This is a genomic window from Arthrobacter sp. Y3225209, from assembly GCF_059090685.1.
Genome location: NZ_JBNHFW010000014.1, coordinates 1 through 89,986, shown reverse-complemented (window position 1 = coordinate 89,986; position 89,986 = coordinate 1). Strand labels below are relative to the sequence as shown.

At 66.0% G+C, this 89,986-nt stretch carries 77 protein-coding genes, 1 tRNA gene and 1 pseudogene; 61 read left to right on the top strand and 18 right to left on the bottom strand.

Annotated elements, in window-relative coordinates; genetic code table 11:
- The 10 genes from AC5RVB_RS09715 to AC5RVB_RS09670 all read left to right on the top strand — a co-directional run.
- Window positions 1–1,379 (top strand): hypothetical protein (locus AC5RVB_RS09715; protein ID WP_494142582.1); only part of this gene is annotated, 1,379 nt, incomplete at its 5' end.
- The gene (locus AC5RVB_RS09710) at window positions 1,372–2,370 is read left to right on the top strand and encodes an HAD-IIA family hydrolase (protein ID WP_227902345.1); all 999 of its coding nucleotides are present in this window, start codon (window positions 1,372–1,374) and stop codon (window positions 2,368–2,370) included. The genes AC5RVB_RS09715 and AC5RVB_RS09710, both read left to right, overlap by 8 nt.
- 127 nt (window positions 2,371–2,497) lie before the next feature.
- Complete coding sequence (locus AC5RVB_RS09705) at window positions 2,498–2,719, top strand: hypothetical protein (protein WP_227902344.1); 222 nt, start codon at window positions 2,498–2,500, stop codon at window positions 2,717–2,719.
- A gap of 2 nt (window positions 2,720–2,721) precedes the next feature.
- On the top strand, window positions 2,722–3,570 hold the full coding sequence (locus AC5RVB_RS09700) for a TlyA family RNA methyltransferase (RefSeq protein ID WP_227902343.1): 849 nt from the start codon (window positions 2,722–2,724) through the stop codon (window positions 3,568–3,570).
- Between the two features lie 49 nt (window positions 3,571–3,619).
- Complete coding sequence (locus AC5RVB_RS09695; protein ID WP_227902342.1) at window positions 3,620–4,675, top strand: NAD kinase; 1,056 nt, start codon at window positions 3,620–3,622, stop codon at window positions 4,673–4,675.
- On the top strand, window positions 4,672–6,393 hold the full coding sequence (recN, locus tag AC5RVB_RS09690; RefSeq protein WP_227928069.1) for a DNA repair protein RecN: 1,722 nt from the start codon (window positions 4,672–4,674) through the stop codon (window positions 6,391–6,393). The genes AC5RVB_RS09695 and recN overlap by 4 nt, the downstream gene beginning before the upstream one ends.
- 82 nt (window positions 6,394–6,475) lie before the next feature.
- On the top strand, window positions 6,476–8,170 hold the full coding sequence (gene pyrG / locus AC5RVB_RS09685) for a CTP synthase (RefSeq protein WP_279326973.1): 1,695 nt from the start codon (window positions 6,476–6,478) through the stop codon (window positions 8,168–8,170).
- Window positions 8,171–8,174: 4 nt separating this feature from the next.
- Window positions 8,175–8,843, top strand: a complete 669-nt coding sequence (locus AC5RVB_RS09680; RefSeq protein WP_227902339.1) for an NUDIX domain-containing protein — start codon at window positions 8,175–8,177, stop codon at window positions 8,841–8,843.
- Between the two features lie 367 nt (window positions 8,844–9,210).
- Window positions 9,211–10,104 carry a site-specific tyrosine recombinase XerD gene (xerD, locus tag AC5RVB_RS09675; protein ID WP_231709834.1) on the top strand — a complete coding sequence of 298 codons (894 nt, stop codon included), beginning with the start codon at window positions 9,211–9,213 and terminating at the stop codon, window positions 10,102–10,104.
- Window positions 10,104–10,604, top strand: coding sequence for an 8-oxo-dGTP diphosphatase (locus AC5RVB_RS09670; protein WP_494142581.1), 501 nt, complete (start codon window positions 10,104–10,106; stop codon window positions 10,602–10,604). Before xerD ends, AC5RVB_RS09670 begins: the two co-directional genes overlap by 1 nt.
- Window positions 10,605–10,800: 196 nt before the next feature.
- On the opposite strand, the gene AC5RVB_RS09665 is transcribed toward AC5RVB_RS09670, so the two are convergent.
- Genes AC5RVB_RS09665 through AC5RVB_RS09650 form a run of 4 tightly spaced genes read right to left on the bottom strand, consistent with a single transcriptional unit; the run spans window position 10,801 to window position 15,073 of the window.
- Entirely contained in the window at window positions 10,801–11,934 is a 1,134-nt protein-coding gene (locus AC5RVB_RS09665) for a bifunctional 2-methylcitrate synthase/citrate synthase (protein WP_227902337.1), read from the bottom strand.
- A 42-nt stretch (window positions 11,935–11,976) separates the two neighbouring features.
- Entirely contained in the window at window positions 11,977–12,882 is a 906-nt protein-coding gene (prpB, locus tag AC5RVB_RS09660; RefSeq protein ID WP_227902336.1) for a methylisocitrate lyase, read from the bottom strand.
- Window positions 12,883–14,400: an MmgE/PrpD family protein gene (locus AC5RVB_RS09655; RefSeq protein WP_227902335.1), complete on the bottom strand. Its 1,518-nt coding sequence runs from the start codon at window positions 14,398–14,400 to the stop codon at window positions 12,883–12,885.
- Window positions 14,387–15,073 carry a GntR family transcriptional regulator gene (locus tag AC5RVB_RS09650; RefSeq protein ID WP_227902351.1) on the bottom strand — a complete coding sequence of 229 codons (687 nt, stop codon included), beginning with the start codon at window positions 15,071–15,073 and terminating at the stop codon, window positions 14,387–14,389. The genes AC5RVB_RS09655 and AC5RVB_RS09650 overlap by 14 nt, the downstream gene beginning before the upstream one ends.
- 223 nt (window positions 15,074–15,296) lie before the next feature.
- On the opposite strand from AC5RVB_RS09650, the gene AC5RVB_RS09645 reads away from it, so the two are divergent.
- A complete protein-coding gene (locus tag AC5RVB_RS09645; RefSeq protein ID WP_494142580.1) occupies window positions 15,297–17,216 on the top strand; it encodes an AMP-binding protein in 1,920 nt (639 codons plus the stop codon).
- 9 nt (window positions 17,217–17,225) lie between these two features.
- On the opposite strand, the gene AC5RVB_RS09640 is transcribed toward AC5RVB_RS09645, so the two are convergent.
- Window positions 17,226–17,933, bottom strand: coding sequence for a response regulator (locus tag AC5RVB_RS09640; RefSeq protein ID WP_290245301.1), 708 nt, complete (start codon window positions 17,931–17,933; stop codon window positions 17,226–17,228).
- 2 nt (window positions 17,934–17,935) lie between these two features.
- Window positions 17,936–19,552: a sensor histidine kinase gene (locus tag AC5RVB_RS09635; RefSeq protein WP_494142579.1), complete on the bottom strand. Its 1,617-nt coding sequence runs from the start codon at window positions 19,550–19,552 to the stop codon at window positions 17,936–17,938.
- A 131-nt stretch (window positions 19,553–19,683) separates the two neighbouring features.
- Here AC5RVB_RS09635 and AC5RVB_RS09630 point away from each other — a divergent pair, with 131 nt between their 5' ends.
- The 10 genes from AC5RVB_RS09630 (at window position 19,684) to AC5RVB_RS09585 (ending at window position 29,449) form a co-directional block, all read left to right on the top strand.
- Complete coding sequence (locus tag AC5RVB_RS09630; protein WP_227902331.1) at window positions 19,684–21,096, top strand: cation:dicarboxylate symporter family transporter; 1,413 nt, start codon at window positions 19,684–19,686, stop codon at window positions 21,094–21,096.
- A 145-nt stretch (window positions 21,097–21,241) separates the two neighbouring features.
- Entirely contained in the window at window positions 21,242–21,829 is a 588-nt protein-coding gene (locus tag AC5RVB_RS09625) for a GNAT family N-acetyltransferase (protein ID WP_494142578.1), read from the top strand.
- 114 nt (window positions 21,830–21,943) lie between these two features.
- Window positions 21,944–22,837, top strand: a complete 894-nt coding sequence (locus tag AC5RVB_RS09620) for a ParA family protein (RefSeq protein ID WP_227902329.1) — start codon at window positions 21,944–21,946, stop codon at window positions 22,835–22,837.
- On the top strand, window positions 22,815–23,726 hold the full coding sequence (locus tag AC5RVB_RS09615; RefSeq protein WP_494142577.1) for a segregation and condensation protein A: 912 nt from the start codon (window positions 22,815–22,817) through the stop codon (window positions 23,724–23,726). Before AC5RVB_RS09620 ends, AC5RVB_RS09615 begins: the two co-directional genes overlap by 23 nt.
- Entirely contained in the window at window positions 23,723–24,364 is a 642-nt protein-coding gene (gene scpB, locus AC5RVB_RS09610) for an SMC-Scp complex subunit ScpB (RefSeq protein WP_227902328.1), read from the top strand. Before AC5RVB_RS09615 ends, scpB begins: the two co-directional genes overlap by 4 nt.
- 24 nt (window positions 24,365–24,388) lie before the next feature.
- Window positions 24,389–25,588 (top strand): pseudouridine synthase, encoded by a 1,200-nt coding sequence (locus AC5RVB_RS09605; RefSeq protein WP_227902327.1) that lies wholly within the window; start codon window positions 24,389–24,391, stop codon window positions 25,586–25,588.
- 4 nt (window positions 25,589–25,592) lie between these two features.
- A complete protein-coding gene (locus tag AC5RVB_RS09600; protein ID WP_227902326.1) occupies window positions 25,593–26,702 on the top strand; it encodes a prephenate dehydrogenase in 1,110 nt (369 codons plus the stop codon).
- Window positions 26,699–27,400 (top strand): (d)CMP kinase, encoded by a 702-nt coding sequence (gene cmk, locus AC5RVB_RS09595; protein ID WP_227902325.1) that lies wholly within the window; start codon window positions 26,699–26,701, stop codon window positions 27,398–27,400. The genes AC5RVB_RS09600 and cmk overlap by 4 nt, the downstream gene beginning before the upstream one ends.
- Window positions 27,401–27,571: 171 nt before the next feature.
- Window positions 27,572–29,134: a ribosome biogenesis GTPase Der gene (gene der / locus AC5RVB_RS09590; RefSeq protein WP_494142576.1), complete on the top strand. Its 1,563-nt coding sequence runs from the start codon at window positions 27,572–27,574 to the stop codon at window positions 29,132–29,134.
- 241 nt (window positions 29,135–29,375) lie between these two features.
- Window positions 29,376–29,449: transfer RNA gene (locus tag AC5RVB_RS09585), tRNA-Pro, on the top strand.
- A gap of 104 nt (window positions 29,450–29,553) precedes the next feature.
- Here the strand turns inward: AC5RVB_RS09585 and AC5RVB_RS09580 are convergent.
- Entirely contained in the window at window positions 29,554–30,117 is a 564-nt protein-coding gene (locus AC5RVB_RS09580) for an alpha/beta fold hydrolase (RefSeq protein WP_494142575.1), read from the bottom strand.
- A gap of 285 nt (window positions 30,118–30,402) precedes the next feature.
- Between AC5RVB_RS09580 and AC5RVB_RS09575 the strand changes: the two genes are divergently transcribed.
- From AC5RVB_RS09575 to AC5RVB_RS09550, 6 genes are all read left to right on the top strand, one after another.
- Window positions 30,403–31,521 (top strand): PQQ-dependent sugar dehydrogenase, encoded by a 1,119-nt coding sequence (locus AC5RVB_RS09575; RefSeq protein ID WP_494142574.1) that lies wholly within the window; start codon window positions 30,403–30,405, stop codon window positions 31,519–31,521.
- Window positions 31,522–31,697: 176 nt separating this feature from the next.
- Window positions 31,698–32,453 (top strand): VOC family protein, encoded by a 756-nt coding sequence (locus tag AC5RVB_RS09570; RefSeq protein ID WP_494142573.1) that lies wholly within the window; start codon window positions 31,698–31,700, stop codon window positions 32,451–32,453.
- Between the two features lie 199 nt (window positions 32,454–32,652).
- The gene (locus AC5RVB_RS09565; RefSeq protein WP_494142572.1) at window positions 32,653–33,129 is read left to right on the top strand and encodes an FHA domain-containing protein; all 477 of its coding nucleotides are present in this window, start codon (window positions 32,653–32,655) and stop codon (window positions 33,127–33,129) included.
- Between the two features lie 31 nt (window positions 33,130–33,160).
- Complete coding sequence (gene ftsR / locus AC5RVB_RS09560) at window positions 33,161–33,910, top strand: transcriptional regulator FtsR (protein ID WP_227902319.1); 750 nt, start codon at window positions 33,161–33,163, stop codon at window positions 33,908–33,910.
- Window positions 33,911–33,913: 3 nt separating this feature from the next.
- The gene (locus tag AC5RVB_RS09555; RefSeq protein WP_227902318.1) at window positions 33,914–34,414 is read left to right on the top strand and encodes a bifunctional nuclease family protein; all 501 of its coding nucleotides are present in this window, start codon (window positions 33,914–33,916) and stop codon (window positions 34,412–34,414) included.
- Window positions 34,415–34,600: 186 nt separating this feature from the next.
- Window positions 34,601–35,182, top strand: a complete 582-nt coding sequence (locus AC5RVB_RS09550; RefSeq protein ID WP_227902317.1) for a MerR family transcriptional regulator — start codon at window positions 34,601–34,603, stop codon at window positions 35,180–35,182.
- Between the two features lie 87 nt (window positions 35,183–35,269).
- Here the strand turns inward: AC5RVB_RS09550 and AC5RVB_RS09545 are convergent, their stop codons facing one another.
- The gene (locus AC5RVB_RS09545; RefSeq protein ID WP_494142571.1) at window positions 35,270–36,112 is read right to left on the bottom strand and encodes a ParA family protein; all 843 of its coding nucleotides are present in this window, start codon (window positions 36,110–36,112) and stop codon (window positions 35,270–35,272) included.
- Window positions 36,113–36,375: 263 nt separating this feature from the next.
- Here AC5RVB_RS09545 and AC5RVB_RS09540 point away from each other — a divergent pair, with 263 nt between their 5' ends.
- Both AC5RVB_RS09540 and AC5RVB_RS09535 read left to right on the top strand, forming a co-directional pair.
- A complete protein-coding gene (locus AC5RVB_RS09540; RefSeq protein ID WP_494142570.1) occupies window positions 36,376–39,774 on the top strand; it encodes a pyruvate carboxylase in 3,399 nt (1,132 codons plus the stop codon).
- A 27-nt stretch (window positions 39,775–39,801) separates the two neighbouring features.
- Window positions 39,802–41,229 (top strand): mycothione reductase, encoded by a 1,428-nt coding sequence (locus AC5RVB_RS09535; RefSeq protein ID WP_494142569.1) that lies wholly within the window; start codon window positions 39,802–39,804, stop codon window positions 41,227–41,229.
- Window positions 41,230–41,265: 36 nt separating this feature from the next.
- Here the strand turns inward: AC5RVB_RS09535 and AC5RVB_RS09530 are convergent, their stop codons facing one another.
- Window positions 41,266–43,074: an AMP-dependent synthetase/ligase gene (locus AC5RVB_RS09530; protein ID WP_227902313.1), complete on the bottom strand. Its 1,809-nt coding sequence runs from the start codon at window positions 43,072–43,074 to the stop codon at window positions 41,266–41,268.
- 236 nt (window positions 43,075–43,310) lie between these two features.
- Between AC5RVB_RS09530 and AC5RVB_RS09525 the strand changes: the two genes are divergently transcribed.
- Window positions 43,311–44,291 carry an ROK family glucokinase gene (locus tag AC5RVB_RS09525; RefSeq protein WP_227902349.1) on the top strand — a complete coding sequence of 327 codons (981 nt, stop codon included), beginning with the start codon at window positions 43,311–43,313 and terminating at the stop codon, window positions 44,289–44,291.
- Window positions 44,292–44,317: 26 nt separating this feature from the next.
- Here the strand turns inward: AC5RVB_RS09525 and AC5RVB_RS09520 are convergent, their stop codons facing one another.
- The gene (locus AC5RVB_RS09520; protein ID WP_494142568.1) at window positions 44,318–44,839 is read right to left on the bottom strand and encodes a hypothetical protein; all 522 of its coding nucleotides are present in this window, start codon (window positions 44,837–44,839) and stop codon (window positions 44,318–44,320) included.
- Window positions 44,836–45,600, bottom strand: coding sequence for an alpha/beta hydrolase (locus AC5RVB_RS09515; protein ID WP_494142567.1), 765 nt, complete (start codon window positions 45,598–45,600; stop codon window positions 44,836–44,838). The genes AC5RVB_RS09520 and AC5RVB_RS09515 overlap by 4 nt, the downstream gene beginning before the upstream one ends.
- Window positions 45,601–45,766: 166 nt before the next feature.
- On the opposite strand from AC5RVB_RS09515, the pseudogene AC5RVB_RS09510 reads away from it, so the two are divergent.
- Together AC5RVB_RS09510 and AC5RVB_RS09505 are read left to right on the top strand one after the other, a co-directional pair.
- Window positions 45,767–46,447 (top strand): annotated as a pseudogene (locus tag AC5RVB_RS09510) (lysophospholipid acyltransferase family protein); the annotation flags it as partial.
- A 467-nt stretch (window positions 46,448–46,914) separates the two neighbouring features.
- Window positions 46,915–48,315: a class II 3-deoxy-7-phosphoheptulonate synthase gene (locus AC5RVB_RS09505; protein ID WP_227928052.1), complete on the top strand. Its 1,401-nt coding sequence runs from the start codon at window positions 46,915–46,917 to the stop codon at window positions 48,313–48,315.
- Between the two features lie 124 nt (window positions 48,316–48,439).
- Here the strand turns inward: AC5RVB_RS09505 and AC5RVB_RS09500 are convergent, their stop codons facing one another.
- Both AC5RVB_RS09500 and AC5RVB_RS09495 read right to left on the bottom strand, forming a co-directional pair.
- A complete protein-coding gene (locus AC5RVB_RS09500; protein WP_494142566.1) occupies window positions 48,440–50,626 on the bottom strand; it encodes a Stk1 family PASTA domain-containing Ser/Thr kinase in 2,187 nt (728 codons plus the stop codon).
- 82 nt (window positions 50,627–50,708) lie between these two features.
- Complete coding sequence (locus AC5RVB_RS09495; RefSeq protein ID WP_341482018.1) at window positions 50,709–52,022, bottom strand: LysM peptidoglycan-binding domain-containing protein; 1,314 nt, start codon at window positions 52,020–52,022, stop codon at window positions 50,709–50,711.
- Between the two features lie 335 nt (window positions 52,023–52,357).
- Between AC5RVB_RS09495 and AC5RVB_RS09490 the strand changes: the two genes are divergently transcribed.
- On the top strand, window positions 52,358–52,711 hold the full coding sequence (locus tag AC5RVB_RS09490; protein WP_227902307.1) for an Rv2175c family DNA-binding protein: 354 nt from the start codon (window positions 52,358–52,360) through the stop codon (window positions 52,709–52,711).
- A gap of 203 nt (window positions 52,712–52,914) precedes the next feature.
- Here AC5RVB_RS09490 and AC5RVB_RS09485 read toward each other — a convergent pair whose 3' ends face one another.
- Together AC5RVB_RS09485 and AC5RVB_RS09480 are read right to left on the bottom strand one after the other, a co-directional pair.
- Window positions 52,915–54,042 carry a polyprenyl synthetase family protein gene (locus AC5RVB_RS09485; protein ID WP_227928050.1) on the bottom strand — a complete coding sequence of 376 codons (1,128 nt, stop codon included), beginning with the start codon at window positions 54,040–54,042 and terminating at the stop codon, window positions 52,915–52,917.
- 3 nt (window positions 54,043–54,045) lie between these two features.
- Window positions 54,046–54,558: a hypothetical protein gene (locus AC5RVB_RS09480; RefSeq protein WP_227902305.1), complete on the bottom strand. Its 513-nt coding sequence runs from the start codon at window positions 54,556–54,558 to the stop codon at window positions 54,046–54,048.
- A gap of 103 nt (window positions 54,559–54,661) precedes the next feature.
- Here AC5RVB_RS09480 and dinB point away from each other — a divergent pair, with 103 nt between their 5' ends.
- The 25 genes from dinB to nrdR all read left to right on the top strand — a co-directional run bounded on the left by dinB (window position 54,662) and on the right by nrdR (window position 84,081).
- Window positions 54,662–55,912 (top strand): DNA polymerase IV, encoded by a 1,251-nt coding sequence (dinB, locus tag AC5RVB_RS09475; RefSeq protein ID WP_227928049.1) that lies wholly within the window; start codon window positions 54,662–54,664, stop codon window positions 55,910–55,912.
- A gap of 188 nt (window positions 55,913–56,100) precedes the next feature.
- Window positions 56,101–56,475, top strand: coding sequence for an SCO2097 family morphological protein (locus AC5RVB_RS09470; protein ID WP_227928048.1), 375 nt, complete (start codon window positions 56,101–56,103; stop codon window positions 56,473–56,475).
- Window positions 56,476–56,759: 284 nt separating this feature from the next.
- The gene (gene mraZ, locus AC5RVB_RS09465) at window positions 56,760–57,191 is read left to right on the top strand and encodes a division/cell wall cluster transcriptional repressor MraZ (RefSeq protein WP_227902302.1); all 432 of its coding nucleotides are present in this window, start codon (window positions 56,760–56,762) and stop codon (window positions 57,189–57,191) included.
- Between the two features lie 203 nt (window positions 57,192–57,394).
- Window positions 57,395–58,396 carry a 16S rRNA (cytosine(1402)-N(4))-methyltransferase RsmH gene (rsmH, locus tag AC5RVB_RS09460; protein WP_227902301.1) on the top strand — a complete coding sequence of 334 codons (1,002 nt, stop codon included), beginning with the start codon at window positions 57,395–57,397 and terminating at the stop codon, window positions 58,394–58,396.
- Window positions 58,393–59,103: a cell division protein FtsL gene (gene ftsL / locus AC5RVB_RS09455; RefSeq protein WP_227902300.1), complete on the top strand. Its 711-nt coding sequence runs from the start codon at window positions 58,393–58,395 to the stop codon at window positions 59,101–59,103. The genes rsmH and ftsL overlap by 4 nt, the downstream gene beginning before the upstream one ends.
- 45 nt (window positions 59,104–59,148) lie before the next feature.
- Complete coding sequence (locus AC5RVB_RS09450; RefSeq protein WP_227902299.1) at window positions 59,149–60,936, top strand: peptidoglycan D,D-transpeptidase FtsI family protein; 1,788 nt, start codon at window positions 59,149–59,151, stop codon at window positions 60,934–60,936.
- Between the two features lie 16 nt (window positions 60,937–60,952).
- A complete protein-coding gene (locus AC5RVB_RS09445; protein ID WP_494142565.1) occupies window positions 60,953–62,584 on the top strand; it encodes a UDP-N-acetylmuramoyl-L-alanyl-D-glutamate--2,6-diaminopimelate ligase in 1,632 nt (543 codons plus the stop codon).
- Window positions 62,585–62,590: 6 nt separating this feature from the next.
- Window positions 62,591–64,093, top strand: a complete 1,503-nt coding sequence (locus AC5RVB_RS09440) for a UDP-N-acetylmuramoyl-tripeptide--D-alanyl-D-alanine ligase (RefSeq protein ID WP_227928045.1) — start codon at window positions 62,591–62,593, stop codon at window positions 64,091–64,093.
- Window positions 64,090–65,193, top strand: coding sequence for a phospho-N-acetylmuramoyl-pentapeptide-transferase (gene mraY, locus AC5RVB_RS09435; protein ID WP_227902296.1), 1,104 nt, complete (start codon window positions 64,090–64,092; stop codon window positions 65,191–65,193). Before AC5RVB_RS09440 ends, mraY begins: the two co-directional genes overlap by 4 nt.
- On the top strand, window positions 65,175–66,770 hold the full coding sequence (gene murD / locus AC5RVB_RS09430; protein WP_494142564.1) for a UDP-N-acetylmuramoyl-L-alanine--D-glutamate ligase: 1,596 nt from the start codon (window positions 65,175–65,177) through the stop codon (window positions 66,768–66,770). The genes mraY and murD overlap by 19 nt, the downstream gene beginning before the upstream one ends.
- 1 nt (window position 66,771) lies before the next feature.
- A complete protein-coding gene (ftsW, locus tag AC5RVB_RS09425) occupies window positions 66,772–68,103 on the top strand; it encodes a putative lipid II flippase FtsW (protein ID WP_227902294.1) in 1,332 nt (443 codons plus the stop codon).
- Window positions 68,100–69,209, top strand: a complete 1,110-nt coding sequence (gene murG / locus AC5RVB_RS09420) for an undecaprenyldiphospho-muramoylpentapeptide beta-N-acetylglucosaminyltransferase (protein ID WP_227928043.1) — start codon at window positions 68,100–68,102, stop codon at window positions 69,207–69,209. Before ftsW ends, murG begins: the two co-directional genes overlap by 4 nt.
- The gene (gene murC, locus AC5RVB_RS09415; RefSeq protein ID WP_227928042.1) at window positions 69,206–70,648 is read left to right on the top strand and encodes a UDP-N-acetylmuramate--L-alanine ligase; all 1,443 of its coding nucleotides are present in this window, start codon (window positions 69,206–69,208) and stop codon (window positions 70,646–70,648) included. The genes murG and murC overlap by 4 nt, the downstream gene beginning before the upstream one ends.
- Window positions 70,638–71,786 (top strand): cell division protein FtsQ/DivIB, encoded by a 1,149-nt coding sequence (locus tag AC5RVB_RS09410; RefSeq protein WP_227928041.1) that lies wholly within the window; start codon window positions 70,638–70,640, stop codon window positions 71,784–71,786. The genes murC and AC5RVB_RS09410 overlap by 11 nt, the downstream gene beginning before the upstream one ends.
- Before the next feature lie 315 nt (window positions 71,787–72,101).
- Window positions 72,102–73,298, top strand: a complete 1,197-nt coding sequence (gene ftsZ / locus AC5RVB_RS09405) for a cell division protein FtsZ (RefSeq protein ID WP_227902290.1) — start codon at window positions 72,102–72,104, stop codon at window positions 73,296–73,298.
- Window positions 73,299–73,330: 32 nt separating this feature from the next.
- A complete protein-coding gene (pgeF, locus tag AC5RVB_RS09400) occupies window positions 73,331–74,032 on the top strand; it encodes a peptidoglycan editing factor PgeF (protein ID WP_227928040.1) in 702 nt (233 codons plus the stop codon).
- A gap of 58 nt (window positions 74,033–74,090) precedes the next feature.
- Entirely contained in the window at window positions 74,091–74,849 is a 759-nt protein-coding gene (locus tag AC5RVB_RS09395) for a YggS family pyridoxal phosphate-dependent enzyme (RefSeq protein WP_227902288.1), read from the top strand.
- An 88-nt stretch (window positions 74,850–74,937) separates the two neighbouring features.
- Window positions 74,938–75,468, top strand: coding sequence for a cell division protein SepF (locus tag AC5RVB_RS09390; protein ID WP_227902287.1), 531 nt, complete (start codon window positions 74,938–74,940; stop codon window positions 75,466–75,468).
- Window positions 75,469–75,525: 57 nt separating this feature from the next.
- Window positions 75,526–75,816, top strand: a complete 291-nt coding sequence (locus AC5RVB_RS09385) for a YggT family protein (protein WP_227902286.1) — start codon at window positions 75,526–75,528, stop codon at window positions 75,814–75,816.
- Window positions 75,817–75,971: 155 nt separating this feature from the next.
- On the top strand, window positions 75,972–76,640 hold the full coding sequence (locus AC5RVB_RS09380) for a DivIVA domain-containing protein (RefSeq protein WP_227902285.1): 669 nt from the start codon (window positions 75,972–75,974) through the stop codon (window positions 76,638–76,640).
- A gap of 139 nt (window positions 76,641–76,779) precedes the next feature.
- Window positions 76,780–77,472 (top strand): signal peptidase II, encoded by a 693-nt coding sequence (gene lspA, locus AC5RVB_RS09375; RefSeq protein WP_494142563.1) that lies wholly within the window; start codon window positions 76,780–76,782, stop codon window positions 77,470–77,472.
- Window positions 77,473–77,477: 5 nt separating this feature from the next.
- Window positions 77,478–78,404 (top strand): RluA family pseudouridine synthase, encoded by a 927-nt coding sequence (locus AC5RVB_RS09370; protein ID WP_494142583.1) that lies wholly within the window; start codon window positions 77,478–77,480, stop codon window positions 78,402–78,404.
- 71 nt (window positions 78,405–78,475) lie between these two features.
- The gene (gene dnaE / locus AC5RVB_RS09365; RefSeq protein WP_227902265.1) at window positions 78,476–82,015 is read left to right on the top strand and encodes a DNA polymerase III subunit alpha; all 3,540 of its coding nucleotides are present in this window, start codon (window positions 78,476–78,478) and stop codon (window positions 82,013–82,015) included.
- An 86-nt stretch (window positions 82,016–82,101) separates the two neighbouring features.
- Entirely contained in the window at window positions 82,102–83,451 is a 1,350-nt protein-coding gene (gene hisD, locus AC5RVB_RS09360; RefSeq protein ID WP_423724594.1) for a histidinol dehydrogenase, read from the top strand.
- 129 nt (window positions 83,452–83,580) lie between these two features.
- Window positions 83,581–84,081, top strand: coding sequence for a transcriptional regulator NrdR (nrdR, locus tag AC5RVB_RS09355; protein WP_227902264.1), 501 nt, complete (start codon window positions 83,581–83,583; stop codon window positions 84,079–84,081).
- 132 nt (window positions 84,082–84,213) lie between these two features.
- Here the strand turns inward: nrdR and ppgK are convergent, their stop codons facing one another.
- Together ppgK and map are read right to left on the bottom strand one after the other, a co-directional pair.
- Window positions 84,214–85,017, bottom strand: coding sequence for a polyphosphate--glucose phosphotransferase (ppgK, locus tag AC5RVB_RS09350; RefSeq protein WP_227902263.1), 804 nt, complete (start codon window positions 85,015–85,017; stop codon window positions 84,214–84,216).
- A gap of 39 nt (window positions 85,018–85,056) precedes the next feature.
- On the bottom strand, window positions 85,057–85,935 hold the full coding sequence (gene map / locus AC5RVB_RS09345; RefSeq protein WP_227902262.1) for a type I methionyl aminopeptidase: 879 nt from the start codon (window positions 85,933–85,935) through the stop codon (window positions 85,057–85,059).
- Window positions 85,936–86,036: 101 nt separating this feature from the next.
- On the opposite strand from map, the gene AC5RVB_RS09340 reads away from it, so the two are divergent.
- Window positions 86,037–86,198, top strand: coding sequence for an SPOR domain-containing protein (locus AC5RVB_RS09340; protein WP_227902261.1), 162 nt, complete (start codon window positions 86,037–86,039; stop codon window positions 86,196–86,198).
- Here AC5RVB_RS09340 and panB read toward each other — a convergent pair whose 3' ends face one another.
- The gene (gene panB / locus AC5RVB_RS09335) at window positions 86,199–87,065 is read right to left on the bottom strand and encodes a 3-methyl-2-oxobutanoate hydroxymethyltransferase (protein WP_227902260.1); all 867 of its coding nucleotides are present in this window, start codon (window positions 87,063–87,065) and stop codon (window positions 86,199–86,201) included. It abuts the gene before it with no gap.
- Between the two features lie 165 nt (window positions 87,066–87,230).
- On the opposite strand from panB, the gene AC5RVB_RS09330 reads away from it, so the two are divergent.
- Entirely contained in the window at window positions 87,231–88,571 is a 1,341-nt protein-coding gene (locus AC5RVB_RS09330) for a glutamine synthetase family protein (RefSeq protein WP_227902259.1), read from the top strand.
- A 16-nt stretch (window positions 88,572–88,587) separates the two neighbouring features.
- A partial coding sequence (locus AC5RVB_RS09325) for a [protein-PII] uridylyltransferase family protein (protein ID WP_494142562.1) occupies window positions 88,588–89,986 on the top strand: 1,399 nt, incomplete at its 3' end.

The following is an 89,986-nucleotide window of genomic DNA, read 5'->3' as shown; positions in this document are numbered from 1 at the left end:
ATAGCCGTCCGCCGCGTGATGGTGAGCGTCGCTCCTTCGGCGACCGCGGTGCATCCGCTGGCGGCCGTAAGCCGTTCTCGCGTGATGACCGTCCTGCCCGTGATGGTGAGCGTAAGCCTTTCAGCCGTGATGATCGCCCGCAGCGGGATAGCCGTCCGCCGCGTGATGGTGAGCGTCGCTCCTTCGGCGACCGCGGTGCATCCGCTGGCGGCCGTAAGCCGTTCTCGCGTGATGACCGTCCTGCTCGTGATGGTGAGCGTAAGCCTTTCAACCGTGATGATCGCCCCCAGCGCGAAAGCCGTCCGCCGCGCGGTGACCGTCCCTCGCAGGGGGCGGGCCGTCCCGCATTTGGCCGGGACGAAGCCCCGGCTGCGCCCCGGCCCCGCAATGCGAAGGACCTGCGCAGCGCCAACCGGCCGGACCGTGAGCGTTCGCCCGAGATCGACGAGGACGTCACCGGACAGGAGCTGGACAAGGTAACCCGCGCCCAGCTTCGCAACCTCGAAGAGGTCAACGGCGAATGGGTTGCCAAGCACCTGGTGATGGCCGGACGCCTGATCGACGACGAACCGGAGCTGGCATTCCAGCACGCCCTCGCTGCCAGCCGGCGAGGCGGACGCATGGCCGTTGTCCGCGAGGCCGTGGGCCTGACCGCCTATGCCGCCGAGCACTTCGGTGAGGCCCTCCGCGAGTTCCGTACCTACCGTCGCATCAGCGGTTCCAATGACTACCTGCCCATGATGGCCGACTGCGAACGCGGCCTGGGTCATCCGGAGCGGGCACTGGATCTTGTCCGGTCCGAGGACGCCAAGGATCTGGATACCGCAGGTCAGGTGGACCTGGCCATTGTTGCCTCCGGTGCGCGCATGGACATGGGGCAGTTCGAGGCCGCCGTCAGCGCCCTGGAGATTCCGCAGCTGGACCGTAACCGGGCCTTCTCCTTCAGCCCGCGCCTGTTCCGTGCCTACGCTGATGCACTGGAGCTGGCCGGCCGGAATGAGGAAGCCGAGACCTGGCGTAAGCAGGCACTGCGTGCCGACAGCGCACTGGGTATGGGCGATTTCGCCGAACCGGAGATCTTTGACCTGGCACCCGAGGAAGAACGCAAGGAACGCCGTTCCGAACGCCGCGAGGACCGCTCCGGGGCCTACTTTGCAGCAGATGAGGAGTCCGCGCCCAAGGACAACTCGGTGGTCGAACCGGCAGAGGACGCCGATGCACTGCCAAGCGACGAGCAGGAAGGCCTGCTGACCGAGGACGGCGACGTGGATGAGGACGTCGAGGTTGTGGTGAGCGACTTCAACATGGACGACGACGAGGATGAGGACACCGCACGCGAAGACGCCGACGAGACGGAACAGTCGCGTATCGATGACTGATTCTTCGCTGGTCTCGGGTTATGACGCGGTCTTTTCGGACCTGGACGGGGTGGTCTATGCCGGCCCGCACGCCATCCCGGGTGCCGTAGAGGCACTGGGCAGGGTGGCGGACTCCCCGGTCCGGCTTGCCTACATCACCAACAACGCCTCACGCTCTTCGGAGACCGTGGCGGCCCACCTGCGCGAACTCGGAGCACCGGCTACGGCGGCCAACGTCTTCGGGTCCGCGCAGGCCGGGGCCGAACTGCTTGCTGCCAAGGTGCAGGCCGGTGCCAGCGTCCTGGTGACGGGCAGTGCCACGCTGCGGGCGGCCGTGGAAGCCCAGGGGCTGGTGTGCGTTGACTCAGCCGAGGATGAACCGGATGCCGTCATTCAGGGGTTCGACCCCGGGCTGGGATGGAAGGACCTTGCGGAGGCCGCCTTCGCCGTCGGCAGGGGCGCCGTCTGGGTAGCCACCAATACCGACATGTCCATTCCGCAGGCCCGAGGCATTGCTCCCGGCAACGGCACGCTCGTGGCCGCCGTCGGCGCTGCCACGGGACGCGTACCCTTCGTGGCCGGCAAACCGGAGGCACCGCTGTTTACGACGGCGGCACGTCACCTGGGCGTTGAACGCCCGCTTGTGGTGGGGGACCGGCTGGACACCGACATCCTGGGTGGGACCAACGCCGGCTTTGACACCGCGCTGGTGCTGACCGGCGTCGATACGCCCATGACCGCCCTCGCGGCGCGCACGCCGGAACGGCCGGTGTACATCATCGAGAATCTTGCTGCGCTTTTCCAGCCGTACCGGCAGCCGGTACGGGACGGCGAGAGTTACAGCTGCGGAGCCGCCAGCGCCCGGGTGGACGGGTCTGCAGTGGTGATCACCGGAGACTCTTCCAATCTGGACAGCTGGCGCGCTGCGTGCGCGGCGTGGTGGGCGGCCTACCCGGAAGTCGAAGCAGCGGTGGCACCGGAGATCCGCTGGAGTGTCACACCCCGCAGCTAGTCTTGTGCCAGCAGTTCTATCCGTTCTACCGCAGTCGCAGGAGGAAGCCCCATTGTCTGAATCAGCGTTGTCCGAATCTGGGTTGTCTGAATCAGCGTTGTCCGAATCAGCCTTGCCGGACTCGGTGATGCCTGCAGCATCAGAATCGCGGCCGCAGTCCCCGGTCCCCACCGGCGATACTGAGGTGGATTCGCTGCTGGACGAACTCCGGGCCCTGGACGATGCCCCGGTTTCCTCGCACGGCGCAACGTACTCCGCGCTCCATGAGGGGCTGCTGGCAGCATTAAACGCCGAAGGGAACACGCCGCCGCACGCGCCGGCGCCGGGACCAGCGAAGGATGCACGCTAAGCATGCCCAGACTGGATCAGGAACTGGTGACCCGCGGACTGGCGCGGTCGCGGACCCAGGCGGCAAAGCTCATTGCAGCGGGCCGGGTAATGCGTGCGGGCCAGCCGGCAGGCAAGGCATCAGCGCCGGTGGGGCCGGGAGACCGGCTTGATGTGCTCGATGATGGTCTGCCGGACTATGTCAGCCGTGCCGGACACAAGCTGGCGGGTGCCCTGGCGGCCTTTCCGGCCGTCCGTGCCCAGGGGGCGCGCTGCCTGGATGCGGGTGCCTCCACCGGAGGATTCACTGATGTGCTGCTGCGCTCCGGGGCCGCGCACATCGCGGCCGTGGACGTTGGCCACGGCCAGCTGGTGGAACAGATCCGGACGGATCCGCGGGTCAGCGTCTACGAGGGCATGAACGTGCGCTACCTTTCTCCGGCAGATATCGGGGGTTCCGTGGACCTCACCGTCGCTGATCTGTCCTTTATCTCCCTGACCATGGTGATGGGACCGCTGGCAGCTGCCACCCGCCCCGGCGGCAGCCTGCTGCTGATGGTCAAACCGCAGTTCGAGGTGGGCCGGGAGAACCTGAACCGCACCGGCGTGGTCACGGATCCCGCCAGGCACCGGCAGGCAGTGACCCGTGTGGCGGCCGCTGCCATGGCGGCAGGGCTTCGGATCGGCGGCATAGCGCCCAGTCCGCTGCCCGGCCAGGACGGGAATGTTGAGTTCTTTATGTGGCTGCAGGTTCCGGAACGTGCTGAAGCCGTCCCCGCCGGCCCGGCTGATACAGCCGCGGAGCGGGTGGTGGATGAGGCATTCGCTGGCTTCACCGGGTTTGCGGTGGGGGAGTCTGCCGTAGAAGACTGACGGATGGACGTGCCATAAGACACCGGCAACGAAGAGGATGAAGGCGCAGATGAGCAGACGGATACTGGTTTTGGCCCACACGGGACGGCGGGCCGCCATGACCGCTGCCCAGGAGGCCTGCACCCAGCTGCATTCGTCGGGCCTGATCCCCGTCATGCGCCGCCGGGACCTGGAGGATATCCAGGCCGAATACGGCGTCCTGACCGCCCCCACCGAAATACTCGACGAAGACGTGGCACTGACCGATGTTGACCTGGGCATGGTGCTTGGCGGAGACGGCACCATCCTCCGCGCCGCGGAACTGGTCCGGGGCACCAACGTACCGCTGCTGGGCGTGAACCTGGGCCATGTGGGCTTCCTTGCGGAAAGCGAACGTGCGGACCTGGCCCAGACCGTGCACTGGGTGGTGGAACGGGCCTACACGGTCGAAGAACGCATGACCATTGACGTGAAGGTCTGGCACAGCAACACCCTGATTGCGCATACCTGGGCGCTCAACGAAGCGGCCGTGGAAAAAGCCGACCGGCAGCGCATGCTGGAGGTGGTTATCGAAGTCGATGCCCGCCCGATCAGCTCCTTCGGATGCGACGGCGTGGTGCTGGCAACCCCCACCGGTTCCACGGCTTACGCTTTTTCCGCCGGCGGTCCCGTGGTGTGGCCCGAAGTCGAGGCACTGCTGCTGGCCCCGATCAGCGCGCACGCCCTGTTCGCCAAGCCGCTGGTCGTGGCACCCACCTCCGTGCTTGCCGTGGAAATCCTGACCCGCACGGACGCATCCGGTGTGCTCTGGTGCGACGGCAGGCGCAGCCTGGACCTTCCCCCGGGCTCCCGGGTGGAGGTCACACGTTCCCAAACCCCGGTGCGGCTGGCACGGACCCACCTGACCCCCTTCTCTGAACGCCTGGTCCGCAAATTCCAGCTTCCGACCCATGGCTGGCGCGGGCCCGCAGCCGCTCCGCCGGCGGGAACCGACCTGAGCCCCAGCCGCAGGGATGCAGGCCTCCGGGAAGCCGCCGGTGCGGCAGAGGGCAGCCGGGAGAGTGCAGATGCAGACACCGCCGCTACAGACCAGGCAGTTACCGACCGCGGAGGCTTCGTCGAATGATTGAGGAAATCCGGATCAGGGACCTCGGTGTCATCACCGATGCCACCTTGAACCTGGGGCCCGGTTTTACCGTGGTCACCGGCGAGACCGGTGCCGGTAAAACCATGGTCATCACCGCACTGGGCCTGTTGCTTGGCGCCCGTTCCGATGCAGGCGCGGTACGCATTGGTGCCAAGTCCGCCGTCGCTGAGGCGCTCGTCCACGTTGACCCGCAGAGTCCGGCAGCCCTCCGAGCTGCCGAGGCTGGTGCCGAACTGGAGGACTACGACGGCGCCGCCGAACTCACCCTGGTCCGCACCGTCAACGCCGACGGGCGCAGCCGTGCCCACGTAGGGGGACGATCCGCTCCGGTGGGGGTGCTGGCCCAGGTCGGGGAGCACCTTGTAGTGGTCCACGGGCAGACCGACCAGCTGAGACTGAAGAGTGCCGCCGCGCAGCGGGAGGCTCTGGACAAGTACGCCGGCGCTCCGCTGGCCGCCGAGCTCGGATCCTACCGGGAGGACTATGCCCGCTGGCGCGCCGCCGCCAAGGAACTGGCCGAACTCCGGGACCAGGCGAGGGACCGGCTGCGCGAGGCCGAATACCTGACCGCTTCGCTGGAGGAAATCGAGGCGGTGGACCCGCAGCCAGGGGAGGATGAAACCCTCAAATCCGAAGCCATGCGCCTGGGCAACCTGGAGGAACTGCGGACCGCGGCCGCCGGTGCCCATGCGGCCCTGATCGCGGACGACTTCGCTGACGGCGGTGATGCCACCTCGCTGGTGGACGCCGCCAAACGCCAGCTCGAATCCGCGGGCGAGCATGACCCGGCCCTTGCCTCGGCAGCCCAGCGGCTGGCGGAAGTCGGCTATATTCTGGCGGACATCGCAACGGAACTGGCCAGCTACGGCGCATCTCTGGATTCAGAGGGACCTGAACGGCTGGCAGAGGTGGAATCCCGGCGCGCAGAACTGGCCGGCCTGGTCCGCAAGTACGCGCCCTCCATCGACGGCGTACTGGAATGGGGCGCGGAAAGCGCCAAACGGCTCGCTGAGCTCAGCTCCGACGACACCCGGATAGAAGCCCTCGAGGCGGAAATCACGTCGCTCGGCGAACGGCTGGAAACCAGGGGTGCGGCGCTGACCAAGCTACGCACCGACGCCGCAGCGGAACTGTCCCGGCGGGTCAGCGACGAGCTGACGGCCCTGGCCATGAAGGACGCCAACCTGGTCATTGAGGTTGAACCTGCGGGGGAGCCCGGGCCGTACGGTGCGGACACCATTGCGTTCCTGCTGGCACCCCACCCCGGGGCGCCCGCCCGCCCGCTGGGGAAGGGAGCTTCCGGCGGCGAACTCTCGCGCGTCATGCTCGCCATCGAAGTGGTCCTCGCCGCCGTGGACCCGGTGCCCACCTTCATCTTCGATGAGGTTGACGCCGGCGTGGGCGGTAAGGCCGCCGTCGAAATCGGGCGGCGCCTGGCCATGCTGGCAAAGCACGTCCAGGTGATCGTGGTGACCCACCTTCCACAGGTGGCAGCCTTCGCCGATCATCACATCCGCGTGATTAAGACCTCAACCGCTGCCGACGACGGCTCCGGTGTCACCGCAAGCGACGTGCGGGTACTGGGCCAGGAGGAGCGGATCAAGGAACTTGCCCGCATGCTTGCGGGCCAGGAAGACTCGGCATCGGCACGTGCCCACGCCGAGGAGCTGCTGGGCTCAGCGGGACATCTCCAATGACCCGGCCAACTCATGCGGGAACCCCGCAGGGCGGAGCCGCCGGTCAGAATTCCAGTGCAGGTCAAACCCGAAACGGCAAAAGGTGATAGGCTCGAACTCCGTGGTGCAGCGATCAAATTCCAGGTTTCCCAAGTCGTCTTCTACGACCAAACACATCTTCGTCACCGGTGGCGTGGCGTCCTCACTCGGTAAGGGACTGACAGCGTCAAGTCTCGGCCATTTGTTGAGGTCGCGCGGCATAGCGGTGACCATGCAGAAGCTCGATCCCTACTTGAATGTGGATCCGGGCACAATGAACCCCTTCCAGCACGGCGAGGTCTTCGTGACCGATGACGGTGCCGAGACGGACCTCGACATTGGACACTACGAGCGGTTCCTTGATGAGAGCCTCGACGGTTCCGCCAACGTGACCACCGGCCAGGTGTACTCCACCGTTATTGCCAAGGAACGCCGCGGCGAATACCTCGGCGACACGGTGCAGGTCATCCCGCACATCACCGACGAGATCAAGCGCCGCATGCGCCTGCCCTCCGAGGCGAAGAAGACCCCCGACGTCATCATCACCGAAATCGGCGGCACTGTCGGCGACATCGAGTCCCAGCCGTTCCTCGAGGCAGCCCGCCAGGTGCGCCAGGACATCGGCCGCAACAACGTCTTTTTCCTGCACGTGTCCCTGGTGCCGTACATCGGCCCGTCCCAGGAACTGAAGACCAAGCCGACGCAGCACTCCGTGGCTGCCCTGCGCTCCATCGGCATCCAGCCGGACGCCATCGTCATCCGCTCGGACCGCCCGGTGCCGGATGCCATGCGCAACAAGATTGGCCGCATGTGCGACGTCGACGTTGACGCAGTGATCGGCTGCCCGGATGCCCCGAGCATCTACGACATCCCCAAGACCCTTCACTCCCAGGGCCTGGACGCGTACATCGTCCAGCACCTGGACCTGAAGTTCAAGGACGTCAACTGGACCAAGTGGGACCGCCTGCTTGAAGCCGTGCACAACCCCAAGCACCACGTGGATATTGCCCTGGTGGGCAAGTACGTGGACCTGCCGGACGCCTACCTTTCCGTGACCGAAGCGCTGCGCGCCGGCGGTTTCGCGAACAAGGCCAAGGTCAACATCCGCTGGGTTCCCTCCGATGACTGCGACACCCCCGAAGGTGCCGCGAAGGCGCTGGCCGGCGCCGACGCCATCTGCGTGCCCGGCGGCTTCGGCATCCGCGGCCTCGAAGGCAAGCTCGGCGCCCTGACCTATGCCCGGGAGAACAAACTCCCGACGCTGGGCCTGTGCCTTGGCCTGCAGTGCATGGTCATTGAATACGCCCGCAACGTGGTGGGCCTTGAGGGTGCCTCCTCGTCCGAGTTCGAACCGGATACGCAGTACCCGGTTATCGCCACGATGGCCGAGCAGAAGGACATTGTTGCCGGCGGCGGCGACATGGGCGGCACCATGCGCCTGGGCCTCTGGGATGCCAAGCTGGAACCGGAGTCCGTGGTTGCCAAGACCTACGGCAAGACGGAGGTGGCCGAACGTCACCGCCACCGCTACGAGGTCAACAACCAGTACCGTGACCAGATCGCCGACGCCGGCCTGGTGTTCTCCGGAACCACCACCGACGGCGGCCTGGTGGAGTTCGTCGAGCTTCCCGCCGATGTCCACCCGTACTACGTCTCCACGCAGGCTCACCCGGAGCTCAGCTCCCGCCCGACGCGTCCGCACCCGCTCTTCGCCGGACTCGTCAAGGCTGCCCTGGCCCACCAGAAAGCCAAGGCCTAGCACCATGACAGGGACGCAGGGGTTCGCTGACGAACAAAGCCCGCGGCGGCTGCTGGCATCGGAAACGGTGTACAGCGGTCAGGTGTGGGACGTGGTCAAGGAGAAGTTCACCCTGACCGACGACGGCGAGCCCCTCGTCCGTGACTACATCACCCACCCCGGCGCCGTGGCCATCCTGGCCATGAATGACGCCGGCCAGGTGCTGCTGATCAACCAGTACCGGCACCCGGTGAGGATGACCCTGTGGGAAATTCCGGCCGGCCTGCTGGACGTGGACGGCGAGGACTTCCAGGTCGGCGCCGCCCGCGAACTGGCGGAGGAAGCAGACCTAGTGGCTTCGGAATGGCAGGTCCTGACCGATCTGTTCCTCTCGCCGGGTTCCTCCCGCGAGGCATTGCGGATCTACCTGGCCCGCGGTATTTCCGAAGTCCCGGCTGCGGAGCGTCACACCAGGACCCACGAGGAAGCCGAGATCAAGGCCGAATGGGTGGACCTGGATGATGCAGTGCAGGCAGCCCTGCAGGGGAGAATGCACAGCCCCTCTGCCGTCGCCGCGGTCCTTGCAGCCGCCGTCGCACGCGGCAACGGTTTCCGGGATCTGCGTCCGGCCGACGCACCGTGGCCCGAGCACCACTCGCAGCACTCCACCTGGCCCAACGGCCCGGTTCGCTAGCTAGGAACCAAGCATGACCACCGCTGACGCCTCACCGGGGAACAGCAACGACACCGTAGCCATCAACCTGAGCGGGTCCCTGAACCCCACACTCAAACTGGATCTGGATTCCGAAGCTGCCCGGCGCCTGCGGGACGCTGATCTGGCCGAGCTGGACCGCACCGGTCCCTCCAACGCATCCCGCACGGCAGCGCCCGCAGACGATGCGGGACCGGCCGGGGAACCCAAGACCCGGACCGGCGCCGCCCAGGCGGGTAATACCCCGGCCAAGGCGCCTGCCAGGTCGCGTGCCGCTACGTCGCACTCGGCTGCCGAAGAGCTCCGCTCCACCCCGGCCGGCCGGGCCATCGGAGCCTACCTGCAGCACATGGCCGTGGAACGCGGCCTGGCGGTCAATACGCTGGACGCCTACCGCCGCGACCTGCTGCGTTACGCCCGCTTCCTGGCCGCGAGGGGAGTGGAGGACATTACCCGTATTTCGCGGCACGATGTCACGGCCTTCGCCCAGTCCATCTCCGAAGGATCCGACGGTGCGTCTGCACTGAGCGTGCGCTCGGCGGCCCGGACCATTGTTGCGGTGCGCGGACTGCACCGCTTCTGGGCGCTGGAAGGAATGACCGCCGCCGATCCTGCGTCCGATGTGCATCCGCCCATGCCGGGCAAACGCCTGCCCAAGGCCATCAGCGTCAGCGAAGTCACGCGCATCCTCGAAGCCGTCTCACTGGATACCCCGTCCGGCCTGCGCGACCGTGCCCTGCTCGAGTTCCTGTACTCGACGGGTGCCCGCATCAGTGAAGCCGTGGGCCTGGACGTGGATGACCTGTCCCTGGAACGGATTCCGGCGAAGGGTCCGGACGTGGTGCGGCTTTTCGGCAAGGGGTCCAAGGAACGCCTGGTCCCACTGGGTTCCTATGCTGCCCGGGCGCTGGATGACTATCTGGTGCGCGGCCGGCCCGCGGCCTCGGCCAAGGGCAAAGGCACTCCGGCACTCTTCCTCAACGCCAGGGGCGGCAGGCTGTCCCGGCAGAGTGCCTGGACCATTCTTAAAAACGCCGCTGAGAAGGCCAACATCGGCCGTGACGTCTCGCCGCACACCCTCCGCCACTCCTTCGCGACGCACCTGCTCGAAGGCGGTGCCGACGTCCGCGTGGTCCAGGAACTGCTGGGGCATGCCTCGGTCACGACCACGCAGGTCTACACCCTGGTCACCGCAGAGACCCTGCGCGAGGTCTACGCCGCAGCCCACCCCCGGGCACTGTGATGCCTGCGGGCGGGGTGCCGGCCTTCCGGGCGTCCCCGGTGGTCCTCTGTTTCCTGTTCCGGACCACACAGGACGGTCCGCAGGTCCTGATGGGCCTGAAGAAGACCGGCTTCGGCCTCGGCCGGGTTGTCACCCTTGGCGGACACATCGAGGCGGGGGAGACTCCCGAACAGGCAGCCGTCCGCGAGGTGGAGGAAGAGTCCGGCGTCGTCGTCGCCGAAGCGGACCTGCAACAGGCCGGCACCATCGAATGGATCTTCCCCGCCGCACCGGCCCTGGACATGTCCACCGTCCTGTTTCGGGCACAGCGCTGGGAGGGCGATCCTGTGGAGACGGAGGAGATCCGCCCGGCCTGGTATCCGGCGGGGGAGATGCCCTATGCCAGGATGTGGCCGGACTCCGCCCACTGGATGCCCCGCCTGCTGGCCGGCGAATACTTCGACGCCGTCGTCACCATCGCCGACGACAACGTCAACGTAGCAAGCATCCTTTTTTCCTGAAGCGGGGCGGCGCCCCTAGCTGGCATTCCCGATGCTGCGAGCGGCGGGAAGGAGGCCGGTGCCGGTTACACGGGCACGGGTAAGGCCCCGAGGAGTCAGGAGGAAGGCGGCTTTAGTATTTCCTGAGAGCTCTGCGAGCACGGAAATTTCGTTGCCGCCGTTCCGGGCCCCTCGGGGCCTCATCAACGGCACAAACCTACGGCAGGTGCCGCTCCTCGGCTCCGTTGTACTCGCTCAGCGGACGGATCAGGGAGTTGGCTTCAAGCTGCTCCATGATGTGCGCCGTCCACCCGGTAATCCGCGCCGCAACAAACAGCGGTGTGAACGTGGGCGTATCAAAGCCCATCAGGTGGTAGGCAGGGCCGGCCGGGTAGTCCAGGTTCGGCAGGATGTTCTTGCGCTCACCCATGGCCGATTCCAGCGCCGTGTACAGGTCCCCCAGGTCAGGGCGGTCATAGTGTTTGACCATGTTGTCCAGGGATGCCTTCATGGTCGGCACCCTGGAATCCCCGTTCTTGTAGACCCGGTGGCCGAAGCCCATGATCTTCTTCTTCTGTTCCAGCGCCTCGTCCAGCCACGCTGCAGCGTGGGCCGCGACGTCGCCGTCGCCCGCGCTCTGCGCGATTTCCTCGAACGTGTGCATCACGGCTTCGTTGGCGCCGCCGTGCAGCGGGCCCTTCAGCGCACCGATGGCTCCGGTGACTGCCGAGTGCAGGTCCGAGAGCGTGGAGGTGATGACACGCCCGGTGAAGGTGGACGCGTTGAAGGAGTGCTCTGCGTACAGGATCATCGAGACGTTGAAGGCCTCCACCACCTCGGGGGCGGCTTCCTCGCCGAACGTCATCCAGAGGAAGTTCGCCGAGTAGCCCAGGTCATCCCGGGGCTCCACGACGTCCTGGCCGCGGCGGCGGCGCTGGTCGTAGGCGACGACGGCGGGCATGGCCGCGAACAGGCCCACGGCCTTGTCCATGTTGGCCTGTACCGATGAATCCTCGGCCAGCTCATGCGAGGCGCCCAGGACGGAGGCTGCGGTGCGGCAGACGTCCATCGGGTGGCAGGTGACCGGCAGCGCGTCGATGACGGCCTTCAGCTCGGGGGTGAGGGCACGCTGGGCGCGTTCCCCGTCGGTGAACTCGGCCAGTTCCGCCTCGGTGGGCAGCTCGCCGTTCCAGAGCAGGTAGGCCACTTCTTCGAAGCTGCACCGGGCGGCGAGCTCCTGGACCGGATAGCCGCGGTAGAGCAGGGAGTTGGTCTCGGGGTTGACCTTGGAGATGCGGGTGGTGTCTACGAGTACCCCCGCCAGGCCCTTGTGGATCTGGGGATCTGTCATTGGTGCTGACTCCTTCGTCGTGCGGTTAATGCCTGGCCGGGTCTAGTGGGTGCCCGGAACCTGGAAGTTGAAAACGGACGTGTCGAAGTGGTTGTACGCCTCATAATCCACCAGATCGTACAAACGTGCACGTGTGAGCATGTTGGGCACATCGGACTCCTGCGTGCCGTGCGCCTTGATGGTTTCCAGTGTCCGCTCGGCCGCACCCATGGCGCTGCGCAGCAGCGTGACGGGGTAGATCACCATGTTCACGCCCACGGAGGAGAGCTCCTCGTAGGTGAACAGCTCGCTCTTGCCGAACTCCGTCATATTGGCCAGGATCGGCACGTCGACGGCGGCGCGGATGGCCGCGAATTCCTCGAGGGACTTCATCGCTTCGGGGAAGATGGCATCGGCGCCGGCCTCCACCAGCGCCCGGGCGCGGTCCTGGGCGGCTTCGAGTCCGTCCACGGCGCGGATGTCCGTGCGGGCCATGATCAGGAAGTTCGGGTCCCGGCGCGCGTCCGCGGCGGCACGGATGCGCTTGACCGCGGTTTCGGTGTCCACCACGTTCTTGCCGTCCAGGTGGCCGCAGCGCTTGGGGTTGAACTGGTCCTCGATGTGGCAGCCGGCCAGGCCGGCGTTCTCGAGTTCCTGGATGGTGCGTGCCACGTTCATCGGCTCGCCGAAGCCGGTGTCGGCGTCGACGATGGCCGGCAGGTCGGTCATCCGGGCAATCTGCCCGGCACGCGTGGCCACCTCGGTGAGGGTGGTCAGCCCGATGTCCGGCAGGCCCAGGTCATTGGCCAGGACGGCGCCGGAGATGTAGACGCCGTGGAAGCCCTTTTCCTCGATCAGGCGGGCCGAGAGCGGGTTGAAGGCGCCCGGGAACTGCTGCAGGGTGCCGGAGGCCAGTCCTTCACGGAAGGCAATCCGCTTGGCTTCGGGGGTTACGGAGGAGTACAGCATTTAGAAGAGTCCCTTCGGTGCGGCGGCCGGGGTGATGACGCCGTCGGCGGCGGTGATGTTCAGCTGGTCCAGCTCGCCGGCGGCCAGCTCGGGCAGGCGCTGCACGGTGGCCAGGAAGCGCTCGATCTCTTCCTCGGACACCAGGCCGCGGGCCAGGGTGCGGAACTTGTTGATGTACTGCTCACGGGCAAACGGCTTGGCGCCCAGCGGGTGGGCGTCCGCAACGGCAATTTCGTCGGTGATCACGGTGCCGTCGGTCAGCACGATGGTGACCTTGCCGCCGAAGGCCTTCTCGCTGATGTCCAGCGAGTGGTAGCGGCGGGTCCACTCCGGATCCTCCACGGTGGTGACCTTGTGCCACAGTTCCACGGTGTCCGGCCGGCCGGCGCGTTCGGGGGAGTAGGAATCCACGTGGTGCCAGGATCCGTCCTGCAGGGCCACGGTGAAGATGTACGGGATGGAGTGGTCCAGGGTTTCGCGCGAGGCGGTGGGATCGTACTTCTGCGGATCGTTCGCGCCGGAGCCAATGACGTAGTGGGTGTGGTGCGAGGTGGCGATCAGGACGCTCTCCACGTTGGCCGGATCGGCGGCTTCGGGGTGCTCGCCGTGGATCTTGCGGGCCAGGTCAATCCAGGCCTGGGCCTGGTACTCCGCAGAGTGTTCCTTGGTGTACGTGTCCAGGATGGCGCGCTTGGCTTCGCCTTCTTCGGGCAGCGGAACCTCGTAGGCGGCGTCGGGACCGTCCAGCATCCAGGCGATCACGCCGTCTTCACCTTCATAGATAGGCGTGGGGGAAGTCTGGCCGCGCATTGCACGGTCCACTGCCTCGACGGCCATCTTGCCGGCGAAGGCCGGAGCGTGGGCCTTCCAGGTGGAGATCTCGCCCTTGCGGGACTGGCGCGTGGCGGTGGTGGTGTGCAGGGCCTGGCCCACGGCCTGGAAGATGGTGTCGACGTCGAGCCCCAGCAGCGTGCCGATGCCGGCGGCCGCGGAGGGGCCGAGGTGGGCCACATGGTCGATCTTGTGCTTGTGCAGGCAAATGGCCTTGGCCAGGTTGACCTGGATTTCGTAGCCGGTGGCGATGCCGCGGACCAGGTCCTTGCCGGAGGCCCCGGTGTGCTGGGCGACGGCGAGCACCGGCGGGATGTTGTCGCCGGGGTGGGAGTACTCGGCGGCCAGGAAGGTGTCATGGTAGTCGAGTTCACGCACGGCCACGCCGTTGGCCCAGGCGGCCCACTCGGGGCTGGTCTTGGCGAGCACACCGAAGACGGAGGCGCCCTTGCCGTGCGCCGAGGGGGAGAAGGAGAGGGCCTGGGCGCGGGCGGCGACAATGGGACCGCGGTTCAGGGATGCCACGGCTACGGAAGCGTTATCGATGATGCGGTTGATGACCATATCCGTGACGTCGGCGGTGACATCCACGGGGTCGGCGGCAACCCGGGCAATTTTGTAGGCGAGCTGATCCTCACGGGCCAGCTTCTCGTCGCTGCGGTAGACGCGCACTTTATGCAGGTTCACGGTGTGTCCTTATCTCAGGGGTGGTGATCTCAGGGGAACCGGTCCGGGCGGACCGAAGATGGTTGAGGCTTTTATGCAGGTGGACGGCGACGGCGGCAGCCGCCAGCTCCGGGTTGCCGGAGGCCACGGCGTCGGCGATGGTGGCATGCTCGCCGGCGGTTTCGAACAGCCGCTCCGGGTTGTCCTTGGCCAGCCGGCGGACACGGGCCAGATGCAGCCGCACGTTGCCCAGCGCCTGGGTCAGATAGGCATTGGCGGCGGCCGCGTCGATGGCGGCATCCAGTTCGGCCACCAGCGAGTAGTAGCCGGTGCGGTCGCCGTCGGCCGAACCGATCACTTCCCCGGCGGAGCGGAAACGGGACGCCAGCGCGTGGAAGGCCGGCGCCGGTCCGCGGACCGCGGCGAGTGCCGCTGCCTTGCATTCCAGCGCCTGCCGCAGCTCGAACAGGTCCGCAACGGTATCCAGCGATATGCCGGTAACCACGACGCCGCGTCCGCTGTGCGGGGCCGCCAGACCGTCCGCGGTGAGACGGCTGAGTGCTTCGCGCAGGGGCGTGCGGGAGACGCCCAGCCGGGCGGACTGTTCCACTTCGCCCAGCACGGTGCCCGGCGGCAGCTCCCAATTGACAATGTCCTGGCGCAAGGCGGCATAAGCACGGTCACTGGCCCGCATGGTGCGCCTCCTCACGTCTGATACCTGCGTCACGTTCACCACAGTGTATACATGAGAGCGCAATTTAACGTATCCGGGCTCACAAAGTGCTGTCTGGATCCCTGCTGTGTATACAGATGCCTTTCCGAATGAAGCCGTCCCGGCCCGGACCGGCACGGTCTTGCGCCGTCACTGCCGCGCCGCTAGTAGCATGGCGCGTACCGCAGCGGATCGAGGAGGATTCATGGCAGAGCGCGACACCTACGCCCGGACCTACGCCCGGAGCACGGCAGACCCCGAAGGCTTCTGGCTGGAGGCGGCGTCCATGGTGGACTGGGACGTTCCGCCTGCGCTCGCACTCGAGTCCTCTGCCGCGCCCCTGTATGCGTGGTTCCCGGACGGGCGGCTGAACACCAGCTACAACGCCCTGGACCGGCATGTGGCGGCCGGCCGCGGGGATGCCGACGCACTGATCTACGATTCGGCCATGCTGGGGGTGCAGCGGACCTATTCCTACCGTGAGCTGCTGGCCGAGGTGGAAACCTTCGCCGGTGTGCTGCGCGGACTCGGGGTGGAGGCGGGGGACCGGGTGATCATTTACCTGCCCATGATTCCCGAAGCGGTGATTGCCATGCTGGCCACCGCCCGGCTGGGTGCGGTGCACTCCGTGGTGTTCGGCGGATTCGCACCGCGGGAGCTGGCGGCACGGATTGACGACGCCGGCCCGAAGGTCATCGTGACTGCCAGCGGCGGGGTGGAGCCCAAGCGCAGGGTGGAGTACCTGCCGGCCGTGGCCGAGGCGCTGGAGACAGCCGGGCACCGGGTAGACGCCGTCGTCGTTGCCGAACGCAAGGGGTTCAGCGCGTCCCGCGCCGACTTCAACGGCGCGGGCGGAGCCTCATGGCAGGACTGGGCGGAACTTGCCGCTGCCGCCGAACCGGCCGGACCGGTCTCCGTGGCCGCGGGTGACCCGCTGTACATCCTTTACACCTCCGGCACCACGGGATCACCCAAGGGAGTGGTGCGGGATAACGGTTCCCACGCCGTGGCCATGGCCTGGTCGATGCGCAACATCTACGGCGTCGGCCCGGGGCAGGTGATGTGGACGGCGTCGGACGTCGGCTGGGTGGTGGGCCACTCATACATTGTCTATGCGCCGCTGATCGCCGGGGCAGCGACGGTCCTGTATGAGGGCAAACCGGTGGGAACCCCTGACGCCGGCGCTTTCTGGCGGGTTGCCGCCGAGCATGGAGTGGACGTGCTGTTCACCGCCCCTACCGCCCTCCGTGCGATCCGCAAGGCCGACCCGGACGCCGTCGAACCCGGCCGGTACGACCTGTCCCGGCTGCGGCACCTGTTTTCCGCCGGCGAGCGCCTGGACCCGGCCACCCTGGAGTGGGCGGGCGCCGCGCTGGATGTTCCGGTCATTGACCACTGGTGGCAGACCGAAACCGGCTGGGCTATCTGCGCCAACCCCGTGGGCCTGGATGAGCTGCAGGTCAAACCCGGCTCACCCACCGTCCCGGTTCCCGGTTTCACCGTGCGCATCCTGGACGGCGCCGGCGCCGAGGTGCCGCCGGGAATGGAAGGGAACATTGCCCTGCGCCTGCCGCTGCCCCCGGGCACGCTGCGCACGCTGTGGGGCAGTGATGAGCGGTACCGGAACGCCTACTTGGAGGTCTTTGAGGGGTATTACGCCACGGGGGACTCCGGCTATCTGGATGAGGACGGCTACCTCTACGTGATGGGCCGCACGGATGACGTCATCAACGTCTCCGGACACCGCCTCTCCACCGGCGCCATGGAGGAAGCGGTGGGCTCCCATCCCGCAGTCGCCGAGTGTGCGGTGATCGGGGTCGCGGACCCGCTCAAGGGCCAGCGTCCCTGCGCCTACGTGGTGCTCAAGAGTGGCGCCGAGACGGACGCGGCGCAGCTGCAGCGCGAACTCGTGGAACGTGTGCGCTCGCGGATCGGGGCGGTGGCGGACTTCAAAGAGGTCCAAGTGGTGGATGCCCTGCCAAAGACCCGCTCCGGAAAGGTGCTGCGCAAAACCATGCGCCAGATTGCTGACGGGGTCCCGCACACCGTCCCCTCCACCATCGAGGATCCGGCAGTGATCGAGGCCCTGACGCCGTTGCTGCGGCCGGGCGGATCCCGGGGGTAACGTCGCCGGTTACCGCCGCCAGCTGTATTCAAGTTCCGGGCGGCCGCGAGTGCCGTACCTCGGGGCACGCAGCACGGCACCCTGATCGGCCAGGTGCTCCAGATAGCGCCGGGCGGTAATCCGGGACATTTCCAGCTGCACTGCCACCTCCGTGGCGGACAGAGGGGACGGGGCACGCTTCAGCAGGTCACCGACGGCGGCCAGTGTTTCTCCCGAGAGGCCCTTGGGCAGTACGGCTGCCACAGCCGGCCGGAGCGCGGCAAAGGCACTGTCCACTTCGCTCTGGGTGGTGGCGGTTGCCTGCTCTCCCATCCGGCGCCGGTACTCGGCATAGGTGGTGAGCTTGGTGCTGAACGCAGAGAAGGTAAACGGCTTGATCAGGTATCCGACGATCCCGCCGGACATGGCACTGCGCACTACGGCCAGATCCCGGACGGCGGTGATGGCAATGACGTCAACGGGCAGCCCCGCGCCCCGGATCCGCCGCAGCAGGTCCAGCCCGTGCAGATCGGGCAGGTTCATATCCAGCAGCACCAGGTCAATACCCGGTTCCTCCGCCATCCGACCGGCGTCCTTGAGCATATTCAGCGCCTCCGTGCCGGTACGCGCGATCCCCGCGAGCCGGAACCCGGGGATGCGCCGGACGTACTCGGCATGGGCCTCGGCCGGGATCTGCTCATCTTCCACCACCAGGACGCCGATGGGGGACTGCGTCACCGTCACGGGGCCACATCCGTCAGGGCCGCCGGCGTTTGCTTCGGGGCGGGAACGGGCAGCTGCACACTGAAGCAGGCGCCGGGTCCCGATAAAACGCGGATGTCGCCGTCCAGGCGGGTCACCGCCTGCCGGACCAGCGCAAGTCCTATGCCCCGTCCTGCCAGCGCACGGCCGTCGCCGGGCTCCTTGGTGCTGAACCCCTGTTCGAATATATGTTCGAGTATGGTGGGCGCGACGCCGGGCCCGTCATCCTGCACTTCGATCAGCACGTGGGTTTCCTCGGTATCCAGAAGCAGTGAAACGGACCCGTCCGCGGCATCAAAGGCGTTATCCAGCAGGTTTCCGATGATGGTCACCAGTTCCACGGGTTCTACGCCGCCGCCGGTGAACCGGCCGCACGTCTGCGCCACCTCGATGTGCAGGTCAATGCCGCGCTCGCGGGCCTGGGCGGCCTTGCCCATCAGCAGGGCCGTGACAGCCGGCTCTTCGACACCCGCCAGGACCTCGTCATTGAGCTGCTGGGACTGCTCCAGGTCGGCAGTGGCAAACCGGACCGCTTCCCCGGACCGGCCCAGCTCAATGAGCGAGACAAGGGTATGCACCCGGTTGGCGTGTTCGTGGGTCTGCGCACTCAGGGCATCCGCCAGGGTGCGCAGGGACGCCAGCTCGCCGGTCAGTGATTCGACGTCCGTATGGTCACGCAGCGTGGTCACCGTGCCGTAGCGGCGGCGCTGCGGGGCGGCGGAGACGGCAGCGGACTGGTTGACCACCAGGACGCGCTCGCCGGTGAGGTGGATTTCCTCCCGCGCATCCCGCCCTGAACGAAGCAGTTCCGACAGCGGGCCCGGAAGGGGAGGGAGCTGCTGCGGCCCGGATCCGCCGGGCGGCAGGCCCAGGAGTCCGGCAGCCTCGTCGTTGTACAGCACCAGCTGCCCCCGGTTGTTGTGCAGCAGCAATCCGTCACGGACCGAGTGCAGGGCGGAATCGTAAAAAGTGAACATATGGGCCAGTTCGCCGGGGCGCAGGTCATGGGTAACCCGGCGCAGGTAGCGGCTGAGCAGGTACGCGGCCACCGCTCCGACCGCCAGGGCCAGGGCATCGATGGCGAACAGTTCGGGCAGGCGGGCATCGCGGGCAATGCCCACGCGGTCCACGGTGATGCCGGCAGCCACAAGGGCAATGATGTTCCCGTCGTCATCCCGTACCGGTGTAATGGCGCGGACCGACGGCCCCAGGGTGCCGGTGTAGGTTTCGGTGAAGCTCTCGCCGGCGAGCGCCTGGTCCACTGAGCCGATGTAGGGCTTGCCTATCTGGTCGGGATTCCGGTGCGTAAGCCGGGTGCGGTCCGTGTCCATGATGGTCACGAAATCCACGCCGACCCGGTCCATGACGTCCCGGGCGTACACCTGCAGGACTTCCGGCTCGGAAGATTCGACGGCGCTGCGCACGGTGCCGCTCGCGGCTACGGTGCCAGCAACCGCCAGCATCCGCTGACCGGTCTCCGCATACGTGTTTTCTTCGGCCTGGTTGTACAGCCCCCAGCCGATGCCGCCGGAGACGCAGAGGATGAATGCCAGCTGCGCCAGCAGGAAGCGGCGGGCCAGGCTCCACTGATGCACGTTCGTCCTTACGTCTGCCGGAAATGGGTATTAGTTGGGAAATCTGTCGAGAACAGTATGAACACAAGGGTGACTGTGGTCACACAGGGGCAGAAGATGGGAGCCGATCAAAAGCAACTAGGAGTACCGCCATGGCAGCTGCCGCTTCCCCGGCCGCCGGTTCACAGAAGAGCCGCCGGCCGGACAGAACACATTTCCTTTACATCGCCGTCATCGCGGCGGTGGTGCTCGGTGCCGTCATCGGCCTGGCCGCACCCGAGTTCGCCAAGTCCCTGAAACCGCTCGGGACCGGGTTCATCAGCCTCATCAAGATGATGATCGCCCCGGTCATCTTCTGCACCATTGTCCTAGGCATCGGTTCAATCGCCAAAGCAGCCACGGTTGGCAAGGTCGGCGGCCTGGCGCTGGGCTACTTCATCATCATGTCCACCTTCGCCCTGGCCATCGGCCTGGTGGTGGGCAACTTCATCCATCCGGGTGAGGGTCTGGATATCGCCGCGTCCTCGGATGCCGCTCCGGCCGCCGCGGAAGACGAGGAGGGAATGACGGGCTTCCTGCTCAGCATTATTCCCACCACGCTGCTGGCCTCCCTGACCGGTGAAAGCATCCTGCAGACCCTCTTTGTTGCCCTGCTCGTGGGCTTCGCGCTGCAGAAGATGGGCACCGCCGGCGCCCCCGTGCTCAAGGGCATCGGCTACATCCAGGCACTCGTGTTCCGTATCCTCATGATGATCATGTGGCTGGCACCGATCGGTGCGTTCGGCGCCATTGCCGCCGTCGTCGGCGAGACCGGCATCCAGGCCATCGTCAGCATGGCCACCCTGATGGTCGCCTTCTACCTCACCTGCATCCTCTTCATCGTGGTGGTCCTGGGCAGCATCCTGAAGCTGGTCACCGGCGTGAACATTTTCAAGCTCATGCGCTACCTCGGCCGCGAATACCTGCTGATCTTCTCCACGTCCTCCTCCGAGGTGGCACTGCCCCGCCTGATCGCCAAGATGGAGCACCTGGGTATCTCCAAGCCGGTGGTGGGAGTGACGGTTCCCACCGGTTACTCCTTCAACCTGGACGGCACGGCCATCTACCTGACCATGGCGGCACTTTTTGTTGCCTCAGCCATGGGCAAGCCGCTGGAGCTCGGTGAGCAGATCTCGCTGCTGGTCTTTATGATCATTGCGTCCAAGGGTGCCGCCGGGGTTACCGGCGCTGGCCTGGCCACCCTGGCCGGCGGGCTGCAGTCACACCGCCCCGACCTCATCGACGGCGTGGGCCTGATCGTGGGCATCGACCGGTTTATGTCCGAGGCCCGTGCACTGACCAACTTCACCGGCAACGCCGTTGCCACCGTGCTGATCGGAACCTGGACCAAGGAAATCGACAAGGAACAGGTCACCGCCGTGCTGGACCGCGAGCGTCCCTTCGACGAGGCCAGCATGAACATCGATGCAGGCACCGACGAGCCGCGCGAGACAGAAGAGTCCCGCGAACTGGCCGAAACCGTTCCCGGTCCTGCCGGAAGCGCGCCGGCTGCCCCCCGGCACTGACGCCCATCTGCCTACGAACGCCCCGCCCCGGTATATCCGGGGCGGGGCGTTTTGCTGTGCCGTGCTCTTTCGCGCTGCCCGCGCGCCCCGGACCGACTGCCCGTGAAACCGGCATAATGGGCGTGTCCGGCACGGGAGGAAGATCATGACGGCTCTTGGCCCCTATCTGCGGCGCGGATCGCTCAATGCCTCGGCGCAGCCGTCCCTGGCCGCCGACGGGCTGGTCCTGCGGCCCTGGACCGTGGATGACGCCGCGGTACTGGTCACCGCCTACAGCCAGCCGGAAATAGCCTTTTACAACCGCCGCACCATGGATGGCGAAGCCGAAGCGCGGGGATGGATCACCAGCTGGTCCGCCCGTTGGCAGGACGAATCCGGGGCAAACTGGGCCGTGTGCAGCGGCGGCGGAGACGTTGTAGGCCGTGTGGCGCTGAGCCGCCTCAACCTGTACGAAGGCGAGGGCGAGCTCGGGTATTGGGTGATGGAAGCGGAGCGGGGAAAAGGTGTGGCGGCCCACGCCGTGGAAGCGCTTAGCCAATGGAGTTTCAGCGCCCTGGGGCTGAAACGGCTTCAGCTGTCCCACTCGGTCCGCAATGAGGCGTCCTGTGCGGTGGCACGGAAGGCCGGTTATGCCTTGGAGGGGATCCGGCGCAGCGGACTGCGGCACCAGGACGGCTGGCATGACATGCACCTTCACGCTGCGGTGAACCCGCAAGGTTCGAGTTCTACTTGAGCGTCAAGGCTCGCCGGTGTTCGGGGCGACGATTCACGGTATGGCCGTGGCCCGGCTGTAACCTTGACAAAGACAGCCCGCAGGACAGCTAGATACGGAAGCGTGGATTTATACGTGAGCAGCGATCAGAGTTCGTCGACTCTGCAGGACGCAACCGCAACCGATACGGCGATGGGTCCCACCGGACGTCCCGTCACGGAATTCCCGGAACCTCCCGTCCTCACCTCACATGGCCCTGCGCGGATCATCGCGATGGTGAACCAGAAGGGCGGGGTCGGCAAGACCACCTCCACCATCAACCTCGGGGCCGCGCTGGCCGAGGCCGGCCGCCGCGTTCTGCTGGTGGACTTTGACCCGCAGGGAGCCCTGTCCGCGGGTCTCGGAGCCAACCCCCACGAGCTGGATCTCACCGTCTACAACGTGCTGATGGACCGCAAGGTGGATATCCGCGAGGCCATCCATGAAACCGCGATCGAAAACATCCACCTGCTGCCGGCCAACATTGACCTGTCCGCGGCAGAGGTCCAGCTGGTGAACGAAGTGGCCCGCGAGCAGGTGCTCGAACGTGCGCTTCGCCGTGTGAGTGACGAGTACGACGTCATCCTCATCGACTGCCAGCCCTCCCTGGGCCTGCTTACCGTCAACGCACTGACCGCGGCGCACGGCGTGATCATTCCGCTGATCTGCGAATTCTTCGCCCTCCGCGCGGTTGCGCTGCTGGTGGAGACCATTGAAAAGGTGCAGGACCGCCTCAACCCGGGCCTGCAGGTGGACGGTGTCCTGGCCACCATGTATGACGCCCGCACCCTGCACAGCCGCGAGGTCATTTCCCGGCTGGTGGAAGCCTTCGGTGACAAGGTCTTCGAAACGGTCATCAAGCGGACCATCAAGTTTGCCGACGCCACCGTGGCCGCCGAGCCGATCACCTCCTACGCAGGGAACCACCCGGGCGCCGACTCGTACCGCCGTCTGGCCAAGGAACTGATTGCCCGCGGCGGCGCGCCCTAAGCCGGCCGGGCCAGCTGTCGCGCCCGACGACGCTCCGCAGCAGAGGGCGTCCGAACGAGGCGGCTTTGAAGTACGCCTGACAAACTTCACCGGGCCCTTCGATGTGCTGCTGGGGCTGATCTCCAAGCACGAGCTGGACATCACCGAGATAGCCCTCGCCGCGGTCACGGATGAGTTCCTGGGCTACATCCGCGAGCTTTTCGGCACCGGCCCGGAGGTGGCGCTGGACGAGGCGAGCGAATTCCTGGTCATCGCAGCCACGCTTCTGGACCTCAAGGCTGCGCGCCTGCTGCCGGCCGGAGATGTCGAAGACGAAGAAGACGTTGCCCTGCTCGAGGCCCGCGACCTGCTCTTCGCCCGCCTGCTGCAGTACAAGGCGTTTCGGGAAATGGCGCGGCTGATGGGGGAGCGGCTCACCGAGGAAGCCAGGCGCTTCCCCCGTCAGGTAAGCCTGGAACCCCGTTTTGCGGCCATGCTGCCCGAACTGATCTGGCGCACCACACCGCAGCAGTTCGCCGAGCTTGCCGCCCGTGCCCTCCAGCCCCGGGACGAGCAGCCCCCAACGGTGGGCCTGGATCATCTGCACGCGCCTAAAACCAGCGTCCGGGAGCAGAGCCGCATCCTGGCCGGCAGGCTGTTTGACCAGGGCGCGGCTACGTTTGCCGAGCTGGTCTCGGATGCCGACGGGCCTGTGGCGGTGGCCCGGTTCCTGGCGCTGCTGGAGCTGTTCCGGGACGGAGCGGTCAGCTTTGACCAGGATGCTCCGCTGGGAGAGCTGCGGATCACCTGGACCGGCGGAGACCCGGAATCCGCGGTTGCCTTGGTTCCGGCTGATGAATACGCCGGCACCGGCGAGAGCAGTGCCGGTAGTGAAAGGATTCTGACATGACGGCAGAGCAGCATGATTCGGCAGCACGCACCGTTCCCGGCGACGCCCCGGACGGGGCTGCGCTGCCCGGCGGAGTGAAGCCGGCGGTGGAAGCGGTGCTGATGGTGGTGGACGAACCGGTGGCGCCTGCTGAACTGGCCGCGGTGCTCGAGGTGCCGGAGGCTGAGGTGCTCCGGGCACTGGAGGAACTGCGCCGTGAGTATGACGGCTATACTGGGGATGGACCCGAGGGCGCACCGCGTGGTTTTGAACTCCGCGATGTTGCAGGCGGATGGCGGATTTTTTCCCGCGCTGACTATGCGCCCGTTGTGTCGAAGTTTGTACTGGAAGGCCAGAGTGCACGGCTGTCGCAGGCCGCACTGGAAACATTGGCGGTTATTGCCTATCGGCAGCCCGTCTCCCGGGCCCGGGTCTCCGCGATCCGGGGAGTAAACGTCGATTCGGTGGTCCGCACGCTGGTACAGCGTGGATTGATCGTCGATGCCGGCACCGAACCGGAAACCGGTTCGCTGCTGTACCGCACTACGCCGTACTTCCTGGAACGGCTCGGTCTGGGCAGCCTCGACGAACTTCCGCAGATTGCACCGCACCTGCCCGGGCTGGAAAACCTGGCCGAATATGAAGACACTACTTATTAACCGCTACACCCAAAGGACTTACTCATGACACCAGCACCCCGTTCCGGATCCGGCCGCAATACCCCGCGCGGCGGCGGACGCAGTGCCGGTGGTCCCGCCGGCGGCAAGGGCTTCGGCCGCGGCTCCAAGCCCGCTTCGCCGCGCTCCGGCGGCCCCCGCTCCGCCTCCGGCCTGAAAAAGGGCGAAGAGCGCGCCAACGGCTACCGTCCCGCACCCGAGGTGCGGCCCGAGAAGTTCAAGTCCGACGCCGTAAAGGCCTTCGGCCCGACGCCCGGCAAATCTGCCCCCAAGTCCGGTGCGCCGAAGTCCGGTGCGGGTGCCCGTTCCGGCGGTGCCAAGTCCGGTGCCGGCAAGTTCGGCGGCCCCCAGGCCGGTCAGCGCAAGAGCGGTGACCGTGCCTTCCGCAACGAGCGATTCGGCCAGAACCTGGGCCCGGTCCGCCGTTCCACCACGCGGCGTCCCGCCGCACCGGTAATCTCCGAGCACCACAACCCCGAGGGCATCCGCCTGCAGAAGGTAATGGCCAGCGCCGGCGTCGCCTCCCGCCGCGTGTGCGAGGAAATGATCGCGGAAGGCCGCGTGGAGGTGGACGGCGAAGTCGTCACCGAGCTTGGCGTCCGCGTTGATCCCGCCACGGTGGCCATCCATGTGGACGGCATGCGCCTGCAGCTGGACGAAAACCTGAAGTACTACGTCTTCAACAAGCCCCGCGGCGTCATCTCCACCATGGAGGATCCCGAAGGCCGTCCCTGCATCAGCGATTACCTGAAGCCCAGCAGCAAGCATGAGCGCCTCTTCCATGTGGGCCGCCTGGACAACGAGACCGAGGGTCTGCTGCTGCTGACCAATGACGGCGAGCTCACCAACCGTCTGACCCACCCGTCCTTCGAGGTGCCCAAGACGTACCTGGTCCAGGTCCGCGGCCCGATGGGGCAGGGCGTGGGAGCCCAGATGCGCGAAGGCATCGAGCTGGAGGACGGTTTCCAGAAGGTGGACTCCTTCAAACTGGTCGACTCCACGCCCGGGCACATCCTGGTAGAGGTGGTCCTGCACTCGGGCCGTAACCGTATTGTCCGCCGGCTGTTCGACGCCGTCGGGCACCCTGTGGAGCGCCTGGTCCGCACCAAGATCGGCCCGATCAGCCTGGGGGACCAGCGTCAGGGCAGCATCCGCGTTCTCGGCCGCGGCGAGGTGGGACACCTGCTCGCTTCCGTAGGGCTCTAGGGACATGGCCGAAGCCGCTGACGGGGGCACACACCTGTCCGGATCCGTACTGATTATCGGTACGGGACTGCTGGGCACGAGCATCGGCCTGGGGCTCCGTGCCCGGGGCCTCGACGTTGTCCTCTCGGACCTCTCGCCCTCCACTGAAGCCGTTGCCCGGGACATTGGCGCCGGGCGCCTGCTGCGTTCCGTAGAGGCCGCGTTTGCGCCCTCTCTCGTAGTGGTTGCCGCTCCGCCGGATGTCACCGCTTCGCTGGCTGCGGCCGCGTTGAAGGACTGGCCGGACGCCGTCGTTGTTGATATTGCGAGTGTGAAGTCTGCTGTGCTGACCGATCTGCGCTCCAGCGGCGCGGACCTGAGCCGTTACGTTGGCACCCATCCCATGGCCGGCCGGGAGAAATCCGGGCCGGTGGCTGCACGGGCTGAACTGTTCAACGGGATGCCGTGGGTTATCTGCGCGCCGGAGGAAGCAACCCCGAATGCGGTGCGCAGGGCCGAGGCCATGGCCTATGACCTGGGAGCCGTAGTGTCGCGGATGTCGGCGGAGGACCATGATGCCTCCGTGGCGCTGACCTCGCACCTGCCCCAGGTGATGGCGTCCCTGGTCGCCAGCCGGCTGCAGGAAACCCCCTCGCAGTCCCTGGCCCTGTCCGGCAACGGCCTGCGGGACGTGACCCGGATAGCGGCCAGCGATCCGAACCTGTGGGTGCAGATCCTCAGCGGCAACGCCGGGCGGCTGGTACCCATCCTGCACGGCGTGCGGGAGGACCTGAACCGGCTGATCCGCACGCTGGAGGATCCGGTGGCGGACGGTGCCCGGCTGGACATGGCGCAGCTCATCGCCGAGGGCAACGTGGGCCAGGCCCGGATTCCGGGCAAGCACGGCGGGCCGGCCCAGTCCTTTGTCTCCTTCACGGTCCTGGTGGATGACACCCCGGGTCAGATTGCCCGCCTCCTTACCGAGATTGGGGAGATCGGCGTCAACCTGGAGGATCTGCGGCTGGAGCATTCCTCCGGTCGGCAGGTGGGGCGGGCGGAAATCTCCGTGCTCCCCGGCCGGGTAAATGATCTGGTTTCTGAATTAAGCGCCCGCGGGTGGAAGGTAGTGCAGTGAGTTCGAATATTGATCCGGCCCAGTTCCGGCAGGGCAAGCCCCTGGTGGTGGCCATTGACGGCCCGTCCGGCTCCGGCAAGTCCAGCATCAGCCGTGAAGTGGCCCGCCGGCTGCACGCCGCCTACCTCGACACCGGTGCCATGTACCGCGCCGTCACGCTCTCCTGCATGGAAGCGGGTATCGACCTGACCGACTCGGTGGCTGTGGAAGCCGCTGCGGAGACAGCCGATATTGCCCTGAGCATGTCCCCGAACGAGGAATGGGTCCGGGTCAGCGGCCGTGACGTCACTGACGCCATCCGCGAACCCTCGGTCTCCTCCTCCGTCAGCGCCGTGGCCACGACGCTGGGCGCCAGGGCCGAACTGGTCCGCCGCCAGCAGCAGCTGATCCGGGACTCCGGTCTGCGGATTGTGGCCGAAGGCCGCGACATTACCACTGTGGTGGCACCCCACGCCGAAGTGCGCATCCTCCTCACCGCCAGCGAGGAAGCCCGGCTCCGCCGTCGCGGCATCCAGCTCGGCGGGACCCAGAGCGCGGCTGCACTGAAGGAACAGGTGCTGGTCCGCGACGCCAAGGATTCCACGGTGGTGGATTTCCAGCAGGCAGCCGACGGCGTCACCACCATCGACTCCTCGGACCTGGATTTCGAAGAGACGGTCGCGGCCGTGCTCGACGTCGTTTTCAGCAGCACCCACTAACACCGACGCCGGGAACCCCGGCAGCACCCGCGGGCTCCGGCCCGTGTTTCAATGGGAGGTGGGTCCCTGCGGCAATGCCGCACGGATCTTCCCCTGCACTTACCGGGCTGAACGTCCGGAGACGGCCTGTATGCACAGTGCTGCAGACCTCAACGGAAAGAAAGCAATTCTATGAACGGCAAACCTCTCAACGACGACACCGCCGGTGACGGGACCTCCACGGATGAATACATCCCCGTAGGAGAAGACTCGATCAACGAGCGCCTGGCGGCAATGGACGACGACGAGGCGGAGATCCGCGCCCGCTCCCTCCGGGCCGGCCTTGAGGACTACGAACTCGACGAGGAAGACGCCGCCCTGCTTGCCGGCGGCTTTGAGGAATACGACGAAGACGCGCCCCTGCGCCAGGATCCCGTAGTAGCCATTGTGGGACGGCCGAATGTCGGCAAGTCCACGCTGGTTAACCGCATCCTGGGCCGCCGCGAAGCGGTGGTGGAAGATACTCCGGGCGTTACCCGTGACCGGGTGTCCTACCCGGCGACCTGGAACGGCGTGAACTTCACCCTGGTGGACACGGGCGGCTGGGAGCATGATGCCCGCGGCATCCACGCCCGGGTGGCGGACCAGGCCGAGATCGCCGTCGACCACGCCGACGCCGTCATGCTGGTGGTGGATGCAACAGTAGGCATCACCGCCACCGATGAAGCCGTGGTGCGGATGCTGCGCGGCAAGAAGAAGCCGGTCATTGTTGTTGCCAACAAGGTTGATGACATCCAGAACGAAGCCGACGCGTCTGCTCTCTGGGCGCTGGGCTTCGGCGAACCGTACCCGGTCTCGGCCCTGCACGGCCGCGGCACGGGCGACATGCTTGATGCCGTGATGGACGTCCTGCCCGAGTACTCGGCCTACGGCGGATTGAACCGCTCCGGCGGTCCCCGCCGCATCGCCCTGATCGGACGCCCGAACGTGGGCAAGTCCTCGCTGCTGAACAAGCTGGCAGGCTCCGAACGCGTCGTCGTTGATGACCTGGCCGGGACCACCCGCGACCCGGTGGATGAAATGGTTGAACTCGGCGGGCGCACCTGGCGCTTCGTGGATACCGCCGGCATCCGCCGCCGCCAGCACATGGCCCAGGGTGCGGATTTCTATGCTTCGCTGCGTACGCAGGCTGCCCTGGAAAAGGCCGAGGTCGCCGTGGTGCTCCTGGCCGTCGATGAGGTCCTTAGCGAACAGGATGTCCGTATCCTGCAGCTGGCGATCGAATCCGGCCGCGCACTGGTCCTGGCCTTCAACAAGTGGGACCTGCTCGACGACGACCGCCGCCGCTACCTCAAGACGGAGATCGAGCGCGACCTGGCCCACGTGGAGTGGGCCCCGCACGTGAACATCTCGGCCAAGACCGGCTGGCACAAGGACAAGCTGGTGCCCGCACTGGACACCGCCCTGGAAAGCTGGGACAAGCGCATCCCCACCGGCAAGCTCAACGCCTTCCTGGGCGAGCTGGTGGCGGCGCACCCGCACCCTGTCCGCGGCGGCAAGCAGCCCCGTATCCTCTTCGGCACCCAGGCATCCTCCCGCCCGCCGAAGTTCGTCCTGTTCACCACAGGTTTCCTGGACCCGGGGTACCGCCGCTTCATTACCCGCCGCCTGCGCGAAACCTTCGGCTTCGAAGGAACACCCATTGAGGTGTCCATGCGTGTGCGCGAAAAGCGCGGCAAGAACAGCCGGCGCTAATTTCACCGCACGCACGGTAGCGGTACGGATAACGGGTTTGTCCCTGGGGACAGGCCCGTTTCCGTATCCCGGGGAGTCTGGGCTTTCATTGCGCAGTACGCGTCCTCCGGCACCCTTTGGGGGAGCAGTACCTGCACTATGAACCGGGTTCCGTCGCGGCGGCGGACCCGATTCGGGACTTTCGCTGCTTATGATGTAGAGTATTCGAGTTGGTTCGGCCGGAAATAAACCGGCCGGGTAACGGGTTGTGGCGCAGCTTGGTAGCGCACTTGACTGGGGGTCAAGGGGTCGCAGGTTCAAATCCTGTCAACCCGACAGATAGCCTGGCGGAACGAGAGTTCTGCCGGGCTTTTGTCGTTAAACGGCCTGCCGTTTAGCGACATCTGTCGGTCAGCGGCGTACCAGCGGGCCGTGCCGGCTCACAGGTTCCCCAGTGCCGCCACGTCCTCGGCAATGGCACCCATGCGGCCCTCGAACTGGTGGCCACCGGTTGCGTGCCTGCGAACGGCGGCATGGGGTATTCGCTCAGCGAGCCGCTCAAGGTGGGCAAAGGGCACCACGTCGTCGTCACGGCAGTGATGCAGCCGGACGGGAAGCCGCAGCTGCGCCGCTGGCGGCAGTGCGTACTCGGCCTGCCATCCTTCGGTGCCCCATGCCGGCGTCGCCAGGAGCACCAGGCCCAGGGGAGCGGGCGCCCTGTCATCATCGGCCACGCCATCGTCGGCCCCGCCTTCATCGGCCCCGCTCTCATCCGCATAGTGCAGCAGGGCCATGGATGCACCGAAGGAGTGCCCCACCACCACCGCACCCGGTTCCATCGACGCGAGCCAGCGCTCCAATTCGCGGCGCCACTGGGCAGCGGACATGTCCTCTTCGGGAAATTCGGGCATAACCACGGGGACGTTCAGCCGGTTACGCAGTTCCGCTGCCAACGGCTGGTCATCCATCCATCCGCCGGCACCATGGACGAAGAGAATCTCCATCTTGGCTCCAATGTTTGTTGGGAGCGGGTTCGTATGGCTGGGGGAGAGAGGTAGGGGCTGGGCGCCCGCTCACCACGCTCCGCCGTCGGGCGCTCCAGCGGCCCGCATCGGCCCGCCTCGGCCCGCCTCAAACCCCAGGACCGATTCTCCCCGCCTCCGGGGCACTCCGCCAGATGCGCACAGTCGCCGGGGCAAGGCGGCTTTCCGTCCGCCGGCCTTCCGGAGGGCTCCCCGCCCGGTTAGGTTCGGACAATGACGCGGCTACAGTTCCCAGGTACGCCCGGGATGAACGGTGGACCCGGGACGGCAGACCGGAACGTACCCGGACGCACACTCCGACGCCGTTACCTCCGCCTGGCCGCGATGGTGCTCACTGTCCTGGCCGCTGCTGCCTGTACCGCCGGCCCGGACGGCGCCGGTGGACTGTCCACCGACGAATCGTCCGCCGGTGCCGCCACAGCTGAAACCATCGCCACCGGACTCGACGCTCCGTGGTCCGTTGCGTTCGCCGGCAGCACCGCGCTGATCAGCGAGCGGGATACCGGCCGCATCCTGTCGGTGAACCCTGACGGGACTACCTACGAGGTGGGCAGTATTGCCGAATCAGCCGGCAGCGGAGAAGGCGGGCTCCTCGGGATTGCCGTGCAGGATGGCGTCCTCTTTACGTACCTGACCGCCGGGGAGGAGAACCGGATTGACCGGCGGGAACTAAGCGGGGACGCCGGGTCTTGGGGTTTGGGGCCCCCGGAGACCGTAGTGGAGGGCATTCCCGCAGGCCGGGTCCATAACGGCGGGCGCCTCGCGTTCGGTCCCGACGGCATGCTGTATGCCACCACGGGCGACGCCGGAGACCGGGACAGTGCCCAGGACCTGGAATCGTTGGCTGGCAAGATCCTGCGGATGGCGGCCGACGGCACAGTCCCTGCGGACAATCCGTTGCCCGGGTCCCTCGTCTACAGCTACGGGCACCGCAATCCGCAGGGGATTGGCTGGGATGCCGACGGCATTCTTTACGCCAGTGAGTTCGGTCAGGACACCTGGGACGAGCTCAACGTGATTGAGCCCGGCGGCAACTACGGATGGCCGGAGGTGGAAGGCATGGCAGGTGAGGCAGGCTTCATCGACCCGGTGCAGCAGTGGGCACCCGATGTTGCCAGCCCGAGCGGCATCGCCGTCGTGAAGGAATCCGCCTACATCGCCAACCTGCGCGGGGAACGTCTCCGGCAGGTGCCGCTGGCGGGCCCCGGGACGTCCACGGACTACTTCACCGGCGAACACGGCCGGTTGCGCGATGTGGTGAATGCTCCCGACGGCAGCCTGTGGGTGCTGACAAACAACACCGATGGCCGCGGAAAGCCAGGTCCCGATGATGACCGCATACTGCGCATGGAGCCGCCGGATTAAAGCTGTAGGCAGGCCCTCTTCATCCAGGCCGCGACCGGCTTCCGTTCCGGCACGCTCTGTGCCGCTCTTCCCGCGCCGCCCCCCGGAAGCCTAGCCTTACATCTGTCTGCTGACCGGCCCCCGTGCGGGCTGCTGGCGTCCCGGAGCGAGCCCGACAAGAAACTGGAAGGACAGCCATGCCGGAAAAAATCTCTTCGTTTGCCGTTTCGCTCAACGTTCCGGACCCCGAAGCCTCCGCCCGATTCCTGATAGAGCACTTGGGCTACGCCGTGGACATGGAAGATGACGGGTTTTTCTCCCTTCGCCACCCCGACGGCGGGTCCAACATCATTTTCCTCCGCACCGGGCTGCCCACCTTCAAGCCCGCCGAAGCCGCCGGCCGTGCCCGCGAGGGCCTGCTGCTGGTGCACGAGGTGGACAATCTCGACGCAGCCCATGCGCAACTGCGGGACGCCGGGGCGGAAGTGGTCACGCCACCGGAAACCGAGCCGTGGGGTGAACGCTTTGCCCAGTACCGGGATCCGAACGGCCTGATCATCCAAATGGTCCAATGGGTGGCCGGTCCCGGTGAAGGCAGGGGCGTTCCGCCGGAGCTGGCCCGTGAGGAGCTCCTTCGGCTGGAGCGCAGACTCGCGGTTGAGGGCGCGCCCGCCTACCGGGAACTCCTGCACCCGGACGCCGTGGTGATAGTGCCGGGTGCGGTGCTGAACAAAGGGGAGTGTGTTGCCGCGATCACGGCCGCGGCTCCCTGGGACACCGTCCGGATGGACCCTTTCCGGCACTGGGTCACCGCTGATACGGCGACCCTGGCCTACCGGTTCACGGGCAGTCGGGACGGGGAGGAATATTCGGCTGTAATGCTGTCCGGCTACATTGTCCGCGATGGACGGGCTGAACTGATCCACCACCAGCAGACGCCCGAACCGGGGTGAGTAGGGTGCGGACGGACCGCGGCGGCTGCCGGAGGAACGCCCGGACAAGGACATATAGTTTCCCCAGCGGAATCGCCAGTGCCGCCAAGGGCCTGCAGCGGGTAGGCTAATACAGCAGGTAAGGCAGAAACAGTCGCTGGAACCGGATCAGCCAGGGATACCCCGGCTGATCAGTTTTCATTTTGGGGAGGATTTGCACATGGCGGGCGAGCAGTACAGTGCCGAACGAGCGGACAACCGACTGGCACCAGGCGGAGAAGACACCACATCCATCAGTCTTCCCCCGATTTCCGACTCCACATCGGTGGAGCCGAAGCTGACCCCGGACGAGCGCGCCGCCGTCGCCGCTCTTCCGGCAGGATCAGCCTTGCTGATTGCCCACAGCGGACCCAACGCCGGTGCCCGCTTCCTGCTGGACCAGGATGTGACCACCGCCGGCCGGCATCCCAATGCAGATGTGTTCCTCGATGACGTCACCGTCTCCCGCAAGCATGTCGAGTTCCGCCGTACACCGGAAGGATTCCGGGTGGTCGATTCAATGAGCCTGAACGGTACGTACGTCAACAATGACCGGGTGGACAGTGTGCTGCTGCGCACGGGCAGCGAAGTGCAGATCGGGAAATTCCGGCTGACTTTTTATGCTGCACGGCCGGCATCTGCCCGGACCCAGGCGTAGCTCCGGGCGCAGGGCAGATAAGGTAGTAGACATGTCAGCATCACAGTCCGTCAGGCGTACCCCCGGACCGGAGCGGCTGCGCGGCAGGGTGCTGAACATTGGCGAGGTCCTCGGCGAGCTGAGCGGTGATTTTCCGGCCATCAGTGCGTCCAAGATCCGTTTCCTCGAGGAAAAGGGTCTGGTAACGCCCCAGCGCACCGCGGCTGGCTACCGCAAGTACACCACGGCGGACGTTGAACGGCTCCGGTTTGTCCTGGCGCTTCAGCGGGACCAGTACCTGCCGTTGAAGGTCATCAAGGACTATCTTGACGCCATCGACCGGGGTGAACGTCCCGAGTCGCTGCCCGGCGGAATGTCCCTTGCCCCGCGTGCGGTGTCGGACCAGCTGGCCGGAGAACTAGCGGCACGCGCCCGTGCCCGGACACTGACCTTCGCGGAACTGGTCCGGGAATCCGGCGCCAGCAGTGACCTTGTGCACAGCCTCGCCAGCTACGGGCTGATTAATGCCACGGATGAACGCTATGACGAACATGCGCTCAAGGTGGCGAAGGCCTGTGTCCAGCTTGAGGCCCACGGCATCGAGCCCCGCCACCTGCGCCCATTCCGGGCGGCCGCCGACCGTGAGCTGGGACTGGTGGAACGCGTGGTCGCCCCCGTTGCCTCCCGCCGCGACGTGGCGTCCAAGGCACGTGCCGCTGAAACAGCCCGCGAGATCAGTGACCTGTGCCTGAGCCTGCACAGCGCTCTGGTCCAGGGCCAAATCGCCCGGATGGAGGCCTAACCCATGCAGGAAATCGAAGTAGTGGGCGTGCGGATTGAACTGCCATCCAACCAGCCGCTGGTCCTCCTGAAGGAAATCAACGGGGAACGGCACCTGCCCATCTGGATCGGAGCACCCGAGGCCAGCGCCATCGCCTTTGTGCAGCAGGGGATAGTTCCGCCGCGGCCGATGACCCATGACCTGCTCGTGAACCTGATCCGGGCCCTGAAGCGCACCGTCACCCAGGTCCGGCTGATCTCGGTGGAGGACACCGTCTTCCACGCGGAGATTGTCTTTGAGGACGGCACGGCAGTGAATTCCCGGGCTTCGGACGCCATAGCCGTTGCGCTGCGGGTGCCCTGCCCGATCTACTGCGCGGATGCAGTGCTTGACGAGGCCGGAGTGCGGATTGCGGAGACCGACGAGTCCGAGGCCAGCGAAGAAGAGCAGGACAACGCGGAACAGGAGATGCGGCAGTTCCGTGAATTCCTGGCCGATGTTGAACCCGAGGACTTCGAGCACTAACGGATTACCTGCCCGGCTCCGACACGCCGCGGCAAAAACCCCTGCGTCTTTGACCTTGGTGCCAGTCGGTTCTAACGTCGAAGCATAGAGTTCCCATTGCATCGGGGGAGTTCTCGGGGGAGACTGAAAACCCCGATTGCTCCGGCCCGTGCCGACCCCCAGGGGAACCGTTATTAGGAGGCACACGTGAGTCCGAAAGGCGACGCCGGCGAGCGTGCCGGTGTACCAGGGAGCATCCCGCCCCACAGTGCCCAGGGCTTGCTGTTCACCGAAGACCTTCCCGTCCTGGACGAGGACGCCGGGTACCGCGGCCCTACAGCCTGCAAGGCGGCCGGCATCACCTACCGCCAGCTGGATTACTGGGCGCGGACGGGACTCGTTGAGCCGGCCGTGCGGGGTGCCGCAGGCTCCGGCACCCAGCGCCTCTACAGCTTCCGGGACATTCTTGTCCTGAAGGTGGTTAAGCGCCTCCTGGATACCGGGGTGTCCCTCCAGCAGATCCGTACCGCAGTGGAACACCTGCGGGAACGCGGCGTCGAGGACCTGGCCCAGATCACCCTGATGAGTGACGGTGCAAGCGTGTACGAGTGCACCTCCGCAGATGAAGTCATTGACCTGGTGCAGGGCGGCCAGGGCGTATTCGGCATTGCCGTGGGCCGTGTCTGGCGTGAAGTGGAGGGCAGCCTCGCCCAGCTGCCCAGCGAGCACGTCAACGAGTTTCCCGGAGACGAACTGAGCCAGCGGCGTATCGCCCGCAAAATCAGCTAGCCAGGGAAAGAACCGGCCACAGAAGCCTTAGACAAAAGGAAGGGCACCCCGCGGGGTGCCCTTCCTTTTTGTCAGTCTGCGCAGCTGTTAGCCCACGGGCCGGCGCATCACACGGTTGCGCACGCTGCCGGTATCCATCAGGTTCTTGACCAGGGCATCAAAAGTACCCGCAGCCTGCTTGGCGGATTCGCCCGGCCAGTGGTGGACCGAATGCGCGGCACCCTGGATCTGCTGCCAGTTGGCCTGTTCGGCGATGGTCGGGCTCAGCAGGAGATCGCCGAACATCTGCTTCATCTCGGCCAGGCGGAACACATGCTCGTTGGAACTGGGCCGGACCCGGTTGGCGATGATGCCAGCGGGGGCCAGATTCGGTGCGAACTCTTCCCTGAACAGGTCCAGGGCACGCATGGTCCGTTCGGTGCCGGCTACTGAGAAGAGGCCGGGCTCGGCAACTAGCAGGACGCGGTTGCTGGCCGTCCACGCCATCCGGGTCAGGCCGTTCAGGGACGGCGGGCAGTCGATCAGGACCAGGCCGTAGCCGGTGACCCGGGACAGCAGGTTGGTCAGGCGCCGAAGGTCGCGTTTGCCGAGGTCGGGGCGGTCATAGATCCCCGAGTAGGCGGAACCCATGGCCACGTCCAGGACAGGTTTCCGGTCCGCCGGGTTCTTGGCGAGCCGGCGGGCGTTTTCCACCCAGCCGCTGGGTACCACCTGGTCGGCCAGCTGCACCCGGCGGGGGTTGCGAAGCATTTCGCCGATGCCAAGCTGGCTGCCGGCGCTGACACCCAGGCCGGTGGTCGCATCTGCATGCGGGTCCAGGTCCACGACGAGCGTCGGAATGCCTGCGGCCAGCGCGGCGGATGCCAGGCCCAGCGTGACGGAGGTTTTACCGACGCCGCCCTTCAGGCTGCTGATGCTCACTACTTGCACTTGTTGAACCAAAACCTAACGTGTCTAGGGATCACTGGAGGCTGCACCCTCATTCTATGTGACGGACGCCTGTTACCTTGGCAGCGCCCTTTTGCAGGGGTGGCGCTTACACTGGTGGCACACTGTGATATCCACCACGGCGGTTCCGTGCTGCGCCTACCGGCTGCAGCCGGTATTTTTCACGCTTGCCCGCAACTGCCGTGGGTAAAATCCGTTAATGGCGGTACTGTCCTGGTGCCCCACCGCAACGATGCAGGAGACCCATGTTCTCGAAGATATTGGTAGCGAACCGGGGCGAAATCGCCATTCGGGCGTTCCGTGCCGCGTATGAGCTCGGTGCGAAGACGGTGGCCGTGTTTCCCCACGAGGACCGGAACTCCATTCACCGGCAGAAGGCCGACGAGGCCTACCTGATCGGCGAGGAGGGCCACCCGGTCCGGGCGTACCTGGATGTGGATGAAATCATCCGGGTGGCCAAGGAATCCGGCTGCGACGCGATCTATCCCGGGTACGGCTTCCTGTCCGAGAACTCGCATCTGGCCCGGGCTGCAGCCGACGCCGGCATCACCTTTGTGGGGCCGGCGGCGGACATTCTGGAGCTGGCCGGGCATAAGGTGCACGCGCTGAACGCCGCCAGGGAAGCCGGCATCCCGGTTCTGCGGTCCACGGCGCCGAGCGCAGACCCCGACGAGCTGCTGGCGGAGGCTGACGCCATCGGTTTCCCGATCTTCGTCAAGGCCGTGGCCGGCGGCGGCGGACGCGGCATGCGGCGGGTGGACAGCAAGGACAAGCTGCCCGAAGCCCTCGCCGCGGCGATGCGGGAGGCGGAAACCGCCTTCGGCGACCCCACGGTGTTCCTCGAGCAGGCAGTCCTTCGGCCCCGGCACATTGAGGTTCAGATCCTCGCGGATGCTGAAGGCAACATCGTGCACCTGTTCGAGCGGGACTGCTCACTGCAGCGCCGGCACCAGAAGGTGGTGGAAATTGCCCCCGCACCGAACCTGGATGAGAACATCCGCCAGGCTCTGTACCGGGATGCGGTGAAGTTCGCCAAGGCGCTGAAATACGTGAATGCGGGCACCGTGGAGTTCCTCGTGGATACGGTGGGCGAGCGGGCCGGCCAGCACGTGTTCATTGAAATGAACCCGCGCGTGCAGGTGGAACACACCGTCACCGAGGAAATCACCGACGTCGATATTGTCCAGTCCCAGCTGCGCATCGCAGCCGGGGAAACGCTGGCTGATCTGGGCCTGTTCCAGGATGAGCTGCAGATCCGCGGGGCCGCCCTGCAGTGCCGCATCACCACCGAGGACCCCGCCAACGGGTTCCGGCCCGACGTCGGCCGGATCAGCGCCTACCGCTCAGCCGGTGGCGCCGGGGTGCGGCTCGACGGCGGCACCGTATACGCCGGCGCGGAAATCAGCCCGCACTTTGACTCCATGCTGGTGAAACTGACGTGCCGTGGCCGGACCTACCCGGTGGCCGTGAACCGTGCCCGCCGGGCACTTGCGGAGTTCCGGATCCGCGGTGTCGCCACCAATATCTCCTTCCTGCAGGCCGTGCTGGATGATCCGGACTTTGTCGCCGGAGATGTGGCGACGTCCTTCATCGAGGAGCGCCCGGAACTGCTTAATGCCCGCGGTTCAGCAGATCGCGGTACCAAGCTGCTGAACTGGCTTGCTGACGTCACAGTTAATAAGCCGCATGGAGAAGCAGTGCTGCACAGCGACCCGGCGGAGAAGCTTCCCGCCGACCTGCCGGAAGCACGGCCGGGCTCACGGCAGCGGCTGCTTGAACTGGGGCCGGAAGGCTTCGCCGCAGACCTTCGGCAGCGCACCGCCCTGGCGGTCACGGACACCACGTTCCGGGACGCCCACCAGTCCCTGCTCGCCACGCGGGTCCGTACCCGGGACCTGACTGCAGCAGCTCCGGCGGTAGCTGCGCTGACGCCCGAACTGTTCTCCGTGGAAGCCTGGGGCGGTGCCACTTACGATGTTGCGCTCCGCTTCCTCGGCGAAGACCCATGGGAACGTTTGGCCGCGCTGCGCCACGAACTGCCCAACGTCTGCATCCAGATGCTGCTGCGCGGACGGAACACGGTGGGCTACACGCCCTACCCCACGGAAGTCACCGAGGCATTCGTGGAAGAGGCAGCCGCCACCGGTGTTGATATCTTCCGGATCTTCGATGCACTTAATGACGTCTCGCAGATGGAACCGGCCATCCGGGCGGTGCGGAACACGGGAACCGCGGTAGCCGAGGTTGCCCTCTGCTACACCGGTGACCTTCTGGACCCCAAGGAAGAGCTCTACACGCTGGACTACTACCTGGATCTGGCCCAGCGTATGGTCGACGCCGGCGCCCACATCCTGGCTATCAAGGACATGGCCGGCCTGCTGCGCCCGGCTGCTGCCGCCAAGCTTGTCTCCGCCCTGCGGGAACGCTTTGACCTGCCGGTACACCTGCATACCCATGACACCGCAGGCGGCCAGCTGGCCACCCTGCTGGCGGCAGCGGACGCCGGGGTGGACGCCGTGGACGTGGCCAGCGCCCCGCTGGCCGGAACCACCAGCCAGCCCTCCATGTCCTCGCTGGTGGCATCACTGACCAATACCGACAGGGACACCGGTATCAGCCTGGACGCGGTGGGCGCCTTGGAACCGTACTGGGAAGCCGTCCGCCGGGTGTACTCACCCTTCGAGTCCGGTCTGGCCGGCCCCACCGGGCGGGTGTACCGGCACGAAATCCCCGGCGGCCAGCTGTCCAACCTCCGCCAGCAGGCCATTGCCCTGGGACTGGGGGAGCGGTTCGAAGCCATCGAGGATATGTACACTGCCGCGGACCGCATTCTCGGCCGCCTGGTGAAGGTCACGCCCTCCTCGAAGGTAGTGGGGGATCTGGCCCTGCAGCTGGTCGGATCGAACGTCTCCCCGGAGGACTTTGAAGAGAACCCGCAGAATTACGACATTCCCGATTCGGTGATCGGCTTCCTGAGCGGCGAACTGGGCGACCCTCCCGGAGGCTGGCCGGAACCCTTCCGGACCAAGGCGCTGCAGGGCCGGAAGGTCAGGGCACGCGACGTCGAACTCACCGAGGTGGACAGGGCGGGACTGAACGCGGATTCGGCAACCCGGCAGGAAACGCTCAACCGCCTGCTTTTCGCCGGCCCCGCCAAGGAGTTCGCCACTGTCCGGGAAACCTACGGCGACGTGTCCGTGCTGGAAACACGTGACTACCTGTACGGGCTGCGCCGTGGGGAAGAGCACGTTATTGAACTCGAAAAGGGCGTGCGCCTGATAGCCACGCTCGACGCCGTATCTGAACCGGATGAGAAGGGAATGCGGACGGTCATGACCACGCTGAACGGGCAGATGCGCCCGGTCCTGGTGCGGGACCGCAGCATTGAGACCTCGGAGAAATCAGCGGAGCGGGCGGATCCGGCCGAGCCCGGACATGTCGCAGCGCCGTTCGCCGGCGCGGTGACTGTCACGGTCAAGGAGGGCACCGAAGTTGCTGCGGGTGAGACGGTTGCCACCATTGAGGCCATGAAGATGGAGGCCTCCATTACGGCACCGATCGCCGGCACCATCGAACGGGTGGCCATTTCGCAGGTGGAACAGGTCCAGGGCGGTGATTTGCTGCTGGTGATCACCCCTAAGTGAAATCCCCAGGCTGAGTAGACTGATGGCGTGACCCATTTTGATCTCGCCATCATCGGCTCAGGCTCCGGCAATTCACTGATCACCCCTGACTGGGACGGTAAGCGGGTGGCGGTCATCGACGGAGGAACGTTCGGGGGTACCTGCCTGAACGTCGGGTGCATTCCCACCAAGATGTTTGTGTATCCCGCCCAGCTGGCGGCCGCCGTGAGCGACGGCGCCCGGCTGGGCGTGGATGCGCCGCTGGCCGGGGTGCGCTGGCGTGATATCCGGGACCGGATTTTTACCCGCATAGACGCCATCTCGGAGGGTGGCAGGCGTTACCGGGCCGAAGAGCTGGAGAACGTCACGCTGTACAGCGAATACGTCCGCTTCACTTCGCCGCATTCCCTGGTCACCGCTACCGGTGAGAAAATCACCGCCGATCAGATAGTGGTGGCTGCCGGCTCACGCCCGGTCCTGCCCGACACCCCGGGCATGGACCTGCCACAGGTGCACACCTCCGATACCGTCATGCGCGTGGATGAGCTGCCACGCCGGGTGCTCATCATCGGCGGCGGGTACATCGCCGCGGAGTTCGGGTTCGTCTTCGCTGCCTTCGGTACGGAGGTGACCGTTGCAGTCCGTTCGGGGGCGATGCTGCGTTCGCTGGACGAGACAGTATCCGAGCGCTTCACCGCCGAAGCGGCCAAGCAGTGGAACCTGCAGTTGAACACCACGGTGGACTCGCTCAAGGAAAACGCTGACGGTTCCGTGCACGTGGTGCTTTCCGGGCCGGCAGGAACGCAGGAACTCGACGTGGACCTGGTGCTTGCAGCCACCGGACGGGTGCCGAATACGGACCGCCTGGACGTAGCTGCAGCCGGTTTTGATACCCGGAAGGACGGCCGGCTGGCCGTGGACGGGTACGGCCGGGTGCTGTCCTCCGGCGCCCCGGTCCCCGGTGTCTGGGCGCTGGGGGATGTCAGCAGCGACTACCAGCTCAAGCACGTTGCCAACCACGAGGCACGGGTGGTTTCACATAACCTGGTCCATCCGGATGACCTGCGGAAGGCGGATCACCGCTTTGTCCCGGCCGCCGTCTTCAGCAGCCCGCAGATTGCCAGTGTGGGAATGACGGAGGAAGAGGCCTGCACCGATACTGAGGCCCGCGGCGTGGAACTGGCGCTGGCCGTGCAGGAATACGGCTCGACGGCGTATGGCTGGGCCATGGAGGACTCCACCGGTTTCGTGAAACTGCTGGCGGAGAAGGAGAGCGGACGCCTGCTCGGCGCGCACATCATGGGCCATGAGGCGTCCATGCTGATCCAGCCGCTCATCCAGGCTATGGAGTTCGGTCTGGATGCGGCCACCATGGCCCGGGGCCAGTACTGGATTCACCCGGCACTGACCGAGGTAGTGGAAAACGCCTTGCTGTCCCTGAAGACAACGGAAAAGCCGGGCAGGAACCGCCTCTAGTCGAGGGGCCGCTGCCCGGCTTCAAGCCGTGCAGGATCAGACGCGCTGACCGCTGTAGATGTCGTCGATGACCTCCGAGAAGTCCCGCAGCACCTGGGCGCGCTTGATCTTCAGGGACGGGGTCAGGTGCCCGCTGGTCTCGGTGAAGTCGGTGGGCACTACCCGGAAGACCTTGATGGCCTCAGCCTGGGAGACCTTCTTGTTGGCCCGGTCCACAATGCCCTGCAGTTCCGTCTGCAGTTCGTCAGTGGCGGCAACCTCGCTCACCGTCATGCCGGCGCGCAGCTTGTTCCGCTCCAGCCAGCCCGGAAGCGCCTCTTCATCGATGGTGATCAGTGCGGAGATGAACGGCTTGGCATCGCCCACCACCACACACTGGGAGACGATGGCGCTGGACCGGATGGAATCCTCCAGCTGGGACGGCACTACGTTCTTGCCGCCGGCCGTCACGATGATTTCCTTCTTGCGGCCGGTGATCTTCAGGAAGCCGTCGGCATCAAGCTCGCCGATATCGCCGGTGTGGAACCAGCCGTCGGTGAAGGTTTCACCCATGAGGTCGGGGCGCTTGTAGTAGCCCTTCATAACGCTGATGCCCTTGGCGAGGATCTCACCGTCGTCGGCGATCCGGACACTGTTGCCGGGAAGCGGGGCACCCACCGTGCCCAGCTTGACCAGCTGCGGGGTGTTGGTAGTCAGCGGGGCAGTGGTCTCGGTGAGGCCGTAGCCTTCCAGGACCAGCAGCCCGATGCCATGGAAGAAGTGTCCCAGACGCTCACCCAGGGGCGCTCCGCCGGAGACGGCGTACTCCACCCGGCCGCCCATGGCCTCGCGGATCTTTCCGTACAGCAGCCGGTCGAACAGGGCGTGCTTGAGCTTCAGGCCCAGCGGCACCTTTCCTTCCTGCTTGGCCTTGGACCATTCCACGGCGGTGGCAACGCCGGCATGGAAGATCTTGCCCTTGCCGCCGTCCTCGGCCTTGAGCATGGAGGCGTTGAAGACCTTTTCCAGTACGCGGGGGACCACCAGGATGAAGGTCGGTTTGAAACTCTGCAGATCGGGGAGCAGGTTCTTGACGTCCGGTGTATGCGCCACCGTGGCGCCGGTGGCCACGCTAAGCACCGAAATGAACCGGGCCAGCACGTGTGCCAGCGGGAGGAACATGATGGTCTGGGACCCTTCGCGGGCCACTTCGGGCTCGGCGAGCTCGGAGTTTTTGGACAGGTTCACGAAGTTGCCGTGCGTGAGCTCGCAGCCCTTGGGCTTACCCGTGGTGCCGGAGGTGTAGATGATGGTGGCGAGGTCATCCATGTGGGCCGTGGCCCGCCGGGCGTCGAGATCCTCGTCACTGATCGAGGCGCCTGCAGTCCGCAGTGTGTCGAGGCCGCCGCCGTCGATCTGCCAGACGTTGGCAACCCCTGAGAGGTCCTCGTCTGCTGCAGCCTGACGGACAATGTTCTCGTGCCGCGGAGCCTCCACCACAATGCCGACGGCACCGGAGTCGCTGAGGATCCAGGCGACCTGTGAAGGGGAGGAGGTCTCGTACACCGGAACGGAGACGGCTCCGGCGAACCAGAGGGCGAAGTCCACCAGGGTCCACTCGTACCGGGTGCGGGACATAATGGCGACCCGGTCGCCTGCCTTCACGCCGGAGGCCATAAAGCCCTTCGCGAGGGCGCTGACATCCTTGGTGAACTCCGTGGCGCTGATCCGCTGCCACTCACCCTGCCCGTCCCGTACGGCAAAAAGTGCCGGATTGCTCGGCTTTGCTGCCTGGTCCAGCAGCATGTTGGTGATGTTTGTCTGCGGCGGGGATTCCGCTAGGACGGGAACGCTGAATTCTCGCACGATAGCTCCTTTGATATCCGGGTGGGCCCGTAGGCACTGCCAGCCTATAACCTAGATCACACTCTTGTACCCGTCGGTAACCTTGCGGATCTATAACTTTTGCGTCACCGCTCTTGCTGTTTCCTTAGAATAGGTTTCTGATGCCTCCCTTAACGCCAGTTTCCGTGCCCCGTTCCGTTCCCACACCCCTGCAGCGCCGTCTCGGCCCTGCCGAGCCCTTCCGGGGCGGCCGGCCCATGCGGCTGCACAACCGGATGCGGCGGCGCGGCCTGGCCATCGGCATCGACATCGGCGGAACCAAGGTAGCGGCCGGCCTGGTGGACGGGAACGGCAGAGTCCTGAAACAGGCACGCCGCTCCACTCCCGGTCATGACCCCCGGGAGGTCGAGGCCGTGATTGTGGACCTGGTCCGTGAACTCTCCGCGGAGCACCACGTATGGTCGGTGGGCATCGGCGCGGCCGGCTGGATGGATCTGGCCGGCAGCACGGTCCTGTTCAGCCCGCACCTGGCCTGGCGCAATGAGCCGCTGCGCGAGAATCTCGAGCGGCTGCTGCGCCGCCGGGTTTTCCTTGTCAACGACGCCGACGGTGCTGCCTGGGCGGAGTACCGCTTCGGTGCGGGTGCCGGTGAGTCCCGGCTGGTCTGCGTGACCCTGGGAACAGGGATCGGCGGTGCCATGGTGCTGGACGGGCGGCTGGAGCGCGGCCGGTTTGGGGTGGCGGGGGAGTTTGGCCACCAGATCATCATGCCGGGCGGGCACCGCTGCGAATGCGGAAACCGCGGCTGCTGGGAGCAGTACGCCTCGGGCAACGCGCTGGGCAGGGAGGCACGTGAACTTGCGGCCGCCAACTCACCGGTGGCGCAGGAGCTTCTCCGTGCCGTGGACGGCAATACGGACGCGGTGACGGGGGCCGTAGTGACCCGCCTGGCATTGGAAGGTGATGCGGCGAGCATTGAGCTGCTGGATGAGGTGGGCCAATGGCTGGGACTTGGCCTGGCGAACCTGGCAGCCGCCCTGGACCCGGGAATGTTCGTTATTGGCGGCGGACTGAGCGACGCCGGGGATCTGCTCCTTGAACCTGCACGCCGATCCTTTGCCCGGAACCTGACCGGCCGGGGTTTCCGGCCCGCAGCGAGGATGGAACGCGCCGCGATGGGTCCGGCAGCAGGAATGATCGGTGCCGCGGACCTCTCGCGGATCGCCACACGCCGCTAGGCCGGACGCGGACCCGGCCGGACCGCCTAGACCTCGGCGCCGTCGTCGTTCTCGTCGCGATGCGAGGGGAGCCGGAACAGCAGGTACGCCGCCGAGCCGGCGAAGACGGCGATGGTCCCCAGCACAACGGCCAGCGGCGCCCCGCGCCAGAGCATCGCGAATAGCAGAAGCATCAGCGGCCCGCCCAGTGCGCCGATCCAGGCCAGCACCACCAGCGGTTCGCCGCTGCCCAGGGGTGGTGGTTCCGGGGGAGTGAACCCGCCGTCGTCCTCGTCCTCCTCCGGCGCCGCGTAGTCCCGCGGGCCGGTCATCGGGAGCGGCTGGTTCTCGAAGATGGCCCGGGTCCGCTCGGCGGGTGAGCCGGCCGGGCCCGGACCGGGAACGCCGGCCTGTTGTCCGGGGCCGGGGTCCTCCTGCGGAGCAGGGGATTCCCGGTCGCCGCCGTCGCGGCTGGTTTCGCCGGCATCCATGTGCTCCAGCCGGGCGACCAGGTCCCGCCAGACTTCCTCGTCGGTGGATTCATTGTGCTCCGGTTCGCGGTCGCTCATGAGCGGACTCCGGTGCTCACCCGTTGGATGAAACTCTGGGACTGTTCGAAGATCAGCGGCGCATCATGATCCATGGTGGCCACGTGGTAGCTGTTCTCCAGCGGAACCACCTCAAGGTCCGCGTTGACAAGCCCGGCGCGCAGCACATCCATGCTGGACTCGGGGACAATCGCATCCACCCGGGACCGGAAGGCGAGGACCGGTGCGGTCACCTCCGGCAGCGAAGCAGCGGTGTCGCGGAAAAGCCGTCCCAACTGCTGTACTGCCGCTACCGGAGTCCGCGGGTATGCCCCTTCGTCCTGCCCCTCCAGCCGGATGTCGTTGCCGATGGCCGGAACGGATCGGAGCACGTATTTGAGCAGCCCCGAATAGCGTGCCCGCGGGTCGCCGATGGTCAGGCCGGGGTTAACGACGACGACGCCCGCCACCGGTTGCTTCGCGGCCAGCCGCAGTGCCAGCGCGCCTCCCATTGACAGTCCTGCCGCAACGACGGTTCCGGTCCGCTCCCGCAGGGAGTAGTAGGCCTGCTCATATTCCCCGTACCACCGCTGCCAGGGTGTCCGTGCCAGTTCCTGCCAGGTGGTGCCGTGTCCGGGCAGCAGTGGCAGACTGACCGCGTAGCCCTGATCCGCCAGGTGCCGGGCCCAGGCGGCCAGGCTCACCGGGGAGCCGGTGAAGCCGTGGCTCAGGAGCACGCCCACGCCGGCATTGGGGCCGTGTCCCGCATAGTGAAAGGCGTCAGCGCCCGGGAGGGAAGTCATATCTCTATGGTTGCATTGCGGGGAGCATTTTCCACCCCGCAGGGAGCAAACTATTAGGGGGCGCGCACGCCGGAAATTCACCTGCGGCGCGCAGCCCGCATACAGTAGAGTCTGCGGAACCAACAGGTTCCCTAGTTTTGTTTGTCCGGACGGGAGATCAGGCCGCGTGTTCTATTGGGTGATGAAGACGATATTCATCGGGCCGGTGGTAAATCTTCTCTTCAGGCCCTGGGTGAAGGGGATGAACAACATTCCCGAGTCCGGTCCGGCAGTCCTGGTGAGTAACCACCTCTCCTTCTCCGACTCGATCTTCCTGCCGCTGGCTGTGCCCCGCCCGGTGAGCTTCCTGGCGAAGAGCGACTACTTCAACGGCAAGGGCATCAAGGGCAAGCTCACTGCGGCGTTCTTCCGGCTCGCCAACCAGCTGCCCATGGACCGTTCCGGTGGTGCAGCCTCCGCGAGCTCCCTGAAAGCCGGGGTAGACGTGCTGGAAAACGGCGGACTGCTGGGTATCTACCCCGAGGGCACGCGCAGCCCTGACGGACGCCTCTACCGCGGCAAAACCGGGGTGGCCAAGCTGGTCCTCTCCACCGGTGTCCCGGTGATCCCGGTTGCCATGATCGGTACCGATAAGGTCCAGCCGATTGGACGCCGGATCCCCAACATCCGTCGTATCGGCATCATTGTCGGCGAGCCGCTGGATTTCTCCCGGTATGCCGGGCTGGAGAATGACCGCTTCATCCAGCGTTCGGTAACCGACGAGATCATGTATGAACTCATGCGCCTGTCCGGCCAGGAATACGTAGACGTATACGCCAGCACCGTCAAGGAAAAGAACGCCGCACGGAAAGGCGGCAAGGCTGCCGAGGCCCGCGGCGCCGCGGTCCGTCTCGGGACTGCTCCGGCGGGAACCGACGCCCGTACCACTCAGGACACTTCCGCCGGCGATGTGCCCGTGGAGGACGGCGAAAAGCTGCCCGGCACGGTAACCGTGATCGGGTCCAAGGCCGCCGGTTCGGATGAGGCGCCTAAAGACGTGACGGCGGACCGTAAGGGAAAGAAGGCAGCACGCGGTGCGCGTGCCGGAAAGCGCCGTACATCCCAGCTCGCCGCGGACATCACCGGCTCCGGTGCGGACAAGACGTCCGGTGCGGACGGGGCCTCCGGCGCCGACAACGGCAGCGCACCCGCTGAACAGGGCCGCAGGCCGCACTCGGCATAGTCCTGTTCTTCCCGGCCCTGTTTACGTTGCACGGCATCCGGCGAATATGACGCGCTTATTTGTTCCGGGCGGGCAGCCAGTAGGCTTAAGCCGTGACCAACACACCCGTAAACAGCGATTCCCTTCCAACCACGCTCTCCGGTGCGGCCGCTACTGCTGCCAGCCATCCGGAACTGGATAACTGGCGTTCCCTGCCTATTGCCCAGCAGCCCACCTGGCAGGACGATCCCGGGTATAGCGCGGCAATCGCGGAACTTTCCATGGTCCCGCCGCTGGTCTTTGCCGGTGAAGTGGACGTGCTCCGTTCCCGTCTGGCCGAGGCCGCGCAGGGCAAGGCATTCCTCCTCCAGGGCGGGGACTGCGCCGAGACCTTCGAGGCCGCCACTGCGGACAAGATCAGTGCCCGTGTGCGCACGCTGCTGCAGATGGCTGTGGTGCTCACCTACGGCGCCTCGGTGCCGGTGATCAAGATGGGCCGGATGGCTGGCCAGTTCGCCAAGCCCCGCTCATCCAATGACGAAACCCGCAACGGTGTCACCCTGCCTGCCTACCGCGGCGATATGGTCAACGGCTTCGAGTTCACCCCGGAGTCCCGCCGGCACAACCCGGCCCGGATGGTGCGGGCGTACCACACCTCCGCTTCCACGTTGAACCTGATCCGCGCCTTTACCCAGGGCGGGTTTGCCGACCTGCGGCTGGTGCACCACTGGAACAAGGGGTTCACCTCAAACCCTGCGCACTCCCGGTACGAGTCCCTGGCTCGCGAGATTGACCGGGCCGTCCGCTTTATGGATGCCTGCGGCGCAGACTTCGAGGCCCTGAAACGGGTGGAGTTCTTTGCCAGCCATGAAGCGCTGCTGTTGGATTACGAGCGCGCCCTGACCCGCGTGGATTCCCGCACCGGCCAGCCCTACGACACCTCCGGGCACTTCCTCTGGATCGGGGAGCGGACGAGGGATCTTGACGCCGCCCATGTGGACTTCCTCTCCAAGGTGCGCAATCCCATTGGCGTGAAGCTTGGCCCCAAGACCAGCCCCGAGGATGCCCTTGCCCTGATTGACAAGCTGGATCCGAACCGTGAACCGGGCCGGCTGACCTTTATCACCCGGATGGGAGCCAACAACATCCGGGAGAAGCTGCCCCCGCTGGTGGAGAAGGTCACCGCGTCCGGCGCGAAGGTCCTGTGGGTAACCGATCCGATGCACGGAAATACCGTGACGTCACCGAACGGCTACAAGACCAGGAACTTCGATGACGTTATGGACGAAGTCCGCGGCTTCTTTGAAGTGCATGATTCGCTGGGCACCTTCCCCGGCGGACTGCACGTGGAAATGACCGGTGACGACGTAGCCGAGTGCCTCGGCGGAGCAGATCCGGTTGATCAGGATGCCTTTGTCGAGGGCTACGAATCGGTCTGCGATCCGCGCCTGAACCACATGCAGTCCCTGGAAATGGCGTTCCTGGTTGCCGGAGCTCTTTCGCGCCGGAGCTAGTTTCAAAAACTGCAAGGGAGGGCTGCAGGAGATCCCGGATCTCCTGCAGCCCTCCCTTGTCTGTCCGGCCTGTTTGCCTGTCCGGTTGCTTTGCCTGTTTGGTGTGTTTGTCCGGGCGCAGGCGCTAGACGACCTTGAGGATCACGGTGGACCCTTCGGGTGCCGTTCCGGCGCCGGGGTCCTGGTCCCGGACCAGGCCCAGGAGGCCGCCGAGCAGGTTTTCCACCTGCACATTGAATCCCCGGCCTTCGAGGTCCGCCCGTGCTTCTTCGGCACGGCGGCCCACATAGTTCGGCACTTCGACCATCCGCGGTCCCAGCGAGATGGTCAGGGTCACGGTCTGGCCCCTCTCGAGCAGGCCGGCTTCGGGAGTCTGGGAAACGACGGCGCCGGCCGGCACAGTGGCGCTGTTGACCTTATCCGGGGCAACGGCGGCCGTGAGGCCTGAATCCTCAATGGCCTTGACCGCGGCTTCCTCGCTCTGACCGGTCACCGACGGAACCTCCACGGGGGCCGGGCCCTTGGAGACCGTGACATCCACCGTGGCACCGAGCCGGAGCATGGTGTCCGGGGTGGGCCGCTGGCTGATAATCGCACCGGCGGATACTGTTTCGCTGTATTCTTCCGTGACGCCACCGAGGGCCAGTTCGGCGTCTGCCAGGTCCGATTCCGCGGCATCCAGGCTGCGCTGGACGATGTTGGGTACCGCGAAGAGCTGGGGCCCTTTGGACACCAGCAGTGTGACGGGCCGGTAGCGGCGGACTTCCCCGGGAGCTGCCGGGTCGGTGCCGACGGCGAATCCGGCGGCGACTACTTCGTCATAGACCTCGGTGGTGGTGAAGTTCAGGCCGGCGCCGCCGAGCTGGTCGCCTGCCTCGTCAACGGAGGCATTGCTGACATCGGGAATGGACACCAGCGCGCCCGGGCCGGCGCCGAAGAACCAGCCGGCAAAGGCCGCAGCGCAAAGCAGCACCGTCAGCAGCAGGGCCAGCAGCACTCCCCGGCGCCCGCTCCTGCCGCTGCGCAGACCTACCTGCGGCCGGTGTGCCTGGCGGTCACTGTCGCGGAGCCGGTTGCGGTCAGCGCGCCTGGCGAGCCGGCGCTGCGCACGGGTGCCTGCCTGCTCATTACCGGTGCCGTCGTCGCCCTCATCGTCCTCACCATCCTCAAAGCCGTCGTGAGGATAACCGTCCGCAGCGCCGTCTCCGTCATCGCCGGCCGTTCCGAGTCCGCCGGGGAAAACCGTGGTGGCGTGTTCGCTGCGGCTGAGCACTTCGGTGTGGTTCGCGTCCCGCCCGGTATCGGAACCGTGGGGATCCTGGTCCAGGGCGGAGGCGTCAATGATGCTGGTGGGATCGGATGCCCCAATGACCTCCGTGGCACCGGCAGCGGCTCCGGAGCGGGAAAGAGCCTCTGTGGGCATGTCACCGGACGCGGAACCGGTGGTGCACCGGAAGTCCAGTTCCTCGTCAGTGAGGGTGGTGCGGATATGCCGGAGCTCACCCAGCAGCGCACGCCCGTTGACCGGACGTTCTTCGGGGTCCCGTGCCGTGCACCAGCGCACCAGCTCGTCCAGGTCCTCTGCGAGGCCGGGGCACAGGGTGGAGGGGGCCGGCACTGCCGAGTGCACGTGGGCAAAGGCGACCTGGATGGGTGAGTCGCCGGTGAAGGGCTGGCGTCCGGTCAGCATTTCATAAAGCAGGATGCCGGCTGAATAGACGTCGCTGCGTTCATCTCCGCCGTCGCCGGTCACCAGCTCCGGGGCGAGGTAGGCGACGGTTCCGACCAGGGTTCCGGTGTTGGTGCTGGTTGAGACGGCGCGGGCCAGGCCAAAGTCGGCGATCTTAATCCGGCCGTTGTCTGCCAGCAGCACGTTCTCGGGTTTGACGTCACGGTGGACCAGCCCGGCGTCGTGGGCCGCGGCCAGGCCCTCGACCACCGCGTCCATCAGTGCCAGCGCAAGCCGGGGAGACAGGGCATGGCGCTCGTCCAGCAGCCCACGAAGGGTCCGTCCGGGAACATACTCCATCACCAGATAGGCGAGGGAGTCGGTAATGCCCTGATCCAGCACGCCCACCACATGGGGGTGCGAAAGGCGTGCCGCGGACTTGGCTTCGCTCTCGAAACGCCGCAGGAAACCACGGTCGGCGGCCAGATGCGGGAACAGCACTTTCAGCGCTACGTCGCGGTCCAGCCGGCGGTCGGTGGCGAGGTAGACGCTGGACATGCCGCCGCGCGCGATCAGTGACCTGACGAAGTAGCGGTCATCCACCAGCGTGTCTACGAGGGAGTCTTTCACGGGATCATGCACTCTTCGATCCTAGTGGGGACAGCGGGAAGGGTCCGGATCGACACCCGATCCGGACCCTTCCGCTGCACTGCGGCTCTTCCGGTTACTGGAAGGTGGCCCGGTGGGCCAGCACGGAGCTGACGTAGCTGCGCGTGTCGGAGAACATACCGTTGGTCGTCACCGAATACTGCCCCTGGTAGTAGGACGCAATGGCGTTTTCCAGGCTGTCACTGGTGCGGATCAGGGCGCTGATAATGGCCACACCGGCCGTAGCGTTGTCATACGGGTCCAGCAGGTTCAACTCGCGGCCCACCAGCTGGGAAGCCCACTCGCCCGAAGACGGGATGACCTGCATGGTGCCAATGGCGTTGGCAGGGGAGACGGCGCGCTGATCGAAGCCGGACTCCTGCAGGGCGAAGGCCTGGGCGAGTGCCGGATCGACACCCATCTGCGCAGCGGTATCGGCAACAATCTGCTGCATCTGGGCCCGGCTGGGCACGGGCAGGGAGTTCAGGGTCTGCTTGTTCAGGTTGGCACCGGCCACCACATGCGCGGGGTAGGTGTAGTGCAGGAACGTGCTGGGGACCAGGTCCGTCGGTGCTGCGTCCGTCGGTGCGGCAGCTACCGGTGCAGAGGAGGCAATGCTCACGGTCCCGACGCCGCTGACGCTAATCTGCTGCCCCGGCCGGATGACGGAGGAGGGGTTCAGGCCGTTGGCGGCAAGGACGCTCGACAGGCTTACGCCGTGTTCGGCCGCGATGGCACCGAGCGTATCGCCGGGCTTCACCGTGTAGGTGCCAGCTGCAGCCTGGACCTCGGCAGGAGCCGGGGCGGCCGGCGCTGCGGGTGCTGCAGGCGGCGCCGACGGCGTCGATCCGTTCACCACGATGGACTGGCCCGGGTAAATCACCGATGTGAGGGTGAGGTTGTTTGCAGCGAGAATGCTGGACAGCGCAACCCCGTGCCGGGCTGCGATGGCGCTGAGCGTGTCACCGGAAACGACCTTGTAGGTGCCTGATGCCGGAGCTGCCTTCTTCTCCGGGACGGCCGGGGCGGCTGCGGTGCCGGTCAGGCGGAGCTCTTTACCGGCAAAGATCAGGGACGTCGGCTGCAGGTTATTGACCCGGAGTACCTCGGACACTGACAGGCCGTACCGGGCGGCGATGGAGGTCACGGTATCACCGGCGGCAATCCGGTGGGTGGCGGGCACGGAAGACTCGGCAGCCAGCGTGGCGGGGACCTGGGTGGCCAGCTGGGAAGCGGCGACGCCGGTCACTGCGCCGGTGTTCAGGTTCTTGATGGCCTGCAGCGGAAGCTGGGGGAAAAGCGTGTTCTGCGGCGAAACGGGTGCGGCGGCAGCGGGCTCCGCCAGAGCCAGTGCGGACATCATCACTGCAGGAATCGCGGCGGTTGTCACGGCAACACTTAATTTGCGCGGCATTCCGGTTGCAGCGGGGCGCGTGGCTGGCGTTCCCGTTGTCGACTCAGCGTTCATAGGGTTGCTGTTTCCTCATCTGTGATGGCCGCGGCCTTTACCGCAAATCCGTGGGACAAAAACAAGTAGTGCAACAGGTAAGGTGCCTGTGGCTTATGTGACTAATGTTGCTTAGGTTACACATGTGATTTCAGGTACTCATGTGAATTTACACCAAGCAGGCTCGGGGACAATACCTGAGTATCGGATTTAAGGTTTCTTTTACGCGTCGGAATGGCCAAGTGGCCCGGAATCAGAGGACATGGCACCCTTGAAGGGTGAATGAACTCGAGGAACTTGTTTCCGACTGGCTGACCCTGCCCGATGTGGCTGAACAACTCGACCTGCCCATTAACAAGGTGCATAGCCTCCTGGAGGAGCGCGCCCTTGTGGCCGTGCGCCTGGGGGAGCGGAAAATCCGCAGCGTTCCCGCTGCCTTTATCAATGACGGCGCCATCCTGGATAGCCTCAAGGGCACTATCTCGGTGCTCAATGACGCCGGCTTCCACGACGACGAGATGATCCGCTGGCTTTTCACTGCGGATGACACCCTTCCGGGCCGCCCCGTGGATGCCCTGCGTGAGGGGCGTAAGACGGAGATCCGCCGCCGGGCCCAGGCATTGGCCTGGTAACTGGCTGTACACCCGCGGCTGCGGGGGTCCTGTGTCATATATCTGTCCGCATATATGACGGTATATAGGCAACCCCTACACGAAGCCCTATAGGCGGATCAGACAGGAACGGCCCCGCCTTCGGGCGGGGCCGTTCCTGTCGAGGCGGCAGTTCCTGCTGGCATCCCCGGAGCCGGTGGGACCGTCCGGGGCCGGTCCGTTCCTTAGGAACTGCGCCTGACCGCGGAGTGGGCGAGTGCCTCCAGCGCCGCCCGGGACACTTCGTCCACGGGCAGGGCCTCCAGCGCGGCGAATGCAGCTTCGGTGTGGCTGCTGATCAGGGCTTCGGTGGCCGCCAGGGCCCCGCTGTCCTCGATGATGCTGCGAAGGACCTGCACGCCGTCGTCATCCAGGCCCGGGTCCCCCAGCCGGAGGGTGATCTCCCGGCGCGCAGTCTCCCCGCCTCCGCACAGGGCATAGGCAATCAGCACTGTGCGCTTGCCTTCGCGCAGGTCATCGCCCGCAGGTTTCCCTGTTGTCTGCGGATCGCCGAAGACACCGAGAACGTCGTCGCGAAGCTGGAAGGCTTCGCCGAGGGGGAGGGCGAAGCGTGAGTATGCCGCCAGCAGTTCCTCATTGGCACCGGCCAGTGCGCCGCCCAGGGCCAGGGGATGTTCGGTGGTGTACTTGGCGGCCTTGTAACGCAGGATGTTCCGGGCCCGGACGACGGCGCGTTCAGGCTCGTGGCTGGGACCGACCACCTCTTCAAGGATGTCCAGATACTGGCCGGCCATCACCTCGGTGCGCATCCGGTTGAAAATGCGGCGGGCGGTGGTGCCGTGCGCCGCAGGTACCCCGACCGCCGAGAACATTTCCTCGCTGAGCGCGAGGCAGAGATCTCCGGCGAGGATGCCCGCGGAAGAACCGAAGTGTGATCCGTCCAGGTGCCAGTTGGCGTCCCGGTGCGCGAGCGAAAACGTGCGGTGCACGCTTGGGCCGCCGCGGCGCGTGTCGGACCGGTCAATGATGTCGTCATGGATCAGGGCCGCACTCTGGAAGAGTTCCAGGGCCACCCCTGCGCGTACGGCGGCGGTATCCAGCGGTGCTCCGCCCGCTCCCCGCCAGCCCCAGTACGCCAACAGGGCGCGGAGGCGTTTGCCGCCGCGGGACAGGTTGTGTACCGCCTCCAGCAGCGGCAGTGCTTCCTCGGATACATCGGAAAGGACCGCATGCTGCGTTGCCAGGAAGTCTTCCAGTTCCCCGGCGAGCAGGGTGCGGTAGGCGGCCTGCTCCTGCTCCGCGGTGGAGATGTCCTGGCTGCGGGGGGCGGGGGTGGACGGGATGTTAGCCATAACTTATTCCACCGACTCGGTGAGGACGGTGGCGCCGACGGTCACCGTCGACGGCTCACCGGTCCGGGCGGTCACAGTCACGTTTACGGTTTCCGGTTCAGCTGCGCCGGTGCGGATGTAATCACGCGATGCCGGGGCGCCGGCCGCGGACTCGGCGGCAGTGAACCCCTGAGCCGTGAGCGCCTTGTCATAGAAGGCGAAGACATCGGCGGCCGGCGCCGTTGTGGTTTCCACCAGCACGGCACTGACCTGCGTGCCGGTCCGGTCCACGGTGCTGGAACGGATCTCGGCACCGTCCATCACAGGGATCAGCGTGGTGGGGAAGCCGTCCGCCAGGGCGACCGGTGACGCGGAGGCGCTCGGGGTGGAGGCGGGTCCGGACTGTGCCGGCAGGGAGGCGCCGGCGGTTTGGCTTGCGGCCGCCGAGGCGGGGGAGTCCGTGCCGCCTTCCTCGGTGCACCCGGCAGCAACCAGGAGAAGAACAACGGCAGAGAGCGCAGTCAGGGACTTTTTCATTGATTTCCACTCGGTGGGGGGCAGGGTCCTGCACCCAAGTCTAGGTGACCGCCGCAGCTGGGCAGGAAGGCGGACCGGGGGTGCCGATAGCTACCATGAAGGGGTGAGTACTGGCCCCGACGGCGGCAGCGGCAACCGCGACTGCACCATCCTGCATGTGGACATGGATGCCTTTTATGTGTCCGTGGAATTGCTGAAGCGCCCCGACCTCGTAGGCAAGCCCGTGATCGTTGGCGGATTGGGCGGCCGGTCCGTGGTCCTTTCCGCGTCCTATGAGGCACGGCGCTATGGAGTCCGTTCGGCCATGCCGATGGCCGTGGCACGGCGCCAGTGCCCGCAGGCCACAGTGCTGGAACCGCACCAGGAGGTCTACCGCTCCTTCAGCAGGAAGCTGATGGAGATTTTCGAATCCATTACCCCGCAGGTGGAACAGCTCAGTGTCGATGAGGCTTTCCTGGACATCTCCGGATCCATGCGCAGACTGGGTGCGCCAAGGGAGATTGGCGAGCTGATTCGCGAACGGGTGGCAGCTGAGATGGGGATGACGGCAAGTGTCGGTATTGCCGCCACGAAATTCGTGGCCAAAATCGCCTCCACACGGTGCAAACCCAACGGGCTGCTCCTGGTTCCCAAAGAGCAGACCGTGGACTTCCTGCACACTCTGGACGTCTCCGCGCTGTGGGGAGTGGGAGCCAAGACGCGCGAGGTGCTGGCCCGGGTTGGTATTGCCACTGTTGCTGACGTGGCCAATACCCCGCCGAGTGTTCTCCGCCGTCTGCTCGGCGCGGTGGGTGATCACGTGTACGAACTTTCCTGGGGGCGGGATGCCCGTCAGGTGACCCCTGTCCGGAAGGAAAAAAGCATCGGTGCAGAGGAAACCTTCGCCCGGGACGTAAGTGATGACGAGGTGCTGCGAACCGAGCTGCTGCGCCTGGCCCACCGCAGCGCCGTCCGGCTGCGTGCCGCCGGCCTGCAGTGCCGGGCGGTATCCCTGAAGCTTCGGTACACGGATTTCACCACGCTGACCCGCAGCCGCACCCTGACCGAGCCGGTGGACAGTGCGCAGATGATTTACGAGGCGGCCAGGGGCCTGCTCACTGCCTTGGGGAAGCGGCCGCAAAGCGTGCGCCTCATCGGACTCCGGGCCGAGCAGCTGGAGCCGGCGCAGGGTGCGGCCATGCAGCTGACCCTGGACGGACGGGAAGACAACTGGCGCGCCACGGAGGACGCGCTCGACCGCATCAACCGGCGGTTCGGTGAGATGGGGGTAGTCCCTGCCCGGCTGATTGCCCCGGCCCGGCCGCGCACGCCGGACGGCGGGGAAGCGTCCCCGGCGGGCGGAGCCGGGGCCTGAGCGGCGGTCGGTGACGGCTGGCGACGTACCCTGGAACGAATAGGTACATGCGCCGCTTTCGTGGCGACCCGTTGCACCCTATCCTTGGAATAAGTGCAAAGCAGCATCGGGCCTGCGCAGGGAACATCCGGCGCCACACGTTCGTTGGCTGGTTTACAGGGGCAAAATCGGACGGCAAGGAGGCAGCAATGGCACTCTCGGAACACGAGCAGCGCTTGCTGGATCAACTGGAGCAGCAATTACACGCCGAGGACCCGAAATTCGCGAATTCGATGGCGACGTCGGCCGGGCGGGGTATCTCGACCAGGCGCATCGTGCTTGGTGCCTTGTTAGCGGTTGTGGGACTGGCGGTACTGTTGCTGGGCATTACTGAAGCCGGCATTGCCGTGGGGGTGGTCGGATTCCTCGTCATGGGTGCCGGGGTCTATTACGCGACCACGCGCGGACGGAAGAACCCGCCGAAAGCCGCAGATGGCCGGACGGAACGGCAACCCACTGCGCAGCGCGGGTTCATGAACAACCTCGAAAACAAATGGGACGAGCGCAAGCGCGACCAGCCGTAAGCGGCCGTACCGGCCAGGCCCCTGGGCCGAAGCGCTGATCCCGGAAAAAGACCCGCTACGGCGGGTCTTTTTTTATGCCCCGGACGCGTACACCGTGTTGAATTCCCTCCACCTCGCTCCACCGGCAGGTATCCGCGGAATTTCGCGGATTTTTGAATCCGACGCGCCCGGAATCCAACACGCCAGAGCGTTGACTGTGGAGGGAAGTGGAGTAAAGTGGGGGACATAAGAGGGTAGGGGCGGTACTCGAGGGGTTTGCCCCCAATCAGACGGGGTGGTGACTGATGTTCCTGGGAACACATTCGCCGCGTCTGGATGAGAAGGGGCGGCTGATCCTGCCGGCCAAGTTCCGCGAGGAACTGGCTGACGGCCTCGTCCTGACCAGAGGTCAGGAACGCTGCATCTACGTCTTCAGCCAGAAGGAATTCGAACGGGTCCACGACCAGATGAGGGAAGCTCCACTTTCCTCCCGCCAGGCGCGTGACTACATTCGGGTCTTTCTGTCCGGAGCCTCCGACGAAGTACCAGACAAGCAGGGCCGGGTCACCATTCCGCCGGCACTGCGGACGTACGCAGGACTCGGACGCGAACTGGCCGTCATCGGCGCAGGCACACGGGCCGAGATCTGGGATGCGGGAGCCTGGCAGAACTACCTGGAAGAACAGGAGACCGCATTCTCGGAAACCGACGAGGACGCGATTCCCGGAATCTTCTAGCAGCACCGGACCCCACCGGCAGGCACCGGTCGGATCTTGAATGAGATCTCCAGCCGCCCCACCGCCGCCCACCTGGCTTCCCTTCCCCGGAGCCAGGCGGCCGGCAGGTGAGGCGCGGATGGGGGTCTGGTTCAAGAACCGCCGGTTTACCCGCCACCCGCGTTCGATCACACCGGCACCACCACAACCTAAGGAACCCCAAGATGAGCGAAGAGCGCCCCACCGAGGAACGGCATGTTCCGGTGCTGCGCGACCGCTGCATCAATCTCCTTGCCCCGTCCATTGAGCGTGCCGTCGCGGACCACGGCAGGGCCGTCGTCGTCGACGCAACTCTGGGCATGGGCGGGCACAGCGAGGCAATGCTGCAGCGTTTTCCGCAGCTCCACCTGATCGGAATCGACCGTGACCAGCAGGCACTGGCCCTGGCAGGCAAGCGGCTGGAGCCGTTCGCCGACCGGATCGATCTGGTGCACGCGGTCTATGACGAGGTAGCCGACGTGGTTCTCGATCTTGGCTTCGACGGGATCGACGGGGCGCTGTTTGACCTGGGCGTCTCGTCCCTGCAGCTTGACGAACGGGACCGTGGTTTCGCCTACTCCTACGACGCGCCGCTGGACATGCGGATGGATACCACCCGCGGACAGACCGCGGCCGACGTCGTCAACACTTACAGCGAAGCGGAGCTCGTACGCATCATCCGCAAGTGGGGTGAAGAGAAGTTTGCCGGACGTATCGCCTCGGCAATTGCTGCCACACGGGCGGTCAAGCCGTTTACCACCACCGGCGAACTGGTTGAGGCCATCCGGGGTGTGGTGCCGGCCGGTGCTGCACGCACGGGGGGCCACCCGGCCAAACGGACCTTCCAGGCGCTGCGCATCGAAGTCAACGAGGAACTGGACGTGCTTGAACGCGCCATTCCTGCCGCGCTTTCCGTACTGAACCTTGGCGGACGTGTGGTGGTGATGTCCTACCACTCCCTCGAGGACAAGATCGTCAAGGGAGTATTTGCGGCAGGGGCACGCTCCTCGGCGCCCAAGGGCTTCCCCGTTGAACTTGAACAGCACAAAGCCCAGCTCAAGCGGCTGACCAAGGGCACCGAAGTGCCTACGGAGGAGGAGATCGCGGAGAATCCCCGTGCAGCCTCCGCCAAGCTGCGGGCAGTAGAACGTATTCGCGAATCCATGGACGGGGCCTGGGAAAAATGAGTGAACGTCGGCCAACGGCCCGATACCGTACTTCTGCCGCGAATGCCGTAGTAGGCAATACGGCACGTGCCCTTGACTGGGACGCAGCCCCGGCGTCTGAGCCGGCTGCGCCCAGACGCCGCACACCGCTCTCCCTGGTTCCCGCTGCTGCCGGGAGGAAACGGGCTCCGTTTGCCGTTTTCTGCTTCGCCGCGCTGGTGCTTGGCCTCGCCTCCGTGCTGCTGCTCAACATCTCCGTATCCAGCGGCCAGTACGAACTGGTGGAGCTGCAAAGCCAGAAAACCGAACTTACCCAGCGCAACGAGGCGCTGACGCAGGAAATCGAGAACCATCAGGCACCCCAGGTCCTGGCGGCAGCGGCCGGGGAACTCGGTATGGTCTCCTCGCCGTCCTTCGGCACCATTGATCTGCAGACGCTCACCGTCACCGGAACCCCCGAACCGGCCAAGGACGGCGATCCGGCACCCGCGCAGATCGGCGCGCCCAGCGTCCTGACCCAGCCGATCACCCCGGCGCCTTCCGTGAATCCGGAACCGGCGCCGGATACTGTGAGGGCAGCCGAGGCAAAGGAAGAGGCAGCCGCGCAGGAGGCCGCTGCCGCCGCAGCGGCAGCGGAGGACGGGCCGGAACCGGCACCCGAGACCGTTGTGGAAGCGGACCTGAACGGCGGAACCATTCCTGCTCCGGTCCAGAGAAGCGGAAACTGAAACAGGCCGGCAGGCATCAACTTTAGGTATTAACGAGGACACGTTGTGGCACAGACATCCGGCCCGAACAACCACAGGGTGGCCCTCGTTGCCAAGCGGCTGCGGATAGGACTGGTCGCGGCCCTCGTTCTCCTGACCGTCCTGGGGCTCCGGCTTTTCCATGTCCAGGCCCTGGATCCGGCCGGCATGGCCGAAGACGCCGTCGCCAACCGGCTCACCACCGTTAGTGTCCCGGCCCTCCGCGGAAGCATCCTCGACGCCAACGGCAACTATCTGGCCCGCAGTGTGGAACGCTTCGACATTGTGGTGGATCAGCGGCTGTCACAGCCCTACGCCGAGGACGAGGTTTTCCAGCGCCGGGACTCCGAAGGCGTGCTGCAGGACATTACCTTTGACCAGGGTTTCGAGGAGCTCGCGGCGATCCTGGGCCAGGACACTGGGACCCTGCGTTCCTCGGTACTGGGGGAGAAGGGATTCAACTTCGTTGCCAAGACCGTCACCCCGGAAATCAAGGAGAAGGTCCTGGCAGTCAAATTCCCCGGCATCTACGCGGACCGGACCACGCTGCGCACCTATCCCTCCGGTGCGGTTGCCGGGTCCATCGTGGGTTTCCTGGGCACTGAAGGCGCCCAGGAAGGCCTTGAACTGACGCAGGATGAGATCCTCGCGGGTAAAGCCGGCAGCAAAACCTATGAAATCGGCGGGGACGGCATCCGGATTCCGTACGCCACCAACGAGGATGAGCCCGTGCAGGACGGGCAGTCCATCAAGCTCAGCATTGACCAGGACCTGCAGTGGTTCTCACAGCAGACCATCTCCGCCCAGGTGGAGGAATACAACGCCGAGTGGGGCAACATCGTTGTGATGGAGGCGGAAACGGGCAGGGTGGTTGCCCTCGCCGAGTCCACCACCGTGGACCCCAACAACCCGGGTGCCACGCCCGCCGAGTCCCGCAAGGCGCGGACCGTGACGGATTCCTTCGAACCGGGATCCACCACCAAGGTCATTACCATGGCTGCCGCAATCGAAGAGGGCCTGATCACCCCGGAATCACAGTTCGCCATCGGCCCGAACTACACCGTGGACGGTCAGACATTCAAAGACGCCGCACCGCACGGCGACCTCCGGATGACGGCCTCAGGGGTGCTGGCGAAGTCCCTGAACACCGGAACCGTGATGATCGGGCAGCAGCTCACGCCGCGCGAACGCTACGACTGGCTGCGGAAGTTCGGCATCGGCCAGCCCCTGAACGTGGGGCTGAACGGGGAAACCTCGGGCATACTCTCCGATCCCGACGAATGGGACACCCGGCAGCAGTACACAGTGCTCTTCGGCCAGGGGCTGACACAGACAGCCCTGCACACTGCCAGTGTCTACCAGACCATTGCCAACGACGGCGTGCGGATTCCGCCCAGCATCATCGACTCCGTGATCGATGAGGATGGTACCGAGAAGCCGGTTGAAAAACCTGAGGCAACCCGCGTTGTGTCCAAGGAGACAGCCGGGGAGGTCCGGCGCATGCTGGAGACCGTCACGGTGGACGGTTCCGGCGCCACGGGCGCCCTGGAGCAGTACAGGGTGGGGTCCAAAACGGGTACTGCCGAGGCTCCCGGTCCCAACGGCGGCTACAGCGGCTCCACGCTCTCCTATGCTGGTATTGCGCCTTTGGAGGATCCCAAGTACGTGGTTGTGGTGACCCTTCAGCGGCCGCAGGGCGACCTTTACTACATTATTCCGGGGCAGTCCTTCCAGAAGGTCATGGAGCAGGCGCTCGTCAGCAGCAACGTACCGCCCTCCACGGGAAAGCCGGAGACCTACCCCATTGAGTACTAAATCGGAGAGCAACGAAGTGCCAACAAGTGAAAACCAGCTGGCTGGATCAGGGCTGCGTCCTGCAGCGGTCCAGCCCGTCACCGTGCGTGCCGCCGTAGACCGCCTGCCGGCGGCTCTTCGTGACGTCGCGGCAGCCCCCGGCACCGGGGACGGGGCCTGGGCCACCGAGCTGACGGGACTGACCATCAATTCCCGCGAGGTGCGCCCCGGGGACCTCTACGTGGGAGTGGCAGGTGCACGCCATCACGGTGCCCGCTTCGCGCAGGCAGCGGAAGCAGCCGGAGCAGCTGCGGTGCTGACCGATGCTGCCGGGCTCGCCGAAATGGGCAGCCCCGGCATCCCGGTCTTCGTGGCAGGGGATGTCCGACGGCTGGTTGGCCCGCTTGCCGCCGCCGTCTTTGACAGCGTTCCCGCCCAAGGCCGCCGCCCCGCCCTGTTCGGCATCACCGGCACGAACGGCAAAACCACCACGTCCTACTTCCTGAACTCGCTCCTGCAGGCCCTCGGGCGCACCACCGGCCTTATCGGCACCATCGAGATCCAGGCCGGCGCCGAATCCATTCCCAGCGTCCTGACCACCCCGGAATCCCCGCAGGTGCACGGGCTGCTTGCCCTGATGCGCGAACGCGGACTCGACGCCGCCACCATGGAGGTTTCATCCCACGCGATTGCCTACCGCCGGGTGGACGGTGTGCGCTTCGATGTCGCCGGGTTTACCAACCTGACCCAGGACCATTTGGACCTGCACGGGTCGATGGAGGAGTACTTCGCTGCCAAAGCCGCACTGTTCCAGCCGGACCGCTCGCGGCAGGCCGTCATCACCGTGGATGACGAATGGGGTGCGCGGATGGCAGCCTCGGCAGGTGTTCCCGTGCTGACCCTGGCCACCGACGGCGCCGATCACGGCGCGGACTGGAACGTCACCGATGTGGAACCGCGCGGCCTCGGCCACTCCTTCGTGCTGCGCGGACCGGCGGGGGAGAAGCTGCGCGTCTCCACCGCCCTGCCCGGCGGATTCAACGTTTCGAACGCCGCGCTGGCGACCGTTATGGTGCGGGCAGCAGGGGTCCCGGCCGCGGACCTGCAGGAGGCCCTGGCAGCGCATGATCCGTTCACCGTTGAGGTCCCGGGCCGGATGCAGCTGATCGGTGAGGCTCCGGCTGCCATTGTCGACTTCGCGCACAACCCGGATGCGCTGACCCGCACCCTGGCGTCCGTCCGCCGTCCGGACGCTGACGCCCGGGTCATTGTGGTGTTTGGTGCCACAGGTGAGCGGGACCAGACCAAACGCCCGCTGATGGGTGCCATCGCAGCGCGGCTCGCCGACGTCGTTATAGTCACCGACGATGACCCGCACGGAGAAGACGCGGGAGCCATCCGGGCAGATGTGCGCCGCGGGGCGGACGCTGCCGCGACGGACGAGGGGCTCGACTGCGTGATTGAAGAGGTGGCCCCCCGGGCAGCGGCCATCGACCGCGCCGTTGAACTCGCCCGGCCGCAGGACACCGTGCTTGTTGCCGGCCGCGGACACGAGGTGTGGCAGGAGGTCATGGGCGAGAACCTGGCCCTCGATGACCGGGTGGAACTGCGCCATGCTTTGACAAGATACGGATTCAGTGCCCTGACAAGCGACGGGGTAGAGTCCTAAATCGTTATGATTGAACTTAATGCAGCCGAAATAGCGGCTATTACAGGCGGCGAGCTCATTGGGCCCGCTGCGCAGGGCACCGGTTTTGCCGTGACTTCCGCCACAACGGATTCGCGTGAAGCCACGCAGGGTTCGCTTTTCATAGCCAAGCCCGGAGAGAATTCCGACGGCCACCTCTTTGTGGGGGCAGCCTTCGACCAGGGAGCGCAGCTCGCCCTGGTGGAACGGCCGGTTACGGACGACGCCGGCAACCTCTTCCCGGCAGTCATGGTGCCTGACGTTGTCCTCGCCATGGGCGCCATGGCAGCGGAGATCATCCGCCGCCTGCGTGAAAACGGCGAGTTGACCGTCATCGGCATCACCGGATCGGCAGGCAAGACCACCACGAAGGACCTGCTGGCCGGCGTACTGGCCTCCGCAGGCCCCACGGTGGCCCCCGTGGGTTCCTACAACGGTGAAGTGGGACTGCCGCTGACCGTCTTCACCGCCGATTACGACACCCGGTATCTCGTGATGGAAATGGGTGCCACCGGCATCGGGCACATTCGCTACCTGGCGGACATCGTCAAGCCCGACATCGGGGTTGTGCTGTTCGTGGGCTCGGCACACGCCGGCGAGTTTGGCGGCGTGGAGAACATCGCCGTCGCCAAGGGTGAACTGGTCGAGGCCCTGCCCGCCACCGGCACCGCCATCCTCAACGCCGACGACGTCCGGGTGGCAGCCATGGCCTCCCGCACCCAGGCGCCGGTGCTGTACTTCACCTCATCGCCGGAGGAAGCGCACGGCACCAAGAACGCCGTCCGTGCGGTGGACACCGGCACCGACGCCGAGGGACGGCCGGTTTTCACCCTGCTCCTGCCCGACGGCGGCCGGTACGGCATCCGCTCGGGCCTGATCGGCGCACACCACACGGCCAACCTGCTGGCTGCGGCGGCTGCCGCCTATGCCGCGGGCATCCCCGGAGAGCAGATTGCCGCCGGGCTCAACGGGCGTGCCGCTGCCAGCCGCTGGCGGATGGAACGCACCGACCGGGCCGACGGCGTCACCGTCATTAATGACGCCTACAACGCCAACCCCGAATCCATGCGCGCAGCCCTGCGCACCCTGGCCGAACTCGGACGGGAACGCCGTACCTGGGCGGTGCTGGGCGAAATGCTGGAGCTGGGTGACGATTCCGTCACCGAGCACGATGCCATCGGGCGGTATGCCGTTCGGCTGAACATCTCCAAACTCATTGTTGTTGGCACCGGCGCCCGTGCCATGCACACCGGCGCCGTGATGGAGGGTTCCTGGGGGGATGAGTCCACCTTTGTGGAAACGGCCGAAGACGCTGAACGCATCCTCGAGGAATCCCTGGCCCCCGGCGATATTGTCCTGTTCAAATCCTCCAACGGGGCCGCACTGCGCTTCCTCGGCGATCGGATAGCCTTGACCTCTGCACCACTGACTTCCACCGATTCGGCTGTCCCGCCGGTCCGTACCGACGGGACCGGAGGCGACACGAAGTGATTTCCCTGCTTGTCGGGTCATCGCTGGCCCTGGTCTTCGCCTTTGCCGGCACACCCCTTTTCATCCGGTTCCTGGTGCGCAAGGGATACGGCCAGTTCGTTCGCGATGACGGCCCCACCTCGCACCACACCAAACGCGGCACCCCCACCATGGGCGGCGCCGTCATTGTGGCCTCGGTGGTGGCTGCGTATTTCATTACCCACCTGATCAGCGGCATGCTCGGCTTCGGCTCGTACAGCCCGACGGCGTCCGGCCTGCTGGTCCTGCTGCTTACGGTGGGCATGGGCATGGTCGGTTTTATTGACGACTACACCAAGATTTCCAAGCAGCGAAGCCTCGGCCTCAACGCCACCGCGAAGATCATCCTGCAGGCCGCCGTCGGCATAGCCTTCGCCGTTCTCGCCCTGCAGTTCCCCAACGAACAGGGCCGCACCCCGGCGTCCACGGCCATCTCCTTTGTCCGCGATACGGGTGTTGACCTGGCCTTTGCCGGCACCATTATTGGTGCGATCCTGTTCGTCCTCTGGTCACTGCTCATCACCACGGGCACCACCAACGGCGTGAACCTGGCCGACGGCCTGGACGGCCTCGCCGCCGGTGCCTCGGTGCTGGTGTTCGGGGCATACTTCCTGATCGGCATCTGGCAGTACAACCAAAGCTGCGGTTCCCCGACGGCCGGTGCCGTCTGTTACGAGGTCCGCGACCCCATGGACCTTGCCCTGCTCGCAGGTGCCATGGCCGGAGCCCTGATCGGCTTCCTGTGGTGGAATACCGCTCCGGCGAAGATCTTCATGGGGGACACCGGCTCGCTGGCCATCGGCGGTGCTATTGCCGCTTTCGCCATCCTGTCCCGGACGGAACTGCTGCTGGTGATCCTGGCGGGCCTGTTCGTGATCATCACCCTTTCGGTCATCATCCAGGTGGGGTACTTCAAGATCAGCGGCGGCAAGCGCGTGTTCAAGATGGCTCCGCTGCAGCACCACTTTGAACTCAAAGGCTGGGCTGAAGTGACCGTGGTGGTCCGGTTCTGGATCATTGCCGGCCTGTGCGTCGCGGTGGCCCTGGGCATCTTCTACGCAGAATGGGTGGTAGGACATTGAGCGCGCCCCTTTCCGAACTGACAACCTGGGATGCCGACTGGAGCGGACTGCGCGTAGTGGTCACAGGCATCGGCCTCTCCGGTTTTTCCGCAGCGGACACCCTCATTGAGCTTGGCGCCCGCGTCGTCGTGGTGGACGCGCGCGACACGGAGGAGAACCGTGCCAAGGCGGTCACCCTGCGCATTGTGGGAGCGGTTGACGTGCTGCTCGGCGCGGACGCCGTTGCCGGCCTGCCACAGGTCGAAGGCGAAGCAGCCGAGCTCGTGGTCACCTCACCGGGCTTCCGGCCAACGCACCCTGTGCTGCTGGCAGCCGAAGCCGCGGATATCCCCGTCTGGGGCGACGTCGAGCTGGCCTGGCGGGTGCGTATCCGTGAAGGCCGCAAGACTGCCCAGTGGCTGGCCATTACCGGAACCAACGGCAAGACCACCACCGTCTCCATGACCGAGAGCATGCTCCGCGATGCGGGGCTGCGCGCCATCGCCGCCGGCAACGTGGGTACCCCCATCCTGGATGCCATCCGGGATCCGGAAGGCTACGACGCCATCGCAGTGGAGCTCTCCAGCTTCCAGCTGCACTGGACGCATTCCATCTCACCGCTGGCCAGCGTGTGCCTGAACCTGGCCGAAGACCACGTGGACTGGCATGGCTCCTACGCTGCCTACCGGGACGCGAAGGCAAAAATCTACGAAAATACGCAGATTGCCTGCATCTACAACGCCGAGCAGCACGAGACCGAGTCCATGGTCGAAGAGGCGGACGTTGTGGAGGGCTGCCGGGCCGTCGGATTCACCACGGGCGTGCCGGCCGTGAGCATGGTCGGTGTGGTTGAAGGACTGCTGGTGGACCGTGCGTTCATTGAGCAGCGCAAGGACTCCGCAGCCGAGCTCGCGTCCATGGCTGACCTGGGTGAGTACGCGCCGCGGCACATGGTGGCCAACGCCCTGGCCGCCGCCGCACTGGTACGGGCCTATGGCGTTGAGCCTGTAGCCGTCCGCGACGGACTGCGCGCCTACTCGCCCGGCGACCACCGGATCCAGCCGGTGGCCCGGTTGGAAGACATCCTGTGGGTCAATGACTCCAAGGCCACCAACCCGCATGCTGCCGCTGCCTCACTGGCCGCCTTCAGCAGTGTGGTGTGGATTGCCGGCGGACTGTCCAAGGGCGTCGGATATGACGATCTGGTGTCCGCCCACCGGGGCCGCCTCAAGGCAGTGGTCCTGATCGGTGTGCAGACCGAGGACCTGCGGGCATCACTGGCAAGACACGCCCCCGATGTCCCGGTGATAGAGGCACTCCCGGCGCAGACTGGTGAGCAGGAAGAACCCGTGACCAGCGCCGAGGAAGTCATGGCCCGTGCCGTGGCGGCAGCCGCCGCCGTGGCGGAAGCCGGGGACACGGTCCTGATGGCGCCGGCAGCGGCGTCCATGGACCAGTTCACCTCCTACGCCCACCGCGGCGAGGCTTTTATCGAAGCCGTGGAAGGGCACGTGGGCGAACGGCAGGCGCAGGAACCGGAAGAGGGACCGGAACAGGCACAGGAACCGGGACAGGCACAGACCCCGAAGGAGCCCTAGAGTGGTCACCACGCCCACCGGCAGCAAACGCAAACCGGCACTGCGCCGGAGCCCTGCGGACATCGCCGGAACAGGCAAGGGCGCGGTGACCGGACCCGACACAGCGGGCAACGGACGGTCGCCCGGCAAGGACAGTACCTCCGGCACCGGTACCAAACGCGTGCCCCGGAGGGAGCGTTTCCTGGTCTTCCTGGAAGGCAGCGGCCGAAGCGCCACCGGTTCCAGCTACTACACCATCCTCGGTGCCACCCTGGCCCTGACGGCCATCGGCCTGATGATGGTGCTCTCGGCGTCGTCGGTGGAATCCATCGCCGCTGCCGCGGGAAGCGACGCCGGTGCCGCAACCACCTTTGACCTGTTCCTGAAGCAGTCCATGTTCGCTGCCGCCGGCGTCGTGGCGATGCTGGGCCTGTCGCGGCTCGGGCCGCGGCAATACCGCTGGTTCGCCTGGCCGCTGTATTTCGTGGGCGTTATCCTTCTGGGCCTCGTGCTGGTCATCGGCAAGGAAGTCAACGGCAACAAAAACTGGATCGAGATCGGACCGGTTACCGGCCAGCCCTCGGAAGCAGTCAAGCTGGCGATGGCCATCTGGTTCGCCGCGGTGCTCTCCCGCAAGGGAGCGCTGGTCACGGAATGGAAGCACGCCCTGATTCCGGTTGTGCCCGGCGGCGGCCTCCTGATCATCCTGGTCATGGCGGGAAGCGACCTTGGCACCGTGATCATCATGGGAATGATCATGCTGGCGGCGTTGTTTTTCGCCGGATCACCCATGCGTTTCCTGGGCGCCCTTTTCGCTGTGGCGTCTGCAGGTGCCCTGCTGATGTCGGTGGTCAGCAGCAACCGTTCCAACCGCATCAGCGCCTGGCTGAAACTCGACTGCAGCACCGGTCTCTGCGACCAGTCCAACGCCGGCATGTATGCCTTGGCCTCCGGCGGCTGGCTGGGCGTGGGAATAGGCCAGAGCCGGCAGAAATGGAACTGGATACCGGAAGCGCATAACGACTTTATCTTCGCGATCATCGGCGAGGAGTTCGGCCTGGTGGGCACCCTGGTGGTGGTCAGCCTGTTCGCGGTGCTCGCCGTGGCTACAGTGCGCGTCACCATGCGCCATACCGACCCGTTCATCCGCATTGTCTGCGGCAGCATCCTGGTATGGATTGTGGGCCAGGCATTCGTGAACATTGCCATGGTCACGGGCCTGCTGCCCGTCATCGGCGTCCCCCTGCCCTTTATTTCCTACGGCGGCTCCTCGCTGACCTTCACCCTCGCCGCTGTCGGCGTCCTGCTTTCCTTTGCCCGAAAAATCCCCGAAAGTGAACCAACAGCTCCATGACGCAGCATCCCTTGTCCGTAGTCCTGGCCGGAGGCGGCACAGCCGGGCACATCAGCCCGTTGCTGGCCATTGCCGATGCCCTCAGGGCAGAACGTCCAGACACCCGCATCACCGTGGTGGGAACGGCATCCGGCATGGAAACCCGACTGGTACCGGCGGCCGGCTACGAGCTGGCGACCATCGACCGTGTCCCCATGCCGCGCCGTCCCAGCGGTGACCTGGTCAAGCTTCCGGTACGGCTGGTCCGCGCGGTCCAGCAGGCCGGCGCCATCCTGGACCAGTCCGCGGCCGACGTCGTTGTGGGTGTGGGCGGGTATGTCTCCACCCCCGTGTACCTTGCGGCCCGCCGGCGTTCGATCCCTGTGATCGTTCATGAAGCCAATGCGCGCCCGGGCCTCGCCAACCGGGTGGGCGCCCGGTTCGCAGCCGTCACCGGCGTGGCCTTCGCACAGACCCAGCTGCCCGGCGCCGTCCACGTAGGGATGCCGATGCGCCGGGAAATCTCCGGGCTGGACCGAAGTGCGGCCCGGGCCGCAGCCCGGCAGGCACTTGGCCTGGCCGCGGAGACGCCCACCCTGGTGGTGACCGGCGGCTCCTCCGGCGCAGCCAGCATCAACCGGGCCGTGGAGGCCGCTCTTCCGGCACTGGCGGCAGCCGGCATCCAGACGCTGCACATCACCGGCCGGGGCAAATCCCTGACCGACTCCGCGGGGCAGCGGCTTGCCGCACCCGGCTACACCCAGGTGGAATACGTGGACGGCATGGAAACCGCCTACGCCGGCGCGGACCTGCTGCTGGCCCGCGCCGGAGCCGGTACGGTCTGCGAAATCAGTGCCGTGGGTCTGCCGGCCGTACTGGTTCCGCTGCCGCACGGCAACGGCGAACAGGCCCTGAACGCCGAATCCCTGGTAGCCGCCGGGGGAGCGCTCACTGTTGCGGATTCACTCTTCACAGCCGACTGGATTTCCGGCAGGCTGATACCTTTGCTGGCTGACCCTGCGGCGCTGGACGCAATGTCCAAAGCCTCCGCCTCCCTCGGTATCCGTGACGCGGACCGCCGCATGGCTGCCTTCATCCTCGAAACGAGCGGCAGGTCCAAGGCATGATCAGCAGACTGAATCCGTCCGAACTGGGCCGGGTGCACTTCATCGGACTGGGCGGCGCCGGCATGTCCGCCGTGGCCCGGGTACTGCTTGCGCAGGGAATTCCCGTGTCCGGTTCCGACGCGAAGGATTCCCCCGGGCTGCGTGCCCTCGGCGCCCTTGGCGCCAGGACCTTCGTGGGCCACGACGCCGCGCATGTGGCCGAGGCCGATACCGTGGTGGTTTCCACCGCCATCCGTGAGCAGAACCCTGAGCTGGCCGAGGCCCGGCGCCTCGGGCTGCGGGTCATCCACCGCTCCGTGGCGCTTTCGGCCGCCATGGGCGATAAGGACCTGGTTGCGGTGGCCGGCACACACGGCAAAACCACCACTACCGCCATGGTCACCGTGATGCTGCGCGAAGCCGGCCTGGACCCGTCCTTTGCCATCGGCGGAGACGTCGCCGCCCTTGGCGTTAATGCCGCCTCCGGATCCGGTCCCGTGTTCGTGGCCGAAGCCGATGAGTCCGACGGTTCCTTCCTCAACTACACGCCGCAGATCATCGTGGTGACGAACGTTGAGGCGGACCACCTGGACCACTACGGAACCGAGGACGCCGTTTTTGCGGCGTTCGATGCGTTTACCTCCCTCCTGCCCTCCGACGGCCTGCTCGTCGCCTGTGCCGACGACGCCGGGGCAGCCGCCCTCCTCCGGCGCAACGAAGGGGTGCGGGCTGCGACCTACGGGTACGCGGAGAACGCGGATATCCGAATTTCGGACACCAGTCCGCAGGGATCCGGCTCCTCCAGCACCCTGACTTACACTGCGGACGGCCAGGCCTCCCAGGTCCGGCTTGATCTTCAGGTGCCGGGGGCCCACAACATCCTCAACGCTGCGGCAGCCTTTGCCGTGGCCCTGGAACTCGGGGTTGACCCGAACGTTGCCGCGGCGGGCCTGGGCACGTTTTCCGGTGCCGCGCGGCGCTTCGAGTCCCGCGGAGCGTCCAGGGGAGTGCGGGTCTACGATGACTACGCCCATCACCCGACGGAAGTGAATGCCGCCCTGAAGGCAGCCCGAACCGTCGCGGACGGGCACCGCGTCCACGTGCTCTTCCAGCCGCACCTGTTCAGCCGCACACGGAACTTTGCCGCCGAATTCGCGCAGGCACTGGATCTGGCGGACACTGCCACCGTGCTGGACATTTATCCTGCCCGCGAGGACCCGATTGAAGGGGTCACCAGCGAGCTGATCACCTCCCGGCTCAGTGTCCCGGGCGGGTACGTGGAGGATCCACAAGCCGCCGTGGAACGGGTGGCCGACGGCGCCCGGGACGGCGACGTCATCCTCACCGTGGGTGCAGGGGACGTCACCCGCCTCGGCGCCGATCTGGTGGCCCGCCTGGCCGCCCGCAACGGCGGGGATGCCGCGGACGCCACGGCAGGGAAAACCCCTGATGGCCGGTAGGAAGCGCCGCACGAAGGACGAGGAAACCATTACGGCCACCAAGGCGCTGCCCGGCGCCGGGGACGGGGCGGACCCGTCGGGTCCGGCCGCCCGCGGACCGTCCGCGCGGACACCGGCGTCTGCCGGTACACGGGCGGGATCAGCCGGCATGAAGTCGGGCGGGCGTACGCTCGCGGCCAAGGCCTCCGCCGCCAGGTCCGCCAAAACCTCACGTCCGGAAGCAGCAGGCAGAGCTGCCGGCCAGCGTGAACCCGCTGCTGCACGCACGGCTGCCGGGACCACCTCCGGGACCACTTCGGGGAACCCTGCCGGAAAGGCTTCAGGGAACCCGGCCGGGAACCGGGCAACGGGTTCCGCTCCGGACCCGGCCCGTACCCGGGGCCGGACTCCAACCCCGGAAGCGGGCCGGAAGCCGCCCGCAACCGTCCTGACCTTCCCGGAGCCGCCCCGGCGCAAACGCAGGCGTAATGCCTGGATTGCCGCCGTGTCCGCCCTGCTGCTGACCGGACTGTTCTTCGCGTTCCTGTTTTTCTCCCCTGCCCTGGCACTGAAAACCGTGGTGGTGGAGGGAACCCAGCTGCTGCCGCGCGAACAGGCAGAAGCAGCGCTGGAGCCGCTCAAAGGCCGGACCCTGCCCTCCATCTCGGATGCAGACGTGGAGAGCCTGCTGGCGGACCGGCCGGAAATCGAATCGCTGAAGGTGGCCGCGCAGCCGCCCTCCACGCTGCTGGTCACAGTCACCGAGCGGATGCCCGTTGCCGTCCTGCAGGACGGCGCCCAGCACGTTCTCATTGATGAAGAGGGCCGCCGGCTGGCGGTTGCCGCTGACCGGGCCGCCGTCCCCCTGCCCCTGATTGCGGGCGGAACCGAGGCGGTCAACGCAGAGGTATTCCCCAGCATCACCTCGGTGCTGGCGGCACTGCCGGCGGAGGTCCTGGGCCGGTTGGAGAGTGCCTCGGCGCAAACCGTGGATTCCGTTGAACTGAAACTCAACAGCGGGCAAACGGTATTCTGGGGGAGCGCCGACGCCAGCGCGGCCAAAGCCCGGGTGCTGGAAGCGCTGTTGAAAATGGCGCCCACCGATCCGCCGGTTGAGGTCTATGACGTCAGCGCGCCGGACAGGCCGGTGACCAGGTGAGCGCTACGCGGGAGTGGCGAAAGTTTCCTCCGACACGCGGGCCCGGTAATTGCACATGCACCGCCGGCCCCATAGCGTCTCAAGTACAGGGTTACTTGACATAACTCTAACCTTCAAGTTGAAGGTAAGAGTTTGTCGGTTCAAGGTTTTCGGCCGGACGGACCGCGCGAAACCCACAGGCATTGTGCCGGTGGAGGAGCGCGGCTGTTGGCGGCCGGGGCCGGCTCCGGCCGGCCCGAAGAGACACGCAGCTGCAGCACCCAGGCAGCCGCAGAAAAACATAAGTTGCAGAGATTCGAACAAGGGACACAGGACGTGGCAGCACCGCAGAATTACTTGGCCGTCATCAAGGTCGTCGGCATCGGCGGCGGTGGCGTGAACGCCGTAAACCGAATGATTGATGTTGGCCTCCGCGGCGTGGAGTTCATCGCCATCAATACCGATGCGCAGGCTCTGCTGATGAGTGACGCCGACGTCAAGCTCGACGTCGGACGCGAACTCACCCGCGGTCTGGGCGCCGGTGCGGATCCCGAAGTCGGCCGGAAGGCTGCCGAGGATCATGCAGAGGAAATCGAAGAGGTCCTGCGCGGCGCGGACATGGTCTTCGTTACCGCCGGCGAAGGTGGCGGCACCGGCACCGGCGGCGCTCCCGTCGTCGCCCGTATTGCCCGTTCGCTCGGTGCGCTGACCATCGGCGTCGTCACCCGGCCGTTCACGTTCGAAGGACGCCGGCGCTCCAACCAGGCCGAATCGGGCATCGACACCCTGCGCGATGAGGTCGATACCCTCATCGTCATCCCGAACGACCGCCTGCTCTCCATCAGCGACCGCAACGTGTCCATGCTGGACGCATTCCGCTCCGCCGACCAGGTGCTGCTGTCCGGTGTCCAGGGCATCACCGACCTGATCACCACCCCGGGCCTGATCAACCTCGACTTCGCGGACGTCAAGTCCGTGATGCAGGGTGCCGGTTCGGCCCTTATGGGCATCGGCTCCGCACGCGGTGAGGACCGCGCGGTCAAGGCAGCCGAGCTGGCCATAGCGTCACCGCTGCTCGAAGCCTCCATCGACGGCGCCCACGGCGTGCTGCTCTCCATCCAGGGTGGCTCCGACCTTGGCCTGTTCGAAATCAACGAAGCAGCCCGCCTGGTCCAGGAAGTGGCCCACCCCGAAGCCAACATCATCTTCGGTGCCGTCATTGACGACGCCCTGGGTGACGAAGCACGCGTTACGGTTATCGCAGCCGGCTTCGATCAGGTGGACGTGACTTCCCAGCCCGCTTCGCATAAGCCCGCAGAGCCGGCCACCCCGCCGTCTGCGGCACCTGCCGGCGGAAGCTTCGCAGCTGCCGCTCCGGCATCCGCCGGGCTCTCCGCCTGGTCGCAGCGGTCGCACCAGCACAGTGATGTCCCCGCCGACGCCGGCTTCGACATCGACCTGCCCGCCGTAGTGGAATCGGATCTGTCCACGGGCCGCCCGGATGATCTGGATGTTCCGGACTTCCTGAAGTAGTCGAACTGAGCACTGCAGCGGGGTTGCCCCGGATGTTCTGGTGGCACCGGCAGGTTGAAGAAAACCTGTGGGTGGGATTCACCGACGCTTCCGCGGGCAACCTCGCTTTGCATGTGGGGGATGACCCGGAGGCCGTCCTGCGGCGCCGGGCGGATCTCGAAGCAGCAATGGGTGTGGCGCCGGCGAGCCTGCGGTTTATGAACCAGGTGCATTCCGCCACAGTCCTCCACGCGCAGGAGGCAGGCGAAGCCGCGCCGACCGCCGACGGGCTGATCAGCACGGACGGCCTGGCACCCCTGGCGGTTATGGTTGCCGACTGCGTCCCCGTCCTGCTGGCAGGGCGGACGACGGCGGGCACGGCCGTAACCGCAGCTGTCCACGCCGGGCGCCGCGGCCTGCTCGACGGTATCCTGCCGGAGTCCGTGGAGCGCATGCGCGCCGCCGGTGCCGGGAGCATCCGCGCCTGGATCGGCCCGTGCATCTGCGGATCCTGCTACGAAGTCCCCGCAGCCATGCGGGCAGACGCGGCGGCAGTGCTGCCCGCAGCCGCCGCGAGCACCCGTGAGGGCACCCCTGCCCTGGACCTTCCTGCCGGAGCGCAGGTACAGCTGGAGGATCTGGGCGTAGACGTGGAACGCATCGAGGGGTGTACCCGGGAGAACGCCGAGCTGTACTCCCACCGGCGGGACCCGGGCACCGGACGTATTGCCGGCGTGATCTGGCGCCGGCCCTAAAACCCTCCGGCGCACGGTGCCGGGACAGGCCGGCCGGCGGAGCGAGAATGGAAAGACCATGACAATGACCCCTGAGCAGTCCTCCCGCGCCCGGGAGCTGGCACACCGGCTCCGGAGCGTACGCAACCGGATTGCCGCGGCCACCGCGCCGGACGGGCAGAATGAGCCGCACCTGATTGTGGTCACCAAGTACTTCCCCGCCTCCGACGTCCGGATCCTGAGAGATCTGGGAGTCCGGGATGTCGGCGAGAACAAGGACCAGGAAGCAGCAGCCAAGGCGGCGGAACTGGCGGATCCGGAGCTGAACTGGCACTTCATTGGCCAGCTGCAGTCCAACAAGGCCAAGTCTGTGGTGCGCTACGCCGCCTCGGTTCATTCGGTGGACCGGCTGTCCCTGGTCTCCGCGCTGGGCAAGGCGATGGGCGCCGAGCAGCGCCGCCGGGCGGACGGCGGAGTGCCGCAGCGCCCCGACCTCTCCTGCTTCATCCAGGTGGACCTGCGCCCCGGCCCGGCACGGGAAGCGGATCCGGGACGCGGGGGAGCGGCCCCGGAGGACGTTGCCGGCCTGGCGGATGCCGTTGCGGGCACCACGGGACTGAGGCTGGCCGGGCTGATGGCCGTGGCCCCGCTGGGGGAGGATCCGGATGCCGCCTTTGGCCGTCTGAACAGCCTGTCCCTGCAGCTGCAGCAGAATCACCCGCAGGCACGCAGCATTTCCGCGGGCATGAGCGGGGACCTCGAAGCGGCACTCGCCAACGGGGCGACACACCTGAGAATCGGCTCCGATGTTCTGGGCGCGCGCCCGCCGGTACGGTAGCGTCGAAGTACGAACACCACACAGCCGCCGTACGGCACAGCAGAAACCCCACGGGCAACTACGGCGTTGAAGGATTAGAGGAGCAACCATGGCTGGCGCAATGCGCAAGACAATGATCTACCTTGGGCTCGCCGACGGTGACGAGCACTACGAGTCGGAACAGCGAAACCTGAGGGAAGCTCCCGCCAGGGAAGAAGAGTTTGCCCCGGTCCAGGAAGCCGAGGAAGTGGCGCCGGAGCCGGCCCCCGCCCCGGTTGTCCGCAATGCAGTGGAGGAGTACCGCGCACCCGTGACACCCATCAAGCGTGCCCCCTCATCCCGTGAGGACGTTGCCGGCCTGCGGCAGATCACCACCGTCCACCCGCGCTCCTACAATGATGCCAAGATCATCGGAGAGAGCTTCCGTGACGGCATCCCCGTGATCATGAACGTCACCGACATGGGGGAAGCCGATGCCAAGCGGCTCGTCGACTTCTCTGCGGGCCTGGTCTTTGGCCTGCGCGGTAGCATCGAACGTGTGACCAACAAGGTTTTCCTGCTTTCGCCGTCGTACGTCGAGGTCCTGGGCGATGACAAGAAGGTCAGCGAATCCTCTTCCACATTCTTCAACCAGAGCTAGCCCGCTCCCGCACCGACGGGATGCCTGGGCGGCCGACCAAGAAATGAAACCCTGCGCGTGAATATCATTCTTCCCCTGGTGTACCTGGTGCTGGTCCTGTTCCAGCTCGCGCTGATCCTGCGGATCGTGTACGACGCCGTGCAAATGTTTGCGCGGCAGTGGCGTCCCAAGGGCCCCGCCCTGGTGGTGGCCACCGGTGTTTACGGTGCAACCGACCCGCCGCTGAAGCTCCTGCGCAGGGTCATTCCGCCGCTGCGGCTGGGCGGGATTTCGCTGGACCTGGCCTTCCTGGTGCTCTTTATCCTTGTCTCAATCCTGACCCAGGTGGTAGTGGGCATAGCCGTCTGACCTTGGACGATGCCCGGGGCCGGTTAGTTTTCAGCCCCCAAAAGATATACTGTGAAAATTGATACAACCCCAGATTTTGTATGTCCGTAATTCTCTACGTAGAACCGCCTGCCTGACACGCAGGCGAATCTTATAATCCAGTATGAGGTGACCAGATGGCTCTGACGCCAGAAGATGTTGTCAACAAGCGGTTCCAGCCGACCAAGTTCCGGGAAGGCTATGACCAGGACGAAGTCGATGACTTCCTCGACGAGATCGTGGTGGAGCTGCGCCGGCTGAACGCCGAAAACGAAGACCTCCGCCGCCAGCTGGCCGAGGCCGTTGCCGGCGGTTCGTCCAGCTCGGTTCCCGCGCCGGTCGCTGCAGCCTCCAAGACCGAGCAGGTCGCCGAAGAGCCCAAGCCCGAACCCAAGGTCGAAGCTCCGAAGGCTGAAGAGAAGCCGGCACCGGTCGAGACCAAGCCCGAGCCCGCCCCGGCTCCCGCCGCCGCTCCTGCCGCTGCCAACAACACCGAGACCGCCGCCGGCATCCTGGCCATGGCCCAGAAGATGCACGACGACTACGTCAGCGCCGGTGTTGAGCAGCGCGACAAGATCATCGCCGAAGCGCAGATCGAGGCCAGCGGCCTCGTCACGGACGCCCAGGAGAAGAGCCGCAAGATCCTCAGCACCCTCGAGCAGCAGAAGGCCGTGCTTGAGCGCAAGGTTGAGCAGCTGCGCGGCTTCGAGCGCGATTACCGCTCCCGCCTGAAGGCTTACATCGAAGGCCAGCTGCGTGATCTGGATGCACGCGGTTCGGTTGCTTCGGAAACCGCCGACGCATAATTCCTGCCAGTCCCGGTCCCGTGGGGATCGGTTAAACTGAAGGCAACGGCAGAACCTGACACGGGCCGGCGGCCGGGTAACCCCGGCCGCCGGCCCGTGTCGTTTCCGATGTCCCTCATCCTTAAACAACGAAAGCATCATGACAACATCCTCACCGGAGACCCCCGGCCAAACAGGACTTGGGCACAGCACCGGCCGGAAGCGTCGGGCAGGGCTGCTGATGCTGCTCCTCGCGGCTGCCGCGCTGGCGTTTGACCAGCTCACCAAGCTGTGGGTTGTGCGCACCATGACCGAAGGGCAGATCACCGATGTGGCCGCCCCGCTGCTGCGCTGGCACTTCATCCGCAATCCTGGCGCCGCGTTCTCCATCGGCACCGACTACACCTGGGTCTTTACCATCATCATGGTGCTGGTCTCCGCCTTCCTCATCTACCTGATGTTCCGGGTCCGGTCGCTGGGCTGGGCGACGGCGCTGGGCCTGGTGCTCGGCGGTGCCATGGGCAACCTGATGGACCGTCTCTTCCGCGAACCCTCGTTCGGGCAGGGCCATGTGGTGGACTTCATCGCCTTCCCCAATTTCGCGATCTTCAATATCGCCGATTCCTGCGTGGTCAGCGGTGTCATTCTCGTGTGCCTGCTGACCCTGCGCGGGATCGACCTGGATGGCACGCGCAGTGCGGACAGCGCCGGGACCCGTGCCGGAAAAACAGGTGCCGCTGCCAGGCACGGCGCCGAGGAACCCCGCAGTGGCGAACCCGGTGCTGCGGCGCCCGGCTCCGACGCGGGGGAGCGCAGCGGACGCAGGCTCAGCGAGCGGGAGGACGAGCGGTGAACGAGCTGCATGCAGTTTTTAGCGTTCCGGAAGAAGCCGATGGAAAGCGCGCGGACGCGGTGGTCGCGTCACTGCTCGAAGTATCCCGTTCAGTGGCAGCGACCTGGTGCACCGACGGCTACTTCAGCTCCGGCGGCCGGGTACTCTCCAAATCGGACAAGCTGAAGGCAGGCCAGGAAATCACCGCCGACGTGCCGGAACAGCGCGACCCGCTCGCCGTCGTCGTCGAACCCGTGGAGGACTTGAAGATCCTGGGCGATGACGAGCACTTCGTGGTGATTGACAAGCCGGTAGGCGTGGCAGCCCACCCCTCGCCGGGATGGGTCGGCCCCACAGTGGTGGGTGCCCTGGCAGCCGCCGGCTACCGGATTTCCACCTCCGGTGCGCCCGAGCGCCAGGGCATCGTCCACCGGCTCGACGTCGGCACCTCCGGCGTGATGGTGGTGGCCAAGACCGAGCACGCCTACACGCTGCTGAAACAGGCCTTCAAGGACCGCACCGTGGACAAGATGTACCACGCCGTGGTCCAGGGGCTGCCGGATCCGCTGAAGGGCACCATTGACGCACCCATCGGCCGGCACCCGGGCTACGACTGGCGCTTCGCCGTTGTCGAAGGAGGACGGCCCTCAATCACCCATTACGAGGTCCTGGAAGCCTTTGGCAAGGCGTCCCTGGTGGAGGTGCACCTGGAAACCGGACGCACGCATCAGATCCGCGTCCATTTCTCCGCACTGCGACACCCGTGTGCCGGCGACCTGACCTACGGGGCTGACGCCAAACTTGCCGCCGAGCTGGGCCTGACCCGGCAGTGGCTGCACGCCCGGAAGCTGGGCTTCACCCATCCGGGTTCCGGTGAATACGTGGAGTTTGTCAGCGAGTACCCGCAGGATCTGCAGTACGCCGTGGACGCACTGCGCAGCGGGCTGATCTAGCCGGAAGTGACATCCGGCGCAGCGGCGCGGCGGGGGTAAATCCCCCGCGCGCCGGGGCCTAGAATGTACTGGTGGCTTCAGCAACTAGTACGTCGAAATCGTTTGTCCATCTTCACAACCACACTGAATACTCGATGCTGGACGGTGCCGCGAGGCTGACCGACCTGTTCAGCCACGCCGACGAACTGGGCATGAACGCCCTGGCGACCACCGACCACGGATTCGTGTTCGGCGCCTTTGACTTCTGGAACAAGGCCCGCAGCGCAGGCATCAAACCCATTGTGGGTGTGGAGGCCTATCTCACCCCCGGCACCGCCCGGGCGGACAAAACCCGTGTGAAGTGGGGCGACGGCGGCCGCAACGACGTTTCCGGCGCCGGTGCCTACACCCACATGACCATGTGGGCCGAAAGCACCGAAGGCATGCACAACCTGTTCCGCATGTCCTCCCTCGCCTCCCTCGAGGGCTACCTCTACAAGCCCCGCATGGACCGGGACCTGCTGCAGACCTACGGCAAGGGCCTCATTGCCACCACCGGCTGCCCCTCCGGCGAAGTGCAGACCAAGCTGCGCCTGGGACTCTACAAGGAAGCCGTGCAGGCAGCCTCGGACTTCCGGGACATCTTCGGCAAGGAGAACTTCTTCTGCGAGCTGATGGACCACGGCCTGGACATTGAACGCAACGTCCAGGCGGACCTGATCAAGCTGGCGCGGGAACTGCAGCTGCCCCTGGTGGCCACCAATGACCTGCACTACACCCACGCCGAGGATGCCTCCGCCCACGCGGCCCTGCTCTGCGTCCAGTCCGGCTCGTCGCTGGCTGACCCCAAGCGCTTCAAGTTCGACGCCGACGAGTTCTACCTGAAGTCCCCGGACGAAATGCGGGCCATCTTCCGCGACCACCCGGACGCCTGCGACAACACCCTGCTCATTGCCGAGCGGTGCGACGTCGAATTCAACACCAAAGCCTCCTACATGCCCCGTTTCCCCTGCCCGCCCGGGGAAAACGAGGAATCCTGGTTCATCAAGGAAGTGGAAACCGGGCTGCACTACCGGTTCCCGAAGGGCATTCCGGACGATGTCCGCAAACAGGCCGAATACGAAATCGGCATCATCACCCAGATGGGCTTCCCGGGCTACTTCCTGGTGGTGGCCGACTTCATCAACTGGGCCAAGAACAACGGCATCCGGGTGGGCCCCGGCCGCGGCTCCGGCGCCGGTTCCATGGTGGCCTACGCCATGCGCATCACCGACCTGAACCCGCTGAACCACGGGCTGATCTTCGAACGCTTCCTGAACCCGGACCGTGTGTCCATGCCTGACTTCGACGTCGACTTCGATGATCGGCGCCGCTCCGAAGTGATCCACTACGTCACCGAGAAGTACGGCGCGGACCGCGTCTCCATGATCGTCACCTACGGCACCATCAAGGCCAAGCAGGCCCTGAAGGACTCCTCCCGCGTGATGGGCTACCCGTTCTCCGTGGGCGAGCGGCTCACCAAGGCCATGCCGCCGGACGTAATGGGCAAGGGCCTGTCCCTGCAGGACGTGCACAACAAGGAAGCCAAGCGGTACGGCGAAGCCGACGAGCTGCGCGAGCTGCTCAAGACCGATCCGGATTCCCAGCGGGTCTTTGACACCGCACTGGGCCTGGAGGGGCTGAAGCGCCAGTGGGGCGTGCACGCCGCCGGCGTCATCATGTCCTCGGACCCGCTGATCGACATTATCCCGATCATGAAGCGCGAGCAGGACGGGCAGGTAATCACCCAGTTCGATTACCCCACCTGCGAAGGCCTGGGCCTGATCAAGATGGACTTCCTCGGCCTGAGGAACCTGACGATCATTTCCGACGCCATTGAGAACATAAAGCTCAACCAGGACATTGACCTGGACCTGGAGCAGCTTGAACTCGATGACAAGGGCTCCTACGACCTGCTGGCAAGCGGCGACACCCTGGGCGTGTTCCAGCTCGACGGCGGGCCCATGCGGTCCCTGCTCAAGCTCATGCGCCCGGATAACTTCGAAGACATCTCCGCCGTCATCGCGCTGTACCGGCCCGGTCCCATGGGCGCCAACTCGCACACCAACTACGCCCTGCGCAAGACCGGCGTCCAGGAAATCACCCCGATCCATCCCGAGCTGGAAGAGCCGCTGCGGGAAATCCTGGACACCACCTACGGCCTGATTGTGTATCAGGAGCAGGTCATGGCCATCGCCCAGAAGGTCGCCGGCTTCACGCTCGGCCAGGCAGATATCCTCCGCCGCGCCATGGGCAAAAAGAAGAAGTCCGAACTGGACAAGCAGTACGCCGGCTTCCACCAGGGCATGGTGGACCGCGGCTACTCGGAGGCGGCCATCAAGGCCCTCTGGGACATCCTGCTTCCCTTCTCCGACTACGCCTTCAACAAAGCCCACTCCGCTGCCTACGGCCTGGTCTCCTACTGGACCGCCTACCTCAAGGCGCACTACCCGTCCGAGTACATGGCTGCCCTGCTCACCTCCGTCGGTGACGACAAGGACAAGCTCGCCCTGTACCTGAACGAGTGCCGCAAAATGGGCATCACGGTGCTGCCGCCGGACGTCAACGAGTCCTCGGTAAACTTCACCCCTGTGGGCAAGGACATCCGCTTCGGCATGGGCGCCATCCGCAACGTCGGCACCAACGTGGTCCAGGCCATGGTGGCCGCCCGTGAGGAGAAGGGTGCCTACACCAACTTCAAGGACTTCCTGATGAAGGTCCCGGCGGTGGTCTGCAACAAGCGCACCATCGAATCCCTCATCAAGGCCGGCGCCTTCGACTCCATGGGCCATGCCCGCCGGCCGCTGGCGATGATCCATGAAGAAGCCATCGACTCGGTGGTGGTGCTCAAGCGCAACGAGGCCGTGGGACAGTTTGACCTCTTCGCCGCAATCAGCGACCAGGAGCCGGAAGACTCGATCAGCATCGATATTCCGGACCTGCCCGAATGGGAGAAGAAGGACAAACTCTCCTTTGAACGGGACATGCTCGGGCTCTACGTTTCGGACCATCCGCTGCAGGGCCTTGAAGGCATCCTGAGCCAGCACGCGGACTCCACCATCACGAACATCGTGGGGGAGGAAGGCCCGCCCGACGGCGCCATCGTCACCATCGCCGGCATGATCACCTCGCTGCAGCGGCGCATCGCCAAGAACAGCGGCAACGCCTATGCCCGCTGCGAGATTGAGGACCTTGCCGGGTCCATGGAAGTGATGTTCTTCGGGCAGGTGTACGGCCCGATTGCGGCGGTGCTGGCCGAGGACCTGATTGTGGTGGTCCGTGGCCGGCTGCAGCGCCGCGACGACGGCGCCGTCACCCTCAACGCCCAGGAACTGACCGTTCCGGACCTCAGCGAAGGCCATTCCGGCCCCGTGGTGATTTCCATGGCGACCTATAAAGCCACCGAAACAGTGGTGTCGCAGCTGGGCGACGTGCTGCGCACGCACCCGGGCACATCGGAGGTGCAGATCCGGCTCAACGGCTCCCGCACCGTGGAAGTCATGAAGCTGGGAGTCGACATGCGCGTGAACCCCACGCCGTCGCTGTTCGGTGACCTGAAGGTGCTGCTCGGCCCGGCCTGCCTGGACAGCTAGCAGGCGCCCGACGAACAGGAGGGACGGCCCGTAGTGCGGCGACGCGCAGCGGTGCCGGGCCGGCGGGGCTGGGTAGAATAAAAGGCGTGATCTCTTCCAGCCCCGAAGCAGCCTTTGATTCATTCCGCACCATTGACCTGCGCGGGAAGCACCTGAGCCCCGCAGAGCTCAAGGGTGCCATGCCGCGCGCCGAAACCACGTTCGACGCCGCCTCTGACGCGGTTGCCGCCATCATCACCGATGTCCGCACGCGTGGATTTGCGGCCCTGACGGACCTGGCGCAGCGCTTCGACGGCGTGGAGCAGCATTCGGTGCGGGTTCCGGACGAAGCACTGGACACCGCACTGGAGCAGCTGGACCCCGCGGTCCGTTCCGCCCTGGAAACCGCGATTGACCGGACCCGGACCTTCGCCAAAGCCCAGTGCCCTGCGGATGCGGAGGTCGAAATCCGCCCCGGTGCCGTCCTCACGCACAAATGGGTTCCAGTGTCCCGGGTGGGGCTCTACGTGCCCGGCGGTCTGGCCGTCTACCCGTCTTCGGTGATCATGAACGTTGTCCCGGCGCAGGCGGCAGGCGTCCAATCCCTGGCCCTGGCATCCCCGCCGCAGAAGGAATTCGGCGGACTGCCCCACCCCACCATCCTGGCCGCCGCCAAACTCCTGGGCATCACCGAGGTCTACGCAGTGGGCGGGGCGCAGGCCATCGCCGCCTTCGCCTACGGGGTTCCCGCCGATGCGAACAACGGCGAACTTCTTCCCGTGGACGTAGTGACCGGCCCGGGCAACGTGTTTGTCGCGACCGCCAAGCGCCTGGTCAAGGGCGTGGTGGGTATTGACTCCGAAGCCGGACCCACCGAGATTATGGTCCTGGCGGATGACACAGCCAACCCCCGGCTGGTGGCAGCTGACCTCATCAGCCAGGCCGAGCACGATCCCAACGCCGGCTCGGTCCTGGTGACCGCTTCCGAGGAACTTGCCGGGAAGGTCCGGGCCGAACTCGCCCGCCAGGCCGGCACCACAAAGCACGGCGACCGGGTGCGGACCGCCCTGTCCGGTGCGCAGTCCGGTGTGATCCTGGTGGATGGCCTGGAACAGGGGATCGCGGTCTGTGATGCCTATGCAGCTGAACACCTCGAGATCCAGACTGCCGACGCCGAGGCGGTGGCAGCGCGGATCCGCAGCGCGGGTGCCATCTTCGTTGGGGATTACAGCCCCGTCAGCCTGGGGGACTACTGCGCCGGTTCCAACCACGTGCTGCCCACCGGCGGCACTGCAGCGTTCTCCTCCGGCCTGAACGTCACCACCTTTATGCGGGCCATCCAGGTGATCAATTACAACCGTGAGGCCCTGCAGGAGGTAAGCGCGGACATTGTGGCCCTCTCGGTTGCCGAAGATCTGCCCGCCCACGGCGACGCGGTCACCGTCCGGTTCAGCTAAGCCGCTCTTTCTCTCCCACCCGCCACATGTAGTGGAACCAACCACTACATGTGGTGGTCCCACTTGGTGCCGAAGGTGCGTGCGCCCTATAGTGAGAGCACCATAAGGCCCATCGCGAAAGGACGGGACATGTACTGTCCGTTTTGCCGCAACGCTGATTCCCGCGTCGTGGACAGCCGCCTGGCGGATGACGGTTCGGCAATCCGCCGCCGCCGGCAGTGCCCCCAGTGCGGACGCCGGTTCTCCACGGTGGAAACCACCAGCCTCAGCGTGATCAAGCGCTCCGGCGTGGGGGAGCCCTTCAGCCGCAGCAAGGTCATTAACGGCGTACGCAAGGCCTGCCAGGGCCGGCCGGTCAGTGAAGATGATCTGGCCATGCTGGCGCAGGAAGTCGAGGAATCCATCCGCGCCAGCGGCGTGGCGGAGATTGATGCCCACGAAGTAGGCCTGGCCATCCTGACGCCGCTGCAGAAGCTGGACCAGGTGGCCTACCTGCGCTTCGCCAGCGTCTACCAGTCCTTCGAATCGCTGGAGGATTTCGAGACCGCCATCGAGAAGCTGCGGACCGAGGGCCGGGACAGTGCGGGCAGGGTGCCCTCCGGCGCCCAGCGTCCGCTTACGGCGCAGTAGCCCGCTTACGTCCCCGTCCAATTACGGCGCAGTAGCCCGCACAAACACGAAAAAGGCGGCGGAAGGGAAGTCCCTTCCGCCGCCTTTCTGCCGTCCGCCCGCCTGCACTGGGCGCGGCGGGAGGCTGCGGGCCTACTTGATGTACTTGAAATGCAGGGCTGCCTGCAGGGCCGCGCCCACAATGCCTGCGTTGTTCTTCAGGTTGGCCGTGACCATGGGGGTCCGCAGATCCAGCATGGGCAGGAAGTCCTCGCTGCGCTTGGAGATGCCTCCGCCGATCACGAACAGGTCGGGGGAGAAGAGGAACTCCACGTGGGAGAAGTAGCGCTGCAGCCGCTGGGCATACTCCTCCCAGCCGATGCCGTCACGCTCCCGTGCCGAGGCGGACGCCTTGGACTCCGCGTCGTGGCCGTCAATCTCCAGATGGCCCAGCTCGGCGTTGGGAACCAGGACACCCTGGTGGATCAGCGCCGAACCGATGCCGGTGCCGAGGGTGATGACCAGCACCGTGCCCTCCACGCCGCGCCCGGCGCCGTAGCGTGCCTCGGCCAGCCCGGCGGCGTCGGCGTCGTTCATGACCTGCACATCCCGGCCCAGCGCCTTGGTGAGCAGGGCGTCGACGTCGGTGTCCACCCAGCTGTTGTCCACGTTGGCCGCGGAACGGGCAACGCCGTGCTGGATGATGGCAGGGAAGGTGACGCCCACGGGCACATCGGGACCCGGGCCCTCGGGGCGCGAGGACAGCTCCGCCACGATCTGCCCGACGACGCCGGCTACGGCTTCAGGGGTGGCCGGCTGCGGGGTGGGAATACGGAACCGGTCGCCAATCAGCTTGCCCTTGGACAGGTCGACGACGCCGCCCTTGATGCCGGTGCCGCCGATATCAATTCCAATGACGGCGTCGACGTGCTTGTCGGACTTATGCTTCTTGGCCATGGTTCTCCAGTAGTAGTTCTGAGCTCGGGCTTACGCGGATTAGGGAAGGGTCAGAACTTCGGCACCGGTATCAGTGACGAGCAGGGTGTGCTCGAACTGCGCGGTCCGTTTGCGGTCCTTGGTCAGGACGGTCCAGTTGTCATCCCACATGTCCCACTCAATGGTTCCCAGAGTGAGCATAGGTTCAATCGTAAACACCATTCCCGGTTCAATCAGCCTGCTGTACGCCGGTGCGGCGTCGTAATGCGGGATGATCAGGCCGGTGTGGAACGCCTCGCCCACGCCGTGGCCGGTGAAGTCCCGGACCACGCCGTAGCCGAAGCGCTTGGCGTAAGACTCGATGGTACGGCCGATGACGTTGATTTCACGTCCCGGCGCGACGGCCTTGATTGCCCGGCGCAGGGACTCCTGGGTGCGTTCCACCAGCAGACGGGAATCCTCGTCCACGTCGCCCACAAGGAAGGTCCAGTTGGTATCGCCGTGCACGCCGTTGATATAGGCAGTGATGTCGATGTTGATGATGTCGCCGTCGGCTAGCACCGTGCTGTCCGGGATGCCGTGGCAGATGACCTCATTGATGGAGGAGCACAGGGACTTGGGGAAGCCCCGGTAACCCAGCGTGGAGGGGTAGGCATGGTGGTCCAGCAGGAACTCGTGGCCCACCCGGTCCAGCTCATCGGTGGTGACGCCCGGAGCAATGTGCCTGCCCACCTCGACGATGGCCTGGGCAGCGATCCGGCTGGCAATCCGGATCTTTTCGATGGTCTCCGCAGACTTGACCTCGGACCCGGTGAACGGTGCCGGTGCCTCCCGGTCCACATATTCGGGGCGGGGGATCGACGCCGGTACCCGCAGCCGGGGGCTCACAATCCCGGGCGAGAGGTGTCCAACAGGTGCAGTGGCAAGATTCTGGGGCATACCATCGATCTTATCGCCAGCGTGCCCGGACAGGGGACGGGGAAGTACCAAACGCACCGGCGGCCGGTACCGCCGGGCGCACAGTCAACAGGAGGACACCAATGGCCGATTACTGGTTCAACGTTGTGACGCATGAGGTCGAGGAAGGTCCGCAGTCCGACTGGACGAAGCTGCTCGGACCCTACCCCACGCGTGAAGAAGCCGAACTGGCACTGCAGAAGGTCCAGGCCAGGAACAAGGCCTGGGACGCGGAGGAAGACTGACTAGAAGCTGTGCTCCGGGCCGGGGAAGGAGCCGCTGCGGACCTCGTCCGCGTATTCCTTCGCCGCCCGGGACAGCTCGGTGCGCAGGTCCGCGAACGCCTTGACGAAGCGCGGCTGCCGTCCGCCGCGCAGTCCGGCCATGTCCTGCCACACCAGCACCTGCCCGGTGGTGGCGTTGCCCGCACCGATCCCGATGGTGGGCACCCGCACCGCGGCGTCGACCTCGGCTGCGATGTCCGCAGGCACCATTTCCATCAGCACGCAGAACGCACCCGCCTCGGCAAGCGCTACGGCATCCGCCACCACTTCCGCACCGGCTTCGCCGCGGCCCTGGACCTTGTAGCCGCCCAGCGCGTGTTCGGCCTGGGGCGTGAAGCCCACATGCGCCATCACCGGGATGCCGGCGGCCGTCATGGCCCGGACATGGTCCACGTAGTGACGCCCGCCTTCCATCTTGACGGCGTGGACCAGACCTTCCTTCATCAGCCGCACGGAGGACTCGATGGCCTGGGCGGGGGAGACCTCGTAGGAGCCGAAAGGCAGGTCACAGACCACCAGTGCGTGGCTTGCCCCGGCGGTCACCGAGCGGGCAAAAACGATCATTTCGTCCATGGTGATGGGCAGGGTAGTCGCGTGCCCCATGACATTGTTGGCCGCGGAGTCGCCCACCAGCAGCACCTCAATGCCGGCTTCATCGAAAATGCCGGCCGCGTACTGGTCATAGGCGGTCAGCATCGCGAATCTGCCGCCGTTGTCCTTGAGCTGCTGCAGGTGCGAGATACGGATTTTCTTCAGCGCCGGGGCCGCTGAGGCGGCGGGCGTCCCGGGGGCGGCGGCGTACGGGGAAGGCTGTTCGGCACTGGTCATGTATCGAGCCTACTAAAGAACGGGCACGGGGAACCCGCCGTCCCGCCGTCGGCGGTGCCGTAACGCAACGGCTCGAAGAACGCGCTGAGGTGGAAATGGCGCGTACGTAGGTAGAGTGAAGAAGGCTTCACAAGTCTCAAAACGGGAACAGGAAAGAAGGTAAGGATGAACCGCCAGCAGGAATTCGTTCTGCGCACCATCGAGGAGCGCGATGTCCGGTTTGTGCGGTTGTGGTTCACCGACGTCGTGGGCTCACTGAAGTCGGTGGCACTGGCCCCGGCGGAAGTGGAAGGCGCGTTCGAGGAGGGGCTGGGATTCGACGGCTCGTCCATTGAAGGCCTGGCGCGGATTTTCGAGTCCGACATGCTGGCCCAGCCTGATCCGTCCACGTTCCAGATCCTGCCCTGGCGCGGCGACGAAGAGCAGACCTCCCGGATGTTCTGCGACATCCTTACCCCGGACGGCCAGCCCTCCGCCGCGGACCCGCGCAACGTGCTCAAGCGCCAGCTGGCCAAGGCCGCGGACATGGGCTTCACCTGCTACACCCATCCGGAGATCGAGTTCTACCTGCTGAAGTCGGACCAGCTGGGGGATGACGGCGAGCCGGTTCCGGTGGACCAGGCCGGATACTTCGACCACGTTCCGGGCGGCGTTGCCCAGGATTTCCGCCGCACCGCCGTGTCCATGCTGGAAGCGGTGGGCATTTCCGTGGAGTTCAGCCACCACGAGGCCGGTCCGGGCCAGAACGAGATCGACCTGCGCTACGCCGACGCCCTGCAGACCGCGGATAACATCATGACCTTCCGCACCGTCGTCAAGGAAGTTGCCCTGATGACGGACTGCTACGCCAGCTTTATGCCGAAGCCGTTCTCGCACCACCCCGGCTCCGGCATGCACACCCACTTCTCCCTGTTCGAGGGCGACAGCAACGCGTTCTTCGAGGCCGGCGCCGAATTCCAGCTGTCCAAGACCGCCCGGCAGTTCATGGCCGGCATCCTCCGCCACGCCCCGGAGTTCACCGCCGTCACCAACCAGTTCGTGAACTCCTACAAGCGGCTCTGGGGCGGCGGCGAAGCACCGAGCTACCTCTCCTGGGGCCACAACAACCGCTCGGCCCTGCTCCGGGTTCCGCTGTACAAGCCGAACAAGGGACAGTCTGCGCGCATTGAATACCGCGGTATCGACTCGGCGGCGAACCCCTACCTGTCCTACGCGGTGCTGCTTGGCGCCGGCCTGAAGGGCATTGAAGAGGGCTATGACCTGCCGCCCGGTGCCGAGGACGATATTGAAAGCCTGAGCGCCGCCGAACGCCGCGCCATGGGGCACGACCCGCTGCCCGCATCCCTGCATGACGCCGTACGGGTCATGGAGGACTCCGAGCTGGTCGCCGAAATCCTCGGCGAGCAGGTGTTCGAGAACTTCCTGCGCAACAAGCGCGCGGATTGGAACGAATACCGCCAGCACGTGACCCGGTTCGAGCTGCAGAAGAACCTGGGCATTCTCTAACGGAGGGCCGGTACCCATGAGCCTGACCCGGCGGATGATTGCCACAGGTTTCCAGGATCTTGAGAAGAGCGCACGCTTCCTGGCGGCCTCCGAACTGGAACCGGTGGATGAGGACGCCCTTTTTGGCGGGTTCAACAATTCCGCGGATCCGGACCTGGCCCTGCAGTCACTGGTGCGGCTGATCGGCCGGATCCCGGAGGTCGTGGAGCTGGTCAACGCCGCGGATGAGCGGAATGAGGCACTGTTCCGGCTCCTGGGCGCTTCGGAGGCGCTGGCGGAATTCCTGATGCGCCACCCCGAAAACATGGATCTGCTCCACCGTCCCCTGCGCGCGGAACCGGGCAGCACCGGGGCGGGCGAGCTGCGCGCCTCACTGCTGGACGCCGTCCGGGCCGGCAGCGGTCCGGCACCGGTGGCGCGGCTGACGGGCGCCGAGGCGTATGTTGCCCTGCGTGCCCGCTACCGGCGCCACCTGCTGGATCTTGCGGTCCGGGATCTGGGCGCCGCCTCGCCCACGGATTATCTGCCCTCCGCAGGCCGGGAACTTGCCGACCTGGCCGGCGCCGCGCTGGAAGCTGCCCTGGCCGTCTCGCGCGCGGAACTGGCGGCCAGCTACCCGGCAGAGGAAATCTCGGCAGTAAAGCTCGCCGTCATTGGCATGGGCAAGGCCGGCGCCCGGGAACTGAACTACATCTCCGACGTGGACGTTATCTACGTTATTGAAGCCTCAGGACTGCCGGAGCAGCGGGCCTCCACCATCGGTACGGCCCTCGCGGCGGGGATTTCGCGGGCCATCAACACCGCCGCACCGGAGCCGCCGCTCTGGGAAGTGGATACCAACCTCCGGCCGGAGGGCAAGGACGGTCCGCTGGTCCGCACCCTGGACTCACACATGAACTACTACCAGCGGTGGGCACACAGCTGGGAGTTCCAGGCACTGCTGAAGGCACGGGCCATGGCCGGGGACCCGGAACTGGGGCGGCGCTACGAGGAGGCAGTGGCGCCCCTGATCTGGACCAGCTCGGAACGTGACGGTTTCGTGGAATCGGTGCAGGCCATGCGCCGTCGGGTCACCGAGAACATTCCGGCCAGCGAAGAGGCCCGCCAGCTCAAACTGGGCAGCGGCGGACTGCGGGACGTGGAGTTCACGGTGCAGCTGCTGCAGTTGGTCCACGGCCGCATTGATGAGTCCCTGCGCGTACGCGGCACCACGGCTGCCATCGCCGCACTCAGCGACGCCGGTTATATCGGGCGCGCCGACGCCCGGGAGCTGGACGAGTCCTACCGGTACCTGCGGGTGCTCGAACACCGCATTCAGATGGTGCACATGCGCCGTACCCACCTGATGCCGGAAAACGACGCGGCGCTGCGGGCCCTGGCCAAGGCCAGCGCCGGTGCACTGGCGCCCGGACGCC

Excerpts from the sequence above, each read along its gene's own strand:
- AC5RVB_RS09710 (WP_227902345.1), top strand. The coding sequence starts at position 1,372 with ATGACTGATTCTTCGCTGGTCTCGGGTTATGACGCGGTCTTTTCGGAC.
- AC5RVB_RS09705 (WP_227902344.1), top strand. The coding sequence starts at position 2,498 with ATGCCTGCAGCATCAGAATCGCGGCCGCAGTCCCCGGTCCCCACCGGC.
- AC5RVB_RS09700 (WP_227902343.1), top strand. The coding sequence starts at position 2,722 with ATGCCCAGACTGGATCAGGAACTGGTGACCCGCGGACTGGCGCGGTCG.
- AC5RVB_RS09695 (WP_227902342.1), top strand. The coding sequence starts at position 3,620 with ATGAGCAGACGGATACTGGTTTTGGCCCACACGGGACGGCGGGCCGCC.
- recN (WP_227928069.1), top strand. The coding sequence starts at position 4,672 with ATGATTGAGGAAATCCGGATCAGGGACCTCGGTGTCATCACCGATGCC.
- AC5RVB_RS09680 (WP_227902339.1), top strand. The coding sequence starts at position 8,175 with ATGACAGGGACGCAGGGGTTCGCTGACGAACAAAGCCCGCGGCGGCTG.
- xerD (WP_231709834.1), top strand. The coding sequence starts at position 9,211 with ATGGCCGTGGAACGCGGCCTGGCGGTCAATACGCTGGACGCCTACCGC.
- AC5RVB_RS09670 (WP_494142581.1), top strand. The coding sequence starts at position 10,104 with ATGCCTGCGGGCGGGGTGCCGGCCTTCCGGGCGTCCCCGGTGGTCCTC.
- AC5RVB_RS09665 (WP_227902337.1), bottom strand. The coding sequence starts at position 11,934 with ATGACAGATCCCCAGATCCACAAGGGCCTGGCGGGGGTACTCGTAGAC.
- prpB (WP_227902336.1), bottom strand. The coding sequence starts at position 12,882 with ATGCTGTACTCCTCCGTAACCCCCGAAGCCAAGCGGATTGCCTTCCGT.
- AC5RVB_RS09650 (WP_227902351.1), bottom strand. The coding sequence starts at position 15,073 with ATGCGGGCCAGTGACCGTGCTTATGCCGCCTTGCGCCAGGACATTGTC.
- AC5RVB_RS09645 (WP_494142580.1), top strand. The coding sequence starts at position 15,297 with ATGGCAGAGCGCGACACCTACGCCCGGACCTACGCCCGGAGCACGGCA.
- AC5RVB_RS09630 (WP_227902331.1), top strand. The coding sequence starts at position 19,684 with ATGGCAGCTGCCGCTTCCCCGGCCGCCGGTTCACAGAAGAGCCGCCGG.
- AC5RVB_RS09625 (WP_494142578.1), top strand. The coding sequence starts at position 21,242 with ATGACGGCTCTTGGCCCCTATCTGCGGCGCGGATCGCTCAATGCCTCG.
- scpB (WP_227902328.1), top strand. The coding sequence starts at position 23,723 with ATGACGGCAGAGCAGCATGATTCGGCAGCACGCACCGTTCCCGGCGAC.
- AC5RVB_RS09605 (WP_227902327.1), top strand. The coding sequence starts at position 24,389 with ATGACACCAGCACCCCGTTCCGGATCCGGCCGCAATACCCCGCGCGGC.
- AC5RVB_RS09600 (WP_227902326.1), top strand. The coding sequence starts at position 25,593 with ATGGCCGAAGCCGCTGACGGGGGCACACACCTGTCCGGATCCGTACTG.
- der (WP_494142576.1), top strand. The coding sequence starts at position 27,572 with ATGAACGGCAAACCTCTCAACGACGACACCGCCGGTGACGGGACCTCC.
- AC5RVB_RS09580 (WP_494142575.1), bottom strand. The coding sequence starts at position 30,117 with ATGGAGATTCTCTTCGTCCATGGTGCCGGCGGATGGATGGATGACCAG.
- AC5RVB_RS09575 (WP_494142574.1), top strand. The coding sequence starts at position 30,403 with ATGAACGGTGGACCCGGGACGGCAGACCGGAACGTACCCGGACGCACA.
- AC5RVB_RS09570 (WP_494142573.1), top strand. The coding sequence starts at position 31,698 with ATGCCGGAAAAAATCTCTTCGTTTGCCGTTTCGCTCAACGTTCCGGAC.
- AC5RVB_RS09565 (WP_494142572.1), top strand. The coding sequence starts at position 32,653 with ATGGCGGGCGAGCAGTACAGTGCCGAACGAGCGGACAACCGACTGGCA.
- ftsR (WP_227902319.1), top strand. The coding sequence starts at position 33,161 with ATGTCAGCATCACAGTCCGTCAGGCGTACCCCCGGACCGGAGCGGCTG.
- AC5RVB_RS09555 (WP_227902318.1), top strand. The coding sequence starts at position 33,914 with ATGCAGGAAATCGAAGTAGTGGGCGTGCGGATTGAACTGCCATCCAAC.
- AC5RVB_RS09540 (WP_494142570.1), top strand. The coding sequence starts at position 36,376 with ATGTTCTCGAAGATATTGGTAGCGAACCGGGGCGAAATCGCCATTCGG.
- AC5RVB_RS09525 (WP_227902349.1), top strand. The coding sequence starts at position 43,311 with ATGCGGCTGCACAACCGGATGCGGCGGCGCGGCCTGGCCATCGGCATC.
- AC5RVB_RS09520 (WP_494142568.1), bottom strand. The coding sequence starts at position 44,839 with ATGAGCGACCGCGAACCGGAGCACAATGAATCCACCGACGAGGAAGTC.
- AC5RVB_RS09515 (WP_494142567.1), bottom strand. The coding sequence starts at position 45,600 with ATGACTTCCCTCCCGGGCGCTGACGCCTTTCACTATGCGGGACACGGC.
- AC5RVB_RS09485 (WP_227928050.1), bottom strand. The coding sequence starts at position 54,042 with ATGGCTAACATCCCGTCCACCCCCGCCCCCCGCAGCCAGGACATCTCC.
- AC5RVB_RS09480 (WP_227902305.1), bottom strand. The coding sequence starts at position 54,558 with ATGAAAAAGTCCCTGACTGCGCTCTCTGCCGTTGTTCTTCTCCTGGTT.
- AC5RVB_RS09470 (WP_227928048.1), top strand. The coding sequence starts at position 56,101 with ATGGCACTCTCGGAACACGAGCAGCGCTTGCTGGATCAACTGGAGCAG.
- mraZ (WP_227902302.1), top strand. The coding sequence starts at position 56,760 with ATGTTCCTGGGAACACATTCGCCGCGTCTGGATGAGAAGGGGCGGCTG.
- rsmH (WP_227902301.1), top strand. The coding sequence starts at position 57,395 with ATGAGCGAAGAGCGCCCCACCGAGGAACGGCATGTTCCGGTGCTGCGC.
- ftsL (WP_227902300.1), top strand. The coding sequence starts at position 58,393 with ATGAGTGAACGTCGGCCAACGGCCCGATACCGTACTTCTGCCGCGAAT.
- AC5RVB_RS09440 (WP_227928045.1), top strand. The coding sequence starts at position 62,591 with ATGATTGAACTTAATGCAGCCGAAATAGCGGCTATTACAGGCGGCGAG.
- murD (WP_494142564.1), top strand. The coding sequence starts at position 65,175 with ATGGGTGGTAGGACATTGAGCGCGCCCCTTTCCGAACTGACAACCTGG.
- murG (WP_227928043.1), top strand. The coding sequence starts at position 68,100 with ATGACGCAGCATCCCTTGTCCGTAGTCCTGGCCGGAGGCGGCACAGCC.
- murC (WP_227928042.1), top strand. The coding sequence starts at position 69,206 with ATGATCAGCAGACTGAATCCGTCCGAACTGGGCCGGGTGCACTTCATC.
- AC5RVB_RS09410 (WP_227928041.1), top strand. The coding sequence starts at position 70,638 with ATGGCCGGTAGGAAGCGCCGCACGAAGGACGAGGAAACCATTACGGCC.
- pgeF (WP_227928040.1), top strand. The coding sequence starts at position 73,331 with ATGTTCTGGTGGCACCGGCAGGTTGAAGAAAACCTGTGGGTGGGATTC.
- AC5RVB_RS09395 (WP_227902288.1), top strand. The coding sequence starts at position 74,091 with ATGACAATGACCCCTGAGCAGTCCTCCCGCGCCCGGGAGCTGGCACAC.
- AC5RVB_RS09390 (WP_227902287.1), top strand. The coding sequence starts at position 74,938 with ATGGCTGGCGCAATGCGCAAGACAATGATCTACCTTGGGCTCGCCGAC.
- AC5RVB_RS09380 (WP_227902285.1), top strand. The coding sequence starts at position 75,972 with ATGGCTCTGACGCCAGAAGATGTTGTCAACAAGCGGTTCCAGCCGACC.
- lspA (WP_494142563.1), top strand. The coding sequence starts at position 76,780 with ATGACAACATCCTCACCGGAGACCCCCGGCCAAACAGGACTTGGGCAC.
- nrdR (WP_227902264.1), top strand. The coding sequence starts at position 83,581 with ATGTACTGTCCGTTTTGCCGCAACGCTGATTCCCGCGTCGTGGACAGC.
- ppgK (WP_227902263.1), bottom strand. The coding sequence starts at position 85,017 with ATGGCCAAGAAGCATAAGTCCGACAAGCACGTCGACGCCGTCATTGGA.
- map (WP_227902262.1), bottom strand. The coding sequence starts at position 85,935 with ATGCCCCAGAATCTTGCCACTGCACCTGTTGGACACCTCTCGCCCGGG.
- AC5RVB_RS09340 (WP_227902261.1), top strand. The coding sequence starts at position 86,037 with ATGGCCGATTACTGGTTCAACGTTGTGACGCATGAGGTCGAGGAAGGT.
- panB (WP_227902260.1), bottom strand. The coding sequence starts at position 87,065 with ATGACCAGTGCCGAACAGCCTTCCCCGTACGCCGCCGCCCCCGGGACG.
- AC5RVB_RS09330 (WP_227902259.1), top strand. The coding sequence starts at position 87,231 with ATGAACCGCCAGCAGGAATTCGTTCTGCGCACCATCGAGGAGCGCGAT.